Source organism: Cognatundibacterium aquatile, from assembly GCF_014699135.1.
GTDB lineage: Bacteria > Pseudomonadota > Gammaproteobacteria > Burkholderiales > Burkholderiaceae_D > Undibacterium > Undibacterium aquatile.
Window position 1 is genome coordinate 288,358 of the sequence record NZ_JACOFT010000002.1, and the last position, 115,343, is coordinate 403,700.

The 115,343-nt window shown below is 49.5% G+C and carries 99 protein-coding genes and 1 tRNA gene (2 of these 100 only partly in view); 61 read left to right on the plus strand and 39 right to left on the minus strand.

Annotation, left to right across the window (positions count from 1 at the left end; translation table 11 throughout):
- Positions 1-733, plus strand: partial view of a WYL domain-containing protein gene (locus H8K26_RS05675; protein ID WP_190478008.1) — the 3' portion only. The gene continues 122 nt to the left of window position 1, outside the view; only the last 733 of its 855 coding nucleotides appear in the window; its start codon lies beyond the left edge, outside the window; its stop codon occupies positions 731-733.
- A 181-nt stretch (positions 734-914) separates the two neighbouring features.
- Here H8K26_RS05675 and H8K26_RS05680 read toward each other — a convergent pair whose 3' ends face one another.
- The 3 genes from H8K26_RS05680 to H8K26_RS05690 all read right to left on the minus strand — a co-directional run bounded on the left by H8K26_RS05680 (position 915) and on the right by H8K26_RS05690 (position 2,916).
- Positions 915-1,754 carry a plasmid recombination protein gene (locus tag H8K26_RS05680; protein WP_190478011.1) on the minus strand — a complete coding sequence of 280 codons (840 nt, stop codon included), beginning with the start codon at positions 1,752-1,754 and terminating at the stop codon, positions 915-917.
- Complete coding sequence (locus tag H8K26_RS17680) at positions 1,754-2,191, minus strand: helix-turn-helix transcriptional regulator (protein WP_223826867.1); 438 nt, start codon at positions 2,189-2,191, stop codon at positions 1,754-1,756. The genes H8K26_RS05680 and H8K26_RS17680 overlap by 1 nt, the downstream gene beginning before the upstream one ends.
- 648 nt (positions 2,192-2,839) lie before the next feature.
- Positions 2,840-2,916: transfer RNA gene (locus H8K26_RS05690), tRNA-Pro, on the minus strand.
- 237 nt (positions 2,917-3,153) lie between these two features.
- Here H8K26_RS05690 and H8K26_RS05695 point away from each other — a divergent pair.
- Together H8K26_RS05695 and H8K26_RS05700 are read left to right on the plus strand one after the other, a co-directional pair.
- Positions 3,154-4,278, plus strand: a complete 1,125-nt coding sequence (locus H8K26_RS05695) for a M14 family metallopeptidase (protein ID WP_190478012.1) — start codon at positions 3,154-3,156, stop codon at positions 4,276-4,278.
- Positions 4,279-4,412: 134 nt separating this feature from the next.
- Positions 4,413-4,883, plus strand: a complete 471-nt coding sequence (locus tag H8K26_RS05700; protein WP_190478014.1) for a CYTH domain-containing protein — start codon at positions 4,413-4,415, stop codon at positions 4,881-4,883.
- 82 nt (positions 4,884-4,965) lie between these two features.
- Here the strand turns inward: H8K26_RS05700 and H8K26_RS05705 are convergent, their stop codons facing one another.
- From H8K26_RS05705 to H8K26_RS05735, 7 genes are all read right to left on the minus strand, one after another.
- Positions 4,966-5,418, minus strand: coding sequence for a MaoC family dehydratase (locus H8K26_RS05705; protein ID WP_186897338.1), 453 nt, complete (start codon positions 5,416-5,418; stop codon positions 4,966-4,968).
- A 10-nt stretch (positions 5,419-5,428) separates the two neighbouring features.
- Positions 5,429-5,893 carry a MaoC family dehydratase gene (locus H8K26_RS05710; protein ID WP_190478016.1) on the minus strand — a complete coding sequence of 155 codons (465 nt, stop codon included), beginning with the start codon at positions 5,891-5,893 and terminating at the stop codon, positions 5,429-5,431.
- A gap of 216 nt (positions 5,894-6,109) precedes the next feature.
- Positions 6,110-7,249, minus strand: coding sequence for an acyl-CoA dehydrogenase family protein (locus H8K26_RS05715; protein ID WP_190478018.1), 1,140 nt, complete (start codon positions 7,247-7,249; stop codon positions 6,110-6,112).
- A 10-nt stretch (positions 7,250-7,259) separates the two neighbouring features.
- Positions 7,260-8,450 (minus strand): acyl-CoA dehydrogenase family protein, encoded by a 1,191-nt coding sequence (locus H8K26_RS05720; protein ID WP_190478021.1) that lies wholly within the window; start codon positions 8,448-8,450, stop codon positions 7,260-7,262.
- Between the two features lie 315 nt (positions 8,451-8,765).
- Complete coding sequence (locus tag H8K26_RS05725) at positions 8,766-9,992, minus strand: DUF2863 family protein (RefSeq protein ID WP_190478023.1); 1,227 nt, start codon at positions 9,990-9,992, stop codon at positions 8,766-8,768.
- A gap of 66 nt (positions 9,993-10,058) precedes the next feature.
- Complete coding sequence (locus tag H8K26_RS05730; protein ID WP_190478025.1) at positions 10,059-10,751, minus strand: glutathione binding-like protein; 693 nt, start codon at positions 10,749-10,751, stop codon at positions 10,059-10,061.
- Between the two features lie 97 nt (positions 10,752-10,848).
- Entirely contained in the window at positions 10,849-11,754 is a 906-nt protein-coding gene (locus H8K26_RS05735) for a LysR family transcriptional regulator (protein WP_223826912.1), read from the minus strand.
- Between the two features lie 173 nt (positions 11,755-11,927).
- On the opposite strand from H8K26_RS05735, the gene H8K26_RS05740 reads away from it, so the two are divergent.
- Both H8K26_RS05740 and H8K26_RS05745 read left to right on the plus strand, forming a co-directional pair.
- Positions 11,928-12,734, plus strand: coding sequence for an SDR family NAD(P)-dependent oxidoreductase (locus H8K26_RS05740; protein ID WP_190478029.1), 807 nt, complete (start codon positions 11,928-11,930; stop codon positions 12,732-12,734).
- A gap of 126 nt (positions 12,735-12,860) precedes the next feature.
- Complete coding sequence (locus H8K26_RS05745) at positions 12,861-13,742, plus strand: DMT family transporter (protein WP_190478031.1); 882 nt, start codon at positions 12,861-12,863, stop codon at positions 13,740-13,742.
- A gap of 108 nt (positions 13,743-13,850) precedes the next feature.
- On the opposite strand, the gene H8K26_RS05750 is transcribed toward H8K26_RS05745, so the two are convergent.
- The 4 genes from H8K26_RS05750 to mfd form a co-directional block, all read right to left on the minus strand.
- Positions 13,851-15,110: an acyl-CoA dehydrogenase family protein gene (locus H8K26_RS05750; protein WP_190478033.1), complete on the minus strand. Its 1,260-nt coding sequence runs from the start codon at positions 15,108-15,110 to the stop codon at positions 13,851-13,853.
- A gap of 84 nt (positions 15,111-15,194) precedes the next feature.
- Positions 15,195-16,268, minus strand: coding sequence for a phosphotransferase family protein (locus tag H8K26_RS05755; protein ID WP_190478035.1), 1,074 nt, complete (start codon positions 16,266-16,268; stop codon positions 15,195-15,197).
- 313 nt (positions 16,269-16,581) lie between these two features.
- Positions 16,582-17,442: a phosphoserine phosphatase SerB gene (gene serB, locus H8K26_RS05760; protein ID WP_190478036.1), complete on the minus strand. Its 861-nt coding sequence runs from the start codon at positions 17,440-17,442 to the stop codon at positions 16,582-16,584.
- A 36-nt stretch (positions 17,443-17,478) separates the two neighbouring features.
- On the minus strand, positions 17,479-20,910 hold the full coding sequence (gene mfd / locus H8K26_RS05765; protein WP_190478038.1) for a transcription-repair coupling factor: 3,432 nt from the start codon (positions 20,908-20,910) through the stop codon (positions 17,479-17,481).
- A 117-nt stretch (positions 20,911-21,027) separates the two neighbouring features.
- Here mfd and ispD point away from each other — a divergent pair, with 117 nt between their 5' ends.
- Genes ispD through H8K26_RS05780 form a run of 3 tightly spaced genes read left to right on the plus strand, consistent with a single transcriptional unit; the run spans position 21,028 to position 22,594 of the window.
- Positions 21,028-21,735 carry a 2-C-methyl-D-erythritol 4-phosphate cytidylyltransferase gene (ispD, locus tag H8K26_RS05770; protein WP_190478040.1) on the plus strand — a complete coding sequence of 236 codons (708 nt, stop codon included), beginning with the start codon at positions 21,028-21,030 and terminating at the stop codon, positions 21,733-21,735.
- Positions 21,736-21,768: 33 nt separating this feature from the next.
- Entirely contained in the window at positions 21,769-22,272 is a 504-nt protein-coding gene (gene ispF, locus H8K26_RS05775) for a 2-C-methyl-D-erythritol 2,4-cyclodiphosphate synthase (RefSeq protein ID WP_190478042.1), read from the plus strand.
- A gap of 49 nt (positions 22,273-22,321) precedes the next feature.
- Positions 22,322-22,594, plus strand: coding sequence for a DUF4404 family protein (locus tag H8K26_RS05780; RefSeq protein ID WP_190478044.1), 273 nt, complete (start codon positions 22,322-22,324; stop codon positions 22,592-22,594).
- 111 nt (positions 22,595-22,705) lie between these two features.
- Here H8K26_RS05780 and H8K26_RS05785 read toward each other — a convergent pair whose 3' ends face one another.
- Positions 22,706-23,281, minus strand: coding sequence for an SAM-dependent methyltransferase (locus tag H8K26_RS05785; RefSeq protein ID WP_190478046.1), 576 nt, complete (start codon positions 23,279-23,281; stop codon positions 22,706-22,708).
- A 340-nt stretch (positions 23,282-23,621) separates the two neighbouring features.
- Here H8K26_RS05785 and H8K26_RS05790 point away from each other — a divergent pair, with 340 nt between their 5' ends.
- The 5 genes from H8K26_RS05790 (at position 23,622) to H8K26_RS05810 (ending at position 27,423) form a co-directional block, all read left to right on the plus strand.
- The gene (locus H8K26_RS05790; RefSeq protein WP_186897353.1) at positions 23,622-24,101 is read left to right on the plus strand and encodes an FKBP-type peptidyl-prolyl cis-trans isomerase; all 480 of its coding nucleotides are present in this window, start codon (positions 23,622-23,624) and stop codon (positions 24,099-24,101) included.
- A gap of 326 nt (positions 24,102-24,427) precedes the next feature.
- The gene (locus tag H8K26_RS05795) at positions 24,428-24,706 is read left to right on the plus strand and encodes a DnaJ domain-containing protein (protein WP_186885388.1); all 279 of its coding nucleotides are present in this window, start codon (positions 24,428-24,430) and stop codon (positions 24,704-24,706) included.
- Complete coding sequence (locus H8K26_RS05800; RefSeq protein WP_190478048.1) at positions 24,703-25,302, plus strand: hypothetical protein; 600 nt, start codon at positions 24,703-24,705, stop codon at positions 25,300-25,302. Before H8K26_RS05795 ends, H8K26_RS05800 begins: the two co-directional genes overlap by 4 nt.
- 9 nt (positions 25,303-25,311) lie before the next feature.
- Positions 25,312-26,070 (plus strand): hypothetical protein, encoded by a 759-nt coding sequence (locus H8K26_RS05805; RefSeq protein ID WP_186897356.1) that lies wholly within the window; start codon positions 25,312-25,314, stop codon positions 26,068-26,070.
- A 132-nt stretch (positions 26,071-26,202) separates the two neighbouring features.
- Complete coding sequence (locus tag H8K26_RS05810; RefSeq protein ID WP_190478050.1) at positions 26,203-27,423, plus strand: hypothetical protein; 1,221 nt, start codon at positions 26,203-26,205, stop codon at positions 27,421-27,423.
- Positions 27,424-27,551: 128 nt separating this feature from the next.
- Here H8K26_RS05810 and H8K26_RS05815 read toward each other — a convergent pair whose 3' ends face one another.
- The 3 genes from H8K26_RS05815 to H8K26_RS05825 all read right to left on the minus strand — a co-directional run bounded on the left by H8K26_RS05815 (position 27,552) and on the right by H8K26_RS05825 (position 30,457).
- Positions 27,552-28,712, minus strand: coding sequence for an iron-containing alcohol dehydrogenase (locus H8K26_RS05815; RefSeq protein WP_190478053.1), 1,161 nt, complete (start codon positions 28,710-28,712; stop codon positions 27,552-27,554).
- A gap of 63 nt (positions 28,713-28,775) precedes the next feature.
- A complete protein-coding gene (locus H8K26_RS05820) occupies positions 28,776-29,528 on the minus strand; it encodes an SAM-dependent methyltransferase (protein ID WP_190478055.1) in 753 nt (250 codons plus the stop codon).
- Between the two features lie 311 nt (positions 29,529-29,839).
- Positions 29,840-30,457 (minus strand): Maf-like protein, encoded by a 618-nt coding sequence (locus tag H8K26_RS05825; RefSeq protein WP_223826868.1) that lies wholly within the window; start codon positions 30,455-30,457, stop codon positions 29,840-29,842.
- Between the two features lie 187 nt (positions 30,458-30,644).
- Between H8K26_RS05825 and H8K26_RS05830 the strand changes: the two genes are divergently transcribed.
- From H8K26_RS05830 to H8K26_RS05905, 16 genes are all read left to right on the plus strand, one after another.
- Positions 30,645-31,169, plus strand: coding sequence for a YceD family protein (locus tag H8K26_RS05830; protein WP_186885380.1), 525 nt, complete (start codon positions 30,645-30,647; stop codon positions 31,167-31,169).
- A gap of 138 nt (positions 31,170-31,307) precedes the next feature.
- Positions 31,308-31,490 carry a 50S ribosomal protein L32 gene (rpmF, locus tag H8K26_RS05835; RefSeq protein WP_162018712.1) on the plus strand — a complete coding sequence of 61 codons (183 nt, stop codon included), beginning with the start codon at positions 31,308-31,310 and terminating at the stop codon, positions 31,488-31,490.
- A gap of 246 nt (positions 31,491-31,736) precedes the next feature.
- Positions 31,737-32,807, plus strand: a complete 1,071-nt coding sequence (plsX, locus tag H8K26_RS05840) for a phosphate acyltransferase PlsX (RefSeq protein WP_186885379.1) — start codon at positions 31,737-31,739, stop codon at positions 32,805-32,807.
- A 4-nt stretch (positions 32,808-32,811) separates the two neighbouring features.
- Positions 32,812-33,798, plus strand: coding sequence for a beta-ketoacyl-ACP synthase III (locus H8K26_RS05845; RefSeq protein WP_190478059.1), 987 nt, complete (start codon positions 32,812-32,814; stop codon positions 33,796-33,798).
- Between the two features lie 33 nt (positions 33,799-33,831).
- On the plus strand, positions 33,832-34,764 hold the full coding sequence (gene fabD / locus H8K26_RS05850; RefSeq protein WP_190478061.1) for an ACP S-malonyltransferase: 933 nt from the start codon (positions 33,832-33,834) through the stop codon (positions 34,762-34,764).
- A complete protein-coding gene (fabG, locus tag H8K26_RS05855) occupies positions 34,761-35,513 on the plus strand; it encodes a 3-oxoacyl-ACP reductase FabG (protein ID WP_186885377.1) in 753 nt (250 codons plus the stop codon). The genes fabD and fabG overlap by 4 nt, the downstream gene beginning before the upstream one ends.
- A gap of 149 nt (positions 35,514-35,662) precedes the next feature.
- Positions 35,663-35,902 (plus strand): acyl carrier protein, encoded by a 240-nt coding sequence (acpP, locus tag H8K26_RS05860; protein WP_008449912.1) that lies wholly within the window; start codon positions 35,663-35,665, stop codon positions 35,900-35,902.
- Between the two features lie 35 nt (positions 35,903-35,937).
- On the plus strand, positions 35,938-37,179 hold the full coding sequence (gene fabF, locus H8K26_RS05865) for a beta-ketoacyl-ACP synthase II (RefSeq protein ID WP_186885376.1): 1,242 nt from the start codon (positions 35,938-35,940) through the stop codon (positions 37,177-37,179).
- Between the two features lie 61 nt (positions 37,180-37,240).
- On the plus strand, positions 37,241-37,723 hold the full coding sequence (locus tag H8K26_RS05870; RefSeq protein ID WP_317889252.1) for a protein YgfX: 483 nt from the start codon (positions 37,241-37,243) through the stop codon (positions 37,721-37,723).
- A gap of 93 nt (positions 37,724-37,816) precedes the next feature.
- Positions 37,817-38,419: an RNA polymerase sigma factor RpoE gene (gene rpoE, locus H8K26_RS05875; protein ID WP_186885374.1), complete on the plus strand. Its 603-nt coding sequence runs from the start codon at positions 37,817-37,819 to the stop codon at positions 38,417-38,419.
- Positions 38,420-38,464: 45 nt separating this feature from the next.
- Complete coding sequence (locus tag H8K26_RS05880; protein ID WP_190478064.1) at positions 38,465-39,136, plus strand: sigma-E factor negative regulatory protein; 672 nt, start codon at positions 38,465-38,467, stop codon at positions 39,134-39,136.
- 5 nt (positions 39,137-39,141) lie between these two features.
- On the plus strand, positions 39,142-40,137 hold the full coding sequence (locus H8K26_RS05885; RefSeq protein ID WP_223826869.1) for a MucB/RseB C-terminal domain-containing protein: 996 nt from the start codon (positions 39,142-39,144) through the stop codon (positions 40,135-40,137).
- Between the two features lie 24 nt (positions 40,138-40,161).
- Positions 40,162-41,637 carry a DegQ family serine endoprotease gene (locus H8K26_RS05890; RefSeq protein ID WP_190478066.1) on the plus strand — a complete coding sequence of 492 codons (1,476 nt, stop codon included), beginning with the start codon at positions 40,162-40,164 and terminating at the stop codon, positions 41,635-41,637.
- A gap of 137 nt (positions 41,638-41,774) precedes the next feature.
- Positions 41,775-42,026, plus strand: a complete 252-nt coding sequence (locus H8K26_RS05895) for a glutaredoxin family protein (RefSeq protein ID WP_190478796.1) — start codon at positions 41,775-41,777, stop codon at positions 42,024-42,026.
- 1 nt (position 42,027) lies between these two features.
- Positions 42,028-42,624, plus strand: coding sequence for a ribonuclease HII (gene rnhB / locus H8K26_RS05900; RefSeq protein WP_190478067.1), 597 nt, complete (start codon positions 42,028-42,030; stop codon positions 42,622-42,624).
- The gene (locus H8K26_RS05905) at positions 42,621-43,409 is read left to right on the plus strand and encodes a TrmH family RNA methyltransferase (protein ID WP_190478069.1); all 789 of its coding nucleotides are present in this window, start codon (positions 42,621-42,623) and stop codon (positions 43,407-43,409) included. Before rnhB ends, H8K26_RS05905 begins: the two co-directional genes overlap by 4 nt.
- Positions 43,410-43,484: 75 nt before the next feature.
- Here H8K26_RS05905 and ppsR read toward each other — a convergent pair whose 3' ends face one another.
- Positions 43,485-44,333 carry a posphoenolpyruvate synthetase regulatory kinase/phosphorylase PpsR gene (gene ppsR, locus H8K26_RS05910; protein WP_186885369.1) on the minus strand — a complete coding sequence of 283 codons (849 nt, stop codon included), beginning with the start codon at positions 44,331-44,333 and terminating at the stop codon, positions 43,485-43,487.
- Between the two features lie 211 nt (positions 44,334-44,544).
- On the opposite strand from ppsR, the gene ppsA reads away from it, so the two are divergent.
- The 3 genes from ppsA (at position 44,545) to H8K26_RS05925 (ending at position 48,742) form a co-directional block, all read left to right on the plus strand.
- The gene (gene ppsA, locus H8K26_RS05915; RefSeq protein ID WP_190478071.1) at positions 44,545-46,962 is read left to right on the plus strand and encodes a phosphoenolpyruvate synthase; all 2,418 of its coding nucleotides are present in this window, start codon (positions 44,545-44,547) and stop codon (positions 46,960-46,962) included.
- A gap of 338 nt (positions 46,963-47,300) precedes the next feature.
- Positions 47,301-47,735, plus strand: coding sequence for an NfeD family protein (locus H8K26_RS05920; protein WP_190478073.1), 435 nt, complete (start codon positions 47,301-47,303; stop codon positions 47,733-47,735).
- A 59-nt stretch (positions 47,736-47,794) separates the two neighbouring features.
- Positions 47,795-48,742, plus strand: a complete 948-nt coding sequence (locus H8K26_RS05925; RefSeq protein WP_190478075.1) for an SPFH domain-containing protein — start codon at positions 47,795-47,797, stop codon at positions 48,740-48,742.
- A 134-nt stretch (positions 48,743-48,876) separates the two neighbouring features.
- On the opposite strand, the gene H8K26_RS05930 is transcribed toward H8K26_RS05925, so the two are convergent.
- Positions 48,877-49,989, minus strand: a complete 1,113-nt coding sequence (locus H8K26_RS05930; RefSeq protein WP_190478077.1) for an NADH:flavin oxidoreductase/NADH oxidase — start codon at positions 49,987-49,989, stop codon at positions 48,877-48,879.
- Between the two features lie 503 nt (positions 49,990-50,492).
- Here H8K26_RS05930 and H8K26_RS05935 point away from each other — a divergent pair.
- Complete coding sequence (locus H8K26_RS05935; protein ID WP_190478079.1) at positions 50,493-51,131, plus strand: NAD(P)H-dependent oxidoreductase; 639 nt, start codon at positions 50,493-50,495, stop codon at positions 51,129-51,131.
- A 168-nt stretch (positions 51,132-51,299) separates the two neighbouring features.
- Here H8K26_RS05935 and H8K26_RS05940 read toward each other — a convergent pair whose 3' ends face one another.
- Entirely contained in the window at positions 51,300-51,887 is a 588-nt protein-coding gene (locus H8K26_RS05940; protein ID WP_190478081.1) for a hypothetical protein, read from the minus strand.
- 320 nt (positions 51,888-52,207) lie between these two features.
- On the opposite strand from H8K26_RS05940, the gene H8K26_RS05945 reads away from it, so the two are divergent.
- The gene (locus H8K26_RS05945) at positions 52,208-53,065 is read left to right on the plus strand and encodes a M90 family metallopeptidase (RefSeq protein ID WP_223826870.1); all 858 of its coding nucleotides are present in this window, start codon (positions 52,208-52,210) and stop codon (positions 53,063-53,065) included.
- Positions 53,066-53,157: 92 nt separating this feature from the next.
- Here H8K26_RS05945 and H8K26_RS05950 read toward each other — a convergent pair whose 3' ends face one another.
- From H8K26_RS05950 to dapC, 7 genes are all read right to left on the minus strand, one after another.
- Complete coding sequence (locus H8K26_RS05950; protein ID WP_190478083.1) at positions 53,158-55,146, minus strand: ATP-binding cassette domain-containing protein; 1,989 nt, start codon at positions 55,144-55,146, stop codon at positions 53,158-53,160.
- Positions 55,147-55,377: 231 nt separating this feature from the next.
- Complete coding sequence (prmB, locus tag H8K26_RS05955; protein WP_223826871.1) at positions 55,378-56,298, minus strand: 50S ribosomal protein L3 N(5)-glutamine methyltransferase; 921 nt, start codon at positions 56,296-56,298, stop codon at positions 55,378-55,380.
- Positions 56,299-56,376: 78 nt separating this feature from the next.
- Positions 56,377-57,504: a succinyl-diaminopimelate desuccinylase gene (dapE, locus tag H8K26_RS05960; RefSeq protein ID WP_190478088.1), complete on the minus strand. Its 1,128-nt coding sequence runs from the start codon at positions 57,502-57,504 to the stop codon at positions 56,377-56,379.
- Between the two features lie 2 nt (positions 57,505-57,506).
- The gene (locus H8K26_RS05965) at positions 57,507-57,893 is read right to left on the minus strand and encodes an arsenate reductase (RefSeq protein WP_190478090.1); all 387 of its coding nucleotides are present in this window, start codon (positions 57,891-57,893) and stop codon (positions 57,507-57,509) included.
- A gap of 16 nt (positions 57,894-57,909) precedes the next feature.
- Positions 57,910-59,052 carry a PilT/PilU family type 4a pilus ATPase gene (locus H8K26_RS05970; protein WP_223826872.1) on the minus strand — a complete coding sequence of 381 codons (1,143 nt, stop codon included), beginning with the start codon at positions 59,050-59,052 and terminating at the stop codon, positions 57,910-57,912.
- A gap of 113 nt (positions 59,053-59,165) precedes the next feature.
- Positions 59,166-59,993, minus strand: a complete 828-nt coding sequence (gene dapD, locus H8K26_RS05975) for a 2,3,4,5-tetrahydropyridine-2,6-dicarboxylate N-succinyltransferase (protein WP_190478092.1) — start codon at positions 59,991-59,993, stop codon at positions 59,166-59,168.
- 81 nt (positions 59,994-60,074) lie between these two features.
- Positions 60,075-61,301, minus strand: coding sequence for a succinyldiaminopimelate transaminase (dapC, locus tag H8K26_RS05980; RefSeq protein ID WP_190478094.1), 1,227 nt, complete (start codon positions 61,299-61,301; stop codon positions 60,075-60,077).
- Positions 61,302-61,695: 394 nt separating this feature from the next.
- Between dapC and smc the strand changes: the two genes are divergently transcribed.
- The 5 genes from smc to def all read left to right on the plus strand — a co-directional run bounded on the left by smc (position 61,696) and on the right by def (position 70,237).
- A complete protein-coding gene (gene smc / locus H8K26_RS05985) occupies positions 61,696-65,220 on the plus strand; it encodes a chromosome segregation protein SMC (RefSeq protein ID WP_190478096.1) in 3,525 nt (1,174 codons plus the stop codon).
- A complete protein-coding gene (locus H8K26_RS05990) occupies positions 65,217-66,311 on the plus strand; it encodes a cell division protein ZipA C-terminal FtsZ-binding domain-containing protein (RefSeq protein WP_186885356.1) in 1,095 nt (364 codons plus the stop codon). The genes smc and H8K26_RS05990 overlap by 4 nt, the downstream gene beginning before the upstream one ends.
- Positions 66,312-66,328: 17 nt before the next feature.
- Positions 66,329-68,707 carry an NAD-dependent DNA ligase LigA gene (gene ligA, locus H8K26_RS05995; RefSeq protein WP_190478098.1) on the plus strand — a complete coding sequence of 793 codons (2,379 nt, stop codon included), beginning with the start codon at positions 66,329-66,331 and terminating at the stop codon, positions 68,705-68,707.
- A gap of 1 nt (position 68,708) precedes the next feature.
- A complete protein-coding gene (gene galU / locus H8K26_RS06000) occupies positions 68,709-69,584 on the plus strand; it encodes a UTP--glucose-1-phosphate uridylyltransferase GalU (RefSeq protein WP_186897379.1) in 876 nt (291 codons plus the stop codon).
- A 119-nt stretch (positions 69,585-69,703) separates the two neighbouring features.
- Entirely contained in the window at positions 69,704-70,237 is a 534-nt protein-coding gene (gene def / locus H8K26_RS06005) for a peptide deformylase (RefSeq protein ID WP_190478100.1), read from the plus strand.
- Positions 70,238-70,381: 144 nt separating this feature from the next.
- On the opposite strand, the gene H8K26_RS06010 is transcribed toward def, so the two are convergent.
- The 3 genes from H8K26_RS06010 to map are packed head-to-tail and all read right to left on the minus strand — an operon-like array spanning position 70,382 to position 74,572.
- Positions 70,382-71,128, minus strand: coding sequence for a pseudouridine synthase (locus tag H8K26_RS06010; RefSeq protein ID WP_186885352.1), 747 nt, complete (start codon positions 71,126-71,128; stop codon positions 70,382-70,384).
- Positions 71,129-71,187: 59 nt separating this feature from the next.
- Positions 71,188-73,740, minus strand: a complete 2,553-nt coding sequence (locus tag H8K26_RS06015) for a [protein-PII] uridylyltransferase (RefSeq protein WP_190478102.1) — start codon at positions 73,738-73,740, stop codon at positions 71,188-71,190.
- Positions 73,741-73,762: 22 nt separating this feature from the next.
- On the minus strand, positions 73,763-74,572 hold the full coding sequence (map, locus tag H8K26_RS06020) for a type I methionyl aminopeptidase (protein WP_186885350.1): 810 nt from the start codon (positions 74,570-74,572) through the stop codon (positions 73,763-73,765).
- Positions 74,573-74,883: 311 nt separating this feature from the next.
- Between map and rpsB the strand changes: the two genes are divergently transcribed.
- From rpsB to H8K26_RS06105, 17 genes are all read left to right on the plus strand, one after another.
- Complete coding sequence (gene rpsB / locus H8K26_RS06025; RefSeq protein WP_186885349.1) at positions 74,884-75,630, plus strand: 30S ribosomal protein S2; 747 nt, start codon at positions 74,884-74,886, stop codon at positions 75,628-75,630.
- 134 nt (positions 75,631-75,764) lie between these two features.
- Positions 75,765-76,646 carry a translation elongation factor Ts gene (gene tsf / locus H8K26_RS06030; RefSeq protein WP_186885348.1) on the plus strand — a complete coding sequence of 294 codons (882 nt, stop codon included), beginning with the start codon at positions 75,765-75,767 and terminating at the stop codon, positions 76,644-76,646.
- 156 nt (positions 76,647-76,802) lie between these two features.
- A complete protein-coding gene (pyrH, locus tag H8K26_RS06035) occupies positions 76,803-77,519 on the plus strand; it encodes a UMP kinase (RefSeq protein WP_186885347.1) in 717 nt (238 codons plus the stop codon).
- Positions 77,520-77,603: 84 nt separating this feature from the next.
- Complete coding sequence (gene frr / locus H8K26_RS06040; RefSeq protein ID WP_186885346.1) at positions 77,604-78,164, plus strand: ribosome recycling factor; 561 nt, start codon at positions 77,604-77,606, stop codon at positions 78,162-78,164.
- Positions 78,165-78,462: 298 nt separating this feature from the next.
- A complete protein-coding gene (locus tag H8K26_RS06045) occupies positions 78,463-79,281 on the plus strand; it encodes a phosphatidate cytidylyltransferase (RefSeq protein ID WP_190478104.1) in 819 nt (272 codons plus the stop codon).
- 4 nt (positions 79,282-79,285) lie between these two features.
- Positions 79,286-80,467: a 1-deoxy-D-xylulose-5-phosphate reductoisomerase gene (gene ispC, locus H8K26_RS06050; protein WP_190478106.1), complete on the plus strand. Its 1,182-nt coding sequence runs from the start codon at positions 79,286-79,288 to the stop codon at positions 80,465-80,467.
- Positions 80,464-81,831: an RIP metalloprotease RseP gene (rseP, locus tag H8K26_RS06055; protein ID WP_190478108.1), complete on the plus strand. Its 1,368-nt coding sequence runs from the start codon at positions 80,464-80,466 to the stop codon at positions 81,829-81,831. The genes ispC and rseP overlap by 4 nt, the downstream gene beginning before the upstream one ends.
- Positions 81,832-81,901: 70 nt before the next feature.
- A complete protein-coding gene (gene bamA / locus H8K26_RS06060) occupies positions 81,902-84,250 on the plus strand; it encodes an outer membrane protein assembly factor BamA (protein WP_190478109.1) in 2,349 nt (782 codons plus the stop codon).
- 78 nt (positions 84,251-84,328) lie between these two features.
- Complete coding sequence (locus tag H8K26_RS06065; protein WP_186885618.1) at positions 84,329-84,805, plus strand: OmpH/Skp family outer membrane protein; 477 nt, start codon at positions 84,329-84,331, stop codon at positions 84,803-84,805.
- 3 nt (positions 84,806-84,808) lie between these two features.
- Positions 84,809-85,870: a UDP-3-O-(3-hydroxymyristoyl)glucosamine N-acyltransferase gene (gene lpxD, locus H8K26_RS06070; protein WP_190478111.1), complete on the plus strand. Its 1,062-nt coding sequence runs from the start codon at positions 84,809-84,811 to the stop codon at positions 85,868-85,870.
- Entirely contained in the window at positions 85,867-86,328 is a 462-nt protein-coding gene (gene fabZ, locus H8K26_RS06075; protein WP_186885340.1) for a 3-hydroxyacyl-ACP dehydratase FabZ, read from the plus strand. The genes lpxD and fabZ overlap by 4 nt, the downstream gene beginning before the upstream one ends.
- Positions 86,325-87,116 carry an acyl-ACP--UDP-N-acetylglucosamine O-acyltransferase gene (lpxA, locus tag H8K26_RS06080; RefSeq protein ID WP_190478802.1) on the plus strand — a complete coding sequence of 264 codons (792 nt, stop codon included), beginning with the start codon at positions 86,325-86,327 and terminating at the stop codon, positions 87,114-87,116. Before fabZ ends, lpxA begins: the two co-directional genes overlap by 4 nt.
- A 9-nt stretch (positions 87,117-87,125) precedes the next feature.
- A complete protein-coding gene (gene lpxB / locus H8K26_RS06085; protein WP_317889253.1) occupies positions 87,126-88,289 on the plus strand; it encodes a lipid-A-disaccharide synthase in 1,164 nt (387 codons plus the stop codon).
- Between the two features lie 58 nt (positions 88,290-88,347).
- A complete protein-coding gene (locus tag H8K26_RS06090) occupies positions 88,348-89,127 on the plus strand; it encodes a TatD family hydrolase (protein WP_186897387.1) in 780 nt (259 codons plus the stop codon).
- Positions 89,128-89,135: 8 nt separating this feature from the next.
- Entirely contained in the window at positions 89,136-89,786 is a 651-nt protein-coding gene (locus H8K26_RS06095) for an ankyrin repeat domain-containing protein (protein WP_190478113.1), read from the plus strand.
- Between the two features lie 444 nt (positions 89,787-90,230).
- Positions 90,231-91,964 (plus strand): ABC transporter permease, encoded by a 1,734-nt coding sequence (locus H8K26_RS06100; RefSeq protein ID WP_186885337.1) that lies wholly within the window; start codon positions 90,231-90,233, stop codon positions 91,962-91,964.
- Positions 91,965-92,063: 99 nt separating this feature from the next.
- Entirely contained in the window at positions 92,064-93,374 is a 1,311-nt protein-coding gene (locus H8K26_RS06105; protein ID WP_190478115.1) for an ABC transporter ATP-binding protein, read from the plus strand.
- 147 nt (positions 93,375-93,521) lie between these two features.
- On the opposite strand, the gene H8K26_RS06110 is transcribed toward H8K26_RS06105, so the two are convergent.
- Positions 93,522-94,286 (minus strand): hypothetical protein, encoded by a 765-nt coding sequence (locus H8K26_RS06110; RefSeq protein WP_190478117.1) that lies wholly within the window; start codon positions 94,284-94,286, stop codon positions 93,522-93,524.
- A gap of 333 nt (positions 94,287-94,619) precedes the next feature.
- Here H8K26_RS06110 and H8K26_RS06115 point away from each other — a divergent pair, with 333 nt between their 5' ends.
- Both H8K26_RS06115 and H8K26_RS06120 read left to right on the plus strand, forming a co-directional pair.
- On the plus strand, positions 94,620-94,967 hold the full coding sequence (locus H8K26_RS06115; protein ID WP_190478119.1) for a YkvA family protein: 348 nt from the start codon (positions 94,620-94,622) through the stop codon (positions 94,965-94,967).
- A gap of 76 nt (positions 94,968-95,043) precedes the next feature.
- The gene (locus H8K26_RS06120; RefSeq protein ID WP_190478122.1) at positions 95,044-95,985 is read left to right on the plus strand and encodes an L-lactate dehydrogenase; all 942 of its coding nucleotides are present in this window, start codon (positions 95,044-95,046) and stop codon (positions 95,983-95,985) included.
- Positions 95,986-96,120: 135 nt separating this feature from the next.
- Here the strand turns inward: H8K26_RS06120 and H8K26_RS06125 are convergent, their stop codons facing one another.
- The 3 genes from H8K26_RS06125 to imuA form a co-directional block, all read right to left on the minus strand.
- A complete protein-coding gene (locus tag H8K26_RS06125; protein ID WP_190478125.1) occupies positions 96,121-99,324 on the minus strand; it encodes an error-prone DNA polymerase in 3,204 nt (1,067 codons plus the stop codon).
- Positions 99,324-100,874, minus strand: coding sequence for a Y-family DNA polymerase (locus H8K26_RS06130; protein WP_223826874.1), 1,551 nt, complete (start codon positions 100,872-100,874; stop codon positions 99,324-99,326). Before H8K26_RS06130 ends, H8K26_RS06125 begins: the two co-directional genes overlap by 1 nt.
- Positions 100,875-100,982: 108 nt before the next feature.
- Positions 100,983-101,759, minus strand: a complete 777-nt coding sequence (gene imuA, locus H8K26_RS06135; protein WP_190478127.1) for a translesion DNA synthesis-associated protein ImuA — start codon at positions 101,757-101,759, stop codon at positions 100,983-100,985.
- Between the two features lie 391 nt (positions 101,760-102,150).
- Between imuA and H8K26_RS06140 the strand changes: the two genes are divergently transcribed.
- A complete protein-coding gene (locus H8K26_RS06140; protein WP_190478130.1) occupies positions 102,151-102,378 on the plus strand; it encodes a hypothetical protein in 228 nt (75 codons plus the stop codon).
- A gap of 144 nt (positions 102,379-102,522) precedes the next feature.
- Here H8K26_RS06140 and H8K26_RS06145 read toward each other — a convergent pair whose 3' ends face one another.
- Together H8K26_RS06145 and H8K26_RS06150 are read right to left on the minus strand one after the other, a co-directional pair.
- Positions 102,523-103,140: a 4'-phosphopantetheinyl transferase superfamily protein gene (locus tag H8K26_RS06145; RefSeq protein WP_190478132.1), complete on the minus strand. Its 618-nt coding sequence runs from the start codon at positions 103,138-103,140 to the stop codon at positions 102,523-102,525.
- Positions 103,141-103,157: 17 nt separating this feature from the next.
- Positions 103,158-107,225 carry a Pls/PosA family non-ribosomal peptide synthetase gene (locus tag H8K26_RS06150; RefSeq protein ID WP_190478134.1) on the minus strand — a complete coding sequence of 1,356 codons (4,068 nt, stop codon included), beginning with the start codon at positions 107,223-107,225 and terminating at the stop codon, positions 103,158-103,160.
- A 422-nt stretch (positions 107,226-107,647) separates the two neighbouring features.
- Here H8K26_RS06150 and H8K26_RS06155 point away from each other — a divergent pair, with 422 nt between their 5' ends.
- Positions 107,648-110,575, plus strand: coding sequence for a bifunctional diguanylate cyclase/phosphodiesterase (locus H8K26_RS06155; RefSeq protein WP_190478136.1), 2,928 nt, complete (start codon positions 107,648-107,650; stop codon positions 110,573-110,575).
- A gap of 67 nt (positions 110,576-110,642) precedes the next feature.
- Positions 110,643-111,848, plus strand: a complete 1,206-nt coding sequence (pcaF, locus tag H8K26_RS06160; RefSeq protein ID WP_190478138.1) for a 3-oxoadipyl-CoA thiolase — start codon at positions 110,643-110,645, stop codon at positions 111,846-111,848.
- A gap of 532 nt (positions 111,849-112,380) precedes the next feature.
- Here pcaF and H8K26_RS06165 read toward each other — a convergent pair.
- Together H8K26_RS06165 and H8K26_RS06170 are read right to left on the minus strand one after the other, a co-directional pair.
- Positions 112,381-113,931, minus strand: coding sequence for an FAD-dependent monooxygenase (locus H8K26_RS06165; protein ID WP_190478140.1), 1,551 nt, complete (start codon positions 113,929-113,931; stop codon positions 112,381-112,383).
- Positions 113,932-114,528: 597 nt separating this feature from the next.
- A protein-coding gene (locus H8K26_RS06170; RefSeq protein WP_190478142.1) for a Na+/H+ antiporter crosses the window boundary here: on the minus strand, positions 114,529-115,343 show its end. 829 nt of this gene lie beyond the right edge of the window; only the last 815 of its 1,644 coding nucleotides appear in the window; the start codon falls outside the window, past its right edge — the gene reads right to left on this strand; the stop codon is at positions 114,529-114,531.

Genomic DNA, 115,343 nt, shown 5'->3' on the forward strand with positions numbered 1-115,343 from the left:
AGCGAGCAAAGACATCAATGCATATTTGCGCGATATCGCTCCAGGAAATTTACTTTATGATAAGTATTTGAAAGGCTATATTCCGAGCGAGAATTTTGTGCCGAAATTAACGACGGGTACTGCCGATGAATATTTGCATGTGCTTAGCCGCAATAAAGATATTGCACATACTTTCCAGGGATTAGATTTAGGTTTTGCTCATACTGAAATGCTACAGGTGCCGTTACGACTTATTGATCCTGTAATTTTACGAACACTAGTTCAAGCATCCAGAGAACATCGACGTGTCGATTTAAGCTACATATCAATGACGTCCGGCATTGAAGAAGACAGAATTATTGTCCCGCACACGCTTGTTTGCACACCATTACGATGGCATGTTCGTGCTTACTGTGAGAAGCATGGTGATTTTCGGGATTTTGTATTGAGCAGATTTCGAGGTAGTTCCGAACTTCTAAATGAAAGTCAATTTACTAGCGAAGAAGACAAAATTTGGAACAAGGAAATAACGTTAAAAATAGTACCAGATAGTAGGCTTGGTGAGGCGCAGCAAGAAATCGTTGCGCGTGATTTCAATATGAAAAATCGTTGTCTTTTAATAAGAATTCGTGCGCCCCTCGTTGCTTATATGTTGCAGGCGTTAAATATTGATCCACATACGCAGGAAATACATCCAGAGGCACAACAGATTGTTGTCGGTAACTTTCGTGAAATTAAACCCTATTTGTTTTAACTGAGAAGCACCGTAGATCCGTTATCTAGATTGCAACGTAGCAAATAATATTTGCCATTGGTGCGCGTAATGATTTGCTTGCGCACTATCTGCGTACCTTGGCTTGCGTACCTTCAAAACTCATACCGAAACATTAGAATGCCTCCAACCTATGGGACAGGTTAGGGGCACTCATTAGCATCTAGCTATCAGACATCCTTGGTCTAGGGTGGGGCTGTTTATCTGGTTTGACTTTGGAGGTCATAATGCCCACGAATGTTTGTTTTCTAGGTTTAGGTGGCTTCTTGCATTGAGCATTGCCAATGAGACCAGCAAGCTTATAGGGATTTTTTGCGATGATAGCTAAGAGTTCATCTTTAATCTCCATGTCATTCAGGAGCTGTGGGTTAGTAACGATTTTATCAACTGCTTCAGATGCGATTTGTTTAGTTTCAACGATATCCAGCTTGTCTCGTTTGGTTAACTCCATCCCATACTTTTTGCCAACTACAGCATAGCAACTCTCGCGCATTTTATTAATTTGATGGCGATTACCCATCACTACATGCCCTTGTAACTTCCCATCGATCAATGGCAGCAGTATCACGTGAATATGTGGCGTTGATTCATCCCAATGCGCTACAGCCGAGAGAATAGGGATGTTTGGAAAGTATGACTCGACCCACAACACAAAGTCTTCGAAGCATGCGTTGCGGTCGAACGCAAATCGGTTTGGTAATGAAAAGACCAATTCTACACCGCGTATGTTATCGACACGTTTGACTTTAGCATTTGCCTCGGCCATTAATCGCTCGCTCTCCTTTGCAATCTCCCACGCGGTCGATTTTCCACGCAATATACGGTTGAGCTGACTCAGTGTTGAATTGATATGACTCGTCGAATCAGGCTGCAACTCTGCGTTGATTTCACGTAGATTATGTTTTGCCGCCTTATGAAGTATTTCTGGGTCATTTTTGATTCGATAATTTTTTCCAAGCTTTTGCATCCGTAACACTAAGTTTGTTTGGATAGATGGCTTCATTACGCCTTCCTTCCTAATTGGAGGATCCATGCATCAACCTCGTGCTCATAAAACCCTATCGCTCGTTCGAGTAGTTGTAATCTTTGCGGGAAGCGCCCGTCCTCGATGAGGTTGTAGATCGTACTTCGCGAAAGTCCAACCTTCTTGATGACTTCTTTTAGACGGATCACACGAGGTTCTTCATCTTTGGAGGATCTTTGATCTTGTGCGTTTGGAGCTGACTCAGCGAGTGCCTTCTGTTTTTCCCTACCAGTTGCGCCAGCATGCGAACACATTCCATTTGAGATGGTTAGTGTTGCTATTTCTTCCGCTAGTTTTGATAAACCGTGTCGCTGACGACGAGTTGTCATTGCCATTTCATGCACAAACGGTAAATAAGATGTACCAGAAACTTCAAAAGTAATCATTTGAAAAATGTCTTCAAGAACAACCAACAAAACAGGTGTCCACTATGGCTACCTGCTGTGATCTGGAAAACAGTGTAAAAGCACTTTTTGAATAACTTAGATTTTAGATTCTGTCGTATTTTTACCAAACTAAAATCTAAGATTTTGAATTTCTTATGTATATGAACTCTGCTACTCAATGTATTAAGAGCATCAGGAATTTGTCAGAGCGGAAAGAGTGTAGGGCGAGATCAAATCCTAGAATTAATTTCTCTGGATTGTATAAATGACTAGTCTTAGGAAAATTCAGGCGTGTGCGCAAAAAGAGATTAGTTTGATTGCTCTCAGTCCGTTTACGAGTGTTGTAACTACGTTTGATTGTGTATGAAAGATTGCAACCGCTAACAGAGCATAGTGGTTGGTTATTTTCGCTGATTATTTAAAGCGGTAGATTTTGTCGGGTTGGATGATTTGATGTTCATGCGGAAATAAGGTGAAATCGAATGCACAAAATGTGTTTGCTTAATGTTACTACCAGCCCCGTAAGCATATTTATTGAAGATTGTTATTCCAATAGCGCCAGAACTTGCATTAGTACTTCAATTCAGAGTCTCCGATTTTTTCTTACCAAACATCTTACCAAATGCCACAAAATAAAAAAGACTTACAAACCTTAAATTTGTAAGTCCTTGATTTTATTGGTCGGGACGGTGTGATTCGAACACACGACCCCGTGCACCCCATGCACGTACGCTACCAGGCTGCGCTACGCCCCGACTCCGAGTCAAAGATTATAGTGCATGAATGGCGTTTTTACCATGCTTGCCAGTGTCGTTTTGCAGAAAATCCCCGAAAGAATTTAACAATTTATTTTGAATATTTGACTAAAATATTTTCATATTTCCTGAAAAGCTGTAAAAATACAGTCACACAGGTCGTATGCGTGAATTCCTGATGTTGTTGACGTGAATTGGCGCTGCGGTGGGGAATAAAACTACACAACATACATATTTATGACCATAAAAATCAGTCAGAATTTCGACGCGGGAGCGATCGAAGTGGTGAAGGCAGAAGAGGCAGATACAATCGAACTGAAGTTGCGTAAAGATTCACATGCCGATATCTGGCAATGGTTTCATTTCCGTTTGCAAGGTGCGCGTCACCAGGAAACAGTGATGCGTATTCTGAATGCAGGCGAGGCGACTTATGCCAAGGGCTGGGAAAATTATCGTGCGGTAGCAAGTTACGACCGTGAAACCTGGTTCCGCGTGGATACGGAATTTGATGGAAAGGTGATGACGATACGCCATACGCCTGAATACGACAGTGTATATTACGCTTATTTCGAGCCATACAGTTGGGAACGTCATCTGGACTTGCTGAGCAGTGTTCAGCATTCACCGTTGGTCGAAGTCGTGGATCTGGGTAATACTGTGGATGGTCGCGATCTGAATGTGGTGGTAGTTGGTGACCCTGCTGCTGAAAAAAAGGTCTGGATTATTGCCCGTCAACATCCGGGCGAGACGATGGCGGAGTGGCTGGTCGAAGGACTGCTGGGCGCCTTGCTGGATACGGCTAACCCGATTGCACGCAGTATTCTGGAGAAGGCTGTGTTGTATATCGTGCCGAATATGAATCCCGATGGCGCTGCGCGTGGCAATCTGCGCACGAATGCTGCCGGTGCTAATCTGAACCGCGAATGGATGACGCCATCACTGGAAGCCAGTCCGGAAGTATTCCACGTAAAAAACAAGATTCACGAGACCGGCTGTGATCTGTTTTTGGATATTCATGGCGACGAGGCTTTGCCATATGTATTTGTGGCAGGTAGTGAGATGATCGAAGGCTTCACCGAAAAGCAGGCAAAAGAGCAGCAAGTATTTGTCGATAGCTTCTGCGCTGCCAGCCCTGATTTTCAGACCAAGTTTGGTTACGAGGCGTCGAAATACAATGAAGACATGTTGAAGTTGGCTTCTAAGTATATTGGTCACACATTTAAATGCGTATCATTGACACTGGAATTACCGTTCAAAGACAATGCGAATTTGCCGGATGCAGAAACTGGATGGGATGGCGCCCGCAGTATCAAACTGGGTGAGGCGATGTTGCAACCGATTCTGGCTTCATTGAATAGTTGATCAAGTTTAATTTGATAAAAAAAGACACCGGCAGTATTTGCGCGGTGTCTTTTTTTTCGTGCATAGTCTTCTTCATCTTGAAAAGCAGGGACAATGCTGATTTCGGACGATGCATAGCCAGAAGGTAAAAGTACATGGGAATAGAAATAGAGCGTAAGTTTCTCGTCGTTGGCGATGAGTGGAGGCAGCAGGGCGCAGCAACTTATTTGCGTCAGGGGTATATCAGTGCTGAGCCGGGACGTATCGTGCGCGTGCGGATTGACGGTGATGCTGCGATGCTGACGATTAAAGGTTTGTCGACCGGCATTGCCTGTGGCGAATGGGAATATGCGATTCCTTTGGCGGATGCGCAGGCCTTACTTGATCAGGTATGCCAACAACCCTTGATAGAGAAAAACCGTTACCGCATTCCTGCAGGTGATCTGGTCTGGGAAGTCGATGAATTTTTTGGTGACAACGCTGGTTTGGTAGTGGCGGAGGTGGAATTGCAATCCGAAGATCAGGTGTTTGAACGACCTGCGTGGCTCGGGGAAGAAGTCAGCCATGATCGTCGTTATGCGAACGCGAATTTGCTGAAACATCCCTATTGTTTGTGGGCTAAATGATGTTTCGCTGTTAAAGAAAGCGACGAGTGGCAAATCGTGAACACCGATTTGCCATCCGTACAAATTTAAAATTTCTCTGACGTTAGTAACAACGCGCGATTGATTCTGCAACGCAGACAGGTTTGTCGCTGCCTTCGCGTTCTATACTGACTTCCCAGGTCATTTGCGCGCCGTCTTTGATGTCGTCGACCTGCAGCAATGTCAGGTGAGCACGCAAACGGCTGCCGACCGGCACTGGTGCCGGAAAGCGTACTTTGTTGAGCCCATAATTCACGCCCATTTTGACGTAACTGAGATGCAGCGCGTCTGCCATCAGCATGGGTAACAACGAGAGAGTCAGGAAGCCGTGGGCGATCGGGCCGCCAAACGGCGATTCCTTTTTTGCCCGTTCCACGTCTATGTGTATCCATTGATGATCGCCAGTGGCATCGGCAAAGGTGTTCACCCTTTCCTGGGATATGCTGATCCAGTCTGAGCTTGCTACCTGAGTGCCAACGAGAGCTTTGAGTTCTGCGAGGGATTTGATTTCACGCATGTCGTTCTCCTTATGCTTGCGGGCGGCGACCAAACATACCCATACCTTTGATGGTGCAGACAAGTTGTCCATCCTGATTGACTGCCTTCCAGACCGTGTTGACGACGCCTCTGTCCGGGCGCGATGACGATGGCTTTACTGAGACGGTTTCAGCGCTGACGGTCAGCGTATCGCCGGGGCGCACCGGTAGTATCCAGCGTACTTCGTCCACGCCAGGTGAACCCATGCTCGACGAATCGGCAATGAAACCATCGACAACCATGCGCATAATCATGCTGCAGGTGTGCCAGCCGCTGGCGATGACGCCGCCGAAGATCGAAGCTTTGGCAGCTTCTTTGTCGACGTGAAAAGATTGCGGATCGAATTGCTGCGCAAAGTGGATGATTTCTTCTTCGGTGACAGTGCGTTGTCCCAGTGGAATCACGCTGCCGGGAATGAAATCTTCAAAATACCAGGTGAATTGCTTGGTCGTCATACGGTCTCCTTTATGACATTATTTTTATTGGGTTTTATCTGAATTTCTTTACGTTTTTTGAGCTTTCTCTGAGTATTGATGCGCCTGACAGCGGTTTTTCCCTCTGTCAGGCGCATGAATATTCAGGTATTGTTTACTATCGCTGCGCAAACGATATTCGCCACACTGGTGTGACGGACATAGAAAAAAGTCCCGAGCAGGGTCGGGACTTTTTTATCATGCAGCGTTTTTAAAACCAGGCTGTGCAACGAAGCGGGCCAGATGATGATCGGTGTCGCCGAGCGACAGCTCTATCATGGTCAGTCGTTTGAACATGTGCGCGACCGGCAATTCATTGGTCACCCCCATGCCGCCATGTAATTGTACTGCCTGCTGGCCGATATATTTTGCGGCCTGACCAACGCGAGCTTTGGCTGCTGACAAAGTGCGGCGACGTTCTTCAGCATTCTCTGACGACACCTTGACTGCCGCCAACGTTGCCATCGAGCGCGCCTGCTCCATTTCCATGAACATGTCTGCCATCCGGTGTTGCAGCACCTGGAATTTACCGATAGGGACACCGAATTGCTGGCGTGTTTTCAGATATTCCAGCGTTGCCGAGGTGATGGCTTCCATAATGCCAATGGCTTCTGAACACAGTAAAGAAACACCATAGTCAGACACCGGATCGAGTAATTCCCAGCCGCCATCTTCGCGGCCGAGCAAGGCAATCGCGGGAACCTGAACGTTAGTAAAACTGATGTCCGCCGCACGATAGCCATCGATGGTGCGGTAATCCTGACGCGTTACACCTGCGGCATTGGCATCGACAATGAACAACTGTATGCCATTCTTATCGTGAGCAGCACCGCTGGCGCGCGCTGAAACGATCAGCTTGTCGGCCTGAGCACCATGTAACACCACGGTCTTTTTACCGTTCAGCGTATAGCCGTCGGCAGATTTTGTCGCTGTCGTCGCGATATCGGTTAAATCGTGGCGTGATTGTTTCTCATGTAGAGCGACTGTGAGTTTGATTTCTCCGCCAGCAACCTGCTCCAGCACGTCGAAATGCGCTTTTGCCTGCTTCAGAAATTCAGCCGCAAATACGGTGGCGAAATACGGCTCGATGACCAGACCGCGTCCAAGTTCCTGCATGACTACCATCATGTCGATTGCGCTGCCGTTAAAGCCGTTCTGATCTTCGGGGACAGGCAAGGCCGTCGCACCAAGTTCTGCCAACGCAGACCAGGCTGCTGCTGAAACACCTTCTTCAGAAGCAATGATGTGTTTGCGTTGTTCAAAGCCGTAGTCTTTTTCTACCCAACGACGAACTGCTTCGGCAAATTGTGTCTGTTCCTGTGTTAATGCGAAATCCATGGTGCTCTCCTCACAGTCCTAAAATCATTTGGGTAATGATATTTTTTTGAATCTCGTTAGAGCCGCCATAGATGGAGGTCTTACGGAAGTTGAAGTAGTAAGCGGCTAGGGCGGCAGCATCGTCGTCATCCATGACGCTGTGCTCATTCTCGCCTTCGAGGAATGCCGGATCGAAAGGCTGCGCATACGGGCCGACTGCTTCGACCATTAATTCCGTCAGTCGCTGCTGTATCTCTGTGCCTTTAATTTTCAGCAAAGAGGCTTCCGGCCCCGGACGTCCGCTATCCTGAGAAATCACACGCATCACCGTAATTTCCAGTGCCATGATTTCGATTTCCAGAGTCGCGACTTTATTCGCATAGACCGGATCGTCGATCAGCGGTTGACCGTTTTTATGATGTTCAGCAGCGACACGTTTCAGGAATTGTAATTCGCGTTTTGCACGGCCAACCGCCGCGATATTCGTGCGTTCATGACCGAGCAGGTATTTTGCGTAGGTCCAGCCTTTGTTTTCTTCTCCGATCAGGTTTTGTACCGGCACTTTGACGTTATCGAAGAACACTTCATTCACTTCATGGTCTTCATCGAGCATGATGATAGGGCGTACCGTGATACCCGGGGTTTTCATATCGATCAGCAGGAAAGAAATGCCTTCTTGCTTACGGCCGTTAGGTTCTGTGCGTACCAGACAGAAGATCATGTCGGCATGCTGCGCCAGCGTGGTCCAGGTTTTTTGGCCGTTCACGATGTAATGATCACCGACGCGTTCAGCACGGGTTTTGAGTGAAGCGAGATCGGAGCCTGAACCCGGCTCCGAGTAACCCTGACACCACCAGTCATCGCAATTCAGTATGCGCGGCAGGTAATATTCTTTTTGTGCCTGATTACCAAACGCCATGATGACAGGCGCCACCATATTCACGCCGAATGGCAGGATCGCCGGCGTGCCTGCGCGCGCGCATTCTTCCTCGAAAATATGACGTTGCGTCGGCGTCCAGCCGGTACCGCCGTATTCTTTTGGCCAGCCAGTGGCGACCCAGCCTTGTTTTGCCAGTATCTTGTGCCAGCGGACAAAATCTTCTCTGGATAAGCGTTTGTGATTCAATACCTTTTGCTGCAGGTCAGTCGGGAGGTTTGTTTCCAGATAACTGCGCACCTGATCCCGGAAGGCGAGATCTTCCGGTGTGTAATTCAAATCCATATTGTCTCCTGAGGTTGAATGCCTGGATGATTGACGGTCTGTTTTTACTGCGCGTGTGAGCCTTGTATTTCTTTCTGATTTCCTTCGACAAAACTGACAACAGTTTCAGATTGAAATAAAAAAGCACGACCGTTCAAAACTTATTGTACAACGGATTTAAATTTCGGTGACTGCAAATGTGCTTGCCTGAAAAAATATCACTTCAGACGAAGCTGGGCAGAAGATTTTGCGAAGTAAACAGACAAAATGTGCGAAATAAGCGGGATAACATCTGACCAGCAAATGTATCGCTGGTCAGATGAACGTCGGGATGGGTTAGTGGAAGTGTGCCGTGCCGGGAGATGGTGTGTCGTCCGGCATTTCAGGGTGTACCAGTTCGGCGTCGCGGTCTGCGAATAATGGCGTGCCGCAATCGTCGCAAAATTCCATAGAAAAAATTTCGTCTAACTGGAGAATATTGCTAATGCCGCAATCAGTCAGTATGTCCGGTATATCGCCAGTCAGTTTTCCACTTTCGTCAAGGCTGACGGCAGCAAGCTGATCTTCCGCCTGATACAGTGGCCAGACCACGCCATAGATCACTTCGGGAGCATCAGCCAGGCAAAAACTGATTCTGAACTCGTCAATCTGACCCGGTGTGTCCTGCACTCCACAAGAGGCAATCACAACGCTGAGTTGCGACGCTTCTTTGTTCAACGTCTGCGTCAGATAAAATATGGCGGAGCGTATCGATGCCGGTCGAATTTTGACATCGGCTTCGCGGCAAGCGGTGTAAAACGCCTCTGGTAACAGGAGTTCAATGCCACATCCAGGCAGCAGGTGTTTGATGGCGGGGGCAGCCTGTTCCTGCCACGCGAGCAGGGCATTACTTTTTGCAGTTGCGCAATCATAAGGGGCTTCTAATGCCTGCCACTGAAAAATCGGCGCGTCGGCCGGTGCCACCAGCACGCCAAGCACGTAGCGTATATCCGCCAGAAAAGGAACAGTTTGTGCGTGCTCAGTCTCAACCGGATAACTGCTGTCTTTCAGTACAGCCATCGCATGGCGTTCCAGTAGCGCATAAGTCTCGCAGTGATTGCGTGGCAACTGATCGATTGAATATAAATGCGGCAGCAGACGCAGCTTAGTGGACGGCATCAGCATATTGTTTATCAGTTTTCCGGAGAGTTGCGACAGTATGTCAGCCGGAATCGCCCCGGATGCGATTTCAAAACGGGTCCAGGCCAGCACTGGTGCCGCGATGAGTAGCGTCGTGAATTTTTTCCCTTGTATTTCAACGCTGGAGCAGGTGCTGACCGTTTCCAGTGTTTCAACCAGGACTTCGTAACCGTTGGGATGGGATGCAAATAAATTCTCTGCCGCCGCATCAACGATTTCCTGATGATGCTGTCTCAGATTTTTCGAGACATACAGATCAAGCTTTTCCTGCCAGGTCAGATCCTCGATGCGACTCGCTGATTGTGCGACCGCCAGTGACAAATTTACCAGTCTCTGGCTTTCTGCGGCGAGCTTGATTCTATTTCGTTTTACAGGTCGGCGCATATAAATCCTGGTAAGAAACGGGCGGATTATTATCTTCGCCGCGCTTCCTTCTGTGAGTGGTTAACGTTATTTTTTAGCGTACTGGGTTTTGCCAAATAAGATGTCTTTTGACTTATCAGTTTCTAATGGTTTGCGTAAATTGGCGAGAACCTGCACACCTCTCTGAACCGCAGGGCGGGCGCTGATGACATCAAACCAGCGTTTTGCGTCAGGGAAATCGGCCCAGTCGATTCCCTGATTGACAAAGGAGCGTGCCCAGGCAAACACGGCAATATCGGCGATCGTGTACTCCTCTCCAGCGAGATACTCAGAGCTTGCAAGTTTTTTGTCGATGACGCCATATAGTCGTCTTGCTTCATTTGTGTATCGATCAATTGCGTAGTCAATTTTTTCCGGCGCATAAACGCGGAAATGATGTGCTTGGCCCAGCATAGGGCCAAAGCCACCCATCTGAAACATCAGCCATTGCAGGGTGTCATATTTTTCTCTGTCAGTGTTGCCGAGAAATTTACCGGTTTTCCCGGCGAGATAGAGCAAAATGGCGCCGGATTCAAATAAAGAAATCGGCTGCCCATCGGGACCGTCGGCATCAACAATGGCCGGAATTTTATTGTTCGGAGAAATCGCGAGAAACTCAGGCTTAAACTGGTCGCCGGCACTGATATCAATCGGAATCGCGCGGTACGCCAGACCGCATTCTTCCAGCATGATATGGACTTTGTGACCGTTCGGTGTAGGCCAGGAATAAACGTCTATCATCGTGTGCTCCCATTATGGATTTGTCGGACAGGTGTTAAATACTTATCTGATGCTTATTATGCAGAGATTTGTCAATTTGCGCACAGGATCCTCTTTCTCATGGTATCAGATGCGCTTGCACGATTCCGGCTACCCAGTTCATCCAGCTTTGCGTTCGTTTGGGCAGGTGACGGCGATCTGCATATAGCAGTGAGACTGGCATGGCCGCTGCGGTGAATTCCGGCAGCACTTCGATCAGCAGGCCCTGTTCTATCAATTCTCTGGTACCAATCGCCGGAGCTTGGGTAATTCCGAAACCAGCCAGACACGCGGCCCGATAAGCATCACTGTTATTGACGGTGAGTACGCCGGACATAGCAATAGTCTTGAGTTTGCCTTCCTCTACGTATTCAAAACCCGTTGGCTTGCCGCCAAAATTGCTGGCGTAATGAATCAGCTGATGCCGACCCAGATCCGCCAGGCTGACAGGCGTACCATGCTGTGCAATATAGGCCGGGCTGGCGCAATTGATTTGCCGCAGTTTCCCCAGGGGCCTGGCAATCAGGCTGCTGTCGCTCAGATTGCCGATACGCATCACACAATCAAAGCCTTCCCGGATCAGATCGACCCGCCGGTCAGTGCTGCTTAATTCGATTTCCAGTCGCGGATGCAAGCGTAAAAATTCTGGCAGACGGGGAATCACGATATTGCGTGCGAATGCGCTCGGCAAATCCATCCTCAGGCGACCGCTGATCTGGCTTGGGCCTTGCTGGAACAGCGTTTGCAGCTCTTCCATATCAGCCAGCATGTCTTTGCAGCGTTCGTAAAAAATCAGGCCATCCGCAGTCATCTGTACGCTGCGCGTCGTCCGGTGCAGCAAGCTGGTGCCAAGCAGGTTTTCGAGTTGTTTGACGGAAGTGGAAATACTGGCTTTCGGTAATCCGATCTGATCGGCTGCCTGCGTAAAACTGCCCAACTCCGCCACCCGGACAAAAATGTGCATTGCTTCAAACTGATTCATCAGACGGCCCTTTAACCCAGCTACAGGAGTGAATGCAGGAAATATAGCATTGAAAGTATTGATTGTTCGCAAATAACGAACAGTGTGATCATTTTTGCGTTATTTATCTTCAAAGGTCGCGCTTATACACTGCATCCATCCCATTTGTGATGGGTCATTTCATCAGGAGTCATACCATGAACAATACGAATGCAAACGCAGACACAAACACCCCAGTCTCGTCCTCACAGCAGAAAATCGCCCTGATCACCGGCGGCAGCCGTGGATTGGGTAAAAACACGGCGCTCGTCTTGGCCCGGCAAGGTGTCGATATTATTCTGACGTATCAGAGTCGGGAAGCCGATGCACATGCTGTGGTTGCACAAATACAAGCACTGGGGCGGCGGGCAGTAGCATTGCAACTCGATACCGGCGCAGCAGATACCTTTGCCGGATTTACTGAAAAATTACAACAGGTACTGGCTCAGCAATGGCAACGGCATCAGTTCGATTTTCTGATGAATAATGCCGGGATAGGCGGACATACTTCGTTTGCTGAAACAAGTGAAACACAGTTCGATCAGTTGATGAATATCCACTTCAAAGGCGTGTTTTTTCTCACGCAAACCCTGTTGCCAGTGATTGCAGATCACGGCCGTATCCTGAATGTGTCCAGCGGTCTGACACGATTTTCCTTGCCGGGGCATGCTGCTTATGCGGCGATGAAAGGGGCGGTCGAAGTATTGAGTCGATATCTGGCGAAAGAGCTGGGCGCACGTGGCATTGCAGTCAATGTGATTGCACCGGGCGCGATCGCGACTGACTTTGGAGGATGTGTTGTCAGGGACAATGCACAACTGAATCAGTTTGTTGCCAATCAGACCGCATTGGGTCGTGCTGGTTTGCCGGACGACATTGGCGGCGTGGCATCGGCACTATTGTCGGATAGCTGTGGCTGGATTAATGGCCAGCGCATTGAAGCATCCGGCGGGATGTTTTTATAAGCTATATCGTCAGCGGTCAGTCTGCGCCATTTTGTGCCATTTTGTGCAGACGACTATTCTGCCTTACCAGATGCAGAGAATGATGGCATCATGCAACATCCTTGTCTTGCTTGCGTGTACAGATTGATGAAAAACAGTTCGGTTGTGCCTTATGTAGCTTTGCATTTTGCGATATTTTTGTTCGGTAGCGCGGGTGTGTTGAGTAAAGTGCTGGCGGTGTCGTCGTTATTGCTGGTGTTCGGGCGAACCTTGTTTGCCAGCCTCAGCCTGATTCCTTTGTTGCTGGTGCAGCGTGAATTTTCTTTTCGCGCGGTGCCAAAAACGGTGATCTTGTGCGGCGCTTTGTTAGCTGTGCACTGGCTGAGTTTTTTTGCCGCGATGAAGGTGGCGCCTGTCACCTATGGCCTGATGGGGTTCTCCAGCTTTCCCTTGTTCGTGACATGGCTGGAGCCGTGGCTGTTCAAGGAAAAACGGGATGGTAAGGACTGGTACGCGGCTCTCGCCGTCGTGATCGGTATGGCCGTGATGGTCAGTGATACTGGTGGCGGCGATATTGCGAATGCGGCAGCGCAATCGCCAGTGACCGGTTTATTGCTTGGTATTTTTTCTGGATTCAGCTTTGCGTTACTGGTATTGGCAAATCGCTGGCAGGGCGGCCATATTGCGCCGTTCCGGCTGGCATTTCTGCAAAATAGCGTCGCCACTCTTACCTTGCTGCCATTTGTGTTGGTGAATGGTGGGCTCAGCCAGATTTCTGCTAACGCATGGTGGGGGCTGGCACTGATGGGGGTTGTGTTTACTGCGATCTCGCACGGCTTGTTCATGTATAGCCTGCGCCATGTTTCTACCCGGTTTGCGAGTTTGATGACCTCGCTGGAACCAGTGTATGGAATAGCCATTGCGTATCTCGTGTTACATGAAACCCCGAATCTGCGGGCTTTGATAGGCTGCGCTATCGTGATTTCAGCGACGGTGGCAGTATCGTATTGGCACGGGAAGGCGCACTGAAACTGGACGAAAAACTCTGGGGCTGATTGCCCGCGGAATCAAAAAAGGTGAAGATATTCTTCGCCTTTTTGTTTGAGTTGAGCAACGTTTAATTGCTCATGATGCGAATCAAGAGCGGGTGATAGGCAAGCCCAAATCTTCTTTCAGATCGATGTGCTTTGCTAGTTCCAGTTTCGCAATCGCATTGCGGTGAACTTCATCCGGGCCATCCGCCAGACGCAGAGTACGGTTGCCAGCCCATTGTGCTGCCAGCGGGAAATCACCAGAGACACCGCCCGCGCCGTGTGCCTGTATCGCCCAATCCAGTACTTGTTGCGTGACATTCGGCGCCAACACTTTGATCATCGCGATTTCCGCTTGCGCATGTTTGTTGCCGACCGTATCCATCAGATACGCCGCCTTCATCGTCAATAAGCGCGCTGTATCAATCTGAATGCGGGATTCCGCAATACGCTCACGCCAGATGCTTTGCTCAGAAATTTTCTTACCGAATGCGACGCGGCTGTTCAGACGTTTGCACATCAACTCCAGTGCCCGTTCTGCCACGCCAATCGCACGCATGCAGTGATGAATACGTCCAGGGCCAAGGCGACCTTGAGCGATTTCAAAACCACGGCCCTCGCCGAGCAGAATATTCGACGCCGACACACGCACATTCTCAAACAGGATTTCACAATGACCATGTGGCGCATCGTCGTAGCCGAAGACAGGAAGAGGGCGTTTCACCGTGATGCCCGGCGTTTTTGCATCGACTAAAATCATCGATTGCTGCGCATGGCGAGCCGCATTGAAATCGGTTTTCCCCATCAGGATATAGACGGCGCAACGCGGATCACCAGCGCCGGAAATCCACCATTTATGGCCATTGATCACATAATGATCGCCATCGCGCTCAATGCGGGTTTCCACATTGGTCGCGTCCGATGACGCGACACCAGGCTCAGTCATCGCGAAAGCCGAGCGGATTTCACCGCGCAGTAGCGGTTCTAACCATTGTTTTTTGTGTTCTTCGGTACCGTAACGTTCTATGGTTTCCATGTTGCCAGTATCCGGCGCGGAACAATTGAATACTTCCGGTGCCCAACCGACGCGACCCATGATTTCGCACAAAGGCGCGTAATCGAGATTCGACAAACCCTCAGGTGCGCGCGCTGATTTTGGCAGGAAAAGATTCCATAAGCCTTCTGCGCGGGCTTTCGGCTTCAGATCTTCAATGATCTGCGTTGCGATCCAGCGGTTACCTTTTTCCAGTCCATTGCGGTCTATCTCTTCTTTGTAGGCTTGTTCGTTCGGATAAATATGCTCATCCATGAAGCGCAATAATTTAGCTTGCAGTTCTTTACAGCGATCTGAGTATTCGAATTCCATTTTGTCTCCGTTTTTTGTTTTTACGATGAAAATGAATTGCCTGCTGCTTGTGTTCTTATTAAACGATAAGAACGATAAAAACCATTATGCTTGTTTCTGTACGTAGCTCCAGCCCAGTTCCGCCATAGGTCTTGCCGATTCGCCAGACTTTTTCGCCTGCGCGCTGGATGCCGTCCCATCGACATACCGTTTCATGATGCCTTGCAGAATGCCTGCCATGCGGAACAGATTGTAAGCAAGATAGAAATTGAAATCTTCCAGACGTATGGTTTTACCTGTACGTTCGCAATACTTTGCGATGTATTCCTGTTCGGAAGGAATGCCCAGTGCCTTGTGATCAAGACCTGCAATGCCGCGGAACTGCCCCGGTGTCACATGCCAGCTCATGCAGTGATATGAAAAATCTGCCAGCGGATGTCCGAGTGTGGACAGTTCCCAATCCAGTATCGCCAGAATCCTTGGCTCAGTCGGATGGAACATCATATTGTCGAGACGATAGTCACCATGCACGATGCTGGTGTCGTCGCCGGCTGGAATATTATGCGGCAGCCATTCGATCAGCTTATCCATCGCTTCGATTTTTTCGGTTTCCGATGCACGGTATTGTTTCGTCCAACGATCTATCTGGCGCGCAAAGTAATTGCCTGGCTTACCGTAATCCGCCAGACCGATAGCGGCATAGTCTATGGTGTGCAGTTGAGCGATGACGCGGTTCATTTCATCGTAAATTTCACCGCGTTGCGCTGGCGTCATGCCTGGCAGAGACTGATCCCACAGCACGCGGCCATCGACAAATTCCATGATGTAGAAAGCGCGGCCAATCACGTCTTCATCGTCGCACAGTGCGTATTGTCTGGCAGCCGGAAAGCCGGCTTTATTCAGCGCATTCATGACCTTGAATTCGCGTTCTATCGCGTGTGCGGATGGCAGTAATTTGGCAACCGGCCCCGGTTTGGCGCGCATCACATAACGTTGATTACCCGCGCTGAGTTTGAAGGTGGGGTTAGACTGGCCGCCTTTGAATTGTTCTACCACCAGTTGGTCTGCTAATGAGGCATCGAAGCCTTCGACATGTTGCCGCATATAGTCAGCAAGTGCGCCTATATCGAATTTCTGACGATCAGCAACCGGCATGGTGCCCATGAATTCTTCAAACATCAATGTCTCCTGGCGGATATAAATTGTTATGTGATCTTAACCCCGGATGAACTCCGGAACAGATGGCAAAAACTATTTTAACCTAAGTAATCGAACGTTCGTACTATTTTTTATTTCGGTTTTATTGCGGAAGAAAACAGGCACACAGAGAGCGCCTCTCGGCATGTTGTTGTGACAGGTTCGGTGAACTGTGTTGTGTGTCGCAACGCATAGAGGCTTCAAACTCTGAGTCTGAAGCCCTTACGCGTGAAAGCGTGAAAAATGAAATGGAGGGGTCTACCGATGGGAAACTTATAGCGAGTTCAAAACGCGTTCAGAATAAATTCAACACACCATCAAGCCCGACAAAGTTCAATGCGACATCGGCTTGTGCGCGAACCACGGGTTTGGCGCGAAAAGCGACAGACATGCCCGATATTTTCATCATCTTCAGATCGTTAGCACCGTCGCCCATCACGATGGCTTGATCTGGTGTGATGCCCATTTCTGCACAGACGCGTTCAACGGTTCTTTTCTTTTCATCTGCATCAACGATGCCGCCGACAACTTTGCCCGTTAGTTTGCCATTCTCGATTTCGAGTACATTGGCATGGGTATGATCGAGCTGCAGACGAGATTTCATGCGGTCGGTGAAGAAAGTAAAGCCGCCTGAGACCAGCAGGGTTTTCAATCCAGCCTGCTGTACCGCTTTCAGCATATTGTCTGCTCCCGGCGATAGTTGTAAACGCTCATCGTAGACACGTTGTAGTGCAGAGGCATCCAGTCCTTTGAGTAGCGCGACCCGGCGCGTCAGACTTTCGCGGAATTCGAGTTCACCGCGCATGGCAGCTTCGGTGATTTCTGCGACCTGTGGTTTCAGACCTTGCATATCCGCGATTTCATCGATGCATTCGATGGTGATCAGCGTTGAATCCATGTCCATCGCCACTAATTTAAAGTCACTGAGGGCGCGTGCTTGTGTTTGCGCGGTTACATCCAGCTCAGCATCGAAGCATTGCTGCTGTATCCGCGCCCATGCCGTATCGTCAATGCTGACGCCGTTCAGACGCAGCGCGTAGTCATTCAACTGGCTGGATGTCGTTGCCTTGCTGTGATCGATAATTTCTTGCAGTAAAGCCTGATGCGGCCCATGAATGGGATGCTCGCCTTGTATGGTCAATTGTGTGATGGTCATGAACGGATCGATAAGTAAGAAAATCTAGGTGATAAATCAATGCAGCGCTTTAAGCGTAGTCTTGATTTGTGCAACCCGGCTCGCCAGGTCGGGCATGTTGGCAGTGATGCGCAGTTTGTCCTGACCATTCAAGCGGATGTGTTTATTCTTTTGTACCAGCTCGATGATGCGCATCGCATCGATCGGTGGCTGCGGTTCAAATTGCAAAGTCGCCGCTTCGTTGTGCGCGTCGATCTTGATGATACCCAGCGGCTTGGCGGCGACCCGCAGCCTATGGGTTTCCAGCAAAGACTTAACCTGTTCCGGCAGTTTGCCGAAACGATCGATCATTTCTTCCTGCATATCATCGATGGCACTGGCTTTACTGCAATTGGCGAGGCGTTTGTATATCGACAGCCGTTCGTGGACATCGCCGCAGAAGTCGTTTGGCAATAAGGCTGGGATATGCAGATTAATCTCAGTGGTTGACGATAAAGGTGCAGCAAGATCAGGTTCTTTGCCATTCTTCAGTGCGCGTACCGCTTCATTGAGCATATCGGAATACATCTGGAAGCCGATTTCATGCATTTCACCTGATTGATTATCACCCAGCACTTCGCCCGCACCACGGATTTCCAGATCGTGCATCGCCAGATAAAAGCCGCTGCCGAGTTCTTCCATTTGCTGAATCGCTTCCAGCCGTCGGTTCGCCTGTTTGGTCAGCCCTTGCACATCATGTACCAGCAGATACGCATAAGCCTGATGATGCGAGCGGCCAACCCGACCGCGCAACTGGTGCAACTGCGCTAGGCCGAATTTGTCGGCACGATGCATGATGATGGTATTCGCGGTCGGCACGTCGATACCGGTTTCGATAATCGTCGTACACAACAGGATGTTATGGCGTTGCGCAACGAAATCACGCATGACTTTTTCCAGATCACGTTCATGCATCTGACCATGCGCCACCACCACGCGCGCTTCCGGCAACAGTGCCTCCAGCATGGCCTTGCGGTTTTCTATCGTCTCCACTTCGTTGTGCAGGAAATATACCTGACCGCCGCGTTTCAATTCGCGCAGACAGGCTTCGCGTATCACAGAATCATCTTCGCTACGCACAAAAGTTTTGATCGCCAGACGTTTTTGCGGCGCGGTCGCAATAATCGAAAAATCGCGCAAACCTTCGAGTGCCATGCCCAGCGTGCGCGGAATCGGTGTCGCGGTCAGTGTTAACACATCGACTTCGGCCCGCAGCGACTTCAGCGCTTCTTTCTGACGTACGCCGAACCGATGTTCCTCATCGATGATCACCAGGCCGAGCCGGGAAAATTTTACGTCATCCGACAATAGCTTATGTGTGCCGATCACGATGTCGACGGTGCCATCGCCCATACCTTTGATCGCCAGATTGATTTCCTTGCCGGAGCGGAAACGCGATAATTCAGCGATTTTGACCGGCCAGTTAGCAAAGCGGTCGGCAAAGGTCTGTGCGTGTTGTTCAGCGAGCAGGGTGGTCGGTGCCAGAATCGCGACCTGTTTGCCACCCATGACCGCAACAAAGGCGGCGCGCAAGGCGACCTCGGTTTTGCCAAAGCCAACGTCACCACAAATCAGGCGATCCATAGGTTTGCCTGATGTCATATCACCGATCACCGCAGTAATTGCGGCGGCCTGATCCGGTGTTTCATCAAAGCCGAAACTCTCAGCAAAAGCTTCATAATCTTTGGCTGAATATTCAAATGCGTGACCGTGACGTGCGGCACGGCGTGCATACAGATGCAGCAGTTCTGCCGCCGTATCGCGGATTTGCTGGGCCGCTTTTTTCTTCGCTTTTTCCCATTGCCCGGAACCCAGCGTATGCAAAGGCGCATCGTCCGGTGAAGCACCGGAATAGCGCGAGATCACGTGCAGTTGCGATACGGGCACGTACAGCTTGGTTTCTTTGGCGTATTCGAGATGCAGAAATTCGGTGTCGCCTTCACCCAGATCCATGCTGATCAGACCCATGTAGCGGCCAATACCATGATTGCTATGCACAACAGGATCGCCGATTTTGAGTTCGGATAAATCGCGCACCATGTGCTCGACTTGCGTTGTGGCTTCCTGCTTTTTTCGGCCTATGCGTTTGCCACTGCCCGCATATAATTCGGCTTCCGTAATAAAGGCAAGATCGTCTGCCAGCACGAAACCGGCATGCAAGGGTGCAACGCCCAGCATGAGCTTGGCGTTGGCAGTAGCAAAGTCAGCGTAGCCTTCACACAGACTGAGCTGGATATTGTATTCATTGAAGTACTGCTGCAAGGTTTCACGACGCCCTGCAGTTTCTGCGCAAATCATCACGCGTTTATCGGTTTGCAGCAAAAATGAACGCAAATTCGTCAGCGGATCATCTGCGCGGCGGTTGACTGCAATGTCTGGCAGGAAGCCCGATACTTCAGATGCCGCAGCGTTTTTTTCGGTGTCAGCAATGACCCAGCGCGCTTGCGTTTTGAGCGCTGCAAAAAAATCTTCATCGCGCAGAAAAACAGATTCAGGCGGTAATACCGGACGCTCGCGATCCGATTTCAGAAATTGATAACGTGAACGTGTATCGGCCCAGAAACGCTGTATCGTCTCATCGATATTGCCGATCAGCGCGAAATGCGGCGCTTCTGGCAGATAATCGAACAGTGTAGAGGTGTGTTCAAAAAACAGTGGCAGATAGTATTCAATACCGGCAGACGCGATGCCATTGCCTATATCTTTGTAAATGGACGAACGCGACGGATCGCCTTCAAATGTTTCGCGCCATCGGCTGCGAAACGCAACGCGTGCCGGCTCATCCATAGGAAATTCGCGTCCTGGCAACAGGCGCACTTCCGGCACCGGATACAGCGAACGCTGGGTATCAGCATCAAAGGTGCGGATGGTTTCTATCGTGTCGCCAAATAAATCAAGTCGATACGGCAGTGCGGAACCCATAGGGAATAAATCGATCAGGCCGCCACGCACCGAATATTCGCCGGGCGACATCACCTGGCTGACATGGCTATAACCCGCCAGCGTGAGTTGCAACTTCAGTTTTGCCTCATCCAGCGTGTCACCTTTTTTGAAAAAGAAGGTGTACGCTGCGAGGAATGATGGCGGTGCCATGCGCAGTAGGGCGGTGGTCGCCGGTGCCAGCAAGACATCGCAATTGCCATTCTGAATTTCATACAGACTGGCAAGGCGTTCAGAGACCAAATCCTGATGTGGTGAAAAAGCGTCATACGGCAGGGTTTCCCAATCCGGCAGCAAATGGCAGCGCAATTCAGCGTTGAACCACGGTATCTCGTCCAGCAGTCGTTGGGCATCGCCGGGATTAGCGACGAACACGGTCAGCATACGTTTTTCTGACTTCAGCGCCGTGGCGGCTTGCGCCAGCGCGTACGCATCAGAAGAACCATGCAGATTGGGGAGTGCCAGACGATGGCCGGGTTTTGCTAAGGATTTACTGAAATCAAATGACATTGCGGCTATACAGGAAGATGCCGTAAAACGATCTTACGGAACAAGATACGCGGTTAAAATGAGCGTTCAATTATAAACGAAGGGGCAGTTAGGCATTGAAACGCCACTGATCTGATTATGTCTGAAGAATTAAAACAACAGCAAGGCCAGTTGCCACGTTATGTTGCCCTGATTCCGGCAGCAGGTGTTGGTGCGCGTATGGGGGCGAACTCTCCAAAACAGTATCTGACCATCGCTGGTAAATCGATACTGCAACATACCGTGAATGCATTTTTGAATTTTCCGGGCGTCGCTCATACCTATGTAGTGGTAAGCGAAGATGATGCTTTTGTTGACGATTACTTGCTTGCGGCAGATGGCATGACTGTTTTACGCTGCGGCGGCGCGACTCGGCGTGACAGCGTGCGGAATGGTCTGGCATATCTGGCGGATAAACTGGATGCGCAGGATTGGGTGTTGGTGCATGATGCTGCCCGTCCCGGTTTAACGTCGGCTTTATTGCAGAAATTAATCGATCAGGTCGGATCACATGTGGTCGGCGGCTTACTGGCGCTGCCGGTCGCGGATACGGTCAAACGTGTTATTAACGGCAAAGTAGAAACCATTTCCCGCGATGGTTTATGGCTGGCGCAGACGCCGCAAATGTTCCGTTATGCGATGCTCTGCGCTGCGCTCGATCAGGCTGAGCAAGTAACCGATGAATCCAGTGCACTGGAACTCATGGGATATGCGCCGTTGCTGGTCGAAGGCCATGCCTGCAATCTGAAGGTCACTTTACCTGCTGATCTGTTGCTGGCAGCGCAGTATCTGCAAAGAAATAAGTAAAACAGTTGAGAATCACTAAATTGAGGTTGTTTGATGAAAAATAAGATACTTCCTTTCCGCATAGGGCAAGGTTATGACTGTCATGCACTCGTGTCTGAACGTCGGTTGATTATCGGTGGTGTGGATATTCCGCACACGAAGGGGCTGCTTGGACATTCGGATGCCGATGTGTTGCTGCACGCGATTACCGATGCGATTTTCGGTTCCGTGGCGCTGGGTGATATCGGGCGACATTTTCCCGATACCGATCTGCGCTTTAAAGGTGCCGATTCGCGTGTGTTATTGCGTGAGGCCGTGCTGCGGTTGCATGCGACAAGCTATGTGATCGGTAATCTGGATGCGACCATCATTGCACAGACACCGAAGATGGCGCCGCATATCGCAGCAATGGTAAAAAATATCGCCGAAGACCTGCAGGTCGATGTCAATCAGGTCAATATCAAAGCCAAGACCAATGAAAAGCTGGGTTACTTAGGGCGTGAAGAGGGTATTGCTGCGGAAGCCGTGGTGCTGGTGTTTCATGCCGATAGTCAGTAAGCTGTTCGGCTAAAGCTGAAATAGTTGGAATAAAAAAGGAAAACAAAAAATGAAACATGAAAATCTGAAACAGCTGCTGGCTGAAGCACATCAACAACTGGCGGGAACAGAAAAAGTCGACGATGAGTTAAAAGCTTTACTGGAAAATTTAAATCAGGACATTCATCAGGTGCTGACTTCCGATCAGACGCATGATGTATCTGTGTTTGATACGCTGAGCGAACGCTCTCTTGCCTTGTCGGCAAAATTCGCTGCCGAACATCCTAAGCTGGAACCCGTGTTGCGTGAATTAGGTTCTATGCTGGCGAAGATCGGCGTTTGAATTTGCTGTCTGAACAAGCGATACAAGAAAAAGCCACGATTTGTCATTGACGAAATCGTGGCTTTTTTGCGTCTTCGTTCAACAGCAAAGGCCGAATTTCATAGGCCGGGCTCAATCAAACCCGTATTCTTCCGGCGGTGCTTCGCCTGCGAGGGCGCTGGAATTCCAAGGCAAACCTTCACCTTTGCGTACCAGTTCATCCGCATACTCATACACGTTCGGGCAACCAGTTTCGGCGATCAGTGTTTTGACGATGGTGACTTTCCAGGCATCCACACACGCCGCCTGAAATTGGCAGACCAGATAGCCAGGCTTGTTGCCGTAAAAATCGACCAGTAAGCCCGGCAACTGATCGGCTTCGGCATTAATCAGGCGTTTTGTGCTGCCCGCTTTGCTTTTGATTGCACGCGATTTCGCTAACGCAGCCTGAACCCGGCGCTTGATCATGGCATGATCCACCGCTTCTTTTTCATCGAGCGTCCAGATCCGGGCGCGAATTTGCGATTTAGGGCTCCATCCTGCGCGTGCCAGAAACTGGCCGGAAGAGGAACGAACCAGCGCCGTTGCGCCGGATTTGATTCGCTCGCCAAATTTACCGTCTATGCGTTCGATGGCAGAAAGGTAAATCCAGGGTTGCCCCTCCAGTAATGCTTTTTCTTTGCCTTGTTTGATCGTAATGATGAGCATAGCGGTTCCGGATGCGGGTGAAATGAAAGGCGCGGAATATACCCTGTTTGTACTTTTCTTGCTGTTTCTTTTGCGTTTTTTATTTGTACAGCATCCGGATTGCGGCGGTTTTGCCATCGCAACGTGTTTGCATACGGTCAGTTCAGCACTATTTCAGTCAGAAAAGCCGTCTCTGCTACAATACAGCCCCTGTTCCGGGTCGGGGATGCTGATTTTGATTGCAAAAGGGCGTAGTATTTTCTTTGCCTGTCTTTAAATCAGCGCTTTCGATGCTATCTGTGCAGCACGCTCTCAGCGTCGCCCTTGTTCAAATTTCACCCACACTTACACGATATACGCCATGCAAATTAAAGCCAACTCCGTTGTCAGCCTGAATTACACGATGTTCAATACGAACGGTGACATCATTGATCAGAACCGTGATCCTATTGTTTATCTGCACGGTGATTACGACAATATTCTGCCTGCCGTTGAAGCAGCGCTGGATGGTAAAAAGGTCGGCGACAAGGTGTCTGTGGTGCTGGCACCGGAAGATGGCTTTGGTGAAATCGAGTCCGAATTCGTGCGCGAAGAAGACATCAGCGCATTTCCTCCGGATATCGAAGTCGGCATGATGTTTGAAACCCGCGATCCGGAAACCGAAGAAACCATGCAGTTCCGTGTGACGAAGATTGATGCTGGCCTTGTGACTGTGGATGGCAATCATCCGCTGGCGGGCATGACGATACGCTTCGACACTGAAGTGTTGGATATCCGCGAAGCGACGGATGAAGAAATCGTGCACGGCCATGTTCACGGCGAACACGGTCACCACCATTAATCCTGGCGACTGATCTGTTTCGGTGGCTGTCAGTATCGATGCGGTGCTGACACAGTCTGTCGGCGCAATCTGTCAGTTTACATATACTCCCCCGGGTATATGTAAACACCCTTGATTAATATAGGGGAAATGCTTGTTTTTGCTGCATACTCCCCAAAATCATCTCATTTTTGGCACTCAGGCGATGTTTTTGCGGATTCGCAGCGCTGCTCATTCAGGTTGCGCCTGCTGCGCATGCAACGCTCATATTGCCGGAATTGTGTAGCCTGATGCCAATAGTTGCTATGGTTCTGCGAGTGTGAATGAGAAATGGAAGCGAAAAGCAGATGAAAGATTATTACGTCATTCTCGGTATTGCGCCGAATGCGTCATTGTCGGATGTGAAAAAAGCCTTCCGCCAGAAAGCGGCAGAGTTTCATCCTGACCGGAACACATCGGAACTGGCGCCAGAAAAATTTCATGCGGTAAAAGAAGCCTACGACATTTTGTCTGACGATGCGGCGCGTGCTGCTTACGATGAAAATCGTCGTCGTAACTTGCTCGATTCTCCGCTGGAAACAGCGACAGACATCTGGAAGCATTATTTATCAGGAGTATTGAAGTGAAATTGTCCCGTTTTTTTGAGGATCTGATGGCGGTGTATAACGCCGAAATCGAAGATTTGAAATCAGATTCCGAAGGCAAAAATGTCCTGAAGGCGCGTCTGCGTGAAAAAGGCGAGCAATTGCCTTTGTTGTTGCCAATGATGGACTCCAATCCAGAAATGCTGGCATCGGCATTTCATCTGGGATTTATATTTTTGAATCCGCTGGCGCTGGAATCACTGACGACCCGCGAGGAATCCAAATTACCCGCATGGAAAACCCTGTCGGCTGCCGTCAAGCTCGAACCTTGGGCGGAGCCGCTGAGCAAGATTGTGTTGCAAGAAGCGGGCGGTGAAAAATTTCTGGTCATTGCGGCCGCGCTCGAATATCTGAATCGTGGTCAGCAAGCGCGCAAACACAGCGCCACCAATACGCTGGAAACCGACGACGAAGATAAAGAAATCAACGACGCGGATGAAGAATTGAAAGAAAACGGCGACCTCGATGGTAACTATGGTCGTCACGGGCGCGATGATGGCGATGATGGTGACGATTATGATCTTGACGAAGCAGGCGCAGACTGGCTGGCTGAGCAAGGTTTCGACCGCAAAGACTAAGGATACAAGATGAGCTTACCTGCATTAATTGAAGCGCAAAACCTGATCATGGCGGGCGATATCGCCGGCGCGGAATTCGCACTGGCTAATATTGCTGAAACCGAAGGCGACAAAGCGCTGGTCGCTGCGTTGGATGATTTTCCGGCGAAAGATTTGCTGGCGATTATCCGTGAATACGATGCGTCTAAAGAGTCGCTGGTGAATCTGCTGGTGACGCCTGAGCAGTTCGCGCAGGCGGTCGTGCTGGAACGCCGTTATGGCGATCAGACGCATGAACAATTGCGCGGCATGATCAACTCCGTCATCTTCCGCGAAGGTGCTGATCCGGCAGAATTTTTGTACGAAATCGCCGAAGTCGAAGGTGGCTACGATGCGCTGGTTGATTACCTGCTGGATCGTGCACCGATGGTCGAGCATTTTTATAAATATGCGACTTTCGATTTATACGAATATGGCGACGGTGCGAAAACCCAGGCGCAGGAAGATGATCTGATGAATCTGGATCGCGATACCGAAAGTCTGGCGTCGCCGCTCGACATGGCGAATCTGGAAGATCACGACTGGATGCAGGTTACCTATCTGTTGCGTTACGAATTGCCGGAAATTTTCCGTGAAGTGCTGATGAAGCTGCGCGCCCGCTATAAAGCGTATCTGGCGAGCCAGCAAAGCGATGAACTCGAAGGCGGCGAGAGCGAAGCAGAAGAAGATGAACGTCCTAAAAACAATGATGATGGCGATGACAAGGATGACGAAGAATCCGCGCTGTAATTTGTTGTCGGCATCCTGAATCAATGCAGAGCGCGGTGATCGTGTTCTGCATTTTTTGTTAGTTTCCCTAATTCCGGTAAGTTGCTTGCGCCAATGTGCGTCAGCAGCGAGTAAAAAGCGAGTGAAGATACGATGACAGCCTCTGTTTACGATATTGCCCTGATTGATAACCGGCCATTTTTTGAGTCGGCATTACGCTACGGCGTGCAAAAAGCCATCATTGCCAACAGCAAAATTGCAGCGATCGAAGCCGAAGCACCGAAAGGCATGGTGCAGATTGCGGAAGCGTTTGGCAGTAAATATCTGCGCCCAGAAATTGAACTGGCACGCAAGCGCATCGTCAACCTGGCGAGCCTGTATCTGATCGAAACATCCAAAGGTGACCTGGAGCTGGCCGCCAGGCTGATTCGTGATAATACTTTTCTGAGCCTGTCACGCGGCGGTTCCGGCTTGTTGAAAGCCTTGTTTGCAATGCCGGAATATGCTTTGCTTGGCCGCGAAACCAAAGGCAAGGTCGAAGATTTTCTCGATGCCTGGTCGCTCAAAGAAAATCCGCAGGAATACAGAAATGCGCTCGAACACCGCCAGCTCAACGCGCTGGAAATTCAGGCTGGATACTGGTTTGGCGAATGGCTGGGGCTGACGCCATCTTATCTGCAGGATGAAGATGTGGAAGCTGTGGGCGTCGTCCGCACCGCCTTGCTGGCACACATGTTTGGCGGCCCCGACGCCACGATCGAGAATCAGATTCAGTTTGCGACCTTACTGGAATCGATACGCGCGATGACACCGGCGAAACGTAATAAAGCGCTGGCATCAGCCGATTTATCAGAAGTGCCACCTAAGTTTTTGCCGGTGGTGCAGCGTATCATCGACGAAATCAAACAACACGATCTACCCGTGCTGCAAAACAAAACAACGCCGCTGGCACAACTGGTGTTTGCGCTGAAAGAGCGGTATTACCTTGGCGATCATGAAATCGAAGATACCTCGGAATACGATGCGCTGGTATCGAAAGAATGGACGCGCCTGACCAAAGGCAAGACCGACGTTGATTCGCTGATGACCCTGTTTTTATGTATCTCAGCCGGTGTGCCGCCGAAAACCACGCTGACCGAAAAGGCTGCAAAAACCATCATCAAACAATTCCGCAACGAAGGCTTTAATCATGCCCTGGCGACCGCCTGGATCAAAGAATCTGCACCACATGAAAAACAGGAAGGCTTGCTGGAAGACTGGAATAATTTCGTCGAAGAAGCCAATCAATACCTGCTCGACGACTGGGACACCTACCTCACAGGCGCAATCCGTTTCCTGACGATGCACTGCCATATTCAGAAGGCGGGGAAATGAGTTACTTTGGGATGTCTGAGACTGGGCGTGGTGCAGTGTCTGGAATGTCCGGAGGGTAAGCAGTAGGAAGTCTGAAAATAAAAAAAAGGGGCGACTTTGACAGTCACCCCTTTTTTTGTTTTAGCTGCTTACAAACTCAATTCCAACACCTGACGGCTGACATCCAGCGTGACGTCGCGTTTTTCACCGATGGTGAGCATGCGGTGGGTTTCCAGTGCGGCGATGACGGGGGAGATGTCGTCTGCGCCGAGGTGGTAATCGCTGAGGCGGGTTTTGACGCCCATTTGCTCAAAGTAATCCTGCATGCGGCTGATGGCGGTGTCGATGCGGCTGTCTTCGCTGCCTTCACGCAGATCCCAGATGCGTTCAGCAAATTGCAGCAGCTTCGCGCGTTTGGCTTCTTTGCGTACGCGCAGCATGCTAGGCAACACGATGGCGAGTGTCTGTGCGTGGTCTATGCCATGCAGGGCGGTCAGTTCGTGGCCTATCATGTGGGTCGCCCAGTCTTGCGGCACGCCGGTAGAAATCAGGCCATTCAATGCCATCGTGGCGCACCACATCAGATTGGCGCGCACATCGTAATCCTGCGGATTGGCGAGGGCTTTCGGGCCTTCTTCGATCAGGGTTTTGAGCAGTCCTTCGGCGAAGCGATCTTGTACTGGTGAATTGACCGGATAGGTCAGGTATTGTTCCATCACGTGGACGAACGCATCAACCGCGCCGTTGCCAATCTGGCGCGGCGGCAGGGTGTAGGTAGTGGTAGGGTCGAGAACCGAAAATTTAGGGAAGCAATGGCGGCTGCTGAACGCGAGTTTGGCTTTGATCGATTGACGGGTGACGACGCCGCCATCATTCATTTCTGAGCCTGTTGCTGGCAAGGTCAGGATGCTGCCGAAGGGCAGGGCTTTGGTCACGTTGCGACCATGTTTTTCCATAATCGCCCACGGATCTCCGCCTTCAAACAGCGCTGCGGCCGCGATGAATTTAGTGCCATCAATGACCGAGCCGCCGCCGACCGCCAGCAGGAAATCAATATTGCCATGTTTGATGATGTCGACCGCTTTCATCAGCGTTTCATAGCTTGGGTTGGGTTCTATGCCGGAAAATTCTGTCACGCTGCGATTGCCGAGTGCGGCGATGACCTGATCAAACACGCCGTTTTGCTTGATGCTGCCGCCACCGTACAGCAACAATACTTTGGCATCTGCCGGTATGGCTTGATGGATGTCGGCAATGCGGCCTTTACCGAACAGGATGTGAGTCGGATTGTAGAAATCGAAATTCAACATGGGCGTCTCCTTGAGAAAGTCTTATCTTAGCGTAAATTCAAAAAATAGATCGGTCGTTCGCAATTAGCTGGCGAGGAACAGGAATACGGTTGGTTTTTTATGGAAATCAGGGGCTTGACCAGCGGAAAGTCGCTTCTTCCATTCTGCTGCGGTACGTGTTTGTATGGATTCTGTTGGTAATGTCAGATCAGTGGCGACGCAAATCAGGCTCTGTGCCTGACACTGGTTTGCCAGGGCTTCCAGCATGGCGGCGTTGCGATACGGCGTTTCTATCAGCAGTTGCGTTTGCTTTTCTTTGCGCGAACGGTCTTCCAGCTCTTTGATGCGTTTCGCGCGTAACGCGGCATCGGTTGGCAGGTAGCCGTGAAAGGCGAAACTCTGACCATTCAGGCCGCTACCCATCAGGGCCAGCAGCAGGGATGAGGGCCCGACCAGCGGCCTGACCGTGATGTTGCGCTGATGCGCGAGCCGTACCAGATTAGCACCGGGGTCAGCAACGGCGGGAACGCCAGCCTCAGAAATCAGACCGACATCATGTCCTTGCAGCAGCGGTTGCAGCAAGCCTTCGAGCGCCTGCGCCGGGGTGTTGACGTTGAGTTCGCTGATCTGAATATCCTGCATCGCCAGTTTTAAGGGGTGATGCTGACCGAGAAATTTCAGATAGGCGCGGGTGGTCTTGGCATTCTCTGCAACGAAATAACTGAGCTGCGCGGACATGGATTGCACGGTATCGGGAATGATTTTCGCCAGCAAGCCGTCTTGCTGCCCTTCGTTGTAGCCCAGCGTGTTAGGAATGAGGAATAGTGTGCCTGTCATGGGGAAATCTTTTTTAATATGAAGCTGAAATAAAGCTGAAAAATAGTGCTGAAAATAAAGCTAAAAATAAGTTGATATGTTTTTTTATGCCGACACACAACTGTCGCAGCGACGATATCATTCTTGTTTGTAGCGTTTTGCCGTCGCCGTACTTTACTGAAATATGCTTACTGACGTCATATTTGTGCTTATAAATACTGGGGGGAGTATATTTTTACGTCCTTGTTTTACGCTGACAATAAGGCGAAAAAGGCAGATACTCCCCCAATTTTGCTAAAAACAGAGCATTTTTCTGAGTTATTATCGATTCATCAGCGATAAAACTGAACGCCAGCGTTGCGCAGCATGTCTGTCAGTGCAATCAATGGCAATCCCGTCAGTGCGGTCGGATCATCGCTTTGTATCGACGCTAAGATGCTGATGCCGAGCGCTTCGTTTTTCGCGCTGCCGGCGCAATCGTAGGGCTGTTCAATACGCAGATAGGCATCGAGTTCTGCATCCGGCAAATCGCGGAAGCGGACGATGGTCTGCACGTCGCGCAATTGCACCGCTGGCTGCGCGCCTGAGCGGGTATCCAACAGGCATAATGCGGTATGGAAAACGACTTCTTTGCCGCGCATGAGTTGCAATTGTTTTAAGGCGCTGGCATGATCGCCGGGTTTGCCGATGTGGATGCCATTCAGTGTCGCAACCTGGTCGGAACCGATAATGAGTGCATTTTCTGCGGAATTTTCAGCAGACGATGCTAACTGTCTGGCGATGGCTTCAGCTTTTTGTTGTGCCAGCCGCAGGGCGGTGGCGTCCGGTGTTTCGCCATGGTGGGCGGTTTCATCGATATCCGGCACCAGTGAATCGAATGGGATTTGCAGCCGGGATAATAATTCGCGGCGATAGACCGAGCTGGAGGCAAGAATCAGGCGTGGATTCATCAGGCTTGCGTTGTGCTGTGAGTGCGGTGAGTCAGACTGGTGCTTGATCATATTCAGGGAATTCAGCGGGAAATAGCAGGTGTAAGAGCTGGTGTAAGTCGTTTTGGCTTAAAAAATGCCTGTAAGCCTTTGACTAACAAGGCCGAGTGCTGTTATTATCGCAGGTTTTCTGGGTTCAAATAATCCTATGCAAGCTTTTGTGATTGACGCTTTCGCGTATTGTCGGCTCGAAGAGCAGCGTTCGGGAAGCATTTTAGTCGCAGATTTACCCCGGCTTTCAGGCGAGAGTGCAAACACCGATGGTGCATTGAACTGGTCTTTGTCTGGCGGTAAAGATGCACTGGGTCATCCACGGCTGGTGTTGAGTGTGACTGGTAGCGTGAATCTGATGTGCCAGCGCTGCCTGACACCATTTGCATATGAAATTGACTCTGAATCTGTATTGATACTCGCCAAAAACGAAGAAAATGCCGATGAAATTGACGCATTGCTTGATGATGACGAGGTCGATGTTGTAGTAGGCAGCAAAGCATTTGATGTCAATGATTTGATCGAAGATGAAGCGCTGCTCGCAATACCCCAATCGCCCAAACATGCAGTATGCCCGGATGTATCGTTGGCTTCAGCAAATACTACTGCAGCGATTGAAGCAGAAGTCAGTAAAAAAGAATCACCTTTTGCTGTGTTGAAGAAAATTAATGGGCGTACCTAGTGGCATTATTCTGAAAAAACACTCAGGTCGAAGTATTGTTAGGGATTCTTGGTTGGCGATGTTCGCATTGCGATGTGCGCATTCTTTAGCCAGGTGTGTAAATTTTTAGAAACATTTTTTGAAGTATTAGGAGTTATCATGGCAGTTCAGCAAAATAAAAAGTCCCCATCCAAGCGTGGCATGCACCGTTCCCACGATTTCCTGACTGCACCACAGTTAGGTATCGAGCCAACAACTGGTGAGACACATCTGCGTCACCACATCAGCCCTAACGGCTTTTACCGTGGTCGTAAAGTATTGAAAACTAAGAACGACGAGTAATCTCTGTTCTTGTTAAAGGAAGCGGCGTGACGAGTCTCGTACTTGGCGCCGCTTTTTTTACGCCTGTTTTTCCCGAATTCTGGTGTTCAGATTTGTCTGTGCCCTGATTTTATAAACACGTTTCTGGATCCAGACTGATTTTCTCTGTTTTTTCTTTTTTTCATTTCTGTGTGGAAATGGAATTGACGGAAATTGCCTCTCCGTTTGGTACACTAGTCGTTTCGGATCGAAGTTTAGTAACACTACATGACAATAAAAATTTCCATAGACTGCATGGGTGGCGATCACGGCCCGTCAGTTACAGTGGCGGCGGCGGTTGCTTTCGCTCATCGCGAGCCTGATGTTGAATTTCTGCTGGTCGGGCTTGAATCCGTTATCCAGGCTGAACTTAAAAAGAACCATGCCGAACATCATCCACGCATGAAAATAATCCACGCTACCGAAGTGGTGGAAATGGACGATCCTATCGAGATTGCACTGCGTCGGAAAAAAGATTCTTCAATGCGTGTTGCCGTCACTCAGGTAAAAGACGGACATGCGCAAGCCTGCGTCTCAGCTGGCAACACAGGTGCTTTGATGGCGGTATCGCGTTACGTCCTGAAGACCATGCAAAGCGTGGATCGCCCAGCAATCAGCGGCATGCTGCCAAATCAAAAAAATCTGCCGACTTACATGCTGGATCTCGGTGCGAACGTTGATTGCGAACCTTTGCATCTGCATCAGTTTGCGATTATGGGATCGGCACTGGTATCTGCGCTGGAAGGTAAGGAAAGACCGAGTATTGGTCTGTTGAACGTCGGTGAAGAGGATATTAAGGGTAATGACGTCGTTAAAAAAACCGCGCAGTTGCTGCGGGCTGATCACGAACGTGGGTTGTTGAATTTTTATGGCAACGTTGAGGGTAATGATATATTTAAAGGCACCACCGACATCGTGGTGTGTGACGGTTTCGTCGGTAACGTGACCTTGAAAGCAGCCGAGGGCATGGGGCGTTTTGTAAAGACGACCCTGACTGGCGCATTTAAGAGTAATCCATTGAATATGTTGGGTGCGCTGATTGCGCGCGGTGCTTTAAAGTCGATTTCGCAGACGATGAACCCTTCCAACTACAATGGCGGTTGTTTACTTGGTTTGCGCGGTCTGGTTTTTAAAAGCCACGGCAGTGCAGATAAATATAGCTATGAGTGGGCAATACAGCGCGCATTTGATGCGGCAAAAAATGATGTCCTGACTCGTATTTCTAATTCGATGGCGAAACTCATGCCAGTGGCAGACCTGGCTTCGCCTGAAGATAATAATGACCTGATGGCAAAATAAGCGCATGACAATTTTTAGCAAAATCATAGGTACTGGCAGCTATCTGCCAGCAAAAAAAGTCAGTAACCAAGAGTTGGCTGACCAGTTGGCAAAAAAAGGGATAGAAACTTCCGACGAGTGGATCGTTTCCCGTAGCGGCATTTCATCACGCCATTATGCGGATGAAGGGGAGAAGTCCAGCGATATGGGTGTCGAGGCCGCGAAAAAAGCGCTGGAAGCAGCGAAGCTGACGCCTGATGACATTGATTTGATTATTCTGGCGACGTCCACCCCGGATTTTATTGGTGGATTTCCGAGTACAGCCTGCGTGGTGCAGAATAAATTGGGCTTGACCAATGGTGCGCCTGCGATGGATGTGCAGGCCGTTTGCAGCGGCTTCATGTACGGCATGTCTATCGCTGACAGCATGATTAAATCCGGTGCGCATAAAAATGTGCTGGTCATCGGGGCGGAAGTGTTTTCCCGTATTCTTAATTTTGATGATCGCACCACTTGCGTGTTGTTTGGAGATGGCGCCGGTGCGGTGATAATGAGTGCGTCGAATGAACCCGGGGTGCTGGCGACCAAGTTGCATGCCGATGGCGGATACGCAGACATCTTGTCTGTGCCAGGTACTGTGCAGGATGGCGCCATTGCAGGAAGTGGTTATTTGCAGATGGATGGCCAGGCAGTCTTTAAACTGGCGGTATCTGTGTTGGAAAAAGTGGCGAATGAGGCATTGGCGCAGGCTGGCTTGAACGCGGAGGATATTGACTGGCTGATTCCTCATCAGGCAAATCTGCGCATCATGCACAGTACCGCAAAGAAAATGCGTTTGCCTTTAGAGAAGTTGGTCGTGACGGTTGATCAGCATGGCAATACGTCGGCGGCGTCAATTCCTCTGGCACTGGATCAGGCTGTGCGCGATGGCAGGGTACAGCCCGGCCATAAAATATTGTTAGAAGGCGTTGGTGGCGGATTTACCTGGGGTGCCGCCATTGTGCAGATGTAGTAATCAACATAACCAAAGAGAGACATAGATAATATGACCCAATTTGCATTTGTATTTCCCGGGCAGGGTTCGCAAGCGATCGGCATGCTGAATGGCTTTGCTGATAATCCTGTGGTTCAGCAAACGATCGCTGAGGCATCTGATGCCTTGCAGTTTGATCTGGGAAAACTGATTTCCGAAGGGCCGAAGGAAGCGCTCGATTTAACGACGAATACGCAGCCGGTGATGTTAACTGCTGCGGTTGCCTGTTACCGCGCATGGATTGCTGCTGGTGGTGCTGCACCTAAATTGGTGGCAGGCCATAGTCTCGGTGAATATTCCGCATTAGTGGCTGCCGGCGTGATTGCGTTTAAAGATGCGGTTCCTCTGGTACGGTTTCGTGCGCAGGCAATGCAGGATGCCGTGCCTGTTGGTCAAGGCGGAATGGCGGCGATTCTTGGCTTGAGCGATGAGGATGTCATTGCTGCGTGTAACGAAGCGGCCGAGGGTGAGGTTGTTGAAGCCGTCAATTTCAATGCGCCTGCGCAAGTGGTGATTGCAGGTAGTAAGGCGGCTGTTGAGCGCGCCTGCGAAATTGCCAAAGCAAAAGGCGCCAAGCGCGCTCTGACGCTGCCAGTTTCCGCACCATTTCACTCGTCCTTGCTCAAACCAGCATCTGACAAGCTGCGTGAATATATGGCTGGGATCGCGTTTTCGGCACCAGCGATTCCATTGATTAATAACGTTGACGTCGCGATCGTGACAGATCCTGCGCTGATCAAAGATGCTTTGGTTCGTCAGGCGGCGAGTCCGGTTCGTTGGGTTGAAACCATTCAGGCGGTACATGCAAGTGGTATACGCAACGTTATTGAATGCGGTCCTGGCAAGGTATTGGCTGGTTTGACTAAGCGTATTAATGCAGAACTGATCGGTGAAGCAATTTACGATCAGGTAACTCTGGAAAAAGTATTGGAATCTTTAAAATGACCCGACAATTAGAAAATCAAGTCGCTTTAGTGACCGGCGCATCGCGCGGTATTGGTAAGGCAATTGCTATTGCATTGGCACAGGCTGGTGCAAAGGTGATCGGTACTGCAACGACTGAAGCAGGTGCTGAGGCGATTTCTGCCTATCTTGCCGATGTTGCCCCTGGTGCAGGCAAGGGCGTTGCATTCAACGTGAATGATGTTGAGCGCTGTACGTCACTGGTGGATGAAATCCAGAAGGAATACGGCAGTCTGTCAATTCTCGTTAATAATGCGGGAATTACTCAGGATCAGCTTGCAATGCGTATGAAAGAAGAAGATTGGGATAACGTTATCACCACCAATCTGAATTCAGTGGCCCGTTTATCCCGTGCAGTATTGCGCGGCATGATGAAGGCAAAACATGGCCGCATCATCAATATTACGTCTGTGGTCGGTTCATCCGGTAATCCGGGGCAAATGAACTATGCTGCGGCTAAGGCAGGTGTGGCTGGCATGAGTCGTGCATTGGCGCGTGAGATCGGTAGCCGCAACATTACCGTTAACTGTATTGCTCCCGGATTTATCGATACGGATATGACAAAGGCGCTGACGGATGAGCAAAAGGCGGCAATTTTGGTGCAAATCCCGATGGCGAAACTTGGTCGTCCGGAAGATATTGCAGCAGCAACGGTCTTTTTGGCGTCGCCAGATGCAGGTTATATTACCGGTACGACCCTTCATGTTAATGGTGGGATGTACCTGGCATAATTTATTTAACGATAGTTGGCGGTAATTTCTGCGAAAATAACAGGAGTTATTGCTAAAATCGTCAGGCTTGCTTTTTTTGCGTACAAACCTGCTAAAATGCGCGCACTTTCTGTAAGCCCTTATTTTTGATTTTTTCACTGGAGATACACATGTCCGATATCGAACAACGCGTTAAGAAAATCGTCGCTGAACAACTGGGCGTCGCTGAAGCTGACATCAAAATTGAATCCTCTTTCGTTGATGATCTGGGTGCTGATTCCCTTGATACCGTTGAACTGGTGATGGCACTCGAAGACGAATTCGAAATGGAAATCCCTGACGAACAAGCTGAAAAAATCACAACTGTGCAACAAGCGATTGATTACGCTACTGCACACGTTAAGGCGTAATTCGGTTACCACGTTTTTAAATCCAGGAGAAGCGCTTGAGTCGTACGCTTAAACGTCGTGTCGTTGTAACCGGACTTGGATGTATCTCGCCCATTGGCAATTCAATTGCTACCGCGTGGGATGCTGCAAAAGCTGGCAAATCTGGTATCGCTACGATTACCAAATTTGATGCAACTCCCTTTTCCACGCATTTCGCTGGAGAAGTGAAGGACTTCAATGTCGAGGATTACATTCCGGCAAAAGAAGCTCGTAACATGGACACTTTCATCCATTTCGGCATTGCCGCGGGGATGCAGGCGTTTCAGGACAGTGGAATGGTTGTTACCGAAGAGAATGCCGAACGCATCGGTGTTATCGTCGGTTCCGGTATCGGTGGCTTGCCGCTGATCGAAGCAACGAAAGAAACCTTGATTGAACGTGGTCCACGCCGCATCAGCCCATTTTTCGTGCCAGCGTCTATCATCAACATGATTTCGGGTAATTTATCGATCAAATATGGCTTGAAAGGGCCAAATCTGGCGATAGTTACAGCATGCACGACCGGCCTGCATTGTATAGGTCAGGCTGCACGCATGATTGAATACGGTGATGCAGACGCGATGATTGCCGGTGGTGCAGAGTCAACGATTTCTCCGTTAGGTTTGGGTGGCTTTGCGTCAGCCCGGGCGCTTTCTTCCCGTAATGATGATCCTGCGACTGCCTCTCGTCCTTGGGACAAAGACCGCGATGGCTTTGTACTTGGCGAAGGTGCTGGCGTCATGATGCTGGAAGAATATGAACATGCGAAGGCGCGTGGTGCAAAAATTTATGCTGAAGTGATTGGCTTCGGTATGAGTGGTGATGCATATCACATTACTTCGCCTAGTATGGACGGTCCACGCCGCAGTATGATTAACGCAATGAAAAATGCGGGTATTAATGCTGATCAGATTGATTATCTGAATGCACATGGAACGTCGACGCCGTTGGGTGATAAGAATGAGACTGACGCGATTAAGGCAACATTTGCGGACCATGCATATAAATTGACGGTGAATTCCACTAAATCCATGACGGGGCATTTGCTCGGTGGTGCAGGCGGGATTGAATCTGTATTTACGGTATTGGCACTGCATAATCAGGTGTCACCACCGACAATTAATATTTTTAATCAAGATCCTGAGTGTGACCTCGACTATTGTGCAAACGTAGCCAGAGACATGAAAATTGACTATGCGATGAAGAATTCGTTTGGTTTTGGCGGTACAAACGGAACTTTGATTTTCGCAAAAATATAATTCATCAGTACATTAGAAAAAGGCACTTTGTTTCTTTGAAATGAAGTGCCTTTTTGTTTATATGACGATATCCGTTCGGGTCACCATTAAACCATCGAGGCTACTGCTCTATCTGCTCTGCATGATGGTTGTACTCGCAAACATAGGCTGGTATTTATTCCTATTAAATAGACAATTACCATCTATTCCATTTTTAATCGCGGTAGCTGGTTTTGCAATCGTGAGTGTTCTGTCGTTGATGGTGATGAGATCAAGAAGGCCGGTCTATGATCTTAGTGTGTTTAAGAGTGGCGATATTTTTCTTCAGATGACAGGGCAGATTGGTTCATCGACGGCAGTTAAGTTGCATCGCAGTAGCGTCATTTGGCAGTATGTGATGGCTTTACGTTTTGCTTCCGATGATGGAAAAATTCACCGTATTCTTATCCTGCCAGATTCAGTTAGCCTGACAGCGTTTCATCGATTGCGGGTGACTCTGTTATGGATACTGATGCATCACGACAAAGTGGCCGCAACGAATACGAAGGGGGCAGGGAACTTTTAACCCGGATGCCCACTCATACTTGCAGACATTGATGCTGAATGCAGTTGTGCACATTAAACTAAAAATAAGATTAATCAAAAACGGGATGATTGAGTGACGACAGAGCGCGAGATAGACCAGATATTGGTTGAGCGCGTGCAGCGTGGAGATAAAAAGGCATTTGAGCTTCTGGTTTCCAAATACCAACGGAAACTAATGCGGCTCGTGTCTCGTCTCATCTATGATCAGGCTGAGGCAGAGGATGTGGTGCAGGAGGCATTTATAAAAGCCTATCGGGCTTTACCTAATTTTCGTGGTGATTCAGCTTTTTATACGTGGCTTTACCGGATAGGCATCAACACTGCAAAAAACTATCTGGTCACACAGGGACGCAGGGCGCCGACATCAACCGATGCTGATGTCGATGAGGCTGAAACTTTTGTTGATGCAGATGGACTAAGGGATATCAATACGCCTGAATCTTTATTGGCAAGTAAGCAGATTGCGGAGACTGTCAATGCAGCGATGTCTTCTTTGCCTGAAGAGTTAAGGAATGCAATCACTCTAAGAGAGATTGAGGGCTTGAGTTACGATGAAATTGCCGACGTCATGTTGTGCCCGATTGGTACTGTACGCAGCAGAATATTTCGTGCCCGCGAGGCGATTGCGGAACGATTGAGACCGATTTTAGGAACGAATCTGGATCAGCGTTGGTAGTTGATGTCAGATAATGAATTGAACAGGCATGATTTTTGTAGAAATATGATGACCGAAACCAGGAAAAACGAAAACATATCAGCGTTGCTTGATGGCGAGATAGACAATGTCGCGCTGGATGCCATACTTACAGATATGGATTCGACTGAAAGCAAAGATGTTTGGGGGCTCTATCACCACATAGGTGATGTGTTGCGCTCAGACGATCTTGCTACGCCTTTAAGCGCAGATTTTAATCAGCGTTTTGCAGCACGCTTTGCCAGCGAACCAGCTATTTTGATGCCAAAGATGCACGTTAAGAATGAAGCGAAAGAGTCGGATAAGCCGCAATATCTTCGCTCATATCTGTCCGTTGCGACTGCTGCAGTAGCTGCTTTGTTTGCGTTCGTATTTGTGCCGCAGTTGCTGCAGTTAAATCAAAATCAGGTGCAGACCGTACAGGTATCTGAAATTGTCTCACCAAAATCAGCAAACAAACTGCAACTGGCGTCAGCGTCGGTGACGCCTGATTTGTCGACGAAGGAGCTTGCACAAGTTGAGCAGGCAGTGGAATCCTCTAAACAGGTAAATGAGCGTCAGACTGCACCGGTCGAAATGCTGCGCGATCCCAGAATTGATAGCTATCTGATTGCTCATCAAAAATTTTCCCCGGCAATTAGTGCTGGTACGCAGTATGTTACCCGGGCGAATGCAGTTTCTGGCCCAGCGGAGAAGTAAGGATTATGTTGTTTTATCATTTCCGATGGCCAGTTCTGCTGATGAGTCTGTGCGTTATCGGTCGCTCAGTTTATGCGGCAGATGATCAGAAGGCAGCGCAGGAAGTATTAAAGAGAATTCAGACATCGGCACAAAATCTGAATTATTCGGGTACGTTTGTTTATCAGCAAGCCAGTCAGATCAGAACGTCTAAAATCACGCATTTTGTAGATCAGCATGGCGAGTTGGAAAAACTTGAAATTCTGGATGGCAAACAGCGTGAATATATTCGCAAAGGTGATGAGGTATCTTGCTATCTTCCTGAGAGTAAAACGATACAGATCGAAAAAAATGTGACGCAAGAAGTTTTTCCAGCCTTGCTGACTCAGAATGCATCGTCACTGCCAGACAATTACACCATAAAAAAAGCCGACCTGAATCGTGTTGCCGGACTCACATGTCAGACCTATTTGTTGCAGCCGAAAGATGCTTATCGCTACGGCTATCGTCTTTGTGCGGAAAAACAATCCGGATTGCTCTTACGTGCACAGACAGTGAATGCAAAGAATGACGTCATCGAGCAGATTGCTTTTACAGAGTTGAAGCTGAACGATATTGATAAAAATAAATTGAAACCCAGTTTTCAAAATATCTCGCGCTGGCATATTGAAAACTTAACGGTGCAATCCAATATCAACTCCGGCTGGATAGTCAGATCACTGCCAGCCGGGTTTCGTAAAACCAAGGAAATGAAGCGGGTGATCCCAGCGCCTCCGGCATCCGCAGGGAGCAAATCCGGCGCCTCGCACCAGGTCATACAGATGATATTTTCTGATGGTCTGGCCGCTATTTCCGTGTTTATAGAGCCCGATAGTGAAAGCCGTACTGAAGGTAGTTTGCAGCAAGGCGCAATGACTATTATGGGAAAACGACAAGGGGCTTATTGGCTGACTGTCGTTGGTGAAGTTCCTGTAACAGCGATTCAACAAGTGATGAACTCGATTGAGTTTAAAACCAAGTAACAATCTAAGTAAGTGAGTGATCCCATGAAAACAAAAAAACTTTTTCCTTTAGAAAAATTGATTTCCACTATAGCGATCAGTGCTTGCGTGGGTTTTGTGGCGCCCTTAGCGGTGAATGCTATACCTGTCGCCCAGGCAGCGTCCGCAGTCACAGGTTTGCCTGATTTTACTGAGTTAGTCGAAAAGACTGGACCAGCCGTTGTCAACATCCGTACGACTGAAAAAATGCAACAGGCTCAGGGGATGAACGGAATGGAAGACGAGCAGATGCAGGAGTTCTTCCGCCGTTTCTTCGGAATGCCGATTCCTAAGCAGGCTCCGGTGCCGAAAGGACGCAAACAGGTGCCGCAACAAGAAGAGGAAGTTCCTCGTGGCGTTGGCTCAGGTTTCATCATTTCACAGGACGGTTATGTGCTGACCAATGCACACGTGATTGATGGTGCGACAGATGTCTACGTTAAACTGACAGATAAGCGTGAATTCAAAGCGAAAGTCATTGGCAGTGATAAACGCACAGACGTCGCAGTATTGAAAATTGAGGGCACGAAATTACCGAAATTGACGATAGGTGATTCAGATAAAATCAAGGCCGGCGAATGGGTGATTGCGATTGGCTCGCCATTTGATCTGGACAATACCGTGACTGCGGGGATTATTTCTGCCAAGGCGCGTGATACTGGTGACTATCTGCCATTAATTCAGACCGATGTTGCGGTGAATCCCGGAAATTCAGGCGGCCCGTTGATTAATATGCGCGGCGAGGTTGTCGGTATCAATTCACAGATTTACAGTCGTTCCGGCGGTTATATGGGCATCTCGTTTGCGATTCCGATTGATGAAGCAATGCGTGTTGCTGATCAATTGAAAGGCACAGGCAAGGTAACCCGAGGCCGTATTGGTGTGCAGATCGGTGAAGTCTCTAAAGATGTGGCCGATTCCATTGGCTTGCAAAAGGCGCAGGGCGCACTCGTTGTCAGAATTGAAGCCGGTACTCCGGCAGAAAAAGCCGGGTTGCAGGACGGTGATGTGATTCTTAAGTTCAATGGACAAGCGGTTGAAAAATCAACTGATCTGCCACGGATTGTCGGTGCGACGAAACCGGGCTCGAAAGCAACGATGACCGTCTGGAGAAAAGGTGCTATTCGTGAAATGACGATTACTGTCGCCGAAATGGAGCAGGACAAAGTTGCTCAGAAATCCGAGAAAAAAGCGAAAAAGGAGCAAACTAATTTCCTCGGACTTGCCGTTGGTGATTTGAGCGACGCACAGAAAAAAGAATTGCCAGCAGGGGGCGTTGTGATTGAGTCTGCTGATGGCGCAGCCGCTGCAGCTGGCTTGCTGCAAGGCGATATTATCCTGACCTTAAATAATGTTGATGTGAAAGATGCGAAGCAATTCACCAGCATGGTTGCAAAACTGGATAGTAAAAAAACAGCGGTTGTTCTGGTTCGTCGTGAAAATATATCTCAATTTATTCCGATTAAACCGCAATCCAAATAAATTCAGCCTGCTAAATCCGGCATATAAAAAAGCTGCTCCTAAAAATGGGCAGCTTTTTTTATAAATATTGCTCGTGTCTTTATGCTTGGGAGTACTGTGGACTTATAATGCGCTACTTTATTTATGTCGCTTTATTTATGATCGCTTTCACACTGTACTCGCGGAGTTACTGCCATCTTTGTGATGACATGCTGGAGCAATTGCGAGCTTACACAGCAGACTGTCAGTTTTCTGTTGAAGTTATTGATGTTGATACCGATGCAGAGCTGGTTCATTTGTATGATGAACTTGTACCGGTGTTGATTGGCAAAAAGCCCGGTCATCCACCGCAAGAAATTTGCCATTATTTTTTAGATCAGAATGCTTTAAAGGCATTTTTTCAGGCTTGATATGCAAGAAAGTTTAGATTTGTTTGCCTACGACGGTGAGTTGATATGTGGCGTCGACGAGGCAGGGCGAGGGCCATTGGCTGGCCCGGTTATGGCGGCTGCGGTTATTCTCGATCCCGATCATCCGATTGACGGCTTACGTGACTCCAAAAAACTCAGCGAAGCGCGACGGGATGTGCTGGCTGAGGAAATCAAGAAGTATGCTCTTGCATGGTCAGTGGCTGAATGCTCAGAGCAGGAAATTGATGAGTTGAATATTTTGCAGGCAACCATGCTTGCCATGCGCCGCGCGGTTGAGGGCTTGGCGATCACACCGACACTTGCGTTAATTGATGGTAACCGTTGCCCGGTAATGTCCGTCAGATCTGAGGCTATAGTTAAGGGAGACGACAAGGTGGCGGCAATTTCTGCTGCATCAATTCTCGCAAAAACAGCACGTGATCACGCTCTGTACCAGCTTCATCTTACTTATCCTCAATATGCGCTGGATCAGCATAAAGGTTATCCGACCGCGTTACACCTTGAACGATTACGTGAACACGGCGTCGCACCAATTCACCGCAAATCCTATGCGCCTGTTAAGGCTTTATTGAAATGAAACAAATTACTTCGCGCGAAAATTCTTTGTACAAAGAATTGAAATTACTAGCGACCAGCTCGCAGGTCAGACGTAAAGCCGGGCGTACTTTGCTCGATGGAGTGCATCTGTGCGAAGCCTATCAGCAACATCTCGGCGCCCCGGAGCTATGCATCGTCTCTGATGCCGCGTTAAATGATCCGGAAGTGAGTAAATTACTGGAATTGTGCGAGTCACAGCATATTCAGTGCATTAGCTTACCGGCCAATCTGTATCAGGCCATCAGCCAGGTCGAACATGGTGTGGGTATTATGTTTCTCGTTAATACACCTAGTCCTGCGTTACCCGAAAATATTTCGGAAAACTCGGTTGCTCTTGATGGTTTGCAAGATCCAGGAAATCTGGGGTCGATTTTACGAAGTGCGGCTGCAGCTGGAATTAAAAATGTTTTTTGTAGTTCCGGTACCGTATTCGCATGGTCTCCGAAAGTCATGCGGGCAGGTATGGGAGCTCATTTTTTACTCAATATTTTTGAAAATATCGACCTTGAAGTTGTTTTGAAGAATGCCAGTATTCCTGTACTTTCCACTAGCTCACATACAAAAACCACGATTTACCAGGCGGACCTCGCACAACCGCTTATCTGGTTATTCGGACATGAAGGGCAAGGTGTTTCCGGTAGCCTGATGGCATTGGCAGACATGACCGTCACCATCCCTCAGCAAGCGGCAATTGAGTCGTTGAATGTCGCTGCAAGTGCAGCAATCTGTTTTTTTGAGCAAGTACGTCAACAATCTTTCCAATGAAATAAAAATCCCGGCTGCTTGCCGGGATTTTTTCAGACATCTGATCTGACAGTGCGGCAATGCAGCCGCCTATCATTAATACAATTTAGTATCTCCTTTAATTTCTTGCAAAATAGTCGTCGATATTTCCTCAATGGATTTGGTTGTCGAAGACAGCCAGCGTATGCCTTCACGCTTCATCATTGCTTCGGCTTCATTCACTTCATAGCGACAATTTTCTATCGACGCATATTTACTTCCTGGCCGGCGTTCATTCCGAATCTCTGACAGTCGTTCGGGTGTGATGCTGAGTCCGAACAATTTATGACGAAATTCCGGTAGCGCACTTGGCATTTTTCCACGTTCGAAATCATCGGGAATCAGTGGGTAATTTGCGGCCTTGATCCCATACTGCATCGCCAGATACAAACTGGTCGGCGTTTTTCCTGAACGTGACACACCAACCAGAATGACATCAGCGGCGGCCAGATTTTTATGCGATTGCCCATCGTCATGTGTTAATGAAAAGTTAATCGCCTCTATACGATTTTTGTACTCTTCTGAGTCTGTGATGTTATGGCTACGGCCTATCGTGTGCGTGGATTTCACCCCTAATTCTTGTTCCAAAGGCGAAACAAAGGTTTGAATTAAATCCATATGTAAGCCTTTGGATTTAAATACGATGGTAGCGAGTTCCTTTTTGACCAGTGTAGAAAATACGATGGGTCTGTTGCCATCAAGAGCAAACGCATCATTGATTCGGCGTACTGCATCATGTGCTTTATCGACACTATCGACAAATGGCAGGCGAATCTGACGAAATTTGAGGTCAAACTGGGTTAAAACTGAATGCCCGAATGCTTCAGCAGTAATTCCTGTTCCGTCGGAAATGAAATAGACAGTGCGGTTTGCTGGTGGCAAATTCGGGTTGGAGAAATCAGGCATAGGGGCGATCTTGAAAGTTTAGGTGAAATTGTGGCATATCGTTCCAACAAAAAAGTAGGCAATTTCTTTTGCCACATAGCTCAATTTTGCGAGACACAATGTAAAATGCGTTAACAGGATATGAAAAGTCGCTAGCCCCAAGAATAACAAAAATCTGGTCAGCGACGAAGCAGTACTTAGCAAAGATTTCTTACCATCAAAAGAGGTTGTTATGTCCAACGCAGCAAATACCGAAGCGACTTATGTCGCTTCGTTTGAGCATTTACGCATGACGGATGTTGAATCCGTCGGCGGAAAAAATGCATCTTTAGGCGAAATGATCAGCCAGCTGGCTTCCGCTGGCGTTCGTGTTCCAGGTGGTTTTGCGACCACAGCACAAGCGTTTCGCGATTTTTTATCCTATTCAGTTGATGGCGGGCTTTCGCTTGCGCAACGTATCGCTGACCGTCTTGAGCATCTGGATATTGATGATGTCAAAGAACTGGCAAAAGCTGGTGCCGAAATTCGTCAATGGATTACAGAAACACCTTTTCAGCCACGTTTGCAAAAAGAGATTGAAGAATTTTACAACCGGCTGGTTGCAGATTCGACGGCAGAAATGTCGTTTGCAGTACGCTCTTCCGCTACCGCGGAAGATTTGCCAGATGCGTCTTTTGCCGGCCAGCAAGAAACTTTCCTGAATGTGGTTGGTATAGAAAACGTGCTGGAAGCGATGAAACACGTTTTCGCTTCTTTGTACAACGACCGTGCAATTTCCTACCGTGTTCACAAAGGCTTTACTCATGCTGAGGTTGCCTTGTCAGCGGGCGTGCAACGTATGGTTCGTTCTGATCTCGGCGCAGCCGGCGTGATGTTTACGATCGATACCGAATCTGGTTTTGAAGATGTGGTCTTCATCACCTCCAGTTATGGTCTGGGCGAAACGGTGGTGCAGGGCGCCGTGAATCCGGATGAATTCTATGTGCATAAACCGATGTTGGAACAAGGTAAATTGCCGGTGATCCGTCGTAATATTGGTTCCAAACTGATCAAAATGGAATTTACCGGCGAAGCAAAAGCAGGCCGCTCGGTCAAGACTGTGGATGTTCCTATCGAGTTGCGCAATCGTTACTCGTTGAACGATACTGAAGTCGTTGAACTGGCGAAGTATGCGGTGATCATCGAGAAACATTACGGTCGTCCTATGGATATCGAATGGGGCAAAGATGGTCGTGACGGTAAGCTGTATATCCTGCAAGCACGTCCTGAAACTGTGAAATCTCAGCAAAGTGCCACCGAAGCACAACAGCGTTTCAAACTCAAAGGTACTGGTACTGTGCTGACATCTGGCCGTGCGATTGGTCAGAAAATTGGTGCGGGTCGCGTACGCGTGATTCATGATCCATCTGAAATGGAACGTGTACAACCAGGTGATGTTCTGGTCGCAGATATGACGGACCCTAACTGGGAACCAGTTATGAAACGTGCTTCCGCGATTGTGACTAACCGTGGTGGCCGTACCTGCCACGCCGCGATTATTGCGCGCGAACTGGGCGTACCTGCGGTGGTTGGTTGCGGTCATGCGACGGATGTTCTGAAAGATGGAACATTGGTTACCGTCTCTTGCGCAGAAGGCGATGAAGGTAAGATCTATGATGGTTTGCTGGAAACCGAGGTAACGGAAGAATTGCGTGGCGATCTTCCTAAATTGCCGTTGAAAATCATGCTCAACGTCGGTAACCCGCAACTGGCGTTTGATTTCCAATCGGTGCCAAATGATGGCGTTGGTCTGGCGCGTCTGGAATTCATCATCAACAATAATATCGGTGTCCATCCAAAAGCGATTCTGGAATATCCGAATATTGACGCTGATCTGAAAAAAGCGGTTGAATCAGTGGCACGCGGTCATGCGTCGCCAAGAGCTTTTTACGTTGATAAACTGGCAGAAGGCGTAGCGACGATTGCTGCCGCATTCTGGCCTAAGAAAGTCATCGTTCGCTTATCTGATTTCAAATCCAATGAGTACAAAAAACTGATTGGTGGTTCACGCTATGAGCCGGATGAAGAAAATCCAATGTTGGGTTTCCGTGGTGCTGCACGTTATCTTGCCTCCGATTTCCATGAGTCGTTTGAGATGGAATGTCAGGCAATGAAGCGCGTACGTAATGACATGGGTTTGACCAACGTTGAAATCATGGTGCCATTCGTACGGACACTGGGTCAAGCAGAAAAAGTCGTGAATTTACTGGCGAAAAATGGCTTGAAACGCGGTGAAAATGGTTTGCGCCTGATCATGATGTGCGAAGTTCCGTCCAATGCGATTCTGGCAGAAGAATTCCTCGAATTCTTTGACGGTTTCTCGATTGGTTCGAATGATCTGACTCAACTTACGTTGGGTCTGGATCGCGACTCTGGCCTTGAGTTGCTGGCAGCAGATTTCGATGAACGTGATCCTGCAGTCCGCGCTTTACTCTCCAAAGCGATTGCTGCCTGCCGTAAGCTGAATAAGTACGTTGGTATTTGCGGCCAAGGCCCATCCGATCATCCGGATTTTGCTGAATGGCTGATGAAAGAAGGCATAGAATCGATCTCTCTGAATCCTGATTCAGTGGTCGATACCTGGCAAAAACTGGCAGCGGTCAGTAAGTAATTTTTCTGATTTTGGTTGCTGAAACGCGAGATGAACAGTGATGTTCTCTCGCGTTTTTTGCATTTTTATTTCGTTGTTTCGTGTGCACATAGTTAATAAATTTATTGTTATTTTTTTGCGAATGGTTAAACTCTGAATCATTGAAAACGAAATAAAAATAAAATCAATTACATCAACACATTCCGTAAAAAAGCCCTCGCTACCAACTGGTCGCAAGGGCTTTTTTTTATGGGTAAATTATCATATATATTACCGATGTTTCTTTTATTGTATTAAATCACAATGCAATGCCTTAACAAGACAGCAATCACGAATGAACAACAAGGAGATAACAAAAAATGAATGCATGGATGATGTGGGCGGTCATTGCCGGACTGGTCGTCATACTTGAATTATTCACCGGCACTTTTTATTTGCTGATGATTTCTATAGGGCTGGCAGCGGGTGCAATTACTGCTGTTTTCACCCTGTCGACGTCATCGCAGATGATAATCGCTGCGCTGGTAGGCAGCCTGGCGACACTGGCATTACACAACAGCAAATACGGCTGGAAAGGAAATAAGAGTGTTGCGCACGATCCGAACGTGAATATGGATATCGGCCAGACATTGCAGGTGCAGGACTGGCAGGATCAGGGAAATGGTAAATACATTGCACGTGCGATGTATCGTGGCGCGATGTGGGATGTGGAATTACAGCACTCCGCCGGTTATCCGGGGATCTATGTGATTGATGAAGTGCAGGGCAGTCGTCTGATTGTCAAACCCTCGTAAGCAGGACAAGAAACGCAGACATTTTTAAGTAAATTTTCAATAAAAATTAAGGTGACTATATGGAAGTAGGTAGCGTAGCTCTGGTGCTGTTAGTGCTGGCAATTGTGTTTGTGATCAAAACAATTAATGTTGTGCCTCAGCAGCACGCCTGGGTCGTTGAGCGTTTAGGTAAATATCACAGCACACTGGGGCCGGGTTTGAATATCGTTGTGCCGTTCATAGATCGCATCGCGTACAAACACATACTTAAGGAAATCCCGCTGGATGTGCCGCCGCAAGTATGTATTACGAAAGACAATACACAGTTGCAGGTCGATGGCATTCTGTATTTCCAGATTACAGATGCGATGCGTGCTTCGTATGGCTCGTCGAATTACATCGCCGCTATTACTCAATTAGCGCAAACCACTTTGCGCTCGGTGATCGGTAAGATGGAGCTCGATAAAACCTTTGAAGAACGTGACCACATCAATACCACGATCGTCAGCGCGATTGATGAGTCTGCAGCAAACTGGGGCGTGAAAGTATTGCGTTATGAAATCAAAGATCTGACGCCGCCAAAAGAAATTCTGCATGCGATGCAGGCGCAAATTACCGCTGAACGTGAAAAACGTGCATTGATCGCAGCTTCTGAAGGCCGCAAACAAGAGCAGATCAATATCGCCACGGGTGAACGTGAAGCATCGATTGCGAAGTCTGAAGGTGAGATGCAGGCATCCATTAACCGCGCACAAGGTCAGGCGGCGGCTATTCTGGCGATTGCCGAAGCGAGCGCGGAAGCGATCCGTAAAACGGCTGCAGCGATACAGGAGCCAGGTGGCTCTGATGCCGTGAATCTGAAAGTGGCAGAGCAATATGTTGGCGCATTCGGTAATCTGGCGAAGACGAATAATTCGATTATCGTGCCAGCGAATCTGGGTGATATGAGTGGATTAATCGCGACAGCGATGCAGGTTGTGAAATCACAAAAAACAGCAACGGTCGAAGCACCACGTCGCCCGGTATAAGGAGGAGGCCGCGACGCAACGTAATGCAACCTAAGGCAGGCGATACCAATCAACTGGGGTCGCTGCTATTTTAAATTGAATCTAAAAAAGGACTGCCATGTGAAGGGCAGTCCTTTTTTAATTACTTCCGTTGTTCAGCGACCGCCCATACGGGTTTCACCAAACAAGGTTTTATATTCGCGTGGTTGTGAGCGCCAGTATTGCGGTGGGACATCGACGTTTGCGCCCAACTTCGCCGCTGCATGCCACGGCCAGTGCGGGTCATACAGAATGCCACGGGCAATACCGATCAAGTCCGCTTGTCCTTGATTCAGAATGCTTTCTGCATGTTCGGCTTCGGTAATCAGCCCGACTGCAATCACTGGCATTGTTGTCACTTTCTTGATCGCTTCCGCAAAATGCACCTGATAACCGGGTTCCAATGGAATCTGTTGTAAAGGTGAAAGGCCACCGCTGGATACATGTATAAATGCGCAGCCCCGTTGCTCTAACTCTTTGGTAAAGACGCTGCTTTGCGCGACATCCCAGCCGCCGTCAACCCAGTCGCTGGCCGAAATCCGTATGCCCAGCGTATAGCCATCTGGCAGCACCGCTTTGACCGCATCAAATATCTCTAATGGAAAACGCAGACGGTTTTCCAGGCTGCCACCGTATTGATCTGTACGTTGATTCGACAATGGCGATAAAAACTGATGCATCAGATAACCATGCGCGGCATGTAATTCGATTGCATCAATGCCGAGCCGGTGCGCACGTTTGGCCGCATCAACAAAAGCCTGTTTGACGCGTTCCAATCCGGCTGCATCCAGCGCCAGCGGCGCGGTTTCTTTGGCGTTGTGTGGAATCGCAGACGCTGACACGGTTTGCCAGCCACCATCCGCTTCGGCAATCAACTGGCCGCCATCCCATGGCCGTTGACTGGATGCTTTTCTGCCGGCATGTGCCAGTTGTACTGCGATTGGCATAGCCGAATATTGACGTACCGACTGTAAAACCTTACCCAGCGCGGCTTCCGTTGCATCTGACCAGAGACCGACATCGTATGGCGAAATGCGACCCGCAGGCTCGACTGCTGTTGCTTCGATAATCAGCATACCCGCACCAGAAGTGGCAAGGCTGCCAAGATGCATCAGATGCCAGTCGCCGACTGCACCGTCAACGGCGGAATACTGACACATAGGGGCAATGATGATGCGGTTTTTTAGAGTGAGGTTGCCGAGTTTGACAGGAGAAAAGAGGGTGCTCATTTTTTAGATCCCAGGCAAAAAAAGAAAACAAATGGATGTGTAAAAAGGAATTCAAGGCCAAGATAACGGTAGCCCGAACTGTAAATTATCAGTAGCCATTATGCCGAAAGATCAATGAAACTGCTGGCAGCAGCTTTTTTTGTAGTCGGTATCCCGCCGAAACTTATTTGTGTTGAGCAATGACACAGAGTCAGAAGTGCCTTAAAACGTACTGAAAATACTCCCGGGGAGTATTTTTATAGCGCCTTATTTATCAAGGAGGTTATGGGGTAAAAAGCCATATACTCCCCAAAAAATGTGTTTTCTATAGAAAATATCGGCGCTATCGCTGACGATGCTCTCGTTCAGATTTTTGCAATGGGACGAAAAAAGCCCTCTTGTGAAACAAATGGCGCAACCTGATATAGTAGTCCTAATCAGAACGAATATTCCGTTGCAACGGGTTACTACGTGCGATGGAAAATCAGATCTGACCAAGATCAATCTCTTATCGAAAGCCAGTAATGTCCGATTTAATTCAAAAATTGAAATGGCGCTATGCGACCAAAAAAATGAACCCAGCCAAGGCGGTACCACAAGAAAAAGTGGATCGTATTCTTGAAGCGATCCGCCTGACCGCAACTTCCAGTGGTTTGCAACCATACGAAGTGCTGGTAGTGACGAATGCTGAAATTCGTGAAAAAATCAAAGCCATCGGCTGGAATCAGGCACAGATCACTGAAGGCTCACACTTGCTGGTGTTTGCCGCATGGGATAACTACACAGCCGAACGCATCAACATGATGTTTGATCTGACCAACGATGAGCGCGGATTCAAAAACGAAGGATGGGAAAACTATCGCAACATGCTGCTGTCGACTTACCCAGCACGTGATGCAGAAACGAACTACCAGCACGCTGCGCGTCAGGCTTATATTGGCCTCGGTACTGCGCTGGTTGCTGCAGCCGAAGAACAAGTCGACAGCACACCGATGGAAGGTTTTGATCCAGCCGCGCTGGACGACATCCTCGGTCTGCGCGCCAAAGGCTTGCGCAGCGTCGTGATCCTGCCATTGGGCTATCGCGAAGAAGACAAAGACTGGTTAGTTAATCTGAAAAAAGTCCGTCGTCCGACTGCAAAATTTGTCACCGAAGTCAAATAATCCATTTTGACGGTGCATCCGCGTTGCTGTGAAAAGCATGCGGATAAAATAAAAAAGCTGCGATGAAAATCGCAGCTTTTTTTGTGTCACAGTTCCTGCAATGGAACATCAAGCCCGGGGATGCGCACTTTGTCCGGCATGCAAACAGATAAAAGACGTTGGGTGAATTTAATTTCCCTGCAGATTTGTGATAATTTTAAACGGCCGGTATTCGCCAATTTTAGGATCAAAAACGTCTTTGGTTTCAAACGAGATTTTCACAGTTTTGCCAATCAGGGTTTTGTATGAAGCTGCCAGATCCAGATTACTGTTCACCTGCGTCAGCCAGATATATTTACTGACTTTTCCAGATGCTTCCTGCAAAGAAAATACGACAAAGTTATCCTCATCGACCTTATTGATTTTTCCGCTGACAGAGCCGCGTGCCTCCAACGCCTCTGTGCTTAACTTTATTAAGGTAGCGGGACATACGGACGCCATTCGTGCACCGACAAGCTCGCCCGTTTTTTGCCCATCTTTCATGGGATTATTCATATCGACCTGATGATCTTTCAGTATTTTCAGTTTGTCGTCCGGAGTGGCTGATTGCAATATACAAAATCCTACCTGCATCGTTATCGACTGCTTATTGATATTTTCCGGAAGTTTTTCTACACATTCGCAAGAGCGCTTTGCCATTGCATCGAGATAATCCTGCGCGTTGACATTGTGTACGGTGGCAAAGGATAACAAAGCGGATAAGAGAAATTTCATCATAAAAATAAGTTTCCAGAAGTGGGAAAATGACAGTTGAAATAGCGTAGTAATGTGAATTTTACAATGCGACTTGTATGTTCAGATAAATATTTGCTGAGAGTGGCGTCTGGCCTCGCTGTCACGTGTTGATCTATCCGCCCAAGTTACGTCGATACCGACGCCATGTTTTTCTGCTGCCAATACCCCTGTTCTCACACTAAGCAAATACAGCACTTGACTTCGTTCCACTCATGCCCATTTTGTATGAGGTATGCAATCAGCATACAAGCATATTCTGCAGGGCTGGGCTGACAGGTATTTGCGGTCAGAGATGACGTTGAATGAAATGGAGCGCAAATATGGGGTGGTTGTTATTCATTACGGTGGCATTAATCCTGGGCGTATTCGTTGCGCCGCGCGCCCGGCTGCGGTACGTGTTGTCACGGGCGTTTCCTTTGAATTATTCAAAAATTCTGCGCAAGAATTTGCCTGTGTACAAACACATGCCAACGGATTTGCAGATGCAATTGAAACGTCGCATACGTCAGTTTTTATATCAGAAAACCTTTGTCGGTTGTGATGGTCTGATCGTCACCGATGAGATCAGGGTCACGATTGCAGGCAAAGCCTGTCTGCTCTTGCTGAATCGTGCCTCGGACGTGTATCCGCAACTGACGCATGTGCTGGTGTATCCGTCCGCATTTGTCGCGCCGCGCAAAGAGATGCATAGCGGTGGGGTGGTCACGCATACGAATCAAGGCCTCAGCGGCGAATCCTGGAGCGATGGCCGCGTGATTCTGGCCTGGGATCAGGCGGCGCATAATGCCGAGACGGAAGCGCGCGGGCAAGACGTGGTATTGCATGAATTTGCACATCAGCTCGATAGCGAAACTGGCAGTACAAATGGCGCACCGGCACTGCCGAATGCGGCGGCCTACCAGGCGTGGTCGCAAGTGATGGCGACAGAGTTTACCCGCTTGCAACAGGCGATACAGTCGCGTCACCCACATGATCATCTACACCATCAGCAGCCTTATCCTGATGTGATAGATCCTTACGGCGCGACGAATCCGGCAGAATTTTTTGCCGTCACCACCGAAGCATTTTTCAAGAAAAGTGCGGCACTGGCTTTGCATCATCCGGCCTTATTTACGCAATTGAAAAGCTACTACTGCGTTGATCCGCGTGAGTGGGCTTGAGTGGGTTTTAGTGACTATGCGTGATTGGATGCAGATGTAAAAAAGGGACGCGATGTGCGTCCCTTTTGATATGCTAAGCCATCACGTCAGCCTTAAACAGCAGCTTCCAGAAACTCTTGCTGCTCCAGCCAGTCGGCTTCGATCTGGGATAATTCCTTCACCAGATAAGCCTGATCCAGTAGCAAAGTTTTCAGTTTTTCCTTGTTGGCATCGCTGTAGATGTCGCTGTCTTCGAGCTGCACATCGATGTCTTTCTTTTTGCTATTGAGCTTAGCCATCTCGTCTTCCAGACGTTTGATACGTGCCTCGATAGGCTTGCGCACATTTGCCAGACGCTGACGTTCTTCGGCATCACGTTTGCGCTGTTCCTTATCATCGACCTTGGCAACCGGAATCGATTTGGCGAGTGGCAGGCTGGCTTCTTTCTTTTCTTTCTGCGGTAATGCTGCAGGCGTGGCGGCTTTTTCCAGTTTGTTTTTAAACAGCCAGTCTTTGTAATCGTCGAGATCGCCATCGAAGGGCTGCAATTTACCATCGGCGACGATGATGAATTCGTCAGTCGTTGCGCGCAGCAAATGCCGGTCATGCGACACCACGACCAGCGTGCCTTCAAACTGCGCCAGCGCATCGGTCAGGGCTTCGCGTGTTTCCAGATCCAGATGGTTGGTCGGTTCATCGAGCAGCAGCAGGTTAGGGCGTTGCCAGACGATCATCGCCAGCGCCAGCCGGGCTTTTTCTCCGCCAGAAAATGGTTTGATCGGGCTGGTGACCATGGTGCCAGGGAAGTTGAAACCACCGAGGAAATTACGCAATTCCTGCTCACGTACATCCGGCGCAATATGGGCCAGATGCCACAAAGGCGATTCGTCGTGGCGCAGCATTTCGACCTGGTGCTGGGCAAAATAGCCGATCGACAGGCCTTTACCAGTTTGCATGGTGCCATGCAGTGGCGGAATATCACCGACGATGGTTTTGATCAGCGTTGATTTACCGGCGCCATTCACCCCGAGCAAACCGATACGCTGGCCGATTTGCAGAGAAAACTTCACATCGCTGACGATGCATTTTTCTGTGAAGCTGTGATCGGTGGCAGATTCGATACGATAGCCGCAATCGACATCTTCCATCACCAGCATAGGATTCGGTGCGCTGAGTGGTTCGCGGAATTCAAATGAAAATTCAGCGGCAGCCCGCAGCGGTGCCAATTCTTCCATCTTAGCCAGCGCTTTGATCCGGCTTTGCGCTTGTTTTGCCTTGGAAGCTTTGGCGGCAAAACGGCTGATGAAGGATTCCAGATGGGCGCGCTTGCGGTTTTGTTTCTCTATCGTTCCAGCCGCCAGAATCAGCTGCGCTGCGCGTTGGCGTTCGAACGCCGAATAGTTACCGGAATAGCGTTTGAGTTTGCGTTCATCGATATGCACGATGACATTCGCCACGCCGTCAAGAAAATCGCGGTCATGTGAAATGATGATCAGCGTACCGGCATAGCGTTTCAGCCAGTCTTCTAGCCAGATGATGGCATCCAGATCCAGATGGTTGGTCGGTTCATCGAGCAGCAGCAAATCCGATTTGCACATCAGTGCCTGCGCCAGATTGAGCCGCATACGCCAGCCACCGGAAAAACTGGCGACGGATTCTTCGAGTTGTTCAAGTTTGAAGCCGAGGCCGATCAGTAATTGTTCGGCGCGTGAACGCACGGTGTAGGCGTCGGCATCCGCCAGCGATCCGTACAGATTGCCAATGGCGATGCCATTGTCGTGGCTTTCAGGCTGAGCTTCGAGTCCGGCTAATTCGGCTTCGAGTTTGCGCAAAGTGACATCGCCATCAATGGCGTAATCAATCGCGCTGCGTTCGAGTGGCGGGGTTTCTTGCGCGACGTGGGCGAGTTGCCATTTGGCCGGAAATTCTATGCTGCCCTGATCCGGATGCAGCTCGCCGCGCAACATCGCAAACAAACTGGATTTGCCCGCGCCATTGGAGCCGATCAGGCCGATTTTGTCGCCGGGATTGAGCGTGACATCGACGCTATCGAATAAGGGCTTGGTGCCACGGGCGAGAACGACTTGCTGCAAACGTATCATATAAACTTAAAATAAGGGGAGTATGTTGCTTTTTGCTGTAATTGTCAGCGTAAATAAAGGGCTTTTAAATATACTCCGGGGAGTATATTTTGGGTGAAAACTGGGCAAATGACGCTTTGCCCAGTTTTCTTAACCATTGTTATTACCGCTACTACTCGTATTGCGTGGTTGCGATTTACTGTGATTTTTGCGATCGCCGCCGGAATACTGACCTGGCGGCGAGCATCTGCATCAGGCGGTGAACTTTGCCAGATCGTGCGCTTCGACCAGAAATACCATATCGTCACCGGCACTGGTCGATAACCAGGTCATATTCAGATCGGCGAAAGCGGCTTCTGCAAACGCGCGTTCATTGCCGATTTCTACCATCAGCAAACCATTTTTCGTCAAGCGCTGCGCCGCGCCAGCAACAATTTTACGCACCAGATCCATGCCATCATCGCCCCCTGCCAGCGCGATTTGTGGTTCATGCCGGTATTCTTGTGGCAGTTTATCCATAGAGCCGGAATTCACGTACGGTGGATTCGTAATGATCAGATCGTATTTTTTATCCGGCACATTGGTGTACAGATCGGATGCGATCAGCGTGATGCGATCCTGCAATTCATATTTGCTGACATTGCGTTCGGCAACGGCCAGCGCATCGGCTGAAATATCAATCGCATCGACATGCGCGTTCTGGAACATGTCCGCCAGCATGATAGAGAGGCAGCCGGAACCCGTACAGAGTTCGAGGATGTTGCTGATATTGTCGGGATCGCTGACCCATGGTGAAAAGTGATCAGGAATTAATTCAGCAATGAAGGAACGCGGCACGATCACGCGTTCATCGACGTAGAAATTATACGTGCCCAGCCAGGCTTCATTGGTCAGATATGATGCTGGCACGCGATCAGTGGCGCGGCGTTCTATCACGCGCAGGGCGGCGTCGATCTCTGAGGTCAATAAATTGGCGTCTAAAAACGGCTCGATTTTATCCAGTGGCAGATGCAGCGTATGCAGTAACAGATAGGCGGCTTCGTCCAGCGCATTGCTGCTGCCATGACCAAAAAACAGTTGTTCTTTGGTGAAGCGGCTGACTGCATAACGCAACAAATCGCGCAGGGTTTTAAAAGTAGAGGCGGGTGTCGTCATAGGATTCTTTCTTGCCATGGCATCGCCTGAATGGTGTCGTTGCTGTGACGGATTCAGGCGGATGCACGGTGATTTTTCTGCTGAAATTACTGAAATTTATTTCAGCAGATTTTCTAAAGTACGGCGGTAAATATTCTTTAAAGGGTCGATGTAGCGTAATTCTACGTGTTCATCGATTTTATGAATGCTGGCATTCGGCGGCCCGAACTCTACCACTTGCGGGCAAATTTTGGCAATGAAACGGCCGTCGGAGGTGCCGCCGGTCGTCGATAATTCGGTCTCTACGCCGGTTTCGGCGCGAATCGCATCTGCCAGCGCATCACTCAGATTGCCTTTCGGCGTCAGGAAAGGATGGCCGCCTATCGTCCATTTCAGATCATAACTGAGGCCATGTTTATCGAGAATCGCATGCACCCGTTGCTGCAGGCTTTCAGCGGTGCTGGCAGTGCAAAAGCGGAAATTGAAATCGATGACAGCGTCACCCGGGATCACATTCGATGCGCCGGTGCCAGAATGCATATTCGACATTTGCCACGATGTCGGCAGGTAATATTCATTGCCTTCATCCCAGACTTCCGCCACCAGTTCTGCCATTGCCGGCGCGAACAGATGGATAGGGTTTTTGGCTAATTGCGGATAGGCGATGTGCCCCTGCACACCTTTGATTGTCAGTTTTCCCGACATGGTGCCGCGCCGACCATTTTTGATGGTGTCGCCCAGCACATCGACAGAGGTTGGTTCGCCGACGATGCAGTAATCCAGCTGCTCGCCACGGGCTTTAAGCTGCTCGCAGACGACAACCGTGCCATCGGTGGCCGGACCTTCTTCATCGCTGGTGATCAGAAAACCTATCGAACCCTGATGATCAGGATGAGCGGCGATGAATTCTTCGGTCGCCACCACAAAGGCGGCAATCGAGGTTTTCATATCGGCCGCGCCACGTCCATACAATTTCCCATCCCGATGGGTCGGCGTGAATGGTGCCGATTGCCATTGTGCCACCGGGCCGGTCGGCACAACGTCGGTATGGCCAGCGAAGACGACCAAAGGCTGAGTATTGCCGCGACGTGCCCAGAGATTGGTAACGTCATCGGATTGTATGGTTTCGCAATGAAAACCCAGCGGTTCTAACAGGGAAATCAGCGTGCGCTGGCAACCTTTATCTTCGGGCGTGACTGAATCGAGTGCGATCAGTTGTTCGGTAAGGGCGAGGGTTTTACTCATCATTATTTTTTAAAAATATCTTCAAACTGTGCGGTGGAAAAACCAACCGATACATGTTGTATCTGCTGCCCCTGACTGATTTGCAGTACCGGGCGTTTGATCAGCGATGGCTGGCTCAGCATCAGGCTGATCGCGTGTTCACGATTGCTGGCAGCGCTTTTTTGTTCATCACTCAGCGCACGCCAGGTTGTTCCCTTGCGGTTGATCAGCACGTCCAGACTCAGGTGTTGCAACCACTGTTCGATCGTGTGTTGATCCAGACCTTGTTTCTTAAAGTCATGGAAAACAAAATCAATTGCCTGTTCCTGCAGCCAGACGCGGGATTTTTTTACGGTGTCGCAATTCGGAATGCCAAAAACTGTGACTGAATATGTGCGGCTTTGTGTCATGTTGCGTGTATTGGCTTTATGCGTTCAGGGTAAATTCAGTGAAAGATGCTTCTTCTCTTTCTTCTGGCTCTGGCTCGGGTTGCGGCTGAGGCGTGCCTGAGGCTTCATTATTCAACAGCCACAACAAGTTATTGGCGGAGTCTGCATTTGCCAATCCTTCTTCTTTGCTGATCAGGCCTTGTTTAATCAGTTTCATCAATGCCAGCTCAAACGTTTGCGAACCTGGCGACAAGCTCTTTTCTATCGCTTCTTTGATCTGGAAAATATCGCCTTTTTCGATCAGCTCGGAAACATAACGGGTATTCAGCATGATTTCGATTGCGGGACAGCGACCGCCATCCGTCGAGCGAATCAGGCGTTGAGAAATAATCGCCCGGATAGAGGATGCCAGATCAAGCAATAAGGCTGAGCGGTTTTCCATAGGGAAGAAACTGATGATACGGTTCAGCGCCTGATAACTATTGTTTGCATGCAAGGTCGCCAATACCAGATGGCCGGACTGCGCATACGCAATCGCCGACATCATGGTATTCAGATCGCGAATCTCACCAATCAAAATACAATCCGGTGCCTGACGTAAGGAATTTCTTAATGCCGTTTCAAGGCTGTCGGAATCGGTGCCGACTTCGCGCTGATTGACGATCGATTTTTTACTGTGAAACAGGTATTCAATCGGATCTTCGATGGTCAGGATGTGGCCTGTTTTGACTTCATTGCGGTAATCCAGCATCGAGGCAATGGTGGTCGATTTACCTGAGCCAGTCGCACCGACAACCAGGATCAGGCCGCGTTTTTCCATGATCAGTTCGGGTAATACAGGCGGCAAATTCAATGTGTTCAGCGCCGGAATATTTCCCGGTACAAAACGGAATACAGCTGAAAAAGAACCACGTTGGCGAAACGCGGAAAGACGGAAACGACCGATACCTGGTGCACCGATACCGATATTGAGCTCATTTTCACGTTCGAGTGTGGCGAGGTGTTCGGCGGAAACCACCTCTGCCAACAAAGACAGAATATTTGCCTGATCCATTTTTTGCTGATTAATCGGCAGCAGATTGCCATTAATCTTCAAATGCACAGGTGAATTGATGGCAAAAAACATGTCTGACGCATGTTTTTCTTTCATCAGCTGAAATAAACGTTCCATTGCCGCCATGATGATTCCTTTTCTGAGAGTAAATTAGCCGGACCACCATCGTGACCCGGCTAATTTCTTCTTTCAATAAATGGTAAGACCCAAACCTGTTTATTAGTCAGTCCATCAACGAATTAAGCGCCGCGCAATAATTCATTGATGCTGGTTTTGGAGCGTGTTTGTGCATCAACGCGTTTAACGATCACCGCGCAATACAGACTGTATTTGCCATCCGCCGACGGCAGGCTGCCGGAAACGACAACAGAACCGGAAGGAATGCGGCCATAGCTGACCTCGCCAGTGGCGCGATCGTAAATCTTGGTTGACTGGCCGATATATACGCCCATAGAGATCACGGAATTTTCTTCGACGATCACGCCTTCGACGATTTCAGAGCGGGCACCGATGAAGCAGTTGTCTTCGATGATAGTAGGATTTGCTTGCATAGGCTCCAATACGCCGCCAATACCGACGCCACCGGATAAATGCACGTTCTTGCCGATCTGGGAGCAGGAACCGACAGTAGCCCAGGTATCAACCATCGCACCTTCATCCACATATGCACCGATATTCACATACGAAGGCATCAGCACCACGTTTTTAGCAATGAAACTGCCACGGCGGGCAACTGCTGGCGGTACGACGCGGAAGCCGCCTTTAGCGAAATCTTCGGCTGTGTAATTCGCAAACTTGGTCGGTACTTTATCGAAAAACTGCATGTGATCGCCGGACGGCATGCAGATATTGTCTTCCAGTCGGAACGACAGTAATACCGCTTTTTTTACCCATTGATTGACATGCCATTGACCATCGATTTTTTGCGCAACGCGCAGGCTGCCGGCATCCAGTTCGCTCAGTACGTGCGCAACAGCATCGCGGATTTCTGCAGGCGCAGATTTCGGTGAAAAGTCAGCGCGGTTTTCCCATGCCTGATCGATGATTTGCTGTAATTGTTGTGTCATGGTGATCTTCTTTTAAAGAAATGAATGAATGTAAAAGTATTTTTAAATGTGCCTGAATTTGTGTGTCTGCTGTATTCAGTATTATTCGTTGCGCAGGTCTTTGCAAAACGCGACGATGCGCTGCGCTGCTTCCAGGCATTCGCCGACTTCGGCGACCAGCGCCATGCGTATGCGGTTTTGTCCCGGATTGATGCCGTGAGCTTCGCGGGCGAGATAACTGCCGGGTAAGACCGTCACATTATATTGTTGGTATAAGCGTCGTGCGAATTCGGTGTCGCTGATACCTTTCAGGTGATCAACTTTGGCCCATAAATAAAAGGCGGCATCGGGTAATTGCACATCCAGAACCTCTTGCAACAGCGGTGTGATCTGGGCGAACTTTTTGACGTACTTGGCGCGGTTTTCTTCCACATGGGTTTCATCATTCCACGCTTCCACCGATGCGGCCTGTATCATCGGGCTCATTGCACTGCCGTGATAGGTGCGATACAGCAGGAATTTTTTAATAATTTCCGCATCGCCAGCAATAAAACCGGAGCGCATACCAGGTACGTTAGAGCGTTTCGATAAACTCGACAGAGTGATCAGTCGTTGGTAATCAGGGCGTCCCAATAGCTGCGCCGCCTGTAAACTACCTAAAGGTGCTTCTTCCTTAAAATAAATCTCGGAATAACATTCGTCAGCCGCAATCACAAAACCATAGCGATCTGATAGCTCAAATAATTCTTTCCAGTCGTCCAGATTCAGCACGGCACCCGTAGGATTGCCCGGCGAACAGATAAACAATAACTGCACACGTTTCCAGATGTCTTCCGGAATGCTTTTGTAATCCGGGGCAAAATTGCGTTGTGGATCCGCATTCGCAAAATACGGCTCTGCGCCGGACAAATAAGCTGCACCTTCATAAATCTGATAAAAAGGATTCGGACACAATACCAGTGGCAGCCCGTCCTGACATTCTTCAGTATTGATGATCGTTTGCGTCAGCGAGAACAAGGCTTCACGTGAGCCGTTCACCGGCAAAATCTGTGTTGCCGGATTGAGCGCCGGAATCGCGTAGCGGCGCGCCGCCCATTCTGAAATCGACTTACGCAACGCATCAGAACCAGTCGTTGCCGGATAACTTGCCAGTCCGGCCATATTGGCGATCAGTGCCTGTTTAATGAATTCAGGCGTAGGGTGTTTCGGTTCACCTATACCAAGGCTGATGGGCGTGTAAGTGGGATTGGGTGTGACATCAGCAAACAGGCGTTTGAGTTTCTCAAAAGGATACGGTTGTAACTTGGCGAGGTGAGGATGAAAGTGCATTTTTAGATTCGTTATCAATACGGAAAAGTCTCAGGTCGCTGCCTTAGTGAAGCAATATTTTGAGGCAATATTTGCTTTCACCGGATTTATTGCGCAATATCATGACCAGCATACGTTTGCCTGATACTGAATTGACAGAATTTCGTATTATAGCCTTTGCCAGATTCTTCAGAGGCAGGCTTTGAGGATATTTCATCACGCTAATTTGTAAGAATTCTCACAAAATAAAGTTAAAGTTAGCGATTTCTTAAACTTCAGGTATGAAAATTCCACAGATCAAATGGTATGATGCTGGGCTGATAGTCAGGTACTGGCAAGGCTTGGTGGTGGTGCCTTGCAAGGTGTCTGAGAGCAGTGACGGGTTTGTCTGCAAACGATAATAATATTTCATTAAGTGCGATTAACTTCTATTAAATTGTCGGGATTCAAATCTTTCGTTGAACCCACTCATTTTCAGGTGCCAGGTCAGTTGGTCGGTGTTGTCGGGCCAAACGGCTGCGGCAAATCGAACATCATCGACGCGGTGCGCTGGGTGCTGGGCGAATCAAAAGCATCAGAGTTGCGCGGCGAATCCATGCAGGACGTTATTTTTAACGGTTCCACCCACAGAAAGCCTGCTGGTCGTGCCTCAGTCGAATTGGTGTTTGATAACAGTCTGGGCAAAGCGGCGGGGCAATGGAGTCAGTATGGTGAAATCGCCGTTAAGCGAACACTGACCCGGGACGGCACTTCCACTTATTACATCAATGGTCAGCCAGTTCGCCGCCGCGACATTCAGGATATTTTCCTCGGTACCGGCCTGGGGCCGCGCGCCTACGCGATCATCGGTCAGGGCATGATTTCGCGGATCATCGAAGCTCGCCCGGAAGAATTACGTATTTTCCTCGAAGAAGCCGCCGGGGTTTCCCGCTACAAAGAGCGTCGCCGCGAAACCGAAAACCGCATTCACGATACGCATGAAAATCTGGTGCGCGTCGAAGATATTTTGCGTGAGCTGAACAACAATCTGGAAAAACTGGAAGCGCAGGCAGTGATTGCGAATAAGTTTCACGAGCTGCAATCCGATCAGGAAGAAAAGCAAAAATTATTATGGCTGCTGCGTAAGAATGAAGCCGCCAATGAACAAAAGAAATATTTTGCTGAAATAGAAAAAACTCAGCTCGATCTGGAAGAACAAACAGCTAAGTTGCGTCACGTAGAGCTCGAACTCGAGCAAATGCGTCAGGCACATTACGCGGTCGGCGATCACATGCATCAGGCACAGGGGCATCTGTATCAGACGAATGCTGAAATCGGCAGCCTTGAGGCGCAGATTAAGTTCGTGATTGAATCGCGTAGTCGTCTGCAATCGCAGCTGCATTCACTGACTGCCCAGCGTGATCAGTGGCAACGTCAGAGTCATCAACTGCAAGACGAGCTTTCAGAAGCCGAAATTCAAGTGGAAGAACTGGCGATGCGCGCAGAGCAGGCATCGGAAACGGCGCAATCTCAACAGGATACTTTGCCTGCGATGGAGCAGGTGTGGCGTGAGTCGCAACTGAAAACGACCGAATCCCGTGCCCGGATTATGCAGATGCAGCAGCAGATTGAACTGGAATCCGCGCATCAGCGTAATGCTTCGAATATTCTGAACACGCTGGCGTCGCGTAAAGAGCGCCTGACGCAGGAAAAACAGGGTCTGGCGATGCCAGACTCCAGTCATCTGGATAATTTGTCTTTCCAGCTAGAAGAAAAAAAACAAATGCTGGAAGAGTTGAGTATGCAACTCGAAGAAGCACAGGAACGTTTGCCTGTGCTCGAAGACGAACGCAAACAGGCGCAGCAGCAGGTGAATCAGGATGCCGCTGAATTAGCGCAACTTGAAGCACGCCTGCTGGCATTAAAGCAGTTGCAGGAAAAAGTGCAAACACAAGGGAAAGTTCAGCCCTGGCTGGAAAAACACGAACTTGGACGCTTGCCTAAGCTATGGCAAAAGCTGAATATTGAAGCCGGCTGGGAAACGGCGCTGGAATCTGTCTTGCGTGAGCGTACCGCCTCGCTGGAGATGTCCAATCTTGATTGGGCAAAAGCATTTTTTAATGATGCTCCGCCAGCAAAGCTGGCAGTGTACAGTCCGCAGATATTGGCAGATCAGCCGTCGGCGGTGTCTGGTTTAAAACCTTTCATCAGCCTGTTGCAGTTGAACGATGCCGGTATCCGCAGTCTGATGCAGGACTGGTTACATCAGATTTACGTCGCTGAAGACGTCGCGTCTGCCTTTATTGATCGTGTGAAGTTGCCGCCGGGCGCGTCCTTTATTACTAAGCAAGGCCATGTGATTTCCCGCTCCAGTGTGCGTTTTTATGCCTCGGATTCCGAGCAGGATGGCGTGCTCGGGCGTCAGCAGGAAATCGACAATATAAGTAAGCAATGCCGCGCCAGACAATTGCTCGCAGATGAAGCGAAAGCGCGCTCGGTTCGCGCTGAATCTGTGTATAGCCAGGCGACTCAGCAGTTGCAGGAATTACGTCAGCGCGTTGGCACACTGACGCAAACGACACATAGTCTGCAGATTGAATACATGAAACTGGCTGAAGTGCAGGAACGCTTTAATCAGCGCAGCACACAGATCAGCACTGATCTGGCCGAAATCGCCGCGCAGGAAAGCGAGCAACAACAGGCCAGAGCCGAGTCCGAGCAGAAGTTTGAAATGCTCGATATGGAGCTGGCCGAGTTGCAGGAGTCGCATGAAGAAGGGCAGACGGCGTATCTGGAAAAAGAACAGCAATTGAATCAGGCGCGCCAGCGTTTGCGTGATCTTGAACTGGCGGCGCAGGAAGCTGCTTTCGCTGAAAAATCGCACCGCAGTAAAATGGAAGAAATGCGTCGCAATATTGCGACAGCGCTGGAGCAATCTGCACAATTATTTGCCAGCATGCAGCAAGGTCAGCTGGAATTGGAATCGATGGATGACCAGACTGCGCAGGCGGGTTTGCAGGATTTGCTGGATCGTCGCAGCGATCAGGAGCGTGCACTGGCGGATGCTCGGCATGAGCTGGATCAGCTGACGCAGCAGTTACGCCAGTATGAAGACAATAAAGCGCAGACTGAACGCGGCTTGCAGCCACAACGCGACCGCATCGTCGAGTTGCAGTTGAAAGAGCAGGCAGCGCGCCTCGCGCAAGAACAATACGACGAACAATTGCGCAATTTTGAAGTCGATGAAGCCGCATTGTCAGAGAAACTGCATGCAGATCTGAAACCTTCTTATTTGCAAGGTGAGGTGACGCGTCTGAATAATGCGATTGCCGCATTGGGCGCAGTGAATATGGCGGCACTGGATGAGCTGGTGCAGGCGAAAGAGCGCAAAACATTCCTGGATGCACAGCACGCCGATCTGACCGAGGCAATCACCACCTTGCAAGATGCAATTCAAAAGATTGATATTGAAACGCGTGAACTACTGCAAGATACCTTTGATAAGGTCAATCATCACTTTGCCGAGCTGTTCCCGATTTTATTCGGCGGTGGTCAGGCAAAACTGATCATGACCGGTGATGAAATTCTCGATTCCGGTGTGCAGGTGATGGCGCAGCCTCCGGGTAAAAAGAATGCGACGATACATCTGCTGTCCGGTGGCGAAAAAGCCTTGACCGCGACGGCGCTGGTATTTTCTATGTTTCAGCTCAATCCTGCACCATTCTGCCTGCTGGATGAGGTGGATGCGCCTTTAGATGATTCAAACACCGAGCGTTTCTGTAATATGGTGAAACGCATGTCGTCCAATACCCAGTTTTTATTTATCTCCCACAATAAGATTGCAATGGAAATGGCACAGCAACTGATTGGTGTCACCATGCAGGAACAGGGGGTTTCCCGAATTGTGGCGGTGGATATGGAGTCCGCCGTCAATTTTGCTACTGAGGCGCAAGCAGCATGACAGATCTACAATTAAGTTTATTAGCTATCAGCGGTACTTTGGTCGTTGGTGTGGTCGCCTTTAATAAATGGCAGGAATACAAAGCCAAGAAAACCGTCGAAAATGCGTTCGATGACGGGCAGGATGACGTATTGCTCAATCCTGATCTGCCCGCAGACGTCACGCAAAGACATGAACCTGTTTTTGCTGATGAAAACATCCCTGTTACTCGCCCGGCAGAACCGGTATTGACAGACAGTGTTGAGTCGGAACTAGCTGCAGAAGTCAATGAGGATGCGAAAACAGTTTCTGTCGAAAAAGAATTACCGGTTGATGAACTGATAGATTGCGTGATTCCGCTTGAATTTGATACGCCTGTCCGTGGCGAAAAAATTCTGGCAGAAATTGCAGACCTTAAGTATGTCGGTAAAAAGCCAGTGCACTTCATTGGTCAGACTCATAGCGGCGAGCGCGATGTGATTGCCATCGGCGGCGCATACACCACCTTGTTTGCGGGCATACAGATGGTCAGTCGCAGCGGCGCATTGAATGAGCTTGAGTATTCTGAGTTCGTCATGAAATTGCGTGCGATTGCCGATAACCTGAATGCCCACCCTGATATTCCAGACATGAACTCCGTGATTTCTCATGCGCGAGAATTACATCAGTTCGTGGCTGAACACGATGCGCAATTGAGTGTCAATGTGGCTGCCACCGGCGCTGCTTGGGCACTTAATACGCTGATCGCTGCTTTGGAAAAAATGGGATTTGATCAGCGTCCGGACGGACGCCTGATGATGCCAGACGGCGATGGCGGCAGTCTGTTTACCTTGTCAACCAATGTCGGCGTCAGCGAAGCCTTAACATCGCGCCTGACCTTGTTGCTGGATGTGCCTTGCGTTGCGCCGTCCCGCGATGGTTTCGGTGCGATGGCAGCGTGCGCTCGTTCATTGGCGACCCGCCTTGGCGGCACGGTCGTGGATGATGGCAATCAGCCGATTTCAAAAGCAGCCCTGGATGAAATCGCAGGACAAGTCAATGAATTCTATGCAGCGATGGCAGAGGCGCAGATTCCTGCCGGTTCAGTACGCGCGCAACGTTTATTCAGTTAAGCTGGCAGTTCTGTTTCATGCAAAATGATTTATTTGGAGCGCCAACTGAACCATCCTTCGCGACGGTGGCTGAGCGATCTGCTTACTTGCGTCGTGAAATTGAGCGCCACAGTCATGCCTATTATGTGCAGGATCAGCCGACTATTCCTGATAGTGAATACGATAAATTATTCGCTGAACTGCAAAAAATCGAAACGGATTTCCCTGACTTAAGAACAGCCGACTCGCCGACCTTGCGTGTCGGTGGGCAGGCCTTGCCTGAATTCGGCCAGGTGCAGCACGCAGTTCCTATGCTGTCGCTGAACAATGGCTTTGAAGATGAAGACGTGCTTGGGTTTGATAAGCGGGTTCGCGAAGGATTAAACGCCAGTAACGAGATTGAGTATGCGATTGATCTGAAGTTTGATGGTCTCGCTATTAATCTGCGCTATGTCGATGGCGTTTTCACGCAGGCTGCAACGCGTGGCGATGGTTTTACCGGCGAAGATGTGACGGAAAATATCCGCACCATACGCAGCATACCGTTACGGCTGAATACGCCGCACCCGCCAGCATTGCTGGATGTGCGTGGTGAAGTTCTGATGTTTAAACGCGACTTCGAAAAATTGAATCAGCGCCAGCGTGATGCAGGGGCTAAAGAATTTGCCAATCCACGCAATGCGGCCGCCGGCAGTTTGCGTCAACTCGATTCCAAAATCACTGCGCAGCGTAATTTACGTTTTTTTGCTTATGGCATTGGTGCGCTTGACGGGGTTGAGTTACCCGCGTCGCATCGCGCGCTGCTGGCGTGGTACCGCGATCTTGGCATTCCTGTCTGTGATGAAAATGCCTTGGTGAGCGGTGCCTCTGGTTTGCTCGATTTTTATCGTGCGATACAACAGAAGCGTCCTGCGCTGGCTTATGAAATTGACGGCGTCGTTTATAAAGTCAACGATTTTGCCCAGCAGACGGAATTGGGCTTCGTGTCACGTGCCCCGCGCTTTGCGCTGGCGCATAAGTTCCCAGCCGAAGAAGCGATGACCGTGGTGCAGGGAATTGATATTCAGGTCGGTCGTACTGGTGCATTGACGCCAGTCGCAAGGCTGGCACCGGTATTTGTCGGCGGTGTCACAATCACCAACGCCACTTTACACAATGAAGATGAGGTCAGACGCAAGGATGTGCGGAGCGGTGACACTGTGATCGTACGACGTGCCGGTGACGTGATTCCGGAAGTGGTTGCTGTCGTGTTGGAGCGTCGCCCTGAGCCTGCGCCGGCCGTATTCGAAATGACGAAAACCTGCCCTGTATGCGGTTCTCACGTGGTCAGGGAAGAAGGGGAGGCAATCGCACGTTGCTCTGGTGGTTTGTTTTGTTCCGCACAACGAAAAGAGGCGATTCGTCACTTCGCTGGTCGTCGGATGATGGATGTTGAGGGCCTGGGTGAACGTTACATCGAAAATCTGGTTGAACTCGGCTATGTGCATGGCATTGCCGATTTGTACAAGCTGACGCTGGATAATCTGCTGGAAATGAAACAACGGGCAGATGAACGCGACGGCATCACGCCTGAAACTGTTCAGCAAGGGAAAATCGCCACAAAATGGGCGGAAAACTTACTTGCTGCGATTGCGGCCAGCAAGCAGCCGTCTTTAGATCGCTTATTGTTTGCACTTGGCATTCGGCATGTCGGCGAATCGACGGCGAAAACGCTGACTGACTGGTTGGGGCAACTTGCTTTGATACGCCACGCTCCGGCAGCCTTATTACGTGTCTTACCGGATATCGGCGCAATCGTCGCTGATGCGATCGCTGATTTTTTTGCGGAACCTAAAAATCAGCAGGCGCTGGACGCTCTTTTGCAGGCGGATGTTGTACCAAAAGACGAACATGCGCCCAGTGCGAAATTGCGTGAGCGCCTCGAATTTGCAGTGTTGCTGGCAGCGTTGGATATCCCGAAGCTGACGGCAACCCGATGCAAACAATTGCAAGATCGCGGCATGTCGATGAAGAATCTGGCAGCATTGGGGGATGACGGTTTTACTGATCTTGGTTTGCCGTCGGATGTGCATGCGGCGCTGATGCAATGGCTGGCACTTCCCGGAAACCGGCGGCGTTTGCTGGAACTGGAAAAAATAGCGCAGGAATTGCTGCAGCAGTTGCCGCAGGCTGCAGAAGATGAGGGCATATTTGCCGGAAAAACATTTGTCCTCACTGGAACCTTACCGACATTAACGCGCGATCAGGCGAGCGCCATGATTGAAGCGGCAGGTGGCAAGGTGGCAGGATCAGTGTCGAAAAAGACCAGTTATGTTGTGGCTGGTGAAGAGGCAGGCAGCAAGTTAGTGAAGGCAAGAGAATTAGGTGTCGCTGTTTTGACAGAAGCAGATTTACTTCAATTATGTTCCAGGAGCTGAAATGAGAAAAATTAAAAAAGCCGTTTTTCCTGTTGCCGGTTTGGGCAGCCGTTTTTTACCGGCGACTAAAGCGCAACCAAAGGAAATGCTGCCTATCGTCGATAAGCCGCTGATCCAGTATGCGGTCGAAGAAGCAGTGGAAGCGGGGATTACAGAAATGGTGTTCATCACCGGCCGGAACAAGCGCGCGATTGAAGATCATTTTGATAAAGCCTACGAACTCGAGAGCGAGCTTGAGGCCGCAGGCAAGGAAGCGTTGCTTGATCTCGTGCGCAATGTGATTCCGAAAAGCGTTAATTGTATTTATATCCGTCAACCTGCCGCGCTTGGACTTGGTCACGCGGTGCTGTGTGCCCGCCCGGTGATTGGCGATGATCCTTTTGCCGTTCTGCTGGCCGATGATCTGATGGATGCCGATGTTGGTCAGCCATCAGTCATGGCGCAGATGACGAAGCAATATGAGGCTGAAGGTGGCAGTATTATTGCGGTACAGGATGTACCACGCGAATTCACCCGTCAGTACGGTATCGTCAGTGGCACGCCATACAAAGACAGACTCGAGCGTATGCAGGGAATTATTGAGAAACCGATGCCGGATGTCGCGCCTTCGACCCTGGCCGTGGTCGGGCGCTATATTTTGTCCGGTCGTATTTTCTCTTACCTCGAAAATCTGGGCAAAGGATCTGGCGGTGAGATTCAATTGACCGATGGTATTGCGGCGATGCTGAAAGATTACCCTGTCTATGCGTTCCGCCCGGCAGCAACACGTTATGACTGTGGTTCTAAACTGGGCTACCTCAAAGCCAGCGTCGCACTTGGTTTGAAACACAAAGAAACCAGCGCAGAATTTACTGAATTCTTAAAATCGATCAAGTAATCAGCCACATAATTGCAGCGTGACCAGATCATTGCGATCTGGTCTTTTTTTTTGCGTCTTTTTTAAATTGATGTATCTTGGCTGACGCGATAGCTATCAATCTGAAGTAAGGAAGAAATATGATCCATCCGATTTTGAAAATGGGCGATCCGCGTTTGTTGCGCGTCGCAGAGCCAGTTACTGAATTCGATACGCCGGAACTACATCAGTTGATCAGTGAGATGTTTGAGACCATGGCTGCGGCCAATGGTGCGGGTTTGGCTGCACCACAAATCGGCGTGAATCTGCAATTGCTTATTTTTGGCTTTAAATCGAATCCGCGTTATCCCGATGCACCCGTTGTGCCGGAAACAGTCTTGCTCAATCCCGTGCTGACGCCACTCGGTGATGAAACCGACGAGGCCTGGGAAGGTTGCTTGTCGGTACCCGGAATGCGCGGGCTGGTGCCGCGTTGGTCGTCTTTGCGATATGAAGGTGTCGATCAGTTCGGCAAGCCTATCTGTCGTGACGTCGATGGTTTTCATGCGCGCGTCGTGCAGCATGAATGCGATCATCTGAACGGCATTTTGTATCCGATGCGCATCCGCGATATGACGCAATTCGGTTTTACCGAAGTATTATTTCCGGAACTGGACCCCGCAGACGACGACTAATCCTGTATCCGGCTTTGTAGGGGGCTGAATATACTCCCCCGGAGTATTATTTACAGCCCTTATTATTCAAGGACATGAGGTGTAAAAAGACAAAAATAGGGGGGAGTATCTGATTCAGTGATATCAGATCGTGTTTTTTAGCGATCAGAATTGCTCGTCTTCACGCAGATAGCGCCATTGCCCTTCGGGTAAATTACCCAGTCTGACTTTGCCGATACGCACCCGCTTTAAACCCAGAACGCGCAAGCCCACCATGTCGCACATACGGCGAATCTGACGTTTTTTCCCTTCACGCAAAATGAAGTGCAACTGATCTTCATTTTGCCAACTGACTTTAGCAGGCAGCAATTTTTTACCGTCGAGCATCAGGCCGTGATTCAGTCGGCGCAGATCTGCATCGGGCAATCTGCCCGGTTTGGAATAAGCAACCCGCACCAGGTATTCTTTTTCGACGACCGTATTTTCACCAATCAATTGTTTGGCAATCCTGCCATCCTGCGTCAGCACTAATAAGCCAACGGAATCAATATCGAGACGCCCGGCAGGTACCAGGCTGCGCAACTGAGTAGGATGAAATGCCGTATCAACCTTGCATTCTGACCAGCGGTTTTCCGGTTTGATCAGCGCAATCGCTGGTGTGTAGCCATCTTCTGCCTGACCACTGACGTAGCCCACCGGTTTATTGATCAGCACAGTCACGCGCTTGGATTGTTCAGCCGCCGCTTGTCGTTCCACCGTTACTTTTTGATGCGGCAATACTTTGCTGCCGAGTTCGGAGATGACCTGGCCATCGACGCGCACCCAGCCGCGGGCGATCCATTCATCCGCTTCGCGGCGGGAGCACAATCCGAGTTCGGACATGCGTTTTGAGAGTCTTACTAATTCTGTCATGGTGAAATATCAGGCTGTGAATCCGGAAATGCAGGTCCGGATGGAAAAAGGATGCGAGTTTACACCCTTAATGCGTCCAACAGATCGGTTTCAAACTGAATCTGGGTACGAGCGCCTTGCAGCGCAGCGCCATCAACGATAAACACGTCTTCAACCCGTTCGCCCAGCGTCATGATCTTCGCGGTGTGCAGATTGATTTTGTATTTCGTCAGTACCTCGGCAATCGAATACAGCAAACCGTTTTTGTCATTCGCAGAGATCGACAATAAATAATACTGGCCTTTTTCATCCGGCCGTAAATCCACCGTCGGCACGATAGGGAAGTTGCGCGACATGCGCGATAACCGCCCGCGATTCGGCGGCGATAAAGGCGTTTGCTGCGCCAGCGATTCACTCAGTTCGTGTTCGATCAGATTAATGATGTCGCGATACTGATGCGCAAAGCTAGGCTCGCTGACCATGAAGGTGTCGAGTGCGTAACCGTTTTTACAGGTATGAATTTTGGCGTCGAGAATATCGAAATTTTTGCTGTCAAAATAATTGCAAATCCGAGCGAACAAATCCGGCTGATCTTTGACATAGACGGTGACCTGAAGGCCTTCGCCTATCGTTGATAAACGGCATTTCACTACTGGCGTGCTGCTATCAATTCTGTCGTACAGTACTCTGGTTTGCCAGGCGATGTCAGATGCGTCATGGCGCAGGAAATAGCCGACATCCAGTTGTTGCCAGAGTTTTTCATGTGCGTCCGGCGGAATGCCGACCAGGCGTAAGGCTTTCAGTGCATCGTTCTGACGATTTTTTAATACGCTGTCTTTTGATGGCGCTTCACCGCCAAGAACGCGTAAGGTCATACGATACAGATCTTCCAGCAGCTTGGCTTTCCAGCCGTTCCATACTTTCGGGCTGGTGCCGCGGATATCAGATACGGTCAGCAAATACAGCGAGGTCAGATGGCGCTCATCTTTTACTAACTTGGCGAAATTCAGCACGACATCCGGATCGGATAAATCCTGCTTTTGCGCGACTTGCGACATGGTCAGATGATTCTGTACAAGGAAAATCACCAGTTCCGTATTCGCACGATTCAGGCCGTGGTCGTAACAAAATTTCTTAGCATCGGCCATTCCAAGCACGGAGTGGTCGCCGCCGCGACCTTTGGCGATATCATGGAACAGCGCTGCGATATATAGCACCCAGGGCTGATCGAAATTGGCGATCAACTGGCTGCAGAATGGATATTCATGGGCATGCTCGGGCATCGTGTAGCGGCGCAGATTGCGCACGACCATCAGGATATGCTGATCGACAGTGTAGGCATGAAACAGATCATGTTGCATCTGTCCGATAATCCGCCGGAAATTGGGCAGATAACGGCCGAGTATGCTCATCTGATTCATGCGCCGCAAAGCATGCGTGATGCCCTGTGGGGCCTGCAATATCTGTAAAAAGAGTGAGCGATTGAAAATGTTGTGCCTGAATTCGGCATCAATCAGCAAGCGGGCATGCCATAACGCGCGCGTTGTTCTCGCTGTCATACCTTTTAGTTCACTATGGCGCGCCATCACGAGAAAAATTTCCAGTAACGCTGACGGATTGCTTTGGAACGTGTCGTCAGAGGCAATATCGATGAAGCCATTGACCTCATTGAAGCGCTCATTGATGGGACGAGGCACCGAGGGCTGAGGAAACAAAACGGCTTCGATATTCTGCAGCAGAATCAGATTTAGCTGGGTGACTGCTTTGGCGGCCCAGTAATACCGCTGCATCAGATATTCGCTGGCACGTCGCGATTCCGTCGTTTTGAATCCGAATGATTCTGCAATCGGTGTCTGTATATCAAACACTAGCCGGTCTTCACGGCGTCCCGCAGCGATGTGCAGGCGTGCGCGTATGTCTTTAAAGGCGCGTTCATTACGTTTGAGTTGATGCGCTTCGGTGTCGGTAATCAGACCGCGCTGCGCCAGTTCTCGCCAGGAATTGCCGAGATTGGCTGCCCTGGCAACCCAGAGGATGACTTGTAAGTCGCGCAGACCGCCCGGGCTTTCCTTGCAATTCGGCTCCAGACTGTATGGCGTGTCTTCGTATTTGACGTGCCGCTGCCGGAGCTCCAGCAGCTTTTCCTGGAAAAATTTTTGCGGATTCATTGCCTCCGCGTAGCATTGTTGCAGCTTACGGAACAGGCTGCGACTACCGCAGACCAGACGTGCCTCAAGCATGCTGGTCTGCACAGTAATATCTGCTGCCGACTCCTGCAGGCATTCTTCTACTGTACGTATGCTGTGCCCGATATCGAGTCCGATGTCCCAGAACAACTGCACCAGACACTCAAGTTTGCTTTGCGTTTCCGGTGTCGGCGCTTTGTCCAGTAAGATCAGAACATCTACGTCAGAATAAGGAAAAAGCTCGCCGCGACCATAGCCACCGACGGCGACCAGTGAACATTCCTTGGGTATGTCAAAATGTTTCCAGATCTTTTCCAGCACATGATCCACACTGCGGCATAAACCCTTCAGTAACTGTTCAGCTTTGTGATTGTCATTAAACGCCAGTATTGCTGACGCTTGTGCTGACTTGATTTCTTCTTTGAATGCAAGTGCTGGTGAAAGCATTATTCCGGGTCGCCTTGTACGTTTAAACGAGTTGAATGTAGTCAGGAATTGGTGGGTAGCCAGCCGACAACGTCAAGATTTCATAACCTGTTTCGGTGACGAGCACAGTATGTTCCCATTGCGCAGACAAGCTGCGGTCTTTGGTGCGGATAGTCCAGCCATCACCCATGGCGCGAATCTCACGTCGACCGGCATTAATCATCGGTTCTACGGTAAAAATCATGCCCGCTTCCAGTTTTTCCATGGTGCCGGGTTTGCCGTAATGCATGACCTGAGGCGCTTCGTGGAAAACTTTACCGATGCCATGTCCACAAAACTCACGGACCACGCTGTAACCGGCTTTTTCAGCATGCTGCTGAATCACATGTCCAATGTCTCCCAGATAAGCGCCAGGTTTGATTTTTGAAATGCCCAGCCACATGCATTCATAAGTGATCTGGTTCAGGCGCTTGCTTAAAATAGATGGTTCACCCAGCAAAAACATGCGGCTGGTATCACCATGGTAGCCATCTTTAATGACGGTAATATCAAGGTTGACGGAATCGCCGCTTTTTAAGACTTTATCGCCAGGAATACCGTGACAGATCACGTCATTGACAGAAGTGCAGATTGCTTTCGGGTAGGGTGTGTAACCAGGGGGGCAATAGTTCAGCGGAGCCGGAATCGTGCCTTGTACATTCACCATATATTCGTGACAAAGACGATCAAGTTCACCGGTTGTTACGCCAACCTGAACGAATGGGGTAATGTAATCAAGGACTTCTGATGCCAGTTTTCCGGCGATACGCATACCGGCGATATCTTCCGCGGTTTTAATTGAAATGGATTCCATATTGTTTCGTAGTAGGGCAGCGATAGCAAACAGTGACGCATCGCTGCGTGAGAAAGTGCGATAAATAAGTGCTATCAGCAGGTAATCGATAATTATAGACGTGAAAAGTGCGCCTGTCGCAGTGAAGTCAACTTCATACTTGAGGAGAATCGCAATTTCATAGTAGAATAGATGGTTAGCTTGTAAATGAATGCAAATTTCTTATAGGTTAATTCATATTCTTATCAATCGAATCCGGTCGAAAAGGGTGTCTTTTCTGCTCAGGCAGAGAGATCACTGGCTGGATTCAAGACCTAACCCTGGAGTTTATTATGTCTGTAACAATGCGTGAAATGCTGGAAGCTGGCGTGCACTTTGGTCACCAAACACGTTTTTGGAATCCAAAAATGGCACCGTACATCTTCGGTCACCGCAACAAAATTCATATCGTTAACCTGGAAAAAACACTGGCTTTGTACCAGGAAGCGATGAAGCATATCCGTCAATTGTCTGCAAATCGCGGCACAATTCTGCTGGTTGGTACAAAACGCCAATCTCGCGAAATCATCGCAGCAGAAGCGCAACGTGCAGGTATGCCTTACGTTGATCAACGTTGGTTGGGCGGTATGCTGACTAACTTCAAAACAGTAAAAACATCGATCAAGCGCCTGAAAGAAATGGAAGCTGCTGTTGAAGATGGTTCCGTAGAGAAGTTGTCCAAAAAAGAAGCGCTGATGTTTGATCGTGAAATGATTAAACTGCAAAAATCTATCGGCGGTATCAAGGATATGGGCGGCGTTCCAGATGCAATTTTTGTGGTTGACGTTGGCTACCACAAAGGTGCAATTACTGAGGCAGCTAAACTCGGCATCCCTGTTATCGGTGTGGTCGATACTAACCACTCTCCTGAAGGTGTTGCTTACATCATTCCTGGTAATGATGACTCATCCAAGGCAATTGCTCTGTATGCCCGCGGTGTTGCTGATGCAATTCTGGAAGGTCGTGCAAACGCAGTGAATGAAGTTCTGGAAGCAGTAAAGCCAGGTTCTGACGAGTTTGTGGAAGTAGAACAAGCGTAATTTTTGTTCAGATAGAGAGTTTCGGGCGATTTATAACCGAAACGCGAAAAATGGGGCAACAGTCGTTCGCCCCTTTTTTTAAAACAAAATTTGATGATCAGTGCTGAATAGCACTACCGATTTAGGAGAATGACATGGCAGCGATTACAGCAGCGATGGTTGGTGCTTTGCGCGCAAAGACAGATGCGCCAATGATGGAATGCAAAAAAGCTTTGACGGAAGCTGATGGTGATATGGATCGTGCAGAAGAGATTCTGCGTGTAAAACTGGGTAGCAAAGCATCTAAAGCTTCCTCCCGCGTTACTGCGGAAGGTGTGGTTGCTTCTTATATTTCGGGTAATGTTGGTGCTTTGATCGAAGTTAACTGCGAAACAGACTTCGTCACAAAAAATGATGACTTCATCGCATTGGCCAACACTTGCGCAAAATTGATTGCTGAGCACAATCCAGCTGACGTAGCTGCTTTGGGCGCATTGCCACTCGATGGCAAGACAGTAGAAGAAGTTCGTGCAGCACTGGTTGGTAAGATCGGTGAAAACATGTCCTTCCGTCGTTTCGCACGTTTTGAGACACCAGCTAAACTGACTTCTTATCTGCACGGCACACGTATCGGTGTTGTTGTTGAATTTGAAGGTGCTGATGAACAAGTTGGTAAAGACGTCGCAATGCATATCGCTGCGATGAAACCAGTTGCGTTGTCGACAGAACAAGTACCTGCGGAATTGATCGAAAAAGAACGCTCAGTTGCGTCTCAGAAAGCAGCGGAATCTGGCAAGCCAGCGGATATCGTTGAAAAAATGGTAGAAGGTTCTGTGCAGAAATTCCTGAAAGAAGTTTCTTTGTTCAATCAACCTTTCGTTAAAAACGACAAGCAAACTGTGGAGCAAATGCTGAAATCAGTTGGTGCGAATGTGAAAGCATTCACGATGTTTGTTGTTGGTGAAGGCATCGAGAAAAAAGTCGATGATTTCGCGGCAGAAGTGGCAGCTCAAGTAGCTGCGGCAAAACAAGCGTAATCAGGCGTAATAAAAAAACGGGCCGAAAGGCCCGTTTTTTTAAGCTCAGAAAAGTAGTCTCAGGATTATTTGGTTTGTATGTCACTTCAAATGTGAGCAAACCAAATGATTGCTTGTATTAATTTAATTTCTTAACTTTCCAGAAGGAGTCCTATCATGACAAAACCTGCTTACAAGCGCGTGCTCTTGAAGCTCTCTGGCGAAGCCCTCATGGGCGATGATTCATTTGGTATTAACCGTGCCACGATTGAGCGTATGGTGGCGGATGTTGCAGAAATATCCCGCTTAGGTGTCGAGCTTGCTATCGTAATCGGTGGCGGCAATATATTCCGTGGCGTTGCTCCAGGTGCGCAGGGCATGGATCGTGCCACCGCCGATTACATGGGGATGCTCGCAACAGTGATGAATGCCTTGGCGTTAGCGGATGCGATGCGCCAGGCGGGGGTGACTGCACGCGTCATGTCTGCGATCGCAATTGATCAGGTGGTTGAACCTTATGTTCGCCCGAAAGCATTGCAATATCTGGAAGAGGGGAAGGTAATTGTGTTTGCGGCAGGTACTGGCAATCCATTCTTTACTACCGATACTGCTGCTGCCTTACGCGGGTCTGAAATCGGCGCTGAAATCGTTTTGAAGGCGACGAAGGTGGATGGTGTTTATACTGCAGATCCGAAAAAAGATCCGACTGCGACACGTTTTTCCACTATTTCATTTGACGAGGCCATCTCACGCCATTTGCAGGTGATGGATGCAACCGCATTTGCACTTTGCCGCGATCAGAAATTGCCAATTAAAGTATTCTCTATTGTTAAGCCTGGTGCGTTAAAGAATGTCATTATGGGTGAAGACGAAGGCACACTTGTCCACGTATAATGCAGCGTTTTTGATTGACTGGTTTAATTTTGATAAGGGTCTTTTTCTTTTTAAAGACTGAGAATTGATGTACAGGAGGGCAGTATGAGCGTAGCAGACGTTAAAAAAAATAGTGACCAGAGAATGCAGAAGTCGATTGAGACTCTGAAAGCGGACTTGTCGAAAGTTCGTACAGGCCGTGCACATACAGGCATTCTGGATCACGTGATGGTTGATTACTATGGTTCCCCGACAAATATCACTCAGGTTGCTAACGTAACTCTGATTGATGCGCGCACGATTGGTGTTCAGCCGTGGGAAAAGAAAATGCTGAGCACGATAGAAAAAGCGATTCGTGATTCTGATCTTGGTCTGAATCCATCGAGTCAGGGCGATATGATCCGTGTGCCAACACCACCATTGACAGAAGAACGTCGTAAAGAAATGGTCAAGCTGGTGAAGACTGAAGGCGAAGGCGCAAAAATTGCTATTCGCAATATCCGTCGCGATGCCAATGAATCGTTGAAAAAAATGCTCAAGGAAAAAGAATGCTCTGAAGATGATGAGCGTCGCGCACAAGATGATATTCAAAAGCTGACTGACAAATTTGTCGCTGAAGTCGATAAGCTATTGGCAGAAAAAGAAAAAGAAGTGTTGACGGTTTAAGCTATTCACTAAGTCACATTTACTGGTTTTTTTTGGCTCAGATTTTGAATAAGCTGTAAGTAAAACTACTTCTGACTCCTTTCTTTGTTGTGATCGGAGTTGGCGGTAGTTTTTTTTATGCTCACCTGAGGGTGTTATTTCTCAATTATTCGGTCTTTATGAGTCAGGTATTGCGGCGAGGGCAATTGTGAGTATGCCGGATAAAACCGTTTATACTCTGCCGGCAGAGGCAGTAAGCGATTGATCGCCCATTTTTTGAGTTCTGTGCAGCACAACATAATCAGACAGAGAGTCATTGATGTTAAAAACCCGCGTTATTACCGCGTTGATTTTGCTGGCCATTTTGTTGCCGGTTTTGTATTCAGGGAATTTCCTCGCTTTTTCGGTGATTGTGGTCGCCTTCTTTGGTGCGGCGATCTGGGAGTGTCAGCGTTTATTTAAAAAACCACTTCCTTTGCTGATGGCTGCAGGATGGGCTGCCTTCTTTGCTTATCTCTTATTTCATCTCGATAGCTTTTCTACGCCATTATTATTTGCCTTGTGTGTTGCCTTCTGGTTGTTACGACTGGTGCCGTTGCTGGCCAAGGGCTTGCCGCCTGAATTCGGGTTTTCAAATGGAATGCTGAGTACGCTGTACGGCATCGTTATTTTTGGATGTTTTATCGCGATTGCCGTGTTATTCAAGGTGTCGCCACTTTATCTGCTCTCCGTCATGGCGATAGTCTGGGTCGCGGATATTGGAGCGTATTTTTCAGGAAAAGCATTTGGGAAACATAAGCTGGCACCCTCTATTTCTCCCGGAAAATCCTGGGAGGGCGCTATTGGCGGTGGCGTGGCGGTGCTGTTACTGGCTGCTGGCTCTGTCTATATTCCGGCACTACAAGACACATTCGCGGTACAGATTTTTCTGCGTAAAGGCTGGTTGGTTTTTTTTGGTGTGGTGAGTTTACTTTGCGCTGCAAGTGTCATCGGCGATTTATTTGAATCCATGTTGAAACGACGGGTTGGCATGAAAGACAGCAGCAATCTCTTACCTGGTCATGGTGGCGTACTCGATAGAATTGATGCATTGATTCCCGTGTTGCCGTTGGCTGTTCTTCTGGATTTATGGCGTTAATAGTATGAGTTTACAGCGTGTTTGTATTTTAGGATCCACGGGATCTATCGGCGTTTCCACTCTGGATGTTATTGCCAGACACCCGGATCGCTATCAGGTATTTGCATTGACGGCGCACACGCAGATAGAAAAACTCGCAGCCCAGTGTGTGCAATTTCAGCCGCAAGTTGTTGTTGTCGGTTATGCAAGTGCAGCAGATGCGTTACGGCATTTGCTCGCAGAAAAAAAATTAGGTCAGATACAAATTCAATACGGGCCTGAAGCTTTGTGTGAGGTGGCCTCGTCTCCGGAGTGCGACAGTGTGATGGCGGCGATTGTCGGTGCGGCTGGTTTACCGGCTTCGCTGGCTGCGGCACGTGCAGGTAAAAAAGTCATGCTCGCAAATAAAGAGGCGCTGGTAATGTCCGGCAACCTGTTTATGGATGCGATCAAGAAAAGCGGAGCGGCTCTGTTGCCGATTGATAGCGAACACAATGCGATATTTCAGTGCTTACCGCGGCATTATGATGGTCAGGCTGAACAGCACGGCGTCAGTAAAATTCTGTTAACAGCATCAGGCGGGCCCTTTTTGCACCGCGATATTGCCACGCTGACGGATGTCACGCCAGAGCAGGCAATTGCGCATCCGAACTGGGTAATGGGACGAAAAATCTCTATCGATTCAGCTACCATGATGAACAAAGGGCTGGAAGTCATTGAAGCGCACTGGCTGTTTTCGGCACCTGCCGATATGATCGAAGTCGTGATTCATCCACAAAGCGTTATTCACTCCATGGTCTCTTATAACGACGGCTCTGTGCTGGCGCAACTGGGAAACCCGGATATGCGTACTCCTATTGCCTACGGACTTGCATATCCTGAACGCATTGCCTCTGGCGTATCGCCATTAGATCTTGTAAAAGTCTCCAAACTCAATTTTGAAGCACCGGATTTCGCTCGTTTCCCCTGTTTGTCGCTCGCGTATCAGGCACTGAAAACAGGTGGCTCTGCACCAACGATATTGAACGCAAGTAACGAGATTGCTGTCCAAGCATTTTTAGACGGAAAAATCGGTTTCCGTGCGATAGATCAACTAATTGCACTGTGCATGGATAAAATCGCTGTCACTCCAGTGACTGATCTTGATGGCATTCTGGCAGTCGATGCAGAAGCGCGTGCGGTTGCCCATACGATTGTGATGCAATGAAATTGATTCAGACTATTCTCGCATTTATCGTCACACTCGGTACACTGGTGACGATACATGAGCTGGGGCACTACATTGCTGCGCGTTTGTGCGGGGTAAAAGTATTGCGTTTCTCTGTTGGTATGGGACGTGTAATTTTCGCCCGTAAGCTTGGTAAAGATCAGACTGAGTGGGCGATATCGCTGCTCCCGTTGGGCGGATACGTAAAGATGCTGGATGCTCGCGAGCAGGACGCAGCAGAAATTCCTCCTGCAGACTTGCCACGGGAATTTTGCCGTCAATCGGTCTGGAAGCGTATCGCCATTGTTGCTGCTGGCCCAGTGGCGAATTTTATTCTGGCGATCATGTTGTATTCGGCGTTGTTTGTTTACGGAATACCTGAGCCGGTCGCAAAAATCCGTGTTCCGTCTGCCACTTCAGTTGCTTATCAATCCGGTTTGCGTCACGGCGACGTGATCTCAGACATCAACGGAAAAACGATACAGAGTTGGAGTGAAGTGCATTGGGAATTAATGCAGCGCGCACTGGAAAAAAATAATGCTGAAATTTCTGTTGTTCGTGTTTCCGGTGATCAGCCGGATCAGCAAATCAGGCGTGTCGTTGAATTGCCGCTGAAGCAGCTGAACAGCCAGGATCTTGAGGGCGACTTTATGTCGCAACTCGGATTCTCGCTGGCCCGCCCGCCTGCAATACTCGGTGACATCCTGCCAGACGGTCCGGCCAGTCTCGCCGGACTGAAAAAAGGCGACCTGATATTGAGCATCAACGGTGAGCCTGTGCTTGATGGTCTGGCGTTCACGGAAAAGGTCAATGCTTCTGCCGGGCAGCGCCTGACTCTGCACATCAAGCGTAACAGTGATGAGATTGACGTGGTAGCGACGCCGGTTACAGAAGAGGTAAATGGAACAAAAATCGGACGCTTGAAAATTCAGATGATGCTGGCACCAGAAATGACGATCGTGCAGACAGGCCTGATCGCATCGATAGGAAAGAGTGTACAAAAAACCTGGGATACCAGCATCGTCAGCATTAAAATGCTGTGGAAAATGATCGTCGGTGAGGTTTCTTTGAAAAACATTACTGGTCCGCTGACTATTGCTGATTATGCGGGCCAGACATCAAGAGTCGGCCTGATCAGTTATCTCAGCTTTATGGCGCTCATCAGCATCAGCCTCGGAGTCATGAATTTGCTGCCTATTCCTGTGCTAGACGGCGGCCATTTGTTGTATTATTCGCTGGAAGTTTTGACGGGCAAGCCAGTGTCTGAACGCTTTACTGAAATTGCACAACGTGCCGGAGTAGCATTGCTGATGGCAATCATGGCAGTTGCATTTTTTAATGATATAGCCCGACTAATGTCATAATAGTCAGCTTGATGATAAAAAACTCAATTCTGATCGCCATATTGAGAGTATTGAAAGAACTTTATACCCAATGAAATTACATATCGAGCATTTCACTTTGCCAAAATTTCGTCTTCATTCTATGGCTCTGGCCGCGCTCGCTGTATGTTCCGGCAGCGCATTCGCAATACAACCTTTCACAGTAAAAGATATTCGCGTTGAGGGTTTGCAAAGAACAGAGGCAGGTACGGTATTCAGCTATCTGCCAGTCAAAGTCGGTGAAGTGTTTGATGACGCTAAAAGTACGACTGCGATCAAATCTTTATATGCGACTGGTTTTTTTAAAGATATTCAAATCGAAGAGCAAGACGGCGTGTTGGTAGTTTTGCTTGATGAGCGTCCAACCATTGCAGGCGTTGAATTCACGGGCACAAAAGAATTTGAAAAAGATGCCCTGGTAAAAGCATTGAAAGATATCGGCATCGGAGAAACGCGGATTTTTGATAAAGCAACCGTTGACCGTGCAGAGCAAGAGTTGAAGCGCCAGTATTTGTCGAAAGGCTTATACGGTATGCAAATTACGACCACGATTACGCCAATCGAACGAAATCGTGTCAAAGTAACTTTCGCGGTAGATGAAGGCGAGATTGCCAAGATTGCGCAAATTAAAATCATCGGCAATAAAGCATTTTCAGATGGCGAATTAAGAGACCTGATGGCATTGAATACGCCGACATGGTTCTCGTGGTACACCAAAGCCGATCAGTACTCCAAACAAAAATTATCCGGCGATATCGAAACCTTACGTTCGTTCTATCAGAATCGCGGCTATCTGGAAATGCAGATTCTCTCGACGCAGATTTCGATTACTCCCGATAAAAAAGATATTTACATCACGATCAATCTGACCGAAGGTGATAAATATACTGTTTCCAATATCAAGCTCGAAGGCGATATGTTCGGTCGTGAAGACGAACTCGCTTCGCTGATGTTACTCAAAAAGGGTGATATTTATAATGCGGCTCGCCTGACAGAAAGCACCAAACGGATTTCTGAACGTATGGGTAACTTCGGTTATGCGTTTGCGAATGTGAATGCAAATCCGATTCTGGACAAGGAAAAGAAAGAAGTTGCCTTCACCGTTTTTGTTGATGGCGGCAAACGTGTCTATGTTCGTCGCATTAACCTTGCCGGTAATACGCGGACACGTGACGAAGTTATTCGCCGTGAATTCCGTCAGTTTGAAAGTTCCTGGTACGACGGCGAGAAAATTAAAGCCTCACGTGACCGCGTTGAACGATTGGGTTATTTTGGCGACGTCAAATTGGAAACGCCGGAAGTGGCAACCAGTGCCGATCAGGTCGATGTGAATTTGTCTGTGACAGAAAAACCAACCGGCAATCTGACATTTGGTGCAGGTTATTCCAGCGCAGAAAAACTGACATTGTCTGGAGCAATTCAACAGGCCAACGTTTTTGGTAGCGGCGACACGATAGGTTTGGAAATTAATACCAGCCGACAATACCGTACGGTAGCTGTTTCGCATCTGGATCCATACTTTACCGACGATGGTATCAGTCGTAGTGTGGATGCGTATATGAGAACAACGAATCCGTTAATCGGTAGTACGTCTTACTACAAAATTCAGACTACTGGCGGCAATTTACGCTTTGGTGTTCCATTCTCTGAAGTCGATACCGTATTTTTTGGTATGGGCTTTGAGCGAACAAAGGTTGAGACAGACGCATCTAGTCCGTTGCCGTATAGAAAATATGTTTCCACCTACGGTAATGGCACCAAAGATCAGACTGCCCTTGACTATGGCGTTGGAACCGCGACGACGAATTCTTTCCCATTGACGATTGCGTGGCAGAGGGATAGTCGCGACAGCGTACTGACACCGACCATCGGACGTTATCAGCGCGCCAACCTGGAAGTTGCTGCGATCGGTAATTTTAAATATTATCGCGCCATTTATAACGCTCAGTATTTCAAACCGATTTATCGCTCTGTGACACTGGCACTGAATGGTGAATTTGACTACGGCCACGGCTTGGGCGGAAACCCTTATCCGGTATTTAAAAACTTCTATGCTGGCGGTATTGGTTCGGTTCGTGGTTATGAGCCTTCATCTTTAGGTACTAAAGATTTCAACGGCAATTCCACTGGTGGTGCCAGTCGTGTGCTTGGTAATGTAGAATTACAGATTCCATTCCCTGGTGCGGATAAGTCCCTGCGTTGGTTCACGTTCATCGACGGTGGTCAGGTATTTGATGAAGGTCAAAAAATGCGCACGAGTGATTTGCGCTTCGGTGCGGGTATCGGTATAAGCTGGATATCTCCGGTGGGTCCTTTGAAACTGAGTTTCGGTCGTGCTTTAAATGCGAAACCTGATGATAAGAAACAAGCCTTCCAGTTCCAGATGGGTACAGGTTTCTAATTTAGATTTACATAAGTTTGTGTTACGGAGATTATTTTGAGTCAACATATTACCCCGTCCAAATTGTTCCAACGCTTGATGATTTGTGCGGCTTGCTTCGTCGGCGTTGCTCAAGTTCATGCGCAGGATTCCAGGGTCGCCATTTTTGATTCGCAGCGGGTGATACGTGAATCTGCACCGGCTAAGGCGGCGGAAGCCAAGATAGAGCAAGAGTTTTCCAAGCGCGGTAAAGATCTGCAAGATCTGGCGACGAAAATTAAGGCAATGGCGGACAGGCTGGATAAAGACTCTGCAGTGTTATCAGAGTCCGAAAGAATCAAACGTCAACGTGAGCTGACCGATCTGGATCAGGACTTCAAACGTAAACAGCGTATTTTTAATGAAGATCTGAATCAGCGTAAGAACGAGGAAATCGCCTCTTTAGTTGATCGTGCCTACAAAGTCGTCAAACAAATCGCTGAAACTGAAAAATACGACATCGTTTTACAAGACGCTGTTTTTTATAATCCCCGCGTTGACATAACCGATAAGGTTCTCAAAGCGCTCGCCAAATAAGTTATGACCACTACGAGCACTCGGCTGGGGGAATTGGTCGATCGCTTCGGTGGTCAATTAATTGGTTCTCCAGATATTGTTGTCGTCGGTATCGCTCCATTGAGTGACGCTGGCGATACTCATATCACCTTTCTTTCCAATTCCAAATTAAGGCAGCAAGCCGCAGCGACCAACGCAGCCGCTTTGATTGTGACTGAAGCAGATCATGCGCAGATCGCAGCAGAATATAAGGGGGCGTGCATTATTACCGCTAACCCTTACGTCTATTTTGCACGCGCAGCACAGTATTTTGCTTCGTTGGCAGCGATTCCACCAATGTTGGGAATACATCCTAGCGCCTGGGTCAGCCCACATGCTGTTATTTCGCCCACCGCCAGTATCGGCCCGCATGTCAGTATCGACGCTGAGGCAATTATTGGTGACGCTGTTGTGATAGAGGCCGGTACCAGTATAGGCCGTGGCGTCACCATCGGTGATGGTTCCTTAATTCATGCCAATGTCAGTATTTATGATTATTGCGTCATAGGTCAACGCGCGATTATCCATTCCGGTGCGGTGATAGGTGCCGATGGTTTTGGTTTTGCGAATGAGCGTGGTGCCTGGATCAAAATTCCACAAACCGGTCGGGTATTGATTGGTGATGACGTCGAAATCGGTGCCAACACCAGTATTGATCGCGGCGCGCTGGCTGATACCGTCATAGAAAATGGCGTCAAACTGGATAATCAGATTCAGATCGGTCACAACTGCCACATCGGCGAACACACTGCGATGGCGGGTTGTGTCGGCGTTGCCGGCAGCGCAAAAATTGGTAAGCATTGTACCTTTGGTGGTGCAGCGATGGTGCTGGGACATTTAACGATTGTCGATAACGTCCATATTTCTTCCGGCAGCATGGTATCCCGCTCAATTTTGGAGCCAGGTCAATATACTGGTTTCTATCCATTGGCAAAGAATGCAGACTGGGAAAAAACGGCGGCGATTGTCCGCAATCTTTCCGGTATGCGTGAAAAAATTCGCCAACTTGAAAAAACAATTAAAACATTGACTGAGAAATCATCATGAACACACTGAACATTAACGAAATCAAAGAATATCTGCCGCATCGCTATCCAATGTTATTGGTCGATCGCGTATTGGATTGGGAGTTGGGCAAGAGCATTACTGCGATCAAAAATGTGACGGCGAATGAGGAATTTTTCAACGGTCACTTCCCGAATAAGCCAGTCATGCCTGGCGTGCTGATGATAGAAGCCCTCGCACAAACGGCTGCGATACTGTCATTTCTGACGATGGGTCAGAAGCCCGACGAAAAAACCATTGTGTATTTCCTCGGTATTGACGGCGCGCGTTTTAAACGTCCGGTTGAACCAGGTGACCAGTTGAAGATGGAAGTGGAAATTCTGAAAGTGGCACGCGGTATCTGGAAATATAAAGCCAAAGGTACGGTTGATGGTCAGCTGGCACTCGAAGGCGAGCTAATGTGCACCATGCGTACGACTGACGACGCAACGGAGAAATAATGGCTATCCATCCAACGGCGCTGGTTAATCCCAAGGCAAACCTTGACAGCACGGTTGAGGTTGGCGCATACGCTATTATCGGTCCGCATGTCAGCATTGATGCGGGGACAAAAATCGCTGCACATGTGGTGATCGATGGACATACGACCATTGGCAAAGATAATCACTTTCACTCGTTTTCGTCTATCGGTGGCCCGCCACAAGACAAGAAATATGCAGGCGAAGTGACTTATCTTGAGATCGGTGACCGCAATCTGATTCGTGAATTCTGCACATTCAATTGCGGAACGGTGCAGGATAGAGGTATTACCAAAGTTGGCAGCGATAACTGGTTCCTCGCTTATGTACATATCGCGCATGACTGCACAGTCGGCAATCACACCATTTTTTCGAATAACGCCGCACTGGCAGGTCACGTTGAAATCGGTGACTGGGTCATCATGAGCGGCTTTTCTGCAGTTCATCAGTTCTGCAAGATCGGGCCGCACGCGTTCGTCGGTATGAATACCAGCCTAACGCAAGATGTGCCACCGTTTGTTTTGTTGTCCGGCAATCCGGCGCAAGCGCATGGCGTTAATCTCGAAGGGCTGAAGCGGCGGGGTTTCAGTCGAGATCAGTTGAATGCGATCCGGCAATCATACAAGCTGATTTACAAATCCGGGCTGACGCTGGAAGAATCTAAAGCGGCACTGGATGAGCAAATGTTGAGCCTTAGTGCAGACGCAGCGGCGCAGGTAAAACTGATGCGCGATTTCCTCGACGCGTCAACGCGCGGCATCGTGCGCTAAGGAACACTCGTGTCACTCTCAGCATCATCACGTCCTATCATCTCTATGGTCGCAGGGGAAACCTCCGGTGACATGCTGGCTGCCCGCTTATTATCTGGTTTGCGCCCGCGTTTACCTGACTCACTGATGCATGGAATCGGTGGGTCGCGCATGGCGGAGCAGGGCTTTGTCAATGACTGGACTATGGATAAGCTGTCTGTACGCGGTTTGTTTGAAGTGCTGATGCACTACCGTGAAATCAGCGGCATACGTAAAAATCTGAAGCAGCAGTTACTCGCAGAAAAACCGGATGTGTTCATCGGTGTGGATGCGCCCGACTTTAATCTGGATCTTGAAATACAGTTAAAGCAGGCAGGCATTCCTACGATTCATTACATCGGTCCATCGATCTGGGCATGGCGTGGTGGGCGCATTAAGAAAATTGCCGAAGCGGTATCTCACATGCTGGTGATTTTTCCGTTTGAAGAACAGATTTATCGCGATGCAGGCATTCCTGTGACTTACGTGGGACATCCGCTGGCACAGGTCATTCCTATGGACATCGACACTGCCGCTGCGCGAGAAGAGCTCGGTCTGGATCCTCGATTTAAGGTCGTCGCCATTCTGCCAGGTAGCCGTATTTCCGAAATTAAATATAACACCGAAGCATTTATCGGTGCCGCAAAAATACTGATACAGCGCGATCCAAATTTACAGATCGTGGTGCCGATGGCGGGTAATAAACAGCGTAGTTACTACATCAAGCTGGTGGTCGCCGCGCGCCTGGAAGGTGTGCCGATTTTACTGATTGATGGCCGCTCGCATACGGCGATTGCAGCTGCGGATGCGGTACTGGTCGCCTCGGGCACAGCGTCTTTGGAAGTTGCGCTGTTCAAGAAGCCGATGGTGATCGCCTACAAAATGATGGAAGCATCGTGGCAGATACTCAAACACATGGGCTACCAGCCCTGGGTCGGTTTGCCGAATATACTTGAAAAAGAATTTGTGGTTCCTGAGTTCCTGCAATCTGCCGCTACGCCCGAAGCGATGGCAGATGCGATCTGGCTGCAACTCAATGACGACAATATGCAAAAGAATCTGAAAGACAGATTCACAGCGATGCATCACAGCTTATTGCGCGATACCGCCAATATCTCGGCGCAAGCAGTGTTAGATGTGATTGCTCGCCGCTAAAAGCTGCATATCTGTTGCCGATATCGCCTGATCAGGCATTTACCTTAGACTGTTAATTATGTACGTCGATTCTCATTGCCATATCAATTTTCCTGAACTCGCTGCGCGTATGCCGGAAATCATGCAAAAAATGGCGGATAACGGCGTCACCCATGCCCTCTGCGTGTCTGTGGATCTACCCGATTTCCCGCAAGTGCTGGCCTTGGCTGAGCAATATCCGCATATTTACGCTTCGGTCGGCGTGCATCCTGATTATGAAGATACGCCAGAGCCGAGCGCGGAGCAGTTGGTCGAATTGGCGCAACACCCACGCATCATCGCCATCGGAGAAACCGGGCTGGATTATTTCCGTCTGAAAGGTGATCTCGAATGGCAGCGCGAACGTTTTCGTCAGCACATCCGCGCCTCGCGACTGAGTCGCAAGCCTTTGATTATTCATACCAGAGCCGCCGCAGAAGATACGATACGTATTTTGCGCGAAGAGGGTGCAGGAACCGCAGATGGCGGCGTCGCCGGCGTGATGCATTGCTTCACCGAATCGCTGGAAGTCGCATTGGCGGCGATAGAAATGGGATTTTATATTTCTTTCTCCGGTATTCTGACTTTTAAAAGTGCCAAAGATTTACAAGCGGTGGCCAAAGCCTTGCCGCTGGAGCGCATACTGATAGAAACCGATTCACCCTATCTGGCGCCGATGCCGCATCGTGGCAAAATGAATGAACCCGGTTTTGTGCGTCACGTCGGCGAATTCCTCGCGGATATCAAAGGCGTTTCCGTGACAGAAGTACAGGAAACCACCACGAAAAATTTCTTCAAGCTGTTTCAGTTCGCTCATTGAGGTTCGCCATGCGCTTAACGCCTGCTGCTTTACTGCTTGCTCTTGCCTGTCTGATGCCGGTCGCAGCAAATGCCGATGCTTATGCTGATTTTGTTTTCGCAGTCAAATTCAATGACGCGCCTGCAGTGCAGGAATTTTTACAACGCGGCATGGATGTCAACTCGGTAGAAGAATATCGCGGCGAATCGATGCTCATGACGGCACTCAGAAATAAGTCCATGCGCGTTGTTGATTTATTGCTGCAAGTGCCGGATCTGAACATCAATGCCCGCGCAAAAAATGGCGATACCGCGTTGATGGTTGCCAGCTTTCTCGGAAATGCTGATGCGGTCAGAAAAATTATTGCCCGTGGTGCCGAGGTCAATCAGCCGGGCTGGACGGCGCTGCATTATGCTGCCGCAAATGGCAGTGTCGAAGCGATCGCCTTATTGCTCGAACATCACGCCTACATCGATACCGAATCACCGAATAAAACGACGCCACTGATGATGGCAACCCGTTTCGGTAAACTTGATGCCGCCAGACTGTTGATAGGTGAGGGGGCTGATCTCACGCTGAAAAATGATCTCGGTATGACTGCGCTTGATTTTGCGAAAGAAAGCCAGCATGGCGATTTGACGGAACTTTTACAGCAATCGCTCGCGGCTCAGAAAAAGTAAATCTACATCGCTGATTTTTGTTTCTTATTGTTCTGATTGCAGTGCAGCATATTGTTTATTCACGAAGCTCTGTGTTAAAGTTCGGACTTCTTAATTTTGGAGTTAATTCTGTGGACAGTTATAGTTGTCGATCCCCGATCGAGCTTAACCTGGCAATGTAAGCACAGATACTCTGCTGCTACCTTGCCATCTGGCGGGTAGTAGTTTCTTCAGCGGTTTTCTTCCGTATTTCGCTGCACTCCTACTTACCCAATTTGTTTTTTTCTGTCTTCCGTTGTGGTCGCGTGGTTTCGCTTACCACCGCTGCGGAGTAGAATGCATCTGTCTATGCTGCTGGCACGATTGTCAGCAACAGGGGAGGTAGTTTGTTGCGCATCACCTTATTTTGTCAGGCTTATCTGACATCTTCTTTTTTTGCGTATGTCCTGATCTCCGGAGGTACGCATGTTTGAATTATTCCGACTCCGTTCACGCGAAGATGCGTTGGATAGTAGCGGCCCGAATCGCTGGGATTGGGCTTTATTACCGCTGATTCTTGCCCTGTTAAGCATATTTGCGTTTGCAGCAATGCAGATGAGTCGGCCGTTCTCGGTTGGTGAAGCCTTGCAGGTATCGCTTGATCCGTTTTATTTGCCCTATTATCTGCTGCGCACGATCTTGCGCATGTTCACCGCACTCGCTTTCTCGCTGTTATTCAGCCTGATTTTTGCCGCGATTGCGGTCAAATACATCACTGCCGAAAAGGTCATGATTCCGGCGCTCGATATTCTGCAATCAGTACCAATTCTGGGTTTTCAGGCGATCGCCATTGCGCCGTTTATTGCGCTGTTTCCCGGCAATTTACTCGGTGTTGAATGTGCGGCGATCTTCGCGATCTTTACCTCGCAGGCCTGGAATATGGCATTCAGCCTGTATCAATCCATGCGCAATGTGCCGGCAGAATTACAAGAAGCTGCTCACATTTTCCGGTTGTCGAGCTGGCAGCGTTTCTGGCGGCTGGAGTTGCCGTTTGCGATGCCAGGCTTGCTGTGGAATATGATGATGTCCATGTCAGGCGGCTGGTTTTTTCTGGTGGCAGCAGAAGCAATTTCTGTCGCCGGACAGGATATTAAATTACCCGGTATCGGCTCTTATATCGCAGTCGCCATCGAAGCCAAAGACGGCCATGCCATTGCCTGGGCCATCGCAGCTATGCTGAGCGGCATACTGCTGTACGACCAATTGTTCTTCCGCCCCTTACTCGCTTGGGCAGACAAGTTTCGTTTTGAAGAATCGCAAGGCGATACCGCGCAACAATCCTGGCTGCTGGACTGGATGCGCAACAGCCGCTGGGTACGTACCTGGACCGAGCAATTCTGGTCTTTGATGAGCCATGCGCTGTCGTGGTTCAGCGTCAGCTACGATGGCACATCAACCCGCGCCGCCAAGAAAACGATCAGCCCGCTGTGGTCACGTGTTTTTGATGGTGTGCTGATTGTCGTCACCATGCTGGCGATTTACCGGCTGGTGACGTTCATACACAGTGATGTCGGTTGGAGCGAAGTGGCGCACGTCGCTGGTCTGGGTGTAATTACGCTGATCCGCGTTATGTTGTTGATTGCGTTGGCATCGTTGGTGTGGGTGCCGATTGCGGTCTGGATAGGTTTGCGCCCGCAGTATTCGCAAAAAGTGCAGGCGGTGGCGCAGTTTCTGGCGGCGTTCCCGGTCAACCTGATGTTTCCGCTGGTGGTGCTGGCGATGGTGTCACTCAATCTGACGCCGAATATCTGGCTCAGCCCTTTAATGGTTTTCGGTACCCAGTGGTACATTTTGTTTAACGTTGTTGCCGGTGCGGCGACGATACCAAATGAATTGCGTCTGGCGGCAGATAATCTGGGCCTCAAAGGCTGGCTGAAATGGAAGCGCGTTTATCTGCCCGCGATTTTTCCGAGTTACATCACCGGCGCAATCACCGCCAGCGGTGGCTCATGGAATGCCAGTATCGTTGCGGAATATGTCACCTGGGGTAAAACCACGCTGATTGCCGACGGGCTGGGCAGTTACATCAAACAAATGACCGAAGCAGGGGATTTTCACCGCATCGCCCTCGGTATCGGTGTGATGTGTATTTTTGTGATGCTGCTGAACCGGTTTTTCTGGCGCAAATTGTATTTGCTGGCCGAAGACCATATACGCTGATTTGCATAGCACGCCTCACAAACTGCTCATCCTGCACCTACGCATAACGACCATGAAACGCAGCGGCAATAAACAAACGCCGCTGTCAGGAGAATACACATGACACAAGCTTTACTGATAGACCTGAATCAAGTCGCCAAATCCTTCAAAGCCACCGATGGCAAATCGCGCCTGATTCTGGACAAGGTTGATTTTCAACTCAAAGACGGTGAAATCGTCGCCTTGCTCGGTAAATCAGGCTCAGGCAAATCAACATTGCTGCGCATCATGGCAGGGCTGATTCCTGCCGACAAAGGCAAAGTCGCCTATCGTGACAAAGACATTTACGGCCCGGTTGCCGGTATCGCGATGGTGTTTCAATCGTTCGCCTTATTCCCGTGGCTGACCGTGCAGCAAAACGTTGAACTCGGCTTAGAAGCGCAGGGCGTGCCTGCGGCCGAGCGCGAACGCCGTGCCGATGCGGTGTTAGAGCTAATCGGCCTGGCCGGTTTCGGCGGCGCGCTGCCACGCGAACTTTCTGGCGGCATGAAACAACGCGTCGGTATTGCCCGCGCGCTGGTGACGAACCCCGACATCTTGCTGATGGACGAAGCCTTTTCTGCGCTCGATGTGCTGACCGGCGAAACCCTGCGTAATGACATGCTGAAACTCTGGCAGGATAAAAAAATCTCGACCAAAGGCATACTCATCGTCTCGCATAACATCGAAGAAGCCGTGATGATGGCCGACCGCATTATCGTTCTCTCCAGCGACCCCGGCACTATCCGCTGCGAAGTCAAGATCGATCTGCCGCGCCCGCGCGATGTCGATGCCGTCGAAGTGCGCGCCCTGATTGATGAAGTCTATGGCCTGATGACGATGCGCCACGCCCACGAAGCTACTGCCGAAACATCCAACGCGCGCCATCTGGGCTATCGCTTGCCCGATACTAACGTCAGCCGCATCGAAGGCGTGCTCGATATGCTGGCCGACGTGCCGTTCAACGGTCGCGCCGATTTGCCGCAACTGGCCGAAGAATCCGAATTATCCGATGAAGAATTGTTCCCGACTTACGAAGCACTGAGCTTGCTGGGCTTTGCTGTGCTCGACAAAGGCGACATCATCCTCACGCCGATGGGGCAAAAATATTACGAGGCCGAAAAGAATCACAAACAGGAACTCTTCGGCCAGCAACTGCTGACCCACGTGCCACTGGCCGCCCACATCCGTCGCAACCTCGAAGCCGAAGTCAGCGCCAGTCTGCCGGAACAACCACTGCTGGAATTGCTGGAAGAATTCCTCAAAGCCGACGAAGCCAAACGCGTGCTGGAAGTCGCCATCGAATGGGGCCGTTACGGCGAGGTTTATGAATATGACTATCACACGGGACGTCTGACTTTACCGGAAGATACGGAGCAGAAACCTTTGTAATGTGGAGCGCAACTTGCCAGCGTCCCATGTTGCTTGTTTCGTTTTTGGTTGCTCTCAACATGGGGGCAGCGGAATCCGGAGCTGGAATATCAGAAGAAAGCCAAAGTGCAGATATAGGTGATCTGCTTTACTGAGGGACTACGTTGACTATTCGGGCAGAGGTGAAATAATTAATGTTGTGAAGATTGCATCGCTGCAATCGGAGCGAACTACAATATCTCCGCTCAGCTTTGCTTTACCGTCAAATACATTTCTCATAAGTAATTCTTTTTTTTCAGGATTCGATTTGTAGATTGTGCGAATTGATTTTTCGTATAACGTCGCATACAAAGTAGCCATCAAATCAAGATGTTCGGCAATGGCTTCTTGTAAATTAACCGTTTCTTGTTGTAGCGTTTTGTTGTTGTAATAGCTGCATGCCATACCACCAAGAGTAAATCGAACGGGGACAAAGCTCTCGGTTACATCTTCATGCTTATTTTCGTAGTCAACGGCATGGGCGCCAATTTTGTGCCGAATTGTTCGGATCAAGAGACTGTTGATCCTCTCTTCGGCTGACTTGGGGCTATCAGTATTTGAGATTTTAAACAAACTGATTACAGCTTGCTGTTGAAGATAAGTAGCGTTTAGCGCGCCATAAAGTCTTATGTATTTTTCTCCCATGTCTCCGTATTTTGTTGGGCCATCGATTCCAAATCTCAGAAAATTTTCTATTCCTAAAAGAGAATCGTCGATAACATCCATTGAAGCGCAAAGGATGCCCCAGTCATCCGCACTGTTGAGCCTTAGCGATCTTTTTATATAGCCATCGAAGCTCTCTCGCTCTGAGTCGGCTTTCCCCGCTTTTTCATTGACCAATTCACGGTACTTATCATTGAAAAATTGAACTGCATCGATTTTGGCGTTAGGCATCGAGGTCTCCGTGAGACATAACTTTTATTTAACTCAAAGAAAATGAAGTTTAACTCGGAGCGTTAAAAAAAGACAATTTTCTTCAGTCGCCTTTAAATCCGCATGACCAGCGCAAAATATCCTGATGGATAAGTTTCACTAGCGGCGCTTGTTTGGACACATCAATTGCCGCTGAAAAACGTTCGTTTTGATAAAAACAGGGGAGTATGTGCCATTTCCGCCTTATTCTCAGCGTATTCATTGGGCGATTAAATATACTCCCCCCAGTATTATTTGGCGTTCTGTGGCGTAAAATCAGGGCTTGTGGGATGTTTTTTTGAGAAAGGATGCGCGATGACGACGCCGGAAAATACCGCTTATTCGGACAGCAGTTTCTGGGAAAAGCTCAAAGGCTTTGCGTTGAAGGCGGGGCGTGAGGTGATAGAAAAGGCGCTGTATCTGTACTATGCGGCGCAGCGTCCGGAAACACCGGCGTGGGCGAAGACGGTGATTTATGGTGCGCTGGCCTATTTCATTTCACCGCTGGATGCGATTCCCGATGCGATTCCGCTGGCAGGTTTCAGCGATGATCTGGGTGCGCTGGCGGCGGCTGTGGCGATGGTGTCGCTGTACATCACAGCGGATGTAAAGGCACAGGCCAAACAAAAATTGCAGGATTGGTTCGGGAAAGAGGTATCCTGAACCTGAAGCAAGTCAGATCGTCTTCAACTCATCCGCATTCCTTCCTGGTTCAACGCATTTCTTCCCGAAAGTATGTATGAAAATTGGCATTGTCGGTACCGGCAACGTTGGCAGCACGGCTGCCTATTCACTGGTGTTACAGGGCATAGGCAGCGAACTGGTGCTGGTCGATCATTTCCCTGCGTTGGCAGAGGCGCATGTGATGGATATTCTGCATGCGACGCCGTTTTCGTATCCGGTGAATGTGCATGGCGGCACGTTTGCCGATCTGGCTGGCTGCGCGCTGGTGATTGTGGCGGCGGGGGTGAATCAGCAACCCGGCGAAACGCGGCTTGCGCTATTGCAGCGAAACGCAGAAATTTTCGCTGGCATTATTCCGCCAATAGTGCGGGCGGCGCAGGACGCGATTATTCTGATTGCGACGAATCCGCTCGATATCATGACGCAGATCGCCACCAAACTTGCGGTGCGGGAAGGGATGCCAGCGTCCCGTGTGCTTGGCACCGGCACCATGCTCGATACCGGGCGTTTCCGCACTTTGCTGGGCCAGCGCTATGACGTCGCGCCGAGTTCGGTGCATGCGTATGTGCTGGGTGAACATGGCGATTCTGAGGTGTTGAACTGGTCGGGTGCGAGTGTGGCGGGCGTGCCACTCGAGCAATTTGCGCTCGCCAGCGGCCAGCCGCTGAGCGCAGAGATCATGCAGCAGGTGGATCAGGATGTGCGGCGTGCCGCCTATAAAATCATCGCTGGTAAAGGCTCGACCTATTACGGCATCGGTGCGGCGATTGCGGCACTCAGTCGCTGCATCTTGTTTGATGAACGCAGTGTGTTCACGGTGAGTTCTGTGATGGCTGAGGTTGAAGGTGTGACGGATGTGGCCTTGTCGCTGCCGCACATCATCGGGCGCAAAGGCATAGAAATGACGATATTCCCGACCCTTAGCGTGGAAGAACATGCGGCATTAAGCCAAAGCGCCACCGTCATCAAAACGCATTTGCAGTCGATACAGTATTAAGGCTGTATTGAGCTTAATACAGGCTTTAGATTGAAGCTACTCTGAGCGTGACTGAATCCGCATGCGGCTTGCCGGGTAAAAAAGGCTGCGCAGGTGCATGATGATTGAGAGATAGCGGTATCTGACATACACATCTCAACAAAAATCGCGGCTGCTGACGGCCAGCTCGCCCAGCAGATGCGACATATCCACCAGCCGCTTGGCGACCAGATGGCAGACTTCATTCTGGCGTTGCCATATTCCATAGACACCCAATAAGCGCGCGCCCAATACCTCGCGCCTTTGCTGCTCCAGCAGCGACGGCCAGATAATCACATTCACCGGGCCGGTTTCATCTTCTATCGTCAAAAACAAAACGCCATTGGCGGTTCCCGGGCGTTGTCTGACGGTGACGATGCCGCAGGCGCGGGCAAACTGATCTTGCTGAAAAGTGTTGAGTGTTTCTGCCGGCAGAAACCGTTTCGCCAGCAATTGCGTGCGCAGCAAGGCCAGCGGATGGCGTTGCAAAGTCAACCCCATGCTGTGGTAATCGCTGAAAATTTCTTGTGCTTCTGAAGGCGCGCGCAGTTGTGGTGCGGTTTCCTGCAGCGTGGTCGGGCGCAGTAAATCTTTATCCGGCATAGAGCCAACTGCCTGCCACAAAGCCTGACGCCGGTGACCGGCGAGCGAGACGAGGGCGTTGCCTGCGGCCAGCACCTGCAAATCGTGGCGGCTCAGTTCTGCGCGCCGCGCCAGATCGGTGACATCGGTAAACGCCTGTTGCTGACGCGCTTGCTGTATGCGCAGCGCTGCCGCTGCCGACATGCCATTCAGCAAGGACAGCCCCAGACGCACCAGAGGTTGTGGCGTCTGGGTGTAGCGGTTGAAATGCATGTCCGGCTCGAGCGAGGTATCCCAGTTGCTGTGCATGACATCGACGGCGCGCACCTGCACATCGTGGCGGCGTGCGTCTTGCAGTAACTGTGACGGCGAGTAAAAACCCATCGGTTGCGAATTCAGCAGCGAACATAAAAAAATCGCGGGTTCATGGCGTTTAATCCAGCTGCTGACATAGGCCAGAATGGCAAAGCTGGCGGAATGACTTTCAGGAAAACCGTATTCGCCAAACCCTTTCATCTGCTCGAAGATGCCTTCGGCGAAGGTCTTGCTGTAACCATTGCCAACCATCGCATTGACGATGCGGTCATGGTAAGACTCCAGCCCGCCTTTGCGTTTCCAGGCTGCCATCGCGCGCCGCAAGCCATCGGCTTCGCCTGCGCTGAAGTCGGCAGCGAGCATGGCGATCTGCATCACTTGTTCCTGAAAAATAGGAACACCGAGCGTGCGTCCCAGCGCTTTCTGCATTGCCGGATCATGATACGTTTCTACCTTTTCGAGCCCCTGACGTCGCCGCAGATACGGGTGCACCATGCCGCCTTGTATCGGCCCCGGACGCACAATCGCGACTTGCACCACCAGATCGTAAAATTCGCGCGGGCGCAGGCGCGGCAACATGCTCATCTGCGCCCGTGATTCAATCTGGAACACACCGACGGTATCGGCTTTGCAGATCATGTCATAGGTGGCGACGTCTTCGCGCGGAATGTCCTGCATCGTGGATGGCTTGCCGGGGAAAGCCGCCATCATGTCGAGTGCCCGCTTTAATGCCGATAACATGCCGAGCGCCAGCACATCGACTTTCAGCAAACCCAGCGATTCAAGATCGTCTTTATCCCACTGAATCACACAGCGGTCTTTCATGGCAGCGTTTTCTATCGGCACCAGCCGCGATAATTTACCCCGTGCAATTACGAAGCCGCCGCTGTGTTGTGACAGATGGCGCGGAAACCCTAATAAACGCGTTGCCAATGCAGCCCATTGCTGCGCCAGCATGGAATGCGTATCGAGACCGCATTCTTCAAAGCGATTCAGTAAATCCTGTTTGCTGTCGAACCAGCGGTGGGATTTTGCGACGGCATCAATAATCGCCAGATCAACGCCCAGCGCCTTGCCGACTTCGCGTAGCGCACCGCGCGGGCGATAGGTATGCACCGCGGCCGCCAGCGCAGCACGATTGCGGCCATATTTGTTGTAGATATATTGCATTACCTCTTCACGTCGCTGATGTTCAAAATCGACGTCGATGTCTGGCGGTTCGCCACGTTCTTTGGAAATGAAGCGTTCAAACAGCAGGGTGTTCACTTCGGGATTCACCTCTGTGATGTGCAGGCAATAGCAAACGACGGAATTCGCAGCAGAACCGCGCCCCTGACAAAGAATATCCTGGCTGCGGGCAAATTTGACGATATCGTGCACCGTCAGAAAATAAGGCTCGTACGCAAGATCATTAATCAGGTGTAGCTCATGTTCTATCGTTGCCGCGATGCGATCCGGTATGCCTTTTGGATAACGCAGATGCGCACCAGCCATGACTTCCTGTCTCAGATAGAGCGCGGGTGTCATGCCGGCGGGCACCAGTTCATCTGGGTATTCATAGCGCAATTCATCCAGAGAGAAATGGCATAAGCTGGCAATGCGCAGCGTTTCAGCCAGCGTTTGCGGCGGATAAATACTGGCCAGCCGCAGCCGTGAGCGCAGATGTTGTTCTGCATTCGGCGCCAGTGCATAGCCGCAATCAGCAACAGCTTTACCCAGACGTATCGCTGTCATCGTGTCCTGTAAAGGCTTGCGCGAGCGTACATGCATGGTGACATGGCCTATCGCGACGACCGGTAACGCATATTCAGCGGCGATATGGCTGACATGCTGCAATTGATAAGCATCAGATAATTGCAGCAGCAGATTGAGCCCCATCCAGCTGCGTTGCGGAAAGACCTGCGCACACCAGGCCGCCTGTTGTGCCAGAACGGCGGGGCGCAGAGGATATTCCGGTACCAATATCAGCAAACAATCCGGCATGTTGGCAAGGTGTTCATAACTGGCTGGCGGATGGCTGAAATCGGTGGTGTTGAGCAAATAGCTGCCTTTCATGCAGCGGCTGCGTGCCAGTGTGATGAGCTCAGACAGATTGCCATAGCCTTCACGGTTGCAGGCCAGAATAATCAGCGTCGGCCCCGGCATACCATTCTCTGTTTCAGTCAGTTTGAAATAAGCGCCGACCATCAGCGGCAGCGCATGTTTTTTTGCTTCCTCATGCGCGCGTACGATGCCCGCGAGAGAACATTCATCCGTTATCGCGATGCCCTGATAGCCGAGATTCACCGCGCGTTTGACTAACTCTTCGGCATGCGATGCCCCTTCCAGAAAACTGAAATTCGAGAGGCAGAATAATTCTGCGTATCCGGGCAATTGATGGCCAGCAGGCGCAGCGACGTTGGACTCTTGATCATCACTGCGCATCAGCCAAAGACCCCATGCAAAAACCAGCGCGGCGCATTGCTTTCAGGATCGCTGGAACGTTCGCGGTAGATCCAGTAACGGACATGATCTGCGCTGGTGGCGACAAAATAATCGCGGGCCTGGGTTTGTGTCGTCCACCAGCCCGCTTCTATACGTTCTGCAGGTGAAACTATCGTCAGAATTGACCGGTAATACGGGCGATGTTGCCGCAGCGTCAGAGGCAGTGGCTGCGGCAATAACCATGCGGGTCTGTGGAGCAGGGCGGCAGCAGGCACATCTGCACCTGCCGGGCGTTTTTGCATGACTGATATCCATTGATTCGCAATTTCAGGCCGGTGATCGGCCAGTGGCGCGGCTTGCAAGACATGATCCTCGCCCAGCCGGGCCACCAGCAAGGCCAGCAAACGCTGATGGTCTTCTGGCTTTCCTCCCGGCTCTGGAAACAAAGATTCGCTTTGCACATCAAGCGCAACCGTCTCTGGCGCCTCCAGCACCAGCGCTATCACCGCAGATGGCAGGCTGAGTTGCGCTAACTTTTCTTTCAACAGGGGTAGCAAATGTTCGTCTTGCCAGCAAGCCTCTGCCATGGCGATATGCAGTATGCTTGGTGCGACTGCCTGACGACCGCGCTCATGCTGCAACTGCAGGCGGATTTGCTTCACAGCGAGGCGATGCGCGCTGAGCCAGCCCGTTAATTGCCTGAGCAAACTATGGCAATACGTCAGCATCATATCGCTGCGCTCCAGCCTGTCAGGTAATTCCAACCGGGCATGGAATTGCGGCGCTGCCACGATCCAGGTAAATAAAGTGCTTTGCCTGCCATAGACCTGATCCAGCTCATCCAGCAAGGCTTTACCAAAACGGCGTTGCACGCCAGCGCGTGGCAATTGTTGCAGATGAAAAAGCGCGTGACATGCTAGCCCTTGTAATAATTCCAGGCAGGGACGGGCATGTGTCAGCAGACTGACTGGCAGCATATTCAGTCGGGCGGGCAAACGCTGCGCATGCAAACACTGCGCGCCGGATTGGTGCTGGCGCGCAGCGTCACGGGCTAAGATGCAGGCGGCTTTGGCAAAGGGGGCGCAGGCAATGGTGGTATGCAAACCCAGTATTTCCATGGTTTGCCGTACATGCTGACGCAATGCACGCAAGCCACCGAAGAGACGCAAACTGGCACCGACATCGAGCACGATGGTGGCTTCTTCTGCGATGGCTACCTGCGGCGTATATCGCAACAAGGCGATGGCGGCAGCCTCTAAGGCATTTTTTTGTCTGACTAAATCCCGCTGAAACAACTTTGCCGTTGGTAGCAACATGAGAACGCCACCACGCCGCATACCTGCGCGTACGCCAGCCTGTTGCGCTGCCTCAGACATCGCTGCCACACGGTTTTGTTGCAAGACGACGCTGCCGTGATCTTCTTTGCGCCGCTGCCAGCACGGTAAAAATACATCCAGCTCAAGCAAAGGGAAATGTACGGCCAGCCAGAGCTGCATTGGCGCAGCCGACGTACTGGCCGTTGCGGATTTGCGCGATCTGTCTGACGACATTTCTGTATTTGCATCTGCATCTACATTGATTTTTCGTTCATGTCGCGGAGGGAAGTGCGCCGTCATGTTTCAGCCTTTTTCAAGCTTTCTTAACCTTTTTTGCATCACTCAGCTGGCATGCTTAGGTTGCACATGATCGCGAAAAACAGCGGAAACTTTGTGCGGGACGGATGTCGCTCTGGTTGGCATGGAAGATGATATTTCCGGCGCACGCGGGCTGATGTAGGGATTGAGATGCGGATTGAGATACGGATGATCAGGTAAATACAAAGGCAGCGGCGCCTCGCGCAAAGCCCCGCGTCGTTTCAGTAAATGTACTTGCAGACCAAATGCTGTCGGCCGCACGCTGACACGTAAAGGCGCAGGCGATGCGGAGGTCGCAGCACGCAGTGGTCGTATCAGGCAAAACAAAGTCTCTGATGCTTGTGCTGCCAGATGCAGCCGCCGTAATGCCTCGTTGCGTATCTGTGACTGCCAGAATAGCAATGTGCCGCAACTGCCATGCCGCAATATTTGCTCTGCGGCCCACAAACTGTCTGCATGTTTATCGCAAGCCACCCACAGCAATTGCGATGAAGGCATTTGCTGACTCAATAAAGCCGTGGCTTGTGGCGTGTAGGGCGGGGCCAGTAAAGCAAGCGGGCGCGACCCCATTTTTTTGATCGCTGGCAATAACAACCGCAACTCTGCTGTGCCTTCTTGTTCGGTCAGTATTTCCGTCAGTTGCCCTAATGGCCAGCCGCTATCCGGCAACTCCCGGTTCAGCGCTATATAACCGCTTGCCACTGTTTTTGCGGCACCGTGCGCGAGTTGCGAGGCGCGCCAGAGTGTGGGGTGCAGGTCTTGCAGGCCATTCAAAAAAGGGATTTGCGTATTGTTATTCATGCCAAAATAAATTTATACTGATTATTAGTACAGTATAAATCAGACTATCTGAACTGCAATAGTTTTTCAGATGTATCCGTAATATTGCTGGAAAGTGAAGCCAGATAATGCTTTGCGGGGATATGCAGATTTTTCAGTAGTGGAAAGTTTGCGACACTTTCAAATATACTGATTGCATATACAGTATTTTATGTTAAAGTACTTTCTATGGACAAACGATGAGTCAGTGATGAATGAAAGCCTCGCTGAACGATGCACTCGATGATGTCCTTCACGATCTTTTTTGTATCAGGGAAGTTCGCATTTTTCTGTAGTGACCGGAAATGCTCTGTGTTTCAAGTGTCAGAGAAAAAGTATGAACTGCCTTTATAACCAACCCGGAGATTCATTTATGGCATACCTCGACCAGTCTTTTGATACGCGCTTCAGTCTGCAAATGTCGCCAACTTCTTTTTTACTGCGCTTAGGCCGTCGCGAGATATTTGTCTGCCGCGATTACAGACAACGTGCGTATTACGTCAATCCCGTATTGGATTGCTCCACAGGCATACAGGCCGGGCATCTGGAAATTTTGTTCTGCAAGAAATGGCTGATTATTTTATCCAAGGCAAACTGGTAAGCGCTGAGGATTCGTGCCTTATGCTTCGCAATATGCACGCCTGATTTTGCTATTTTTGTTATTGCTTGCGCATGCCGTAGGGCAGCAGTATCAGCAAGCGCAACAGTCTGAACAGTAGCCTTGCAGGTAAGGCTGGGGAAATGATCAGGGTCGCAGTATCAGAGTGCCGATATAGCCAGCGGGCAACGTCAGTGCATAGCTGCAGCAGTCTTTTAAAACTGATGCCATCTGTTGCTGAACGTGTTCGTCGTACTCCGTCATGGCAATGCCAGCACATTTAAAACGTGCTTCCATCATCGTCCAGCACTGCGCAAACAGCGCTGCGCATTCATCGTCTTGCGCCTGTTGTAGTGCTGCGATTTGCTGAGAGCTGAAATAGATACCGGCAACATTCTGCCAGTCATCGATGGGTTTGATTGCCATCAGATCGATACCCGGCAGTTGTTTCTGACTGATGGCGGCTACCGATAAACCAGGCTCATGGCTGACGGAAATAAAAATTTCTTGTGTGGCGATGATGCATTGCAATCTGCTACCAGCGATACGGATCAGTCGTATCTGTTCCGCTGTACAAGAAAATGCCTGCATCAATAATTCAGTGATGGCGAGATGCAGTTGTTGCCTGGCGACTTCGCGCTGAAGGTTTTGCGAGAAAGACAGGCTGATCACCACATTGGACTGTTGACTGAAATAGTCCAGAGCAGACAGACATTGTTCTTCCCAGTCAAATACCGCAAAAGCTGGCAAGCTTAGACCTTGCATGTCCGTCTCATTCGTACTTATTTTCCCGTCATCGCAGCTGGGCAACCGCGCCAATGCGAATTGGCAGGAATGAATTCCCCTTTCATCACCAGCGTCAGCGCTCCCAGGCTTGCACCGTTACCGACAACGGCGCTGTACAACACGGCACTGCGCGGCCCCATGTAAACGCGTTCACCGATGTTGACGTGATCAATTTTCATGACGCGATCTTCAAACAAATGAGTTTGCGGGCAGGCGAGGGCATTGATTTCGCTGTGCTCGCCAATGCTGACGCAATCAAATTCAGTAATATCCGTGGTATCCATATATACACCGCGCCCAATTTTGCAGCCGAGCAGATTGAATGCCAGCGGTAACCACGGTGTACCACGCAGATAACGCATGAAATTCGGCACAGCAATCCCTTCGTATAAATTGGTAATGCCTTCCGATAACCAGACAAATGGTGTCCACATGGGTACGCTGGCTTTCTTGTAGCGGAAAATCAGCAGCCATTTCAGTACCAGTACAAAGACAAAGCTGCCTATCCCATACAGCAGACCTGCCGCGACCAGGTAGTACAGCACTTCAGCCCAACGGTCTTCTCCCGCCAGCGGCATCAGATCAAGAACGACGGTGTAGCCGACGGCAATGACCATCGCATGGGGCGCAATAATCCGGAAAGTTTCGACCAGCGTGCGTCCTATGCGTCGCATCACTGAAGGTTTGAACGTTAGACTTTCAGGGAAACCTTTGACCTCTTCGCGTGCCGGCAAATTGATCGGTGGTGAACCCAGCCAGGTATCGCCATTTTTCATTTGCGCATTGTCTGGTGCGCAGGTATGCACGCCTATCAGCACATTTTCGGGCAATACTGTTCCATCCGGGATGTAGGCACCGTTGCCGACAAAACTACGCCGCGAAATGATAGTTGGATGCATGGTCATCCAGCCACGATCTATCTGCTCATCGCCGAGTAATACGGCGTCGGCGATGAAGGTTTCATCGCCCAGTGTCAGCATGTCCGGCACCACGCCCAATGCCGTCGAAATTTCAGCGCCTTTGCCGACTTTGGCACCCAGCATCCGGTACCAGAATGGCGCATACACTGTCGCATACACGCCATGCAGCACATTCAGACTCGATTCCTGAATTTGATTGACCAGCCACTTGCCGCAATAGATGTTGCCATGTACAGCATAACTACCGGGTGTTAACTTCGGCAAAATGCTCCAGCGTATGCCAGCAGAAAGCAGGGCTGTGCAAACGATCAGAACAGCTGTCGCCGGAAACGCGAGTATGAAATATTTGGCCAGTTGCAAAGGAACAGAATTGGTTTGCAACCAGGGGAAATTGTCTGCATTGTCAAACCAGTCTATCGTCACAAAGCTGGGGAAGACCGGCATAAAAAACAGCGCGCTGATAAACAGCGAGCCTACGACGAAGAATGTATTTTCGCCGATTGCGCGCAGCTTACTGTAAGCTGGCCTCGCCGGATAAGCATTGGCATCAAATGCGCCGACATCTTTTGCCGGTGATCCTTTCCAGATACGATCCCGTGGAATAGTCTGACCTTCCGCCAATGCTGATTGGCCTTCCAGATGCGCGCCTTCTTCCAAAACGACATTTCCTTCGAGCACACAATACGAACCGACGTAGGCATCTTTGGCGATGTTGATGCTGCCGATCAAGAGCTGACCATGCTGTACCCGCACATTTTCCAGATTCGTTGCATTACCTATGCTGGCACCGTCACCGATGGACAGCAAATCCGGCGCGCGCAAGGTAATGGAACCTATCATGACATCGCGGCCTATCTTCGCGCCGAGTGCACGTAACCACCACGAATACAATGCAGAACCGCTCAGCATATAGACTGGTGCGGCATCGACCAGCCGGTCTGCCAACCACCAACGGAAATACGTCACGCCCCACAGCGGATAACGTCCGGCTTTCAGTCGTCCGGCGATCAGCCACTTTCCGAGAATCGCAATCGCGAATTCTGCTACCGTCAATAACAAAAACACGCCAACCGACAACAATACTGCGCGGGTAATCGAATCGCCGGGGTCGCCGGTAAAAAAATGGTAAGCAAAAAATGGCGTCAGCCATTGCACCATGCGCATCGCCACCAGCCACGGCACCGTGGCTGCCTGCGCCGCGCCGCAGATCCAGCGTTTCCAGGCAGGTGCCGGGTTCCAGGTTTCCTGAGTATCAGCGAGGGTCGCATCCTGCAGCAGGCCAGCCGCCTCCAATACCTCAGAAATACCTTGCACACTACGTTTCTGATAGATGTCGGCAATCTTAAAATACGCAAACCGGGGATGTTTTCGTAATACAGAAACCAGTTTTGCCGCCATCAGAGAATGGCCGCCAAGATCATTGAAAAAATCGGCGTTGCGCCGTATCGTCTGCCCAGGAAATAAGCTTGCCAGCGCGCTGAACAACACTTCCTCGGTTGCGGACTCCGCGACGTCTGATTCGCCGGATGCGGCTACGGCTTGTAAGACACATCGTTTTAACTCGTTGCGATCGATTTTTCCCGAGGTCAGGCGCGGAACTTCATTCATAAATTCAAAGCGCGACGGCACCATATACGGTGGCAGAAGCGCGCTGAGTATGCCCCGTAAGCCTGCACCAAATTCAGCGTTGGATTGCGTCGCCATCGATGCAACCGTATTTTCTGCATGACTGTCTTCGCGGACGATGAAAGCGACGATCTGGTCTATACCCTGATCCTGACGCAAGACCACGGCCACGGTGCCGACTCCGGTTTGCTGGGCAAGAACGGTTTCAATTTCACCCAACTCAACCCGGAAACCACGAATCTTCACCTGATCATCGGCACGTCCCAGACAGACCACGCTGCCATCCGGCTGTATGCAGGCAAGATCGCCGGTTCTGTACAAACGTGCTTCGTTTGCTTGTCTGGCCCACGGATTCAGCAGAAATTTTTCTGCCGTTAAATCGGGACGCCCGAGATAACCGGTTGCAACGCCCGGTCCCGAAATGCAAAGTTCGCCCGTTTCACCCCACGGCAATAGGCGCAAACCATGTTCAATATCGGTCGCAATCACCATCAGCGAATAATTCGGTAAGGGTTTGCCTATCGTCACGGCTTGTTGTGGCTGCAACGGCGCAAGACTGGCCGATACCGTTGCTTCTGTCGGGCCATAGGTATTAAACATCTGCCGCCCCGGCTTGCTCCAGCGATTGACCAGTGCTTCCGGGCACATTTCGCCACCAAGATTAATCAGACGCAGGCTGGCAACATCCTGCGAAAATAAAGCGAGCAGGGTGGGCACGGCATGTAATACGGTAATGTTATTTTCTGCAAGCGCGACAGGCAAAAGATCAGGGTCGGCAGTGATGGCTTTCGGTGCTATCCATAAGGTTGCACCAACCAGGTAACTGATCCAGATTTCTTCGAATGACATATCGAAGGCTACTGAAAAACCCTGATAGACGCGATCAGTCGATTGGATCCCTAACACCTGATTTTCACTGCGTAAAAAATGGCAGATGCTGGACTGACTGACCAAGATGCCTTTGGGTTTTCCCGTTGAGCCTGATGTGTAGATCACATAGGCAGGATAATCTGGTTCACTGGCGCGACGTCGCAACCATGTTTCTGGCTGATGTGCCGCCGCAGTTTCTGCGATCCAGACCTGATGACGCGATGAATGCAACTGCGCTTCAAACTCGGCACAACTCAGAATACCAACGGCGTTCGCGTCTGCCAGACAAACGGCAATACGGTCAACGGGTGTGTCAGCATCAAAAGGCAACCAGGCTGCGCCTGTTTTCGCAATACCCGCCTGCATCACCAGCAGATCAATGCCACGCGGCAACCACAAGCCCACGATTTGCCCGGGGCCGACTCCGGATGCAATCAGAAATGAAGCTACACGGTCGGCAGCCAGATTTAACTCACCATACGTTATTGAACGATCTTCAAAAATCAGTGCCGTTTTGTCTGGATAAAGAGAGGCGCTAGCCTCCAGAATGTCAGCAAGAATTTCTTTACGAATCAGATCGGGTTGAGACTGTCCATACAAAATTCCGCTATCGGATGAGCTTACAAGGGTGCTGCTAGACGAAGGCATAAGTATTCAGAAGTGGTGACGACGATTGTTTAATTGTTTTAATTATTACTGGCAGCGTTGATAGTTGATCTGGATCAGAAAGCGGGAATAACGCGCAATGTCGATAGAGTGAGAGTTTATCATTTCGGGAAAGTAAATAATGTCGAAATAGCGCACTTAGCAACATCTGTTTCTATTTATTGCGCATGATCATATTGCGTATGATTAAAAACCGGACTCGATCTTGTCCGTTCTTGGAATAACCAAAAAAAGACGATGCTGCAGGAAAGCGATTGACCATACTGAAGTCTGTCAGCTATGGTTTGCATTAGATTATTTGATATATAAGATCAATTACATAAGATCAATAAAATCTACGAGGATTTCTCAGTTAGCGCCGTTAGCAATCGTGTTTAGAACGACTGATCGTCATTTTTTTGCCCATGTTAAAAAAAGAAAACCTCCCCAGCAGTTTCCTGTTCATTCCATGGGTCATTCTGATTTTTGGATTGGCGCTTACTTATGCACTGCAGGATACGCCCCGTGAGGCGAATCGTCAGGCGCTGCACGATGAGTTCGAATACAGATCAAATGAGATCATTGACAATATCAACCGACGATTACAGAACTATGAACAGGTTCTGGAAGGTGTGGCAGGTCTGTTTACTGCCTCCCATAAAGTCACTCAGGCTGAATTCAGCCGTTACGTAGAGACGCTGAAGTTTGAAGATAAATTTCCGGGCATTCAGGGCGTGGGTTTTGCCCGTTTTGTTAAGTCGAAAGAAAAAGCAGAGCACATCGCCGTCATGCGCGCGACCGGATCAAAAGAATACGATATCCGGCCATCAGGTGAACGCGAGATATACGCTCCGATTACTTATCTGCAGCCGCCCAACTGGCGCAATCAACGCGCAATCGGCTATGACATGTACTCGGAAACCGTTCGTCGTGCTGCGCTGAATAAGGCAACAGAGGAAAATACAGCCATCATTTCAGGTAGGGTAAAACTTGTACAGGAGACTGACCAGGACGTGCAGGCGGGCTTTCTCATGTATATGCCCATTTACCGCTTGCATAGCAAGCATGCCAACATCGAAGAGCGGCACGAGAATATTGAAGGTTGGGTGTATGCGCCGTTTCGCATGAATGATCTGATGACAGGGATACTCGGTCATCGTTTCGACGAGAGCAGCTCGCCTTTTCATCTGCTCATCTATGACGGCAATTCAATTGACAAAAGTCAGTTGATGTTCGAGTCAAAACAAATCACAGAGAACAATAATTCTGCTTTTCGTACGACGAAGGTGTTGAATCTATTCGGGCACGAGTGGAGTATCGTCATTAGTTCATTGCCAACGTTCGATGCCAGATTGAAAAGTGACAGGGCAAATATTATTGCTGCGACCGGCAGTATCGCCAGCATACTCTTAGCGATCGTGGTGTGGCTGTTGGTCACTGGACGCTCCCGCGCATTGGCAATCGCACGTAGTATGACGAGTGAATTAAGACAAAGCGAAGCGGAGCAAAAGAAACTCAATCGAGCACTAAGACTCATCAGCGACTGTAATATCGCGCTGTCACGTAGTGAAAACGAACATCATCTGTTGTCCGAAATTTGCCGCTTGTGCGTAGATAATGGTGGTTATCTGATGGCTTGGGTTGGCTATGCAGAAGAGGATCAGGCGAAAACAGTGCGCCCAGTTGCGCAAGCTGGCTATGAAAGCGGCTATCTGGAAACGATTAATATTTCGTGGGGTAACAATCAACAGGGACAAGGCCCGACTGGTACCGCAATCCGGACAGGTACGCCACATATTATTCAGAATATCCTGACGAATGCCAGTATGGCGCCGTGGCGCAAAGCTGCGTTAGAACGCGGCTATCAGTCCAGCGTTTCCTTACCGCTGATCTGTGATGCAAAAATTCTCGGTGCTTTGAATATTTACTCTTGTGAAGCAGATGCCTTTGATCCGGCAGAAGTGCAGCTACTGGAAGAACTGGTTGACGACATAGCTTATTGCATTGTCAGCTTACGCACGCGTGCAGAAAATGCAGAAACCAGAGAGAAACTGGAATTCCTGACGAATTTCGATCCCTTGACCAATCTGCCAAACCGCTTGTTGTTACGCGATCGCTTTGATCGTGCAGTCATTGTCGCCAACAATGAAAACATGACGGTCAACATGCTCTATCTCGATCTTGATCACTTTAAACAAATCAATGACAGTCTGGGCTACGGCATCGGCGACCAGATACTGCTAGAAGTGGCAAACCGTTTGCAGCATAGCATTCCGGCGACAGCCACGATGAGCCGTCTGAGTGGTGACGAATTCGTGATTCTGCTTACGGGAAAATATGATGTTCCGGGAATTGCAGAGGTTGGCAATACGATCTGCGAGGCATTTTCCACACCATTCACCATCAATAACGATGTCGTGAATCTGTCCTGCTCAATTGGGATAGGACTGTATCCTATCGATGGCGATGATTTTGACACCTTATTAAAACACTCTCACACTGCTTTAAATAGTGCAAAAGAAGCAGGGCGCAATACTTACCGCTTCTTTACACGGGATATGAATGCAGGTCTGGTTGAGCAAATCCGTTTAACCGGAGGCTTATCCAGCGCGGTACGCAATAATGAGTTCGTGCTTCACTATCAACCTCAGATTGATATCAAAAGCGGAAAAATCATCGCTGCGGAGGCGCTGATACGATGGCAACATCCGATGGATGGACTGATTGCACCCGGTAAATTCATCGGGCTTGCCGAGCGCAGTGGTCATATTATTCAGATCGGTGAATGGGTCATCAACGAAGCGTGTCGCCATGCGCGGGCGTGGCAGGATAAATATCCTGTGCCACCAGTGGTAGCAGTCAACCTCTCGGCCTTGCAATTCAAACGCGGTGATGTCCTTAAAATCGTCAGTAATGCACTTGCTGTTTCCGGCTTGCGACCAGAACTTCTGGAACTGGAACTGACCGAATCAATTCTGCTGCAGGACGTCGAAACAACTATCAAGTCTTTACACGGTTTGAAAGAATTAGGCATCAAACTGTCGATTGACGATTTCGGAACCGGATATTCCAGTTTATCCTATCTGAAGCGACTCTCTGTCGATAAGCTTAAGATAGATCAGTCATTTGTCCGGGATATGCTGAGTGATTCTGATGGAGCATCTATCGTCAAGGCCATCATTCAATTAGGCCATACCCTACAGTTATCGGTCATTGCGGAAGGCGTTGAAACCGCCGAGCAACTAGCCTTTCTGGAGGCGTCAGCTTGTGACGAGGCGCAAGGATACTTATTCAGCCGTCCCGTGCCTGTTGAACAGTTTGTGCAATTAATCGCGCAGGATGAGCGTAGATAACGCGTAAAACTCGGTGGGTAAAAGTAGCAAGCATATAAAGACAAACCAAAGGAATGACAGAGACACGATGAAAAAGAGCGCTTTTATTTGTGATGCAGTGCGTACCCCGTTTGGCCGTTACGGTGGAGCCTTATCCGGGGTCAGAACAGATGATCTGGCGGCCTTACCCATTAAAGCGCTGATTAGTCGCCATCCGTCACTGGATTGGAGCAGGGTAGATGATGTGATTTATGGCTGTGCAAATCAGGCTGGTGAAGACAATCGGAATGTCGCCCGTATGGCAAGCCTGTTAGCGGGGCTGCCTGTGGAAGTGCCCGGTAGTACGATTAACCGTTTATGCGGTTCCAGTATGGATGCACTGGGAGTGGCTGCGAATGCGTTAAAAAGCGATAGTTGCGATCTGATGATTGCTGGTGGCGTAGAAAGCATGTCGCGCGCACCCTTTGTCATGGGCAAGGCGGACAGCGCCTTTTCACGTGCAGCAAAAATAGAAGATACGACCATCGGCTGGCGCTTTATCAATCCTTTAATGAAGTCCTTGCATGGAATTGATTCCATGCCGGAAACAGCAGAAAACGTCGCTGCGGAGTTTGGCATTTCCCGCGCCGATCAGGATCTGTTTGCGCTATCGAGTCAGCTACGCGCAGCTCGCGGCGAAAAAGAAGGTGCATTTCAAGATGAAATTATTCCAGTCGCATTGCCGCAGCGTAAAGGCGAACCAGTCGTTTTCAGTCAGGATGAGCATCCTCGAGTGACTAGTCTCGAAGTGCTGGCAAAACTGACAGGCGTAGTGCGTGCAGATGGCTCCATAACTGCGGGGAATGCTTCGGGTGTAAATGACGGTGCATGCGCACTGTTGTTGGCTTCGGATGCCGGTATTGCGCAATTTGGCCTGACACCTAAGGCACGCATCATCGCAGTAGCTACCGCCGGTGTCGCGCCGCGGATCATGGGTTTTGGCCCGGCACCGGCAATTCGTAAAGTGCTGGCGAAAGCGAATTTAACGCTGAATCAAATGGATGTGATTGAACTCAATGAAGCCTTTGCAGCACAGGCGTTAGCGGTGATGCGTGATCTCGGTTTGCCGGATGATGCCGCGCACGTCAATCCTAACGGCGGCGCCATCGCACTGGGACACCCATTGGGAGCATCTGGTGCACGCCTGGTAACAACGGCGATGTACCAATTACATCGCACCAATGGACGCTATGCCTTGTGCAGCATGTGCATCGGCGTCGGGCAAGGGATTGCCATGATCATAGAACGCGTATGAAATTAATGAACACCTTTCTGCATTCGCAGCGAGGTGTTTTTCATTGATTAACGTTAAACCTCTATTTAACATAATATAAATTATGCGAAATTTAGAAGGTATTTAAAAAGGGTTCAAATGATGCTGAATTAGCGCTCGGAACTAATTATCGAACATTTTGGGAACTAATTAACGAACATTTGCATTTTGCAGAGATGTATGAAAATTAGTTCCTCTATGAAAATCTGTCAAACTCTCGAAATTTACCGACATCAGACTGTCACTAAAATGTGCAGAAATTTTTGTTATACCTAAAATCGTAAAATTACACTTATTCGATATGCAATTTTTTTAATATTAATTGCCACTATTCAGAATTTTAAAGTGATGGATACTAAGTCGTGACCGGTCTTGCGTTATCCAAAATCGGTCACGATTGTTCAGAATTACTGGTCAAGAGACCGGACCGTCCGAATTATTTAATATAAAAGATTCATGCTGATTGGATGAAAATGTTTCATTCAGTCTGAAGTTTCGCTATTTAGAGTTTTCATTAGCACGGCGATGCGGCAACCTGATTAAATGCTATCTTCAACTCCTCAACACCTCCATCCTCGGCTGCATTATTGCTTCGCCAGGCAATAATGCCATCAGGGCGAATCAACACTGCACCTTGCTGCCTGACGCCGAATATCGCTGCAAATGTATCCGGTTCTGAAAAGCAAATTTCATGATTGATGTGAACAAATTTCAGCTTCATCGCATCGGCTGCCATTTGCCAAGCTGGCTCAACTGCGAACAATACAAATTCTCTACCGAGCAAATCCAGACTGGATATCACATCACCTGCCGCTGTTGCAACCCAGACATGCGGAGCTCGCGTGCCAGGTTGTCCCTGCCAATCTGTAGGCGATGCAGCGGGAGGAAGCTCTAGTCCGGCGCCAAGCACGGCGGAGGATCGGACAATCTGACCCAGTTCCATGGCTTCGTTACTAAACAAGGGATCGGCTTTGAAATCAGAATTCACCCATTTCACATAATCCGGCCGGGAAAAGGTTTGTTGATGCCGCAGCCATCCGATAGGACGTCTTTCGTCATCGTAGGTATCGAGCAGCGTCGCATTTGAACTGCTCTCCAGTACTCGCTGAAGTTTCCACGCAAGATTCCACACATCGTCAATCCCGGTGTTGGCACCGAAGCCGCCGCGGGTTGGAGGAAGCTGGTGGGCTGCATCCCCGGCGAGAAATACACGCCCTTTCCTGTAATGCCTGGCGATGCGTCCAGCCATTTCCCAGCGACCTGTGGTTATGATGTCAAAAGCCATATCGCGCCCTAAAGCTCTACGGATAGCGATGCGCAATTCATCATCGCTACGCTCGATATCATCGATGAACATTAACAACCAGCGGCTATCGTTGTAAGTTGTCAGAAAAGCCCGTAAATTCTTTTGCTCGATCTCGAACTGCTGAACGCCACTAGCGAGATACTGATCCGCCTCCTGGCACTTGAACAGTACACTGCGGACTGTCCGGATATTTCCCACACCTTCCCGTGCAATGCCAAGACGTTCGCGAATGGGACTGTCGGCGCCATCTGTTGCTATCATGTAATCGGCTGAGATTGCATAATCTCGACCAACATTTCGATCCCGTAACTGCGCCACAATACTATCGCCACGATCCTCGAAATGTAGCAACTCAGTGCTGTAGCGAAGATCTGCACCGAACTCGAGCGCTGCCATGCGCAGGATAGGTTCAAGTTTGTCCTGCGCAATGGCCGCTCCCGTATTGGGTGATAGTCCAGTATTGTGCGTGTCGGCTTCGCCGGGCGTCCAAGCCTGTTCACCTTGCCATTCGCCAGCAAGACTTGATGCCTTAACGCGGCGTAAGCGGAAATTTTGAGGTGTTTGGGGGATACGGTCGGCAATACCAACCGTGCGGTAGTGCTCCAGCGTGGTTTCGGTATAACCCATGGCACGCGGATGAGTGGAGCTGCCGGAGTGCTTTTCTACTAAGATATGAGGTATTCCGCGCCAAGCGAGAAAGACAGATGCAGATAAACCAACAAGGCTACCACCAACGATGAGAACAGGAGTATGTGACATGATTCGTCCTTAATATTTGGCCATTGAATTAGCCATAAACAGAATTAGGACGTGTGCTTACCGTGAAGAAAACTTTGGAGGGAAAACGGGATTTACCGTTTCGTTTGTCGATCAAAGGCTCCACGAGAAATCGGCGCACGTCCGCTCTCGCCGTGGTCATCCGAAACAATTTCAGATGCATTTGGCGTCCCATGGTTGGACGCTGACCGGGGCTCACCACGCCGGTCCACCTTTTTCGACAGAGGAGATTTTATCACACACAAAAACATGTCGATAAGGGCAATACCCCAGGCGTTGCCTAGTTCGAAAATCGCGTATTTCAGAAAATCTCGACTACCTGTCTAAGTGAGCCCAAAGATCAGAGTTATTAAATTAATGAATAATCGATATCTGTAAATTTGATTTTGAATATTTGCTGCAATGCGGTAAAGTCATTCCTGTCTCCTCCAACACCGTCAAGGTTTGGATTTTAGCCCGCTCACAGCGGGCTATTTTTTTATCCGTCACTCATTTTTTTGAGAAGGAACTGACCGTCAATGATTTTTTGGGCGCCGCCTTAAAACAAGAAATCATACCGATGCATCACATTAGTGCTGTTTAGTGCTGTTTTTGTTTAGTCAGTGCGGTTTCTATCAGATCAATTTCATGCACCAACTGACGATGTAAGACGTCGTCCAGTTGCCTGTTTAACCGCAATTGATACAGTTGATCGCGCTCGGCACGTAAAGCTTCGATGCGCATCTGCCGTTCGACATCTAATTCCCGAATATGGTGTGACGAGCCATTCTGCCGCAACCCATGTGCCAAGCGGCGTCGATATAACTCAATTACGTGCATTGCAGCTTCCATTTGCACCAGGCTCTCAGGCTGATCATTGGGGATGCCACGATACAAATCTTCAACCCGGCGGATTGCAGCAGATGCCGCAGCATTACGTGCGACCGTTTCCTTATTAATCTGCGCCACCGGCTCGGAGAACTCAAAGCCGGCAGCCAGGATAGGCAATGCAATGCTGGCGACAATCAGCGATAGCAAAATAACGCCCATTGCGAGAAAAATCACCAGATCACGAGCCGGGAAATCGGTGCCATCTAACATAGTCAAGGGTAAAGTGAGAATACCCGCCAGGGTAATTGCCCCACGCACACCTGCAAACGCGGTTACCAGCAATAACCGTGGAAAAGACTTTTTATCTGCGACATTTCCCTTTTTGCCAAATAAAGTCAGTTTGAGCGAAGCCCAAACCCAGATTAAACGCAAAGTCGTCAGTGCAAAAGTAATGCAAACAATATACGCGGATAAATGTGCAAGGCTGGCGATACCGGTATCAATCGCAATTTCTTCTATGCTTTCGAGTATTCGCGGCAACTGCAAACCCAACAGCATAAACATGATGCCATTCAATATCATCT

Excerpts from the sequence above, each read along its gene's own strand:
- H8K26_RS05680 (WP_190478011.1), bottom strand. The coding sequence starts at position 1,754 with ATGAAGCCATCTATCCAAACAAACTTAGTGTTACGGATGCAAAAGCTT.
- H8K26_RS05695 (WP_190478012.1), top strand. The coding sequence starts at position 3,154 with ATGACCATAAAAATCAGTCAGAATTTCGACGCGGGAGCGATCGAAGTG.
- H8K26_RS05700 (WP_190478014.1), top strand. The coding sequence starts at position 4,413 with ATGGGAATAGAAATAGAGCGTAAGTTTCTCGTCGTTGGCGATGAGTGG.
- H8K26_RS05705 (WP_186897338.1), bottom strand. The coding sequence starts at position 5,418 with ATGCGTGAAATCAAATCCCTCGCAGAACTCAAAGCTCTCGTTGGCACT.
- H8K26_RS05710 (WP_190478016.1), bottom strand. The coding sequence starts at position 5,893 with ATGACGACCAAGCAATTCACCTGGTATTTTGAAGATTTCATTCCCGGC.
- H8K26_RS05715 (WP_190478018.1), bottom strand. The coding sequence starts at position 7,249 with ATGGATTTCGCATTAACACAGGAACAGACACAATTTGCCGAAGCAGTT.
- H8K26_RS05720 (WP_190478021.1), bottom strand. The coding sequence starts at position 8,450 with ATGGATTTGAATTACACACCGGAAGATCTCGCCTTCCGGGATCAGGTG.
- H8K26_RS05725 (WP_190478023.1), bottom strand. The coding sequence starts at position 9,992 with ATGCGCCGACCTGTAAAACGAAATAGAATCAAGCTCGCCGCAGAAAGC.
- H8K26_RS05730 (WP_190478025.1), bottom strand. The coding sequence starts at position 10,751 with ATGATAGACGTTTATTCCTGGCCTACACCGAACGGTCACAAAGTCCAT.
- H8K26_RS05740 (WP_190478029.1), top strand. The coding sequence starts at position 11,928 with ATGAACAATACGAATGCAAACGCAGACACAAACACCCCAGTCTCGTCC.
- H8K26_RS05745 (WP_190478031.1), top strand. The coding sequence starts at position 12,861 with ATGAAAAACAGTTCGGTTGTGCCTTATGTAGCTTTGCATTTTGCGATA.
- H8K26_RS05750 (WP_190478033.1), bottom strand. The coding sequence starts at position 15,110 with ATGGAATTCGAATACTCAGATCGCTGTAAAGAACTGCAAGCTAAATTA.
- H8K26_RS05755 (WP_190478035.1), bottom strand. The coding sequence starts at position 16,268 with ATGTTTGAAGAATTCATGGGCACCATGCCGGTTGCTGATCGTCAGAAA.
- serB (WP_190478036.1), bottom strand. The coding sequence starts at position 17,442 with ATGACCATCACACAATTGACCATACAAGGCGAGCATCCCATTCATGGG.
- mfd (WP_190478038.1), bottom strand. The coding sequence starts at position 20,910 with ATGTCATTTGATTTCAGTAAATCCTTAGCAAAACCCGGCCATCGTCTG.
- ispD (WP_190478040.1), top strand. The coding sequence starts at position 21,028 with ATGTCTGAAGAATTAAAACAACAGCAAGGCCAGTTGCCACGTTATGTT.
- ispF (WP_190478042.1), top strand. The coding sequence starts at position 21,769 with ATGAAAAATAAGATACTTCCTTTCCGCATAGGGCAAGGTTATGACTGT.
- H8K26_RS05780 (WP_190478044.1), top strand. The coding sequence starts at position 22,322 with ATGAAACATGAAAATCTGAAACAGCTGCTGGCTGAAGCACATCAACAA.
- H8K26_RS05785 (WP_190478046.1), bottom strand. The coding sequence starts at position 23,281 with ATGCTCATCATTACGATCAAACAAGGCAAAGAAAAAGCATTACTGGAG.
- H8K26_RS05790 (WP_186897353.1), top strand. The coding sequence starts at position 23,622 with ATGCAAATTAAAGCCAACTCCGTTGTCAGCCTGAATTACACGATGTTC.
- H8K26_RS05795 (WP_186885388.1), top strand. The coding sequence starts at position 24,428 with ATGAAAGATTATTACGTCATTCTCGGTATTGCGCCGAATGCGTCATTG.
- H8K26_RS05805 (WP_186897356.1), top strand. The coding sequence starts at position 25,312 with ATGAGCTTACCTGCATTAATTGAAGCGCAAAACCTGATCATGGCGGGC.
- H8K26_RS05810 (WP_190478050.1), top strand. The coding sequence starts at position 26,203 with ATGACAGCCTCTGTTTACGATATTGCCCTGATTGATAACCGGCCATTT.
- H8K26_RS05815 (WP_190478053.1), bottom strand. The coding sequence starts at position 28,712 with ATGTTGAATTTCGATTTCTACAATCCGACTCACATCCTGTTCGGTAAA.
- H8K26_RS05820 (WP_190478055.1), bottom strand. The coding sequence starts at position 29,528 with ATGACAGGCACACTATTCCTCATTCCTAACACGCTGGGCTACAACGAA.
- H8K26_RS05825 (WP_223826868.1), bottom strand. The coding sequence starts at position 30,457 with ATGAATCCACGCCTGATTCTTGCCTCCAGCTCGGTCTATCGCCGCGAA.
- H8K26_RS05830 (WP_186885380.1), top strand. The coding sequence starts at position 30,645 with ATGCAAGCTTTTGTGATTGACGCTTTCGCGTATTGTCGGCTCGAAGAG.
- rpmF (WP_162018712.1), top strand. The coding sequence starts at position 31,308 with ATGGCAGTTCAGCAAAATAAAAAGTCCCCATCCAAGCGTGGCATGCAC.
- plsX (WP_186885379.1), top strand. The coding sequence starts at position 31,737 with ATGACAATAAAAATTTCCATAGACTGCATGGGTGGCGATCACGGCCCG.
- H8K26_RS05845 (WP_190478059.1), top strand. The coding sequence starts at position 32,812 with ATGACAATTTTTAGCAAAATCATAGGTACTGGCAGCTATCTGCCAGCA.
- fabD (WP_190478061.1), top strand. The coding sequence starts at position 33,832 with ATGACCCAATTTGCATTTGTATTTCCCGGGCAGGGTTCGCAAGCGATC.
- fabG (WP_186885377.1), top strand. The coding sequence starts at position 34,761 with ATGACCCGACAATTAGAAAATCAAGTCGCTTTAGTGACCGGCGCATCG.
- acpP (WP_008449912.1), top strand. The coding sequence starts at position 35,663 with ATGTCCGATATCGAACAACGCGTTAAGAAAATCGTCGCTGAACAACTG.
- H8K26_RS05870 (WP_317889252.1), top strand. The coding sequence starts at position 37,241 with ATGACGATATCCGTTCGGGTCACCATTAAACCATCGAGGCTACTGCTC.
- H8K26_RS05880 (WP_190478064.1), top strand. The coding sequence starts at position 38,465 with ATGATGACCGAAACCAGGAAAAACGAAAACATATCAGCGTTGCTTGAT.
- H8K26_RS05885 (WP_223826869.1), top strand. The coding sequence starts at position 39,142 with ATGTTGTTTTATCATTTCCGATGGCCAGTTCTGCTGATGAGTCTGTGC.
- H8K26_RS05890 (WP_190478066.1), top strand. The coding sequence starts at position 40,162 with ATGAAAACAAAAAAACTTTTTCCTTTAGAAAAATTGATTTCCACTATA.
- H8K26_RS05895 (WP_190478796.1), top strand. The coding sequence starts at position 41,775 with ATGATCGCTTTCACACTGTACTCGCGGAGTTACTGCCATCTTTGTGAT.
- rnhB (WP_190478067.1), top strand. The coding sequence starts at position 42,028 with ATGCAAGAAAGTTTAGATTTGTTTGCCTACGACGGTGAGTTGATATGT.
- H8K26_RS05905 (WP_190478069.1), top strand. The coding sequence starts at position 42,621 with ATGAAACAAATTACTTCGCGCGAAAATTCTTTGTACAAAGAATTGAAA.
- ppsR (WP_186885369.1), bottom strand. The coding sequence starts at position 44,333 with ATGCCTGATTTCTCCAACCCGAATTTGCCACCAGCAAACCGCACTGTC.
- ppsA (WP_190478071.1), top strand. The coding sequence starts at position 44,545 with ATGTCCAACGCAGCAAATACCGAAGCGACTTATGTCGCTTCGTTTGAG.
- H8K26_RS05920 (WP_190478073.1), top strand. The coding sequence starts at position 47,301 with ATGAATGCATGGATGATGTGGGCGGTCATTGCCGGACTGGTCGTCATA.
- H8K26_RS05925 (WP_190478075.1), top strand. The coding sequence starts at position 47,795 with ATGGAAGTAGGTAGCGTAGCTCTGGTGCTGTTAGTGCTGGCAATTGTG.
- H8K26_RS05930 (WP_190478077.1), bottom strand. The coding sequence starts at position 49,989 with ATGAGCACCCTCTTTTCTCCTGTCAAACTCGGCAACCTCACTCTAAAA.
- H8K26_RS05935 (WP_190478079.1), top strand. The coding sequence starts at position 50,493 with ATGTCCGATTTAATTCAAAAATTGAAATGGCGCTATGCGACCAAAAAA.
- H8K26_RS05940 (WP_190478081.1), bottom strand. The coding sequence starts at position 51,887 with ATGATGAAATTTCTCTTATCCGCTTTGTTATCCTTTGCCACCGTACAC.
- H8K26_RS05945 (WP_223826870.1), top strand. The coding sequence starts at position 52,208 with ATGAAATGGAGCGCAAATATGGGGTGGTTGTTATTCATTACGGTGGCA.
- H8K26_RS05950 (WP_190478083.1), bottom strand. The coding sequence starts at position 55,146 with ATGATACGTTTGCAGCAAGTCGTTCTCGCCCGTGGCACCAAGCCCTTA.
- prmB (WP_223826871.1), bottom strand. The coding sequence starts at position 56,298 with ATGGCAAGAAAGAATCCTATGACGACACCCGCCTCTACTTTTAAAACC.
- dapE (WP_190478088.1), bottom strand. The coding sequence starts at position 57,504 with ATGAGTAAAACCCTCGCCCTTACCGAACAACTGATCGCACTCGATTCA.
- H8K26_RS05965 (WP_190478090.1), bottom strand. The coding sequence starts at position 57,893 with ATGACACAAAGCCGCACATATTCAGTCACAGTTTTTGGCATTCCGAAT.
- H8K26_RS05970 (WP_223826872.1), bottom strand. The coding sequence starts at position 59,052 with ATGGCGGCAATGGAACGTTTATTTCAGCTGATGAAAGAAAAACATGCG.
- dapD (WP_190478092.1), bottom strand. The coding sequence starts at position 59,993 with ATGACACAACAATTACAGCAAATCATCGATCAGGCATGGGAAAACCGC.
- dapC (WP_190478094.1), bottom strand. The coding sequence starts at position 61,301 with ATGCACTTTCATCCTCACCTCGCCAAGTTACAACCGTATCCTTTTGAG.
- H8K26_RS05990 (WP_186885356.1), top strand. The coding sequence starts at position 65,217 with ATGACAGATCTACAATTAAGTTTATTAGCTATCAGCGGTACTTTGGTC.
- ligA (WP_190478098.1), top strand. The coding sequence starts at position 66,329 with ATGCAAAATGATTTATTTGGAGCGCCAACTGAACCATCCTTCGCGACG.
- galU (WP_186897379.1), top strand. The coding sequence starts at position 68,709 with ATGAGAAAAATTAAAAAAGCCGTTTTTCCTGTTGCCGGTTTGGGCAGC.
- def (WP_190478100.1), top strand. The coding sequence starts at position 69,704 with ATGATCCATCCGATTTTGAAAATGGGCGATCCGCGTTTGTTGCGCGTC.
- H8K26_RS06010 (WP_186885352.1), bottom strand. The coding sequence starts at position 71,128 with ATGACAGAATTAGTAAGACTCTCAAAACGCATGTCCGAACTCGGATTG.
- H8K26_RS06015 (WP_190478102.1), bottom strand. The coding sequence starts at position 73,740 with ATGCTTTCACCAGCACTTGCATTCAAAGAAGAAATCAAGTCAGCACAA.
- map (WP_186885350.1), bottom strand. The coding sequence starts at position 74,572 with ATGGAATCCATTTCAATTAAAACCGCGGAAGATATCGCCGGTATGCGT.
- rpsB (WP_186885349.1), top strand. The coding sequence starts at position 74,884 with ATGTCTGTAACAATGCGTGAAATGCTGGAAGCTGGCGTGCACTTTGGT.
- tsf (WP_186885348.1), top strand. The coding sequence starts at position 75,765 with ATGGCAGCGATTACAGCAGCGATGGTTGGTGCTTTGCGCGCAAAGACA.
- pyrH (WP_186885347.1), top strand. The coding sequence starts at position 76,803 with ATGACAAAACCTGCTTACAAGCGCGTGCTCTTGAAGCTCTCTGGCGAA.
- frr (WP_186885346.1), top strand. The coding sequence starts at position 77,604 with ATGAGCGTAGCAGACGTTAAAAAAAATAGTGACCAGAGAATGCAGAAG.
- H8K26_RS06045 (WP_190478104.1), top strand. The coding sequence starts at position 78,463 with ATGTTAAAAACCCGCGTTATTACCGCGTTGATTTTGCTGGCCATTTTG.
- ispC (WP_190478106.1), top strand. The coding sequence starts at position 79,286 with ATGAGTTTACAGCGTGTTTGTATTTTAGGATCCACGGGATCTATCGGC.
- rseP (WP_190478108.1), top strand. The coding sequence starts at position 80,464 with ATGAAATTGATTCAGACTATTCTCGCATTTATCGTCACACTCGGTACA.
- bamA (WP_190478109.1), top strand. The coding sequence starts at position 81,902 with ATGAAATTACATATCGAGCATTTCACTTTGCCAAAATTTCGTCTTCAT.
- H8K26_RS06065 (WP_186885618.1), top strand. The coding sequence starts at position 84,329 with ATGATTTGTGCGGCTTGCTTCGTCGGCGTTGCTCAAGTTCATGCGCAG.
- lpxD (WP_190478111.1), top strand. The coding sequence starts at position 84,809 with ATGACCACTACGAGCACTCGGCTGGGGGAATTGGTCGATCGCTTCGGT.
- fabZ (WP_186885340.1), top strand. The coding sequence starts at position 85,867 with ATGAACACACTGAACATTAACGAAATCAAAGAATATCTGCCGCATCGC.
- H8K26_RS06090 (WP_186897387.1), top strand. The coding sequence starts at position 88,348 with ATGTACGTCGATTCTCATTGCCATATCAATTTTCCTGAACTCGCTGCG.
- H8K26_RS06095 (WP_190478113.1), top strand. The coding sequence starts at position 89,136 with ATGCGCTTAACGCCTGCTGCTTTACTGCTTGCTCTTGCCTGTCTGATG.
- H8K26_RS06100 (WP_186885337.1), top strand. The coding sequence starts at position 90,231 with ATGTTTGAATTATTCCGACTCCGTTCACGCGAAGATGCGTTGGATAGT.
- H8K26_RS06105 (WP_190478115.1), top strand. The coding sequence starts at position 92,064 with ATGACACAAGCTTTACTGATAGACCTGAATCAAGTCGCCAAATCCTTC.
- H8K26_RS06110 (WP_190478117.1), bottom strand. The coding sequence starts at position 94,286 with ATGCCTAACGCCAAAATCGATGCAGTTCAATTTTTCAATGATAAGTAC.
- H8K26_RS06115 (WP_190478119.1), top strand. The coding sequence starts at position 94,620 with ATGACGACGCCGGAAAATACCGCTTATTCGGACAGCAGTTTCTGGGAA.
- H8K26_RS06120 (WP_190478122.1), top strand. The coding sequence starts at position 95,044 with ATGAAAATTGGCATTGTCGGTACCGGCAACGTTGGCAGCACGGCTGCC.
- H8K26_RS06125 (WP_190478125.1), bottom strand. The coding sequence starts at position 99,324 with ATGCGCAGTGATGATCAAGAGTCCAACGTCGCTGCGCCTGCTGGCCAT.
- H8K26_RS06130 (WP_223826874.1), bottom strand. The coding sequence starts at position 100,874 with ATGTCGTCAGACAGATCGCGCAAATCCGCAACGGCCAGTACGTCGGCT.
- imuA (WP_190478127.1), bottom strand. The coding sequence starts at position 101,759 with ATGAATAACAATACGCAAATCCCTTTTTTGAATGGCCTGCAAGACCTG.
- H8K26_RS06140 (WP_190478130.1), top strand. The coding sequence starts at position 102,151 with ATGGCATACCTCGACCAGTCTTTTGATACGCGCTTCAGTCTGCAAATG.
- H8K26_RS06145 (WP_190478132.1), bottom strand. The coding sequence starts at position 103,140 with ATGCAAGGTCTAAGCTTGCCAGCTTTTGCGGTATTTGACTGGGAAGAA.
- H8K26_RS06150 (WP_190478134.1), bottom strand. The coding sequence starts at position 107,225 with ATGCCTTCGTCTAGCAGCACCCTTGTAAGCTCATCCGATAGCGGAATT.
- H8K26_RS06155 (WP_190478136.1), top strand. The coding sequence starts at position 107,648 with ATGTTAAAAAAAGAAAACCTCCCCAGCAGTTTCCTGTTCATTCCATGG.
- pcaF (WP_190478138.1), top strand. The coding sequence starts at position 110,643 with ATGAAAAAGAGCGCTTTTATTTGTGATGCAGTGCGTACCCCGTTTGGC.
- H8K26_RS06165 (WP_190478140.1), bottom strand. The coding sequence starts at position 113,931 with ATGTCACATACTCCTGTTCTCATCGTTGGTGGTAGCCTTGTTGGTTTA.